111 protein-coding genes and 1 pseudogene (2 of these 112 cut by a window edge) are annotated in these 110621 nt (G+C 73.1%); 67 read left to right on the top strand and 45 right to left on the bottom strand.

Annotated elements, in window-relative coordinates; translation table 11 throughout:
* Both ACFYUV_RS32235 and ACFYUV_RS32230 read left to right on the top strand, forming a co-directional pair.
* Positions 1-694 carry the 3' portion of a sensor histidine kinase gene (locus ACFYUV_RS32235; RefSeq protein WP_387674947.1) on the top strand. Its footprint begins 443 nt before the window's first position, so the window shows 694 of its 1137 coding nt (coding positions 444-1137); its start codon lies beyond the left edge, outside the window; its stop codon occupies positions 692-694.
* A complete protein-coding gene (locus ACFYUV_RS32230) occupies positions 691-1296 on the top strand; it encodes a response regulator transcription factor (protein ID WP_358286887.1) in 606 nt (201 codons plus the stop codon). Before ACFYUV_RS32235 ends, ACFYUV_RS32230 begins: the two co-directional genes overlap by 4 nt.
* A 25-nt stretch (positions 1297-1321) precedes the next feature.
* On the opposite strand, the gene ACFYUV_RS32225 is transcribed toward ACFYUV_RS32230, so the two are convergent.
* Complete coding sequence (locus ACFYUV_RS32225; RefSeq protein ID WP_387674944.1) at positions 1322-2425, bottom strand: FAD-dependent monooxygenase; 1104 nt, start codon at positions 2423-2425, stop codon at positions 1322-1324.
* Between the two features lie 99 nt (positions 2426-2524).
* Between ACFYUV_RS32225 and ACFYUV_RS32220 the strand changes: the two genes are divergently transcribed.
* Positions 2525-3112 carry a TetR/AcrR family transcriptional regulator gene (locus tag ACFYUV_RS32220; RefSeq protein WP_387674941.1) on the top strand — a complete coding sequence of 196 codons (588 nt, stop codon included), beginning with the start codon at positions 2525-2527 and terminating at the stop codon, positions 3110-3112.
* Positions 3113-3202: 90 nt separating this feature from the next.
* Here ACFYUV_RS32220 and ACFYUV_RS32215 read toward each other — a convergent pair whose 3' ends face one another.
* Positions 3203-3787, bottom strand: a complete 585-nt coding sequence (locus tag ACFYUV_RS32215) for a TetR/AcrR family transcriptional regulator (protein ID WP_387674938.1) — start codon at positions 3785-3787, stop codon at positions 3203-3205.
* Between the two features lie 88 nt (positions 3788-3875).
* Between ACFYUV_RS32215 and ACFYUV_RS32210 the strand changes: the two genes are divergently transcribed.
* Positions 3876-4508, top strand: a complete 633-nt coding sequence (locus ACFYUV_RS32210; RefSeq protein WP_387674935.1) for an NAD(P)-dependent oxidoreductase — start codon at positions 3876-3878, stop codon at positions 4506-4508.
* A gap of 2 nt (positions 4509-4510) precedes the next feature.
* Positions 4511-5317, top strand: a complete 807-nt coding sequence (locus tag ACFYUV_RS32205; protein WP_387674932.1) for an SGNH/GDSL hydrolase family protein — start codon at positions 4511-4513, stop codon at positions 5315-5317.
* Positions 5318-5358: 41 nt separating this feature from the next.
* Here the strand turns inward: ACFYUV_RS32205 and ACFYUV_RS32200 are convergent.
* Positions 5359-5674: pseudogene (locus ACFYUV_RS32200) on the bottom strand (class A beta-lactamase); the annotation flags it as partial.
* Between the two features lie 100 nt (positions 5675-5774).
* Here ACFYUV_RS32200 and ACFYUV_RS32195 point away from each other — a divergent pair.
* The 11 genes from ACFYUV_RS32195 to ACFYUV_RS32145 all read left to right on the top strand — a co-directional run bounded on the left by ACFYUV_RS32195 (position 5775) and on the right by ACFYUV_RS32145 (position 16699).
* Complete coding sequence (locus ACFYUV_RS32195) at positions 5775-6365, top strand: TetR/AcrR family transcriptional regulator (protein ID WP_387674929.1); 591 nt, start codon at positions 5775-5777, stop codon at positions 6363-6365.
* Entirely contained in the window at positions 6362-7117 is a 756-nt protein-coding gene (locus ACFYUV_RS32190) for an ABC transporter ATP-binding protein (protein WP_387674926.1), read from the top strand. The genes ACFYUV_RS32195 and ACFYUV_RS32190 overlap by 4 nt, the downstream gene beginning before the upstream one ends.
* Entirely contained in the window at positions 7102-8859 is a 1758-nt protein-coding gene (locus ACFYUV_RS32185; RefSeq protein WP_387674923.1) for a hypothetical protein, read from the top strand. The genes ACFYUV_RS32190 and ACFYUV_RS32185 overlap by 16 nt, the downstream gene beginning before the upstream one ends.
* Before the next feature lie 59 nt (positions 8860-8918).
* The gene (locus ACFYUV_RS32180; protein ID WP_387674920.1) at positions 8919-9452 is read left to right on the top strand and encodes a PadR family transcriptional regulator; all 534 of its coding nucleotides are present in this window, start codon (positions 8919-8921) and stop codon (positions 9450-9452) included.
* Positions 9449-10177, top strand: a complete 729-nt coding sequence (locus ACFYUV_RS32175) for an ABC transporter ATP-binding protein (protein ID WP_387674917.1) — start codon at positions 9449-9451, stop codon at positions 10175-10177. Before ACFYUV_RS32180 ends, ACFYUV_RS32175 begins: the two co-directional genes overlap by 4 nt.
* 5 nt (positions 10178-10182) lie before the next feature.
* Positions 10183-11973, top strand: a complete 1791-nt coding sequence (locus ACFYUV_RS32170) for an FtsX-like permease family protein (RefSeq protein ID WP_387674914.1) — start codon at positions 10183-10185, stop codon at positions 11971-11973.
* A gap of 310 nt (positions 11974-12283) precedes the next feature.
* On the top strand, positions 12284-13441 hold the full coding sequence (locus tag ACFYUV_RS32165; protein ID WP_387674913.1) for a Cmx/CmrA family chloramphenicol efflux MFS transporter: 1158 nt from the start codon (positions 12284-12286) through the stop codon (positions 13439-13441).
* Between the two features lie 151 nt (positions 13442-13592).
* On the top strand, positions 13593-14006 hold the full coding sequence (locus tag ACFYUV_RS32160; RefSeq protein ID WP_357979097.1) for a helix-turn-helix transcriptional regulator: 414 nt from the start codon (positions 13593-13595) through the stop codon (positions 14004-14006).
* A 10-nt stretch (positions 14007-14016) separates the two neighbouring features.
* Positions 14017-14823 (top strand): molybdate ABC transporter substrate-binding protein, encoded by an 807-nt coding sequence (gene modA, locus ACFYUV_RS32155; protein WP_387674909.1) that lies wholly within the window; start codon positions 14017-14019, stop codon positions 14821-14823.
* 86 nt (positions 14824-14909) lie between these two features.
* Entirely contained in the window at positions 14910-15671 is a 762-nt protein-coding gene (locus ACFYUV_RS32150) for an ABC transporter permease (protein WP_387675582.1), read from the top strand.
* Positions 15653-16699: an ABC transporter ATP-binding protein gene (locus ACFYUV_RS32145; protein WP_387674906.1), complete on the top strand. Its 1047-nt coding sequence runs from the start codon at positions 15653-15655 to the stop codon at positions 16697-16699. The genes ACFYUV_RS32150 and ACFYUV_RS32145 overlap by 19 nt, the downstream gene beginning before the upstream one ends.
* Positions 16700-16825: 126 nt before the next feature.
* Here ACFYUV_RS32145 and ACFYUV_RS32140 read toward each other — a convergent pair whose 3' ends face one another.
* On the bottom strand, positions 16826-17995 hold the full coding sequence (locus ACFYUV_RS32140; RefSeq protein WP_387674903.1) for a zinc-dependent alcohol dehydrogenase: 1170 nt from the start codon (positions 17993-17995) through the stop codon (positions 16826-16828).
* Complete coding sequence (locus tag ACFYUV_RS32135) at positions 17992-18885, bottom strand: SRPBCC family protein (protein WP_387674900.1); 894 nt, start codon at positions 18883-18885, stop codon at positions 17992-17994. The genes ACFYUV_RS32140 and ACFYUV_RS32135 overlap by 4 nt, the downstream gene beginning before the upstream one ends.
* Before the next feature lie 267 nt (positions 18886-19152).
* On the opposite strand from ACFYUV_RS32135, the gene ACFYUV_RS32130 reads away from it, so the two are divergent.
* A complete protein-coding gene (locus tag ACFYUV_RS32130) occupies positions 19153-20262 on the top strand; it encodes a hypothetical protein (RefSeq protein WP_387674897.1) in 1110 nt (369 codons plus the stop codon).
* A 34-nt stretch (positions 20263-20296) separates the two neighbouring features.
* Here the strand turns inward: ACFYUV_RS32130 and ACFYUV_RS32125 are convergent, their stop codons facing one another.
* Together ACFYUV_RS32125 and ACFYUV_RS32120 are read right to left on the bottom strand one after the other, a co-directional pair.
* Positions 20297-20623, bottom strand: coding sequence for an STAS domain-containing protein (locus ACFYUV_RS32125; protein WP_358286916.1), 327 nt, complete (start codon positions 20621-20623; stop codon positions 20297-20299).
* A complete protein-coding gene (locus ACFYUV_RS32120; RefSeq protein ID WP_387674894.1) occupies positions 20620-24795 on the bottom strand; it encodes a SpoIIE family protein phosphatase in 4176 nt (1391 codons plus the stop codon). Before ACFYUV_RS32120 ends, ACFYUV_RS32125 begins: the two co-directional genes overlap by 4 nt.
* A gap of 246 nt (positions 24796-25041) precedes the next feature.
* On the opposite strand from ACFYUV_RS32120, the gene ACFYUV_RS32115 reads away from it, so the two are divergent.
* Together ACFYUV_RS32115 and ACFYUV_RS32110 are read left to right on the top strand one after the other, a co-directional pair.
* Complete coding sequence (locus ACFYUV_RS32115) at positions 25042-26289, top strand: PP2C family protein-serine/threonine phosphatase (protein WP_387674891.1); 1248 nt, start codon at positions 25042-25044, stop codon at positions 26287-26289.
* Positions 26268-26624 carry an STAS domain-containing protein gene (locus ACFYUV_RS32110; RefSeq protein WP_387674888.1) on the top strand — a complete coding sequence of 119 codons (357 nt, stop codon included), beginning with the start codon at positions 26268-26270 and terminating at the stop codon, positions 26622-26624. The genes ACFYUV_RS32115 and ACFYUV_RS32110 overlap by 22 nt, the downstream gene beginning before the upstream one ends.
* Positions 26625-26628: 4 nt before the next feature.
* Here ACFYUV_RS32110 and ACFYUV_RS32105 read toward each other — a convergent pair whose 3' ends face one another.
* From ACFYUV_RS32105 to trpB, 3 genes are read right to left on the bottom strand one after another with little or no spacing between them, the layout of a single operon-like run.
* A complete protein-coding gene (locus ACFYUV_RS32105) occupies positions 26629-27384 on the bottom strand; it encodes a GntR family transcriptional regulator (protein ID WP_387674885.1) in 756 nt (251 codons plus the stop codon).
* A 9-nt stretch (positions 27385-27393) separates the two neighbouring features.
* On the bottom strand, positions 27394-28191 hold the full coding sequence (trpA, locus tag ACFYUV_RS32100; protein ID WP_387674882.1) for a tryptophan synthase subunit alpha: 798 nt from the start codon (positions 28189-28191) through the stop codon (positions 27394-27396).
* Positions 28188-29390, bottom strand: coding sequence for a tryptophan synthase subunit beta (gene trpB / locus ACFYUV_RS32095; protein WP_387674879.1), 1203 nt, complete (start codon positions 29388-29390; stop codon positions 28188-28190). Before trpB ends, trpA begins: the two co-directional genes overlap by 4 nt.
* Before the next feature lie 140 nt (positions 29391-29530).
* On the opposite strand from trpB, the gene ACFYUV_RS32090 reads away from it, so the two are divergent.
* Entirely contained in the window at positions 29531-30055 is a 525-nt protein-coding gene (locus ACFYUV_RS32090) for a hypothetical protein (RefSeq protein ID WP_387674876.1), read from the top strand.
* A 104-nt stretch (positions 30056-30159) separates the two neighbouring features.
* Here the strand turns inward: ACFYUV_RS32090 and ACFYUV_RS32085 are convergent, their stop codons facing one another.
* Positions 30160-31125 (bottom strand): helix-turn-helix transcriptional regulator, encoded by a 966-nt coding sequence (locus ACFYUV_RS32085; protein ID WP_387674873.1) that lies wholly within the window; start codon positions 31123-31125, stop codon positions 30160-30162.
* Between the two features lie 52 nt (positions 31126-31177).
* Between ACFYUV_RS32085 and ACFYUV_RS32080 the strand changes: the two genes are divergently transcribed.
* Positions 31178-32323 carry an epoxide hydrolase family protein gene (locus tag ACFYUV_RS32080; protein ID WP_387674871.1) on the top strand — a complete coding sequence of 382 codons (1146 nt, stop codon included), beginning with the start codon at positions 31178-31180 and terminating at the stop codon, positions 32321-32323.
* A 28-nt stretch (positions 32324-32351) separates the two neighbouring features.
* Here the strand turns inward: ACFYUV_RS32080 and ACFYUV_RS32075 are convergent, their stop codons facing one another.
* Both ACFYUV_RS32075 and ACFYUV_RS32070 read right to left on the bottom strand, forming a co-directional pair.
* The gene (locus tag ACFYUV_RS32075; RefSeq protein ID WP_387674868.1) at positions 32352-32999 is read right to left on the bottom strand and encodes a response regulator; all 648 of its coding nucleotides are present in this window, start codon (positions 32997-32999) and stop codon (positions 32352-32354) included.
* The gene (locus tag ACFYUV_RS32070; protein WP_387674865.1) at positions 32996-34138 is read right to left on the bottom strand and encodes a sensor histidine kinase; all 1143 of its coding nucleotides are present in this window, start codon (positions 34136-34138) and stop codon (positions 32996-32998) included. The genes ACFYUV_RS32075 and ACFYUV_RS32070 overlap by 4 nt, the downstream gene beginning before the upstream one ends.
* 110 nt (positions 34139-34248) lie before the next feature.
* Here ACFYUV_RS32070 and ACFYUV_RS32065 point away from each other — a divergent pair, with 110 nt between their 5' ends.
* Entirely contained in the window at positions 34249-35382 is a 1134-nt protein-coding gene (locus ACFYUV_RS32065) for an alpha/beta hydrolase family protein (RefSeq protein ID WP_387674863.1), read from the top strand.
* 34 nt (positions 35383-35416) lie between these two features.
* Here the strand turns inward: ACFYUV_RS32065 and ACFYUV_RS32060 are convergent, their stop codons facing one another.
* The 3 genes from ACFYUV_RS32060 to ACFYUV_RS32050 all read right to left on the bottom strand — a co-directional run bounded on the left by ACFYUV_RS32060 (position 35417) and on the right by ACFYUV_RS32050 (position 37243).
* Complete coding sequence (locus ACFYUV_RS32060) at positions 35417-36268, bottom strand: alpha/beta fold hydrolase (RefSeq protein ID WP_387674860.1); 852 nt, start codon at positions 36266-36268, stop codon at positions 35417-35419.
* A gap of 170 nt (positions 36269-36438) precedes the next feature.
* On the bottom strand, positions 36439-37053 hold the full coding sequence (locus ACFYUV_RS32055) for a TetR/AcrR family transcriptional regulator (RefSeq protein ID WP_387674858.1): 615 nt from the start codon (positions 37051-37053) through the stop codon (positions 36439-36441).
* Between the two features lie 34 nt (positions 37054-37087).
* Positions 37088-37243, bottom strand: a complete 156-nt coding sequence (locus tag ACFYUV_RS32050; protein ID WP_387674855.1) for a hypothetical protein — start codon at positions 37241-37243, stop codon at positions 37088-37090.
* A 207-nt stretch (positions 37244-37450) separates the two neighbouring features.
* Here ACFYUV_RS32050 and ACFYUV_RS32045 point away from each other — a divergent pair, with 207 nt between their 5' ends.
* Positions 37451-39406, top strand: coding sequence for a Tn3 family transposase (locus tag ACFYUV_RS32045; RefSeq protein WP_387674852.1), 1956 nt, complete (start codon positions 37451-37453; stop codon positions 39404-39406).
* A 13-nt stretch (positions 39407-39419) separates the two neighbouring features.
* On the opposite strand, the gene ACFYUV_RS32040 is transcribed toward ACFYUV_RS32045, so the two are convergent.
* Positions 39420-40079, bottom strand: a complete 660-nt coding sequence (locus ACFYUV_RS32040) for a recombinase family protein (protein WP_387674850.1) — start codon at positions 40077-40079, stop codon at positions 39420-39422.
* Positions 40080-40399: 320 nt separating this feature from the next.
* The gene (locus ACFYUV_RS32035) at positions 40400-40939 is read right to left on the bottom strand and encodes a MarR family winged helix-turn-helix transcriptional regulator (protein ID WP_079319114.1); all 540 of its coding nucleotides are present in this window, start codon (positions 40937-40939) and stop codon (positions 40400-40402) included.
* 108 nt (positions 40940-41047) lie between these two features.
* On the opposite strand from ACFYUV_RS32035, the gene ACFYUV_RS32030 reads away from it, so the two are divergent.
* From ACFYUV_RS32030 to ACFYUV_RS32010, 5 genes are all read left to right on the top strand, one after another.
* Positions 41048-41461 (top strand): nuclear transport factor 2 family protein, encoded by a 414-nt coding sequence (locus ACFYUV_RS32030; protein ID WP_079319113.1) that lies wholly within the window; start codon positions 41048-41050, stop codon positions 41459-41461.
* Between the two features lie 59 nt (positions 41462-41520).
* Entirely contained in the window at positions 41521-41961 is a 441-nt protein-coding gene (locus tag ACFYUV_RS32025) for a winged helix DNA-binding protein (RefSeq protein ID WP_079319112.1), read from the top strand.
* A 19-nt stretch (positions 41962-41980) separates the two neighbouring features.
* Entirely contained in the window at positions 41981-42835 is an 855-nt protein-coding gene (locus tag ACFYUV_RS32020) for a haloalkane dehalogenase (protein ID WP_079319111.1), read from the top strand.
* A gap of 564 nt (positions 42836-43399) precedes the next feature.
* The gene (locus ACFYUV_RS32015; RefSeq protein ID WP_387674844.1) at positions 43400-43984 is read left to right on the top strand and encodes a DinB family protein; all 585 of its coding nucleotides are present in this window, start codon (positions 43400-43402) and stop codon (positions 43982-43984) included.
* A gap of 508 nt (positions 43985-44492) precedes the next feature.
* Positions 44493-45305: a hypothetical protein gene (locus ACFYUV_RS32010; RefSeq protein WP_387674843.1), complete on the top strand. Its 813-nt coding sequence runs from the start codon at positions 44493-44495 to the stop codon at positions 45303-45305.
* A 210-nt stretch (positions 45306-45515) separates the two neighbouring features.
* On the opposite strand, the gene ACFYUV_RS32005 is transcribed toward ACFYUV_RS32010, so the two are convergent.
* The gene (locus ACFYUV_RS32005) at positions 45516-45806 is read right to left on the bottom strand and encodes a hypothetical protein (RefSeq protein ID WP_387674840.1); all 291 of its coding nucleotides are present in this window, start codon (positions 45804-45806) and stop codon (positions 45516-45518) included.
* Between the two features lie 202 nt (positions 45807-46008).
* Between ACFYUV_RS32005 and ACFYUV_RS32000 the strand changes: the two genes are divergently transcribed.
* On the top strand, positions 46009-46806 hold the full coding sequence (locus ACFYUV_RS32000) for a maleylpyruvate isomerase family mycothiol-dependent enzyme (RefSeq protein WP_387674837.1): 798 nt from the start codon (positions 46009-46011) through the stop codon (positions 46804-46806).
* A gap of 250 nt (positions 46807-47056) precedes the next feature.
* Here the strand turns inward: ACFYUV_RS32000 and ACFYUV_RS31995 are convergent, their stop codons facing one another.
* The 3 genes from ACFYUV_RS31995 to ACFYUV_RS31985 form a co-directional block, all read right to left on the bottom strand.
* Positions 47057-48292, bottom strand: coding sequence for a hypothetical protein (locus ACFYUV_RS31995; RefSeq protein ID WP_387674834.1), 1236 nt, complete (start codon positions 48290-48292; stop codon positions 47057-47059).
* Between the two features lie 202 nt (positions 48293-48494).
* Positions 48495-49073, bottom strand: a complete 579-nt coding sequence (locus ACFYUV_RS31990; RefSeq protein ID WP_387674831.1) for a TIGR03086 family metal-binding protein — start codon at positions 49071-49073, stop codon at positions 48495-48497.
* A gap of 20 nt (positions 49074-49093) precedes the next feature.
* Positions 49094-49348 (bottom strand): hypothetical protein, encoded by a 255-nt coding sequence (locus tag ACFYUV_RS31985; RefSeq protein ID WP_387674828.1) that lies wholly within the window; start codon positions 49346-49348, stop codon positions 49094-49096.
* 477 nt (positions 49349-49825) lie between these two features.
* Between ACFYUV_RS31985 and ACFYUV_RS31980 the strand changes: the two genes are divergently transcribed.
* From ACFYUV_RS31980 to ACFYUV_RS31970, 3 genes are all read left to right on the top strand, one after another.
* On the top strand, positions 49826-50422 hold the full coding sequence (locus ACFYUV_RS31980) for a TetR/AcrR family transcriptional regulator (RefSeq protein WP_387674825.1): 597 nt from the start codon (positions 49826-49828) through the stop codon (positions 50420-50422).
* Between the two features lie 216 nt (positions 50423-50638).
* Entirely contained in the window at positions 50639-51382 is a 744-nt protein-coding gene (locus ACFYUV_RS31975; protein ID WP_387674822.1) for an SDR family NAD(P)-dependent oxidoreductase, read from the top strand.
* A 107-nt stretch (positions 51383-51489) separates the two neighbouring features.
* Positions 51490-52449 carry an RNA polymerase sigma-70 factor gene (locus ACFYUV_RS31970; RefSeq protein WP_387674819.1) on the top strand — a complete coding sequence of 320 codons (960 nt, stop codon included), beginning with the start codon at positions 51490-51492 and terminating at the stop codon, positions 52447-52449.
* Between the two features lie 8 nt (positions 52450-52457).
* Here the strand turns inward: ACFYUV_RS31970 and ACFYUV_RS31965 are convergent, their stop codons facing one another.
* On the bottom strand, positions 52458-53435 hold the full coding sequence (locus ACFYUV_RS31965) for a helix-turn-helix transcriptional regulator (RefSeq protein ID WP_387674816.1): 978 nt from the start codon (positions 53433-53435) through the stop codon (positions 52458-52460).
* A 121-nt stretch (positions 53436-53556) separates the two neighbouring features.
* On the opposite strand from ACFYUV_RS31965, the gene ACFYUV_RS31960 reads away from it, so the two are divergent.
* The 3 genes from ACFYUV_RS31960 (at position 53557) to ACFYUV_RS31950 (ending at position 56969) form a co-directional block, all read left to right on the top strand.
* Positions 53557-53970, top strand: coding sequence for a VOC family protein (locus tag ACFYUV_RS31960; protein ID WP_387674813.1), 414 nt, complete (start codon positions 53557-53559; stop codon positions 53968-53970).
* Between the two features lie 38 nt (positions 53971-54008).
* Complete coding sequence (locus tag ACFYUV_RS31955) at positions 54009-55103, top strand: winged helix DNA-binding domain-containing protein (protein ID WP_387674810.1); 1095 nt, start codon at positions 54009-54011, stop codon at positions 55101-55103.
* A gap of 99 nt (positions 55104-55202) precedes the next feature.
* Positions 55203-56969 (top strand): SpoIIE family protein phosphatase, encoded by a 1767-nt coding sequence (locus tag ACFYUV_RS31950; RefSeq protein ID WP_387674807.1) that lies wholly within the window; start codon positions 55203-55205, stop codon positions 56967-56969.
* 13 nt (positions 56970-56982) lie between these two features.
* Here ACFYUV_RS31950 and ACFYUV_RS31945 read toward each other — a convergent pair whose 3' ends face one another.
* Both ACFYUV_RS31945 and ACFYUV_RS31940 read right to left on the bottom strand, forming a co-directional pair.
* Positions 56983-60516, bottom strand: a complete 3534-nt coding sequence (locus ACFYUV_RS31945; protein WP_387674804.1) for a protein kinase — start codon at positions 60514-60516, stop codon at positions 56983-56985.
* Between the two features lie 6 nt (positions 60517-60522).
* Entirely contained in the window at positions 60523-61227 is a 705-nt protein-coding gene (locus tag ACFYUV_RS31940) for a MerR family transcriptional regulator (protein WP_387674801.1), read from the bottom strand.
* A 77-nt stretch (positions 61228-61304) separates the two neighbouring features.
* Here ACFYUV_RS31940 and ACFYUV_RS31935 point away from each other — a divergent pair, with 77 nt between their 5' ends.
* Together ACFYUV_RS31935 and ACFYUV_RS31930 are read left to right on the top strand one after the other, a co-directional pair.
* Positions 61305-62489 (top strand): erythromycin esterase family protein, encoded by a 1185-nt coding sequence (locus ACFYUV_RS31935; protein ID WP_387674798.1) that lies wholly within the window; start codon positions 61305-61307, stop codon positions 62487-62489.
* Between the two features lie 280 nt (positions 62490-62769).
* Positions 62770-64140, top strand: coding sequence for a hypothetical protein (locus ACFYUV_RS31930; protein ID WP_387674796.1), 1371 nt, complete (start codon positions 62770-62772; stop codon positions 64138-64140).
* 26 nt (positions 64141-64166) lie between these two features.
* Here ACFYUV_RS31930 and ACFYUV_RS31925 read toward each other — a convergent pair whose 3' ends face one another.
* From ACFYUV_RS31925 to ACFYUV_RS31900, 6 genes are all read right to left on the bottom strand, one after another.
* Positions 64167-65165: a HEAT repeat domain-containing protein gene (locus ACFYUV_RS31925; RefSeq protein WP_387674793.1), complete on the bottom strand. Its 999-nt coding sequence runs from the start codon at positions 65163-65165 to the stop codon at positions 64167-64169.
* A 6-nt stretch (positions 65166-65171) separates the two neighbouring features.
* Positions 65172-65840: a HEAT repeat domain-containing protein gene (locus ACFYUV_RS31920; RefSeq protein WP_387675579.1), complete on the bottom strand. Its 669-nt coding sequence runs from the start codon at positions 65838-65840 to the stop codon at positions 65172-65174.
* 71 nt (positions 65841-65911) lie between these two features.
* Positions 65912-67306, bottom strand: a complete 1395-nt coding sequence (locus tag ACFYUV_RS31915; protein WP_387674790.1) for a cytochrome bc complex cytochrome b subunit — start codon at positions 67304-67306, stop codon at positions 65912-65914.
* A 159-nt stretch (positions 67307-67465) separates the two neighbouring features.
* Positions 67466-68275, bottom strand: a complete 810-nt coding sequence (locus tag ACFYUV_RS31910) for a carbohydrate ABC transporter permease (protein WP_358286995.1) — start codon at positions 68273-68275, stop codon at positions 67466-67468.
* The gene (locus tag ACFYUV_RS31905) at positions 68272-69123 is read right to left on the bottom strand and encodes a carbohydrate ABC transporter permease (protein ID WP_387674786.1); all 852 of its coding nucleotides are present in this window, start codon (positions 69121-69123) and stop codon (positions 68272-68274) included. Before ACFYUV_RS31905 ends, ACFYUV_RS31910 begins: the two co-directional genes overlap by 4 nt.
* Positions 69120-70436: a sugar ABC transporter substrate-binding protein gene (locus tag ACFYUV_RS31900; protein WP_358286997.1), complete on the bottom strand. Its 1317-nt coding sequence runs from the start codon at positions 70434-70436 to the stop codon at positions 69120-69122. Before ACFYUV_RS31900 ends, ACFYUV_RS31905 begins: the two co-directional genes overlap by 4 nt.
* Positions 70437-70606: 170 nt before the next feature.
* On the opposite strand from ACFYUV_RS31900, the gene ACFYUV_RS31895 reads away from it, so the two are divergent.
* Positions 70607-71272 (top strand): SDR family NAD(P)-dependent oxidoreductase, encoded by a 666-nt coding sequence (locus ACFYUV_RS31895; RefSeq protein WP_387674782.1) that lies wholly within the window; start codon positions 70607-70609, stop codon positions 71270-71272.
* Between the two features lie 28 nt (positions 71273-71300).
* Here the strand turns inward: ACFYUV_RS31895 and ACFYUV_RS31890 are convergent, their stop codons facing one another.
* The gene (locus tag ACFYUV_RS31890) at positions 71301-72371 is read right to left on the bottom strand and encodes a saccharopine dehydrogenase family protein (RefSeq protein ID WP_387674779.1); all 1071 of its coding nucleotides are present in this window, start codon (positions 72369-72371) and stop codon (positions 71301-71303) included.
* 71 nt (positions 72372-72442) lie between these two features.
* On the opposite strand from ACFYUV_RS31890, the gene ACFYUV_RS31885 reads away from it, so the two are divergent.
* Positions 72443-73423 (top strand): helix-turn-helix domain-containing protein, encoded by a 981-nt coding sequence (locus ACFYUV_RS31885; protein ID WP_387674776.1) that lies wholly within the window; start codon positions 72443-72445, stop codon positions 73421-73423.
* On the opposite strand, the gene ACFYUV_RS31880 is transcribed toward ACFYUV_RS31885, so the two are convergent.
* Positions 73396-73833, bottom strand: coding sequence for a cupin domain-containing protein (locus ACFYUV_RS31880; RefSeq protein ID WP_387674773.1), 438 nt, complete (start codon positions 73831-73833; stop codon positions 73396-73398). The genes ACFYUV_RS31885 and ACFYUV_RS31880 overlap by 28 nt on opposite strands.
* 108 nt (positions 73834-73941) lie before the next feature.
* Here ACFYUV_RS31880 and ACFYUV_RS31875 point away from each other — a divergent pair, with 108 nt between their 5' ends.
* Positions 73942-77235, top strand: coding sequence for a BTAD domain-containing putative transcriptional regulator (locus ACFYUV_RS31875; protein WP_387674770.1), 3294 nt, complete (start codon positions 73942-73944; stop codon positions 77233-77235).
* A 6-nt stretch (positions 77236-77241) separates the two neighbouring features.
* Here the strand turns inward: ACFYUV_RS31875 and ACFYUV_RS31870 are convergent, their stop codons facing one another.
* Complete coding sequence (locus tag ACFYUV_RS31870) at positions 77242-78504, bottom strand: serine hydrolase domain-containing protein (RefSeq protein WP_387674767.1); 1263 nt, start codon at positions 78502-78504, stop codon at positions 77242-77244.
* Between the two features lie 152 nt (positions 78505-78656).
* Here ACFYUV_RS31870 and ACFYUV_RS31865 point away from each other — a divergent pair, with 152 nt between their 5' ends.
* The 4 genes from ACFYUV_RS31865 to ACFYUV_RS31850 all read left to right on the top strand — a co-directional run bounded on the left by ACFYUV_RS31865 (position 78657) and on the right by ACFYUV_RS31850 (position 80831).
* Entirely contained in the window at positions 78657-79001 is a 345-nt protein-coding gene (locus ACFYUV_RS31865) for a VOC family protein (protein WP_387674764.1), read from the top strand.
* A gap of 18 nt (positions 79002-79019) precedes the next feature.
* On the top strand, positions 79020-79898 hold the full coding sequence (locus ACFYUV_RS31860) for a helix-turn-helix domain-containing protein (protein ID WP_387674761.1): 879 nt from the start codon (positions 79020-79022) through the stop codon (positions 79896-79898).
* A 60-nt stretch (positions 79899-79958) separates the two neighbouring features.
* Complete coding sequence (locus tag ACFYUV_RS31855; protein WP_387674758.1) at positions 79959-80396, top strand: SRPBCC family protein; 438 nt, start codon at positions 79959-79961, stop codon at positions 80394-80396.
* Between the two features lie 78 nt (positions 80397-80474).
* Entirely contained in the window at positions 80475-80831 is a 357-nt protein-coding gene (locus ACFYUV_RS31850) for a PRC-barrel domain containing protein (RefSeq protein WP_352356660.1), read from the top strand.
* 106 nt (positions 80832-80937) lie between these two features.
* Here ACFYUV_RS31850 and ACFYUV_RS31845 read toward each other — a convergent pair whose 3' ends face one another.
* Complete coding sequence (locus ACFYUV_RS31845; RefSeq protein WP_387674754.1) at positions 80938-81786, bottom strand: helix-turn-helix transcriptional regulator; 849 nt, start codon at positions 81784-81786, stop codon at positions 80938-80940.
* 104 nt (positions 81787-81890) lie between these two features.
* Between ACFYUV_RS31845 and ACFYUV_RS31840 the strand changes: the two genes are divergently transcribed.
* On the top strand, positions 81891-83372 hold the full coding sequence (locus tag ACFYUV_RS31840; protein WP_387674752.1) for an MFS transporter: 1482 nt from the start codon (positions 81891-81893) through the stop codon (positions 83370-83372).
* A 51-nt stretch (positions 83373-83423) separates the two neighbouring features.
* On the opposite strand, the gene ACFYUV_RS31835 is transcribed toward ACFYUV_RS31840, so the two are convergent.
* Positions 83424-84185, bottom strand: a complete 762-nt coding sequence (locus ACFYUV_RS31835; RefSeq protein WP_387674749.1) for an alpha/beta fold hydrolase — start codon at positions 84183-84185, stop codon at positions 83424-83426.
* Between the two features lie 144 nt (positions 84186-84329).
* On the opposite strand from ACFYUV_RS31835, the gene ACFYUV_RS31830 reads away from it, so the two are divergent.
* Positions 84330-84983 carry a class I SAM-dependent DNA methyltransferase gene (locus ACFYUV_RS31830; protein WP_387674746.1) on the top strand — a complete coding sequence of 218 codons (654 nt, stop codon included), beginning with the start codon at positions 84330-84332 and terminating at the stop codon, positions 84981-84983.
* Between the two features lie 12 nt (positions 84984-84995).
* Here ACFYUV_RS31830 and mltG read toward each other — a convergent pair whose 3' ends face one another.
* The gene (mltG, locus tag ACFYUV_RS31825) at positions 84996-85499 is read right to left on the bottom strand and encodes an endolytic transglycosylase MltG (RefSeq protein WP_387674743.1); all 504 of its coding nucleotides are present in this window, start codon (positions 85497-85499) and stop codon (positions 84996-84998) included.
* Between the two features lie 123 nt (positions 85500-85622).
* On the opposite strand from mltG, the gene ACFYUV_RS31820 reads away from it, so the two are divergent.
* From ACFYUV_RS31820 to ACFYUV_RS31805, 4 genes are all read left to right on the top strand, one after another.
* Positions 85623-86207 carry an NADPH-dependent FMN reductase gene (locus tag ACFYUV_RS31820; RefSeq protein WP_387674740.1) on the top strand — a complete coding sequence of 195 codons (585 nt, stop codon included), beginning with the start codon at positions 85623-85625 and terminating at the stop codon, positions 86205-86207.
* The gene (locus tag ACFYUV_RS31815; RefSeq protein WP_387674737.1) at positions 86204-87676 is read left to right on the top strand and encodes a DHA2 family efflux MFS transporter permease subunit; all 1473 of its coding nucleotides are present in this window, start codon (positions 86204-86206) and stop codon (positions 87674-87676) included. Before ACFYUV_RS31820 ends, ACFYUV_RS31815 begins: the two co-directional genes overlap by 4 nt.
* Positions 87673-88059, top strand: coding sequence for a MerR family transcriptional regulator (locus ACFYUV_RS31810; protein WP_358287032.1), 387 nt, complete (start codon positions 87673-87675; stop codon positions 88057-88059). Before ACFYUV_RS31815 ends, ACFYUV_RS31810 begins: the two co-directional genes overlap by 4 nt.
* Positions 88060-88141: 82 nt before the next feature.
* Positions 88142-88891: an SDR family oxidoreductase gene (locus ACFYUV_RS31805; RefSeq protein ID WP_387674733.1), complete on the top strand. Its 750-nt coding sequence runs from the start codon at positions 88142-88144 to the stop codon at positions 88889-88891.
* A 20-nt stretch (positions 88892-88911) separates the two neighbouring features.
* Here the strand turns inward: ACFYUV_RS31805 and ACFYUV_RS31800 are convergent, their stop codons facing one another.
* Positions 88912-89391: a phosphotransferase family protein gene (locus ACFYUV_RS31800; protein ID WP_387674730.1), complete on the bottom strand. Its 480-nt coding sequence runs from the start codon at positions 89389-89391 to the stop codon at positions 88912-88914.
* A gap of 314 nt (positions 89392-89705) precedes the next feature.
* On the opposite strand from ACFYUV_RS31800, the gene ACFYUV_RS31795 reads away from it, so the two are divergent.
* Entirely contained in the window at positions 89706-90758 is a 1053-nt protein-coding gene (locus ACFYUV_RS31795; protein ID WP_387674727.1) for a P1 family peptidase, read from the top strand.
* A gap of 50 nt (positions 90759-90808) precedes the next feature.
* Here the strand turns inward: ACFYUV_RS31795 and ACFYUV_RS31790 are convergent, their stop codons facing one another.
* Positions 90809-91933 carry an FAD-dependent oxidoreductase gene (locus tag ACFYUV_RS31790; RefSeq protein ID WP_387674724.1) on the bottom strand — a complete coding sequence of 375 codons (1125 nt, stop codon included), beginning with the start codon at positions 91931-91933 and terminating at the stop codon, positions 90809-90811.
* A gap of 53 nt (positions 91934-91986) precedes the next feature.
* Here ACFYUV_RS31790 and ACFYUV_RS31785 point away from each other — a divergent pair, with 53 nt between their 5' ends.
* The 6 genes from ACFYUV_RS31785 to ACFYUV_RS31760 all read left to right on the top strand — a co-directional run bounded on the left by ACFYUV_RS31785 (position 91987) and on the right by ACFYUV_RS31760 (position 98125).
* Positions 91987-92679 carry a TetR/AcrR family transcriptional regulator gene (locus ACFYUV_RS31785; protein WP_387674721.1) on the top strand — a complete coding sequence of 231 codons (693 nt, stop codon included), beginning with the start codon at positions 91987-91989 and terminating at the stop codon, positions 92677-92679.
* A gap of 56 nt (positions 92680-92735) precedes the next feature.
* A complete protein-coding gene (locus ACFYUV_RS31780; protein ID WP_387674718.1) occupies positions 92736-93920 on the top strand; it encodes an MFS transporter in 1185 nt (394 codons plus the stop codon).
* Positions 93921-94061: 141 nt separating this feature from the next.
* Positions 94062-94874 (top strand): phytanoyl-CoA dioxygenase family protein, encoded by an 813-nt coding sequence (locus ACFYUV_RS31775; protein ID WP_387674715.1) that lies wholly within the window; start codon positions 94062-94064, stop codon positions 94872-94874.
* 62 nt (positions 94875-94936) lie between these two features.
* Positions 94937-95803: a GyrI-like domain-containing protein gene (locus tag ACFYUV_RS31770; protein ID WP_387674712.1), complete on the top strand. Its 867-nt coding sequence runs from the start codon at positions 94937-94939 to the stop codon at positions 95801-95803.
* A gap of 271 nt (positions 95804-96074) precedes the next feature.
* The gene (locus tag ACFYUV_RS31765) at positions 96075-97565 is read left to right on the top strand and encodes a hypothetical protein (protein ID WP_387674709.1); all 1491 of its coding nucleotides are present in this window, start codon (positions 96075-96077) and stop codon (positions 97563-97565) included.
* A complete protein-coding gene (locus ACFYUV_RS31760) occupies positions 97562-98125 on the top strand; it encodes a GNAT family N-acetyltransferase (RefSeq protein ID WP_387674706.1) in 564 nt (187 codons plus the stop codon). Before ACFYUV_RS31765 ends, ACFYUV_RS31760 begins: the two co-directional genes overlap by 4 nt.
* Positions 98126-98196: 71 nt before the next feature.
* On the opposite strand, the gene ACFYUV_RS31755 is transcribed toward ACFYUV_RS31760, so the two are convergent.
* Positions 98197-99054, bottom strand: coding sequence for a helix-turn-helix domain-containing protein (locus ACFYUV_RS31755; protein WP_387674703.1), 858 nt, complete (start codon positions 99052-99054; stop codon positions 98197-98199).
* 94 nt (positions 99055-99148) lie between these two features.
* Between ACFYUV_RS31755 and ACFYUV_RS31750 the strand changes: the two genes are divergently transcribed.
* The 4 genes from ACFYUV_RS31750 to ACFYUV_RS31735 all read left to right on the top strand — a co-directional run bounded on the left by ACFYUV_RS31750 (position 99149) and on the right by ACFYUV_RS31735 (position 101102).
* A complete protein-coding gene (locus ACFYUV_RS31750; RefSeq protein ID WP_387674700.1) occupies positions 99149-99829 on the top strand; it encodes a polymer-forming cytoskeletal protein in 681 nt (226 codons plus the stop codon).
* Positions 99830-99956: 127 nt separating this feature from the next.
* The gene (locus tag ACFYUV_RS31745) at positions 99957-100502 is read left to right on the top strand and encodes an isochorismatase family cysteine hydrolase (protein ID WP_358287058.1); all 546 of its coding nucleotides are present in this window, start codon (positions 99957-99959) and stop codon (positions 100500-100502) included.
* Between the two features lie 49 nt (positions 100503-100551).
* Complete coding sequence (locus ACFYUV_RS31740) at positions 100552-100833, top strand: GntR family transcriptional regulator (RefSeq protein WP_387674697.1); 282 nt, start codon at positions 100552-100554, stop codon at positions 100831-100833.
* Complete coding sequence (locus tag ACFYUV_RS31735; RefSeq protein ID WP_387674694.1) at positions 100821-101102, top strand: hypothetical protein; 282 nt, start codon at positions 100821-100823, stop codon at positions 101100-101102. The genes ACFYUV_RS31740 and ACFYUV_RS31735 overlap by 13 nt, the downstream gene beginning before the upstream one ends.
* 35 nt (positions 101103-101137) lie before the next feature.
* Here the strand turns inward: ACFYUV_RS31735 and ACFYUV_RS31730 are convergent, their stop codons facing one another.
* The 3 genes from ACFYUV_RS31730 to ACFYUV_RS31720 are packed head-to-tail and all read right to left on the bottom strand — an operon-like array spanning position 101138 to position 104015.
* Complete coding sequence (locus tag ACFYUV_RS31730; protein WP_387674691.1) at positions 101138-102301, bottom strand: aminotransferase class V-fold PLP-dependent enzyme; 1164 nt, start codon at positions 102299-102301, stop codon at positions 101138-101140.
* Positions 102302-102312: 11 nt separating this feature from the next.
* Positions 102313-103725 (bottom strand): aminopeptidase P family protein, encoded by a 1413-nt coding sequence (locus ACFYUV_RS31725; RefSeq protein WP_387674688.1) that lies wholly within the window; start codon positions 103723-103725, stop codon positions 102313-102315.
* A complete protein-coding gene (locus ACFYUV_RS31720; protein WP_387674685.1) occupies positions 103725-104015 on the bottom strand; it encodes a DUF2218 domain-containing protein in 291 nt (96 codons plus the stop codon). The genes ACFYUV_RS31725 and ACFYUV_RS31720 overlap by 1 nt, the downstream gene beginning before the upstream one ends.
* Positions 104016-104120: 105 nt before the next feature.
* Between ACFYUV_RS31720 and ACFYUV_RS31715 the strand changes: the two genes are divergently transcribed.
* Positions 104121-104648 (top strand): ArsR/SmtB family transcription factor, encoded by a 528-nt coding sequence (locus ACFYUV_RS31715; protein ID WP_387674683.1) that lies wholly within the window; start codon positions 104121-104123, stop codon positions 104646-104648.
* A gap of 96 nt (positions 104649-104744) precedes the next feature.
* Here ACFYUV_RS31715 and ACFYUV_RS31710 read toward each other — a convergent pair whose 3' ends face one another.
* Positions 104745-105608, bottom strand: coding sequence for a YwqG family protein (locus ACFYUV_RS31710; protein WP_387674680.1), 864 nt, complete (start codon positions 105606-105608; stop codon positions 104745-104747).
* A 198-nt stretch (positions 105609-105806) separates the two neighbouring features.
* On the opposite strand from ACFYUV_RS31710, the gene ACFYUV_RS31705 reads away from it, so the two are divergent.
* The 4 genes from ACFYUV_RS31705 to ACFYUV_RS31690 all read left to right on the top strand — a co-directional run bounded on the left by ACFYUV_RS31705 (position 105807) and on the right by ACFYUV_RS31690 (position 109331).
* Positions 105807-106433 carry an ArsR/SmtB family transcription factor gene (locus ACFYUV_RS31705; RefSeq protein WP_387674677.1) on the top strand — a complete coding sequence of 209 codons (627 nt, stop codon included), beginning with the start codon at positions 105807-105809 and terminating at the stop codon, positions 106431-106433.
* On the top strand, positions 106433-107740 hold the full coding sequence (locus tag ACFYUV_RS31700; protein WP_387674674.1) for an MFS transporter: 1308 nt from the start codon (positions 106433-106435) through the stop codon (positions 107738-107740). The genes ACFYUV_RS31705 and ACFYUV_RS31700 overlap by 1 nt, the downstream gene beginning before the upstream one ends.
* A gap of 180 nt (positions 107741-107920) precedes the next feature.
* A complete protein-coding gene (locus tag ACFYUV_RS31695) occupies positions 107921-108385 on the top strand; it encodes a MarR family winged helix-turn-helix transcriptional regulator (RefSeq protein ID WP_387674671.1) in 465 nt (154 codons plus the stop codon).
* A 40-nt stretch (positions 108386-108425) separates the two neighbouring features.
* The gene (locus ACFYUV_RS31690) at positions 108426-109331 is read left to right on the top strand and encodes an NADP-dependent oxidoreductase (RefSeq protein ID WP_387674668.1); all 906 of its coding nucleotides are present in this window, start codon (positions 108426-108428) and stop codon (positions 109329-109331) included.
* Positions 109332-109343: 12 nt separating this feature from the next.
* Here the strand turns inward: ACFYUV_RS31690 and ACFYUV_RS31685 are convergent, their stop codons facing one another.
* Positions 109344-110186: a LysR family transcriptional regulator gene (locus tag ACFYUV_RS31685; RefSeq protein WP_387674666.1), complete on the bottom strand. Its 843-nt coding sequence runs from the start codon at positions 110184-110186 to the stop codon at positions 109344-109346.
* 72 nt (positions 110187-110258) lie between these two features.
* On the opposite strand from ACFYUV_RS31685, the gene ACFYUV_RS31680 reads away from it, so the two are divergent.
* A protein-coding gene (locus tag ACFYUV_RS31680) for an MFS transporter (protein ID WP_387674663.1) crosses the window boundary here: on the top strand, positions 110259-110621 show its start. It continues 888 nt past the right edge of the window; 363 of the gene's 1251 nt are visible here — the first part of the coding sequence; its start codon is at positions 110259-110261; its stop codon lies beyond the right edge, outside the window.

The raw sequence follows: 110621 nt of genomic DNA, 5'->3' as shown, positions 1-110621 counted from the left end.
GGCCGTCTACCCCCTGCTCGGCCTGATCGTGTTCGGCGGGGCGCTGGTCGCCGGGGCCCGCCTGGTGCTGCTGCTGGAGGAGCTGGAGGCCACCCGGGCCGAGCTGGCCGCGGCCGCGGTCGGCGAGGAACGCGTCCGGGTCTCGCGCGACCTGCACGACCTGCTCGGCCAGAGCCTGTCGGCCATCTCCCTCAAGGGCGACCTGGCCCTGCGGCTGCTCGTCAAGGACGCCGGCGCGGCCCGTGCCGAGATCGAGAGCCTGACCGGAGTCGCCCGCGACGCCCTCAGGGACGTGCGCGCGATCACCCGCGACGAGCTGGCCGTGTCGCTGCGCACCGAGATCGACGGCGCGGCGGCCCTGCTCGGCGCGGCCGGGGTCGGCACCCGGCTCGACGTGGCCGCGCTGCCGCCGCTGTCCGGCCCGGCCCACGACGCGCTGGCGTGGGCCATCCGCGAGGGCACCACCAACCTGCTGCGGCACAGCGAGGCCACGACCTGCGCGATCACCGTGGCCCGCGGCGGCGGCAGGGTACGGTTGGAGATCGTCAACGACGGCGTGCGCGGCGTCGGGCGGCCCGGGTCGGGGCTCGCCGGGGTGACCGAACGCGCCCGCGCGGCGTCCGGCTCGTCGTCCACCGCCGTCCGCGACGGCCGCTTCCGGTTGTCGGTCGAGGTTCCCGAGGAAGGCCCGTGATCCGCGTACTGATCGCCGAGGACATGCACATGATCCGCTCGGCCCTGGTCGCCCTGCTCTCGCTGGAGGACGACATGGAGGTCGTGGCCGAGATCGAGCGTGGCGACGAGGTGCTGGCCGCCGCCCTCCGGGTGCGCCCGGACGTCGCGGTGCTCGACATCGACATGCCCGGCCTGGACGGCCTGTCGGCCGCCGAGCAGCTGTCGCAGCGGCTGCCGGACTGCCGCACGCTCGTGCTCACCGGGCTCAGCCAGCCGGGGAACCTGCTGCGCGCGCTGAAGGTGCACGCGCGGGGGTTCATCGTCAAGGACGCCCCCGCCCAGACCCTGACCGACGGCATCCGGCGCATCGCCCGCGGCGAACGGGTGATCGACCCCGAGCTGGTCGCCGCCGCCCTGGAGACCGGCAGCAGCCCGCTCACCGCCCGGGAGACCGAGGTGCTGCGCGCCGCCGCGTCCGGCATCCGCACCGCGCAGATCGCCACCCAGCTCTCGTTGTCGCAGGCCACCGTGCGCAACTACCTGTCGAACGCGATCAGCAAGGTCGGCGGGCGCAACCGCATCGACGCCATCCGCATCTCCCGCGACGCGGGCTGGCTCTGAGCCGCCGGGGTCTTCGGCCACGGCCTCAGAGCGCGTACTCCTTGAGCGGGACCGTGTCGTCGACGTCGTCCGGCATGGGCTCGTCCGGCGCGCCGAAGAACCAGCGGGCCGCGGCCCGGCCGTGCCGCTGGTTGCGCTCGACGTAGTCGCGCATCCGGTGCTCGTAGGCGGCCAGGCCCGCGGCGTGGTCGGGCGCCTCGGCCAGCTCCCCGGCCAGCACGTACGCGCCGATCAGGGCCTGTGAGGTGCCGCGGCCGGAGGTCGGCGCCGCGCAGTAGGCCGCGTCGCCCAGCAGCGTGACCCGGCCGTTCGTCCAGGTGCCCATCACGACCTGGCCGGAGGAGTCGAAGAAGAACTCCTCGGCCTCCCGCATGGCCGCCAGCAGCCGGGGCACCTCCCAGCCCGCTCCCGCGTAGTGCTCGGCCACCAGGCGTTCCTGCTGGGCGCGGTCGCGCCGGTCGTAGACCAGGTCGTCGGCGGCGAACGACAGGCCGACCCGCAGCTCGGTGTTGCCGTGGGCGGTGAAGGCCAGGGCACTGCGGCCGGGGGTGTTGTGCATCAGGCCCGCGTCCCGCAGGTCCAGGATGTTGCCGGTGGTGAACAACGCGCCGTAGATGCCGAGGTCGCGCACGTAGCGCGACTCGGGGCCGAAGGCGAGCGCGCGCACCTTGGAGTGCATCCCGTCGGCGCCGACCACCAGGTCGAACGTGCGCGGCGCGGCCTTCTCGAACCGCACCCGCACCTCCGCCGCGTCCTGGTCGAGCGCGGTGACGGTGTCGTCGAACAGGTACTCGACGGTGTCCCGGGTGGCCTCGTACAGGACCTTCGTGACGTCGGACTTGAGCACCTCCAGCTCGCCGGAGATCGCCTCGGCGGGCAGCACGGCCAGCGTGTCGCCGGCCTCGTCGACCAGGGTCATGGAGGTCATCGTGGTCGCGTGCCGGCGCATCTCGGCCAGCAGGCCCATGCGGTCCAGCACGTCCAGGGCCGAGCCGCGGAAGTCGATGGCCGCGCCGCCGCCGCGCGGGGCCGGGGCGCGCTCGACGACGGTGACCTGGTGGCCGTGACGGTGCAGCCAGTAGGCGAGGGCGGGGCCGGCGACGCTGCCGCCGGAGATCAGGATGCGCATTGCCATGTCCTCTTTCGTCGGTGAACGCTCCACACCGTACGCAGATTTGGGCAAATGCGCAAGACGGCCGTCTAAGGCGTACGTGCTAGGCTTTCGGCCATGGGAAATCGCGAAGACCTGCTGGCCGGGGCGCGGCGCTGCCTGGAGGAGAAGGGCTGGGGGCGCACCACCGTCCGCGACATCGCCACGGCCTCGGGCGTGAGCATGGCGGCCATCGGCTACCACTTCGGCTCGCGGGAGGCGCTGCTCAACGCGGCCCTGGTCGAGGCCATGGGCGAATGGGGAGAGAAGGTCGGCGCGGCCCTGGCCGCGCTCGACGACCCCGGCAGGTCACCCGCCGAGAGCTTCGAGGCGCTGTGGGAGCAGCTGATCGGCTCGATCAACGAGCACCGCACGTTGTGGCTGGCCAACCTGGAGGCACTGGTCCAGGCCGAGCACTCGCCGGAGCTGCGCGAGCAGCTCGTGGCCGGTCAGCGCGAGGGGCGGCGGGGCATGGCCGCGCAGCTCACCGGGGTGCCGGAGGAGGAGATCGGCGACGGCGAGGTGCGCGCCGTCGGCTCGGTGCAGCTCGCGCTGCTGCTCGGGGTGATGGCCCAGTGGCTCAACGACCCGCGGGCCGCGCCCTCGGCCGCCGACGTGATCGAGGGGCTGCGGGCCGTCACCACCCGGTTCGGGCTGGTCAGGTGAGCGAGGCGCCTGCAGCTGTGCGGCGGCCCACAGTTCTGGCGCCTGGAGATCAGGTCGCCGGGACCATCGCGCCCTGGGGGGCGCCCGATCTCAGGGGGCGAGGGACGCGTACAGGGTGCGGGCGAAGGCGGCGGCCGCCTCGTGGGGGTCGGGGTGTGCGGGGGTGGACATGTGGCTGAGGAATGCCTGCTGGAAGCAGGCGCCGATCAGGAGAGCGGCGGCGGCCTGGACGTCCGCGTCCGGGTTCAGGCGGCCCTGTTGTTGTTCGGCGCGCAGGTATGCGGCGATCGCTTCGTTGACCTTGTGAGGGCCGACGCCCTTACGCCGTATCTCGGCCTTGTGCGCGGCCAGGGTGTCGGGGTCGGCGAACATCGAGGCGAACATGGGGAATCCGCCACTGTAGAAGGTGATCGCTGCCGCGGCGATGGCGGTGAGGGTGTCCACGACGTCTCCGGTTCCGGGCTTGCCGGGCAGCACCTCGGCCAGCCAGCCGAAGCCGGGTGAGCGTTCGCGCATCACCGCGACGAGCAGGTCGGCCTTGTTGGTGAAGTGCTTGTAGAGGGCGGCCTCGGTGAATCCGGCGGTGCGGGCGATCTGTCGCGTGGTCACGTTGGCCAGGCCCTGCTCCGCCATGACGGTGGCGGCCGCGTCGAGGATCGCATCCCTGGTGCCCATCGCTGCTCCTTCGCATTTGACGTAGTTAGTAAACGCTCGCTAACGTCACTCTATCAGTTAGCGAGCGTTTACTAACCAGGAGTCCCTGATGAAACTCGCCCTCTTCGGCGCAACCGGCGGCACCGGACAGCACCTGCTCGACCAGGCACTCGCCACCGGCCACCAGGTCACCGCGATCGTCCGCGACCCGACCCGGCTGCGCCGGCCGGACCGTCCCGGGCTCGACGTGGTGACCGCTGAACTGACGGACGCCAACACGATCGGCGCCGCCGTGACCGGCCAGGACGCGGTTGTGTCCACCCTGGGGCCCAGGCCGGGCGCGGGCGGGCCGGTGTGCGCCGAAGGCGCCCACGCGATCATGACGGCGATGCGAGCCACCGCGACCCGCCGCCTGATCGTCGTCACCGCCAGCGGGCACATCGTCGACGAGGGCGACGACCTGCTGAACCGAGCCCTGGTCAAACCCCTGCTACGCCGCCTCCTGCGGGAAGGATTCGCCGACTTCGCCCGCACCGACGAGGCCGTCCGCTCCAGCGGCCTGGACTGGACGATCATGCGACCTCCGCGCCTGACCAACGGCGAGCGCCGCCCCTACCGCACCGCCATCGACCGCAACGTGCGGCGCGGCATCACCATCGCCCGCGCCGACCTGGCCCACGCCATCCTTGCCGCACTCGCCGACCCTGCCACCGTCGGCCACAGCATCAGCCTGGGGTACTGACCATGAAAAGACGGATCGTCATCTGCGTGATCCTGCTGCTGTCCGTCGTGCTCACCGGCACCGGCGCCGTGGCCTATCTCACCTTCCTCCGCTCGCCCGACGACTCCCCGGCCGACCTGTGCGCTCAGGGCCGGCCGGGGACGCGTCCCCGCGTGGTCGCGGCCGGCGCCAGCATGACCCAGGGCACGCTCGGCGCGGACTGGGTGGCGGCCCTGCGGGCACGGCCCGAACACCGCGCCTACGAGTTCGTCAACGCGGGCATCAACGGCAACACCACCGCCGACCTGCTCCAGCGTCTCGACACCGACATCCTGGCATGCCGGCCGGCCGCGGTCCTGATCCTGATCGGCACCAACGACGTCCGCAACGACGTGGCACAGGAGCGCTACCGGGCCAACCTCAGCGCGATCATCGCCCGCATCCAGACCCGTACCGCCGCGCGGATCGCCGTGATGTCCCTGCCGCCACTCGGCGAGGACCTGGACACCACGATCAACCGGTCGCTCGCCGGATACAACGCCGCGATCAAAGAGATCGCACACCAGGCGCAGGTCCACTACCTGCCCGTGCATGAGCGCATGGCCGACCGCCTGCGGACACAGGGCGCACGGCAGCCGTACGCCTTCACCTTCCCGCTGGCCCTCGCCGTCGCCGCCCAGCATTACCTGCTCGGGCGCAGCTGGGACGAGATCGCCCGCGGCAGCGGGCGCGACCTCCTCGTGGACCACGTGCACCTCAACGACCGCGGCGGAGCGATCGTCGCCGATCTCGCTTCTCGCTGGCTGTCCGAGCGGTCCACCGCCTTCTAGCCAGTGCGACAGCCGCACCGGCCCGTGACCAGCCGCCGGGCCGGCCCGCCGGCGTCACGCATCAGCAGGTTGCCCGCGGTGCCGTCGCCGTGCCGGATGCCGGCGTCGCAGAGCTGCCGGACGGTCATGCCGGTGGCGACGTGCCGCCGGGTGATCGGTGAGATGGAGTCGATGTCGGCCCAGGTCTAGCTGACGCGGTCGGCCAGGTGGCCGAGCGGGTTGCGGTGCAGGACCGCCGCCGTTGAAGGTGGAGCAGAACGTGAGGCGCTCGTCGGCGCGGTGGGCCGGCGTGGCGCCGGTGCCGGTGGCCGGCGCGTACACGCCGAGGCGGCCGCCGTGCCGGCGTTCGAGCGCAGCCAGGTCCCCCGGCGGTCGATCTTCCCGCCACCACCCTAGGCGTCCCGCCCAGGTCAAACCGTCGTTGCCATCCTTTGAATGGCCGTTTAATATCTTGAACGTGCCATCAGGAGAGCGGACGTTCGTCGAGGAGAACCGGCGGGCCCAGATCATCGACTGCGCCGTCGAAGCTCTGGCGACGCTCGGATACCAGCAGGCGTCGATGGCGAAGATCGCCAAGCTCGCCGGCATCACGCCGGGCCTCATCGCCTACTACTTCGGCAGCAAGGACGAGCTGATCGAGGCGGTCGTCGGGCACGCGGTCAAGCTCGCCACCGACCTGATGGTGCCGCGCATCCTGGCCCAGACCACCGCCACCGACGGGCTGCGCGTCTACTTCGAGACCAACCTCGAGTTCATGCGGGTGCACCGCAAACCCCTGCTGGCGCTGGTCGAGATCATCACCCACGACCACGACGGACCCTACGCGGGCCAGCAGGGCACCGCCATCGACGACATCGAGAAGCTGCTGGCGTGGGGCCAGCAGACCGGCGAGTTCCGGGAGTTCCAGCTGCGGCCGATGGCGATCGCGATCCGCGGCGCCATCGACGCCGTGCCGAGCTACGTGCTGAAGGACCCCGACTACGACCTCAGCGCCCTCGCCGCCGAACTGGCCACCATCTTCACCCTCGCCACCAGGAGGACCTCATGACGCCGGCGCTTGAGATCAACGGTCTGACCAAGAGATTCGGCGACAAGGTCGCCGTCGACGCGATCCACCTCACCGTCCCCCAGGGGTCGTTCTTCGGGCTCGTCGGCCAGAACGGCGCCGGCAAGACCACCACCCTGTCCATGGCCGTCGGCCTGCTGCGCCCCGACGCGGGCGGCGCCACGATCTTCGGCCAGGACGTCTGGTCGGCTCCGGCGCAGGCCAAGGCCCTGGTCGGGGTGCTGCCCGACGGCATGGCCATGCCCGAGCGGCTGACCGGCCGCGAAGTGCTCACCTACCTCGGCCTGCTGCGCGGCCTGCCCAAGGACGAGGTGGCCCGGCGCGCCGACGAGCTGCTGGCGGTGCTGGAACTGGACGGCGCCGGCACCACGCTGGTCATCGAGTACTCCACCGGCATGCGCAAGAAGATCGGGCTGGCCACCGCGCTGCTGCACGCGCCCCGGCTGCTGGTGCTGGACGAGCCGTTCGAGGCGGTCGACCCGGTCTCGGCCGCCACGATCAAGCGGATCCTGCGCGGGTTCGTCGCCAACGGCGGCTCGATCGTGCTCTCCAGCCACGTCATGGCCCTGGTGGAGCAGCTCTGCGACCGGGTCGCGGTGATCGACAGGGGCACGGTGGCCGCGGCCGGCACCCTCGACGAGGTGCGCGGCGGCCGCTCGCTGGAGGACACCTTCGTCACCCTCGTCGGCAACGACGACACCGGCGTGAAGGAGCTGTCGTGGCTGTCACACTGACCCCGCCGAACACCCTCGGCACCCTGGCCACCATGGCCCGGATGAAGGTCGCGCTCCTGCGCCACGCCTTCCGGGGGACCCGGGCCCAGACCGCGGGCACCGGCGCCGCGCTGGGCGCGCTGCTCGCCGCCGGGACGATCTACCTGGCCTTCGCCGACCCCGAGCTGCTGGCCGCCGCCTACGCGGTGTGGCTGCTGGGCTGGATGCTCGGCCCCGTCTTCATGGGCGGCGGCGACGAGACGCTGCGGCCGGAGTACTTCACGATGCTCGGCCTGCCGCCGCGCCGCCTGGCGTCCGGGCTGCTGGTGGCGGCCTTCGTCGGCGTCGCGCCGCTGGTCAGCCTGACCGCGCTGCTCGGCCTGCCGATCGCGGGCGCGCGGCTCGGGCCGGTCAACGCCCTGGTGGCCGTGCCCGCGATGGTGTTGCAGCTGGCCGTGTTCGTGCTGCTGTCGAAGCTCGCGGTGGCGCTGGTCGGGCAGGCGCTGCGGTCCCGGGCGGGCGCGATCGCCTCCGGCGTGCTCAACGGCGCGATCCTGGCGGCGCTCGGCCAGATCTGGATCTTCTTCGTGGCCTTCGGCCAGACCGGCATGCCGTCGTTCGTCCGGTACCTGCCCTCCGGGTGGGGGCTGCTGGCCGTCCAGGGCGAGTGGTGGGCGCTGCCCGCCCTGGCGCTCCTGGCCGTGCTGCTGCTCGGCGCGTGGGCGGTGCTGCTGGGGCGGCGCGCGGGGGCGACGCAGCGGTCCGGGCGCACCCGGCGTCCGATGACGGCCGCCACCGCCAACGGGGCGATCGTCGCCAAGGAGCTGCGCACCTGGTCACGTGATCTGGTGCGCAACCACCAGCTCACGTTCGCGCTGTCGTACGCCGTCTGCTTCGCGGCCGTCCCGCTGGTCGTCGGGTGGAACGGCATGCTGCCCTACGCGGGCCCGATCTTCGTCGTGATGGCCGCGGCCATGGCCGCCAACCAGTACGGCGCCGACGGCACCGCGCTCTGGCTGACCCTGATGACCCCCGGGGCGAGCGACGTGCGCGGCCGGCAACTGGCGTGGCTGACGGCGCAGACGCCGGTGGCGGCCGTGCTGACCGTGGCGTTCACCGCGATCACCGGCGGTCCGTGGCCGCTGGTCCTGGCGCTGCTGGCGGCCCTGCTGGGCGGCGCGGCCGGGCTGGTGCCGCTGATCTCGGTGTACGGGCTGGTGCCCGGCACCGACCCGCACCGCCGCGCCGGCAACCCGCTGCGCACCAGCGAGGACGACGGCGGCCTGACCGGGCTGGCCTACCTGACCCTCGCCCTGGTGGCCCTCACCGGGCTGCCCGCGGCGCTGGTCGCCCTCCGGTACGGCTGGGCCGGGGTCGCCGTCGGCGTCCTGACGGGGGCGTTGTGCGTCTGGGGCCTCGGCCTGCTCGCCGAACGCCGCCTGCGCGCGCAGGGCCCCGACCTGCTGGACCTGATGCGCACCGGGCGCAGGCAGCGGCCCGCCGTGGCCTCCCGCTTCGACCGGCTGTCCACGACGCAGCGCATGGTCACCTGGTGGTGCTTCGGCCTCGGCGCGATCCCGCTGGTGCCGCAGGGCATCCTCGCGGCCGTCTTCGTCTCCAACGACATGCTGCGCCACTCCTGGTTCCTGGCCACGTACATGCCGGCCGGGCTGCGCTATCCGGTCGCCGCCGGGTTCGTCCTGCTCGGCCTGGCGATGTACGGCCTGGGCCTGTGGATGATCAGGCCGCGCCCGTCCCAGTAGGTTTTGACACCTCCTACGGCTAACCGCTATCTATGGGCTAACCGTTAGGGGGTGGGGCCGTGCAGGACGCGGTGCTGGCGATGCTCGCCAAGGAGCCGTCGCACGGCTACGACCTGCGCGCCCGCCTGCGGCACAGCCTCGGCCCGCTGGGCGAGTCGATGAACCCCGGCCAGATCTACGTGACCCTGGCCAGGCTGGAGAAGGCCGGGCTCGTCGCCTGCGAACGGGCCGACGGCCTCCCCGAGCGGCCCGACCGCAAGGTCTACGCGCTGACCCCCGACGGCCAGCGCCGGGTGGCCGCCTGGCTCGCCGAGGTCGGCTGGCCGAAACCGGACCTGGCCGAGTTCCATCTCAAACTCGCCGCCGCGGCCGCGGCCCGGCTGGCCGACCCGGTCGAGCTGGTCGCGGCGCAGCGCCGCGAGCTGCTGCGCCGCCTGCGCGAGGTCCAGCAGGCGGCGCTGGACGAACCGCCCGGATCACCCGCCGGCCTGCTGCTGGAAGGGATCGTGCTGCGGTTGCGGGCCGACCTGCGCTGGCTGGACGCCTGCGAGCGCACCTGGTCCGGGGCCGAAGACGAAGACGAGGGCGCATGAACGTGTTACAGGCCCGCGGCCTGGTGAAGACGCACGGCCAGGGGCAGAGCCGGGTCCGCGCGGTGGACGAGGTCGACCTGGAGATCCCCCAGGGGCAGACGCTGGCGGTGACCGGCCCGAGCGGCTGCGGGAAGTCCACCCTGCTCCACCTGCTCGGCGGCCTGGAACGGCCCACCGGCGGAGAGGTGTGGCTGGCCGGCCGGCGCGTCGACACGCTGAGCGAGCGGGCCCTGGCCCGCCTGCGACGCCGGTCGGTCGGGTTCGTCTTCCAGGCGTTCCACCTGGTGGAGGAGCTGTCGGCGGCCGAGAACGTCGAGCTGCCCGCGCTGCTGGCCGGCCGCTCGCGCCGCCAGGCCAGGCGGCGGGCCCACGCGCTGCTGGACCGGGTCGGGCTCGCCGCCCGCGCCCGGCACCTGCCCTCGCAACTGTCCGGCGGCCAGCGCCAGCGCGTCGCCGTCGCCCGCGCGCTGGTCAACGACCCGCTGGTGGTGCTGGCCGACGAGCCCACCGGCAACCTCGACACCGCCGCCACCCTCGACGTGCTGAGGATCTTCGGCGAGCTGCGTTCCGCCGGGCAGACCCTCGTGATCGTCACGCACGACGAGCGGGTGGCGGCGACCGCCGACCGGCTGGTCTCGATGCGCGACGGCATGTTCGTCGACGACACCCACCTGGCCGCCGCCCGCCCGCGGGGGCTGGGCGGCCTGATCGGGCTGGAGGACTGACCGTCATGGGCACTGTCCTGCTCGTCACCCGGCTGGTGCTGGCCGACGTGCGGCGGCACCGCGTCCAGGCCGCGATGCTGCTGCTCGCGGTGACCGTGGCCACCGCGACGATGGCCCTGGGCCTGTCCCTGGGCGACGCCAGCCGCTCCCTGTACGAGCAGACCCGCGCGGCCGCCGCCGGACCGGACGTGGTGGCATTGTCCGGCGGCTCGGGCCGCGCGGCGACCTCCGCCCTGGCCTCGCTCGCGGACGCCCCCGAGGTGGCCGCCCACCACGGCCCCTACCGCATCGTCTACGCCGACCTCACCGCGCGCGGCTCGACGTCGTCCCAGGTGGTGGTGCACGGCTTCGCCGAGCGGCCCGGCCCGGTCAACCGGCCGCTGGTGACCTCGGGCCGGTGGGTGCGCCCCGGCGGCGCCGTCCTCGAACGCGGCTTCGCCACCGCCCTGGACGTCGGCGTCGGCGACCGGGTCACCATCGCCGGCCGGCCGTACCCCGTCGTCGGGATCGCCGTCACCGCGGCCACCTCCGTCTACCCCTGGGCGGCGCAGATCGGGCCGGGCGGCGGCCCCAGCGACTATGCCGGCCTGGCCTGGCTGACCAGCTCGGACGCCCGGACGCTGGCCTCCGCCCGGCGCCTGCCGGTCACCACGGCCATCGACCTCAGGCTGCGCGACCCCGCCGCCACCGAGGCGTTCCGCGACGCGCACCGCGACCCGGACCTGCGGGTCAACTTCCACTCCTGGCAGTTCACGGCCGAACAGGACACCGTCATCCTCAAGGACAGCCAGCCGATCCTGGTGGTCGGGAGCTGGCTGCTCAGCTTCCTGGCCGTCACCGGGGTCGCGGCGCTGGCCGCCGGGCGCGCCGCCGCACAGACGCGCCGGGCCGGGCTGCTCAAGGCCGTCGGCGCCACCCCCGGGCTGATCGCCACCGTCCTGCTCACCGAGTACCTGGCCCTCGCGCTGGCCGGCGACGCGCTGGGGCTGACGATCGCCCGCCTGACCGCGCCCGCCCTGGCCGGCCCCACGGCCAGCCGGATCGGCGACGCGGCCGAGCTCGGCGGCTCCGTCGTGGTCACCGCGACCGTCCTGGCCGTGGCGGTCGCGGTGCTGTCCACGCTGCGTCCCACGCTGCGCGCCATGCGGACGGCCACCGTCACGGCGCTGTCCGCGACCGCGCGCCCGCCCCGGCACCGGCCCCTGATCACCGCCCTGTCGGCGCTGCTGCCCACGCCGCTCCTGCTCGGGCTGCGGCTGACCGCCCGCCGTCCCGGCCGGGCGGTGCTCCAGGCGTGCTCCACCGCCACCACGGTGATCGCGATGGTCGCCCTGCTGACCCTCCACGTCCAGCCGGAACGCGGCTACGGCCTGGACGGCTCCTCCGTGCTGCCCAACCTGCGCGGCGAGCAGGACCGCCGGCTGATGCTCGCCGTCACCGCCCTGCTGATCGTCCTGGCCGTCGTCAACACCGTCACGCTCACCTGGACCACCGCCATGGAGGCGCGCGCCACCATGGCCGTCGCCCGCACGCTCGGCGCCACCCCTGGGCAGGTCGCCGCGGGCCTGTCCAGCGCCCAGCTGCTGCCCAGCCTGCCCGGCGCCGTCGTCGGCGTTCCCCTGGGCCTCGGCCTGCTCTCGCTCTTCGCGGCCGGGAACTCGGCGCAGGCCCCCTTCTCATGGCTGGCCGCCGCCGTGCCGGCCACCCTCCTGGCGACCGCGGCGTTCGTCGCCCTGCCCGCCCGGCTGGCCGCCCGCCGGCCCGTCGCCCAGGAACTCAGCGCCGAGACCGCGTGACCGGCCGCGCGGGAACCCGGTGGACGGCTTCCGTGATCTCCGGCTAGGGTGTGGCGCGTGTCCGGTCCCGAGGCGTCAAGACGCTAGCCACCGATCGTCGGTGGCTTCTCGTGATGTCCTGCGGCCGCGCCGTCCCTGAGACCGCGCGCCCTTCCGGCATCCGATCACCTTCGTACGGACCGGTCTCTCCCGGCTGTTCCGCCACCGTCGTGGCGTCGAACCCGGCCCCTCCCTTCTCGCGGTAGCGCCCGCGCCCCGCTGTGCCGCGGGCGCGCCGCGTTCCTTCGTGCTGCTTTTTGGAGTACCGCTCGTGCCTTTCGCCATCTACGTTCTCGGGCTGGCCGTGTTCGCCCAGGGAACGTCGGAGTTCATGCTGTCCGGGCTGGTTCCGGCCATCGCCACCGACCTGGGCGTGTCCGTCCCGGCCGCGGGCGCGCTGACGTCCGCGTTCGCCGCGGGCATGGTCGTCGGGGCGCCGCTCATGGCGCTGCTCAGCCTGCGCTGGCCACGCCGGCAGGCGCTGCTCGTCTTCCTCGTCGCCTTCGTGCTCGTGCACGTGGCGGGCGCGCTCACCACCGACTTCGCCGTGCTGCTGGTCACCCGCGTCCTCGGGGCGCTGGCCAACGCCGGTTTCCTCGCCGTGGGCCTGGCGACGGCGGCCGGCATGGCCGCCCCCGACGCCAAGGGCCGCGCCACGTCCGTCCTGCTCGGCGGGATCACGCTGGCGTGCGTCGCAGGGGTGCCCGCGGGCGCCGTGCTCGGCCAGGCGTTCGGCTGGCGGTCGGCGTTCTGGGCGGTGGCGCTGGTGTCGCTGCCGGCTGTCGTCGCGGTCGTGCGGTCGGTGCCGGCCGGCGGGCAGGAGAGCGTCCGTCCGCGCGCCCGGCACGAGCTGCGGGCGTTGCGCGAGCCGCGCCTGCTGGTCGCGCTGGCGCTGGGCGCGCTGGTCAACGCCGCCACCTTCGGCACCTTCACCTACCTGTCGCCGCTGCTCACCGAGGTGAGCGGCGTCTCCGAGGGGTGGGTGCCGGTGCTGCTCGCGCTGTTCGGGCTGGGGTCGTTCGCCGGGGTGACCGCCGCAGGCCGGCTGTCGGACGCGCGGCCGGCGCTGGTCCTGGTCGCCGGCGGGCTCGCCTTGCCGGCCGGGTGGGCGCTGTTCGCGGTCGCGGCGGGCGTTCCGGCCGCGGCGTTCGTGCTGGTCTTCGTCCAGGGCGCGCTGTCCTTCGCGGTCGGCTCGACCCTGATCGCCCGCGTCCTGTACGCCGCCGCCGCGGCGCCCTCGCTCGGCGGCTCCTTCGCCACGGCGGCGCTCAACGTGGGGGCCACCGCGGGCCCGGCGCTCGGCGGCGCGGCCATCGCCGCCGGGCTCGGCTACCGGTCGGCGCTGTGGGTCAGCGCCCTGCTGGTGGTCGTGGCGCTCGTCGTGGCGGCCGTTGTCCACAGGTCGCCGGCGAGCGTCACGCGGCGCTGACCGGGAGCGGGAAGATGGTCCGGCGGCGGTGACCGGGCGCGGTTGCCGGTGGTGCTCTCGTGAATGCGATGGCATGCCCGGCGATCGGGTCGCTGTTGCCTAGCCAGGTGGGGCTTCAGGGTGGATTATGCGGAAGGTAGGGTGTGGGTTTGTGACGACGTTCCGGATCAGCGAGGCCGCGGCGCTGCTCGGGGTCAGCTCCGACACCGTCCGGCGGTGGGTCGACGCGGGCCGGCTGGCGGCCGAGCGCGACGAGCACGGCCACCGGCGGGTCGACGGCGCCGACCTGGCGGCCTTCGCCCGTTCGCAGATCGAGTCCGACGGCGAGGGCGGCCGCTCCTCGGCGCGCAACCGCTTCCGCGGCATCGTGACGGAGGTGATCCGCGACGCGGTGATGGCCCAGGTCGAGATCGCCGCCGGGCCGTTCCGCGTGGTGTCGCTGATGAGCCGGCAGGCGGCCGACGAGCTGGGCCTCCAGGTGGGAGTGGTGGCGGTCGCCGTGATCAAGTCCACCAACGTCGTCGTGGAGATCCCCGGCCACGAGCGCGTGGCCAGTCAGGTGTGAGGAGCCCCCCTTGGTGTTCAGGCGTCTTTCCCGATGGTCGATCGCCCTGCCCGTCGCGTTCGCGCTGGCCGGCCTGGCCGGCTGCGGCTCGGGCGCGCCGGCCACGTCCGCCTCGTCCGCTCCCGCCGCGTCCGCCGGTGGGGGCGCCGGGGAGGTGACGGTGTTCGCGGCGGCCTCGCTGACCGGTACGTTCACCGAGCTGGGCAGGAGCTTCGAGAGCGCCCATCCGGGAACGACGGTGAGGTTCAACTTCGGCTCCAGCGCCACCCTGGCCCAGCAGATCGTCCAGGGCGCCCCCGCCGACGTGTTCGCCGCCGCCAGCCCGGCCACCATGAAGACGGTCACCGACGCCTCCCTCGCGGGCGCCCCGGCCACGTTCGTCCGCAACAAGCTGCAGATCGCCGTGCCCGCCGCCAACCCGGCCAAGGTCGACGAGCTGAAGGACCTGGCCGACCCCGCGGTGAAGGTGGCGCTCTGCGCCGAGCAGGTGCCGTGCGGGGCCGCCGCGGTCAAGGCGCTCGGCGCGGCCGGCCTCAAGGTCACGCCGGTGACCCTGGAACAGGACGTCAAGGCCACCCTCACCAAGGTGCAGCTGGGCGAGGTGGACGCCGCGCTGGTCTACCGGACCGACGTGATCGCCTCCGGCGGCAAGGTGACCGGCATCGACTTCCCCGAGGCCGCCCAGGCGATCAACGATTACCCGATCGCGGCCCTGACCAAGGCCCCGGCCGGCGACCTGGCCAAGCAGTTCGTCGACCTGGTGCTGTCCCAGCAGGGCAAGGACGTCCTGGCCAAGGCCGGTTTCGAGGCCCCGTGAGCGCTCGCTCCCGGCGCCTTGGCCCGGCGGGCGCGTCCGCCGGGCGTCCGGCCGCGGGCCGTGAGATCTCGGGGCGGGCGCCGTGGATGCTGGTCGTGCCCGCGCTGGCGGGGCTGGCGTTCCTGGTGCTGCCGCTGGCCGGGCTGCTGATCCGGGCCCCCTGGCCCACGCTGCTCCAGCGGCTGGCCGAGCCCCATGTGCTGGAGGCGCTGCGGTTGTCGCTGCTGTGCGCCACCGTCGCCACGGCCTTCTGCCTGCTGCTCGGCGTGCCGCTGGCCTGGTTGCTGGCGCGGGTGTCGTTCCCGGGGCGGCGGCTGGTGCGCGCGCTGGTCACCGTGCCGCTGGTGCTGCCGCCGGTGGTCGGCGGCGTGGCGCTGCTGCTGGTGCTGGGGCGGCGCGGCCTGGCCGGGCAGTGGCTGGAGTCCGCCTTCGGCATCACGCTGCCGTTCACCACGGCCGGGGTGATCGTCGCAGAGGCGTTCGTCGCGATGCCCTTCCTGGTGATCAGCGTGGAGGGCGCGCTGCGCGGCGCCGACCAGCGCTTCGAGGAGGCCGCCGCGACGCTCGGCGCCTCCCGCTGGACGGTGTTCCGCCGGGTGACGCTGCCCATGGTGATGCCGGGCGTGGTGGCCGGGGCCGTGTTGTGCTGGGCGCGGGCGCTGGGCGAGTTCGGGGCGACGATCACGTTCGCCGGCAACTTCCCCGGCACCACCCGCACGATGCCGCTGGCGGTCTACCTGGCGCTGGAGACCGAGCCGGAGGCGGCGATCGTGCTCAGCCTGGTGCTGCTGGCCGTCTCGGTGGTCATCCTGGCCAGCCTGCGCGACCGGTGGGTGAGCGCGCCGTGACCCTCGACGCCCGTCTGGTGGTCACCCGGCCGGCCTTCACCCTCGACGTCTCGCTGCGGGTCGCCGCCGGCGAGGTGGTGGCGCTGCTCGGCCCCAACGGCGCCGGCAAGACCACCGCCCTGCGCGCCCTGGCCGGGCTCACCCCGATGACCGCTGGGCACATCAGCCTGCGTGGCGCGCCGCTGCACACGCTGCCCGCCGAGGGCCGCCCGATCGGCATGGTCTTCCAGGACTACCTGCTCTTCCCGCACCTGTCGGCGCTCGACAACGTAGCCTTCGGGCCGCGCTGCCAGGGCGTGCCCAAGGCCGAGGCCCGCCGGACGGCCGCCGCGCTGCTGGAGCGGGTCGGCCTCGCCGCCCACGCCGCCGCCAGGCCGCGGCGGCTGTCCGGCGGGCAGGCGCAGCGGGTCGCCCTCGCCCGCGCGCTGGCCGTACGGCCCGAGCTGTTGTTGCTGGACGAGCCGCTGGCCGCGCTCGACGCCCACACCCGGCTGGAGATCCGCTCCCAGCTGCGCCGCCACCTGGCCGACTTCGAGGGCGCGACCGTGCTGGTCACCCACGACCCGCTCGACGCGATGGTGCTGGCCGACCGGCTGATCGTCATCGAGCACGGCACGGTCGTGCAGGAGGGCCCGCCGGCCGAGGTCGCCCGCCATCCGCGCACCGACTACGTGGCCCGCCTGGTCGGGCTCAACCTCTATCGCGGCCTGGCCGAGGGCGTGCGGGTCAAGGTCGGCGAGGTGCTGCTGCACACGTCGGAGGAGCTCGACGGACCGGCGTTCGTGGCCTTCCCGCCCGCGGCCGTGGCGTTGTACCGCAGCCGCCCCGACGGCAGCCCGCGCAACCTGTGGCAAGCCCGGATCGAGGGCATCGAACGGCACGGCGACAACGTGCGCGTGCACCTCGACGGCCCCCTGACGGCCTTCGCCGACATCACCCCGGCCGCCGTCGCCGACCTCGACCTGACCCCCGGCCAGCGGATCTGGGCCTCCGTCAAGGCCACCGAGACGCACGCCTACCCGGCCTGAACGCCCCGTTCCCACAGCCGTTCGCCCACGCCGACCCGGATGGTTCTGCGCCGCTCCGCCGACTTGGCGGAGCGGCGGGCCACCGAGGAAATCGGGCGGAACCGGCTCTGGGCCACGAAGGCAGCCTCACGGAGTGAGGACGACCTTGTTGCACTCGTCCTGCTTGTGCTTGAACAGCTCGAACCCGCGCGGCGCCTCGCTGAGCGGCATGCGGTGCGAGACGACGAAGCTCGGGTCGATCTCGCCCGCGCGGATCCGCTGCAGCAGCGGCTCGGTGTAGCGCTGCACGTGGCACTGTCCGGTGCGGATGGTCAGCGACCGGTTCATGACGGTGCCCATCGGGAACTTGTCGACGAATCCGCCGTAGACGCCGATGACGGAGACCACGCCGCCGTTGCGGCAGGCCATGATGGCCTCGCGCAGCGCGTACGGCCGCTCGGTCTCCATCCGGGCGGCCTGCTTGGTGCGGTCGTAGGCGTACATGGCGGGGGTCGGGTGGTGGGCCTCCATGCCGACGGCGTCGATGCAGGCGTCGGGGCCGCGCCCGCCGGTCATGTCGCGCAGTGCGTCCAGCACGTTCACCTCCTCGTAGTTGAGCACCTCGGCGCCGGTGCGCTGGACCCGCCGCAGCCGGTACGGGAACCGGTCGATGACGATGACCCGCTCGGCGCCGAGCAGGAACGCGCTGGCCGCGGCGAACTGCCCGACCGGCCCCGCGCCCCAGATCGCGATGGTGTGGCCCGGCTTGATGTCGCACATCTCCGCACCCATGAAGCCCGTCGGAAAGATGTCCGACAGGAACAGCACCTGCTCGTCGGTCAGGTCGTCCTCGATCTTGATGGGGCCGACGTCGGCGAACGGGACGCGCACGTACTCGGCCTGCCCGCCGGCGAAGCCGCCCAGCATGTGGGAGTACCCGAAGATCCCGGCGGGCGCGTGGCCCATCAGCTTCTCGGCCATGCCCGCGTTGGGGTTGGAGTTCTCGCACAGCGAGTACAGCTCGGCCTCGCAGGCGAAGCAGGCCCCGCACGCGATGGGGAACGGCACCACGACGCGGTCCCCGGCGTGCAGGTCGCGCACGCCGGGGCCGACCTCGACGACCTCGCCCATGAACTCGTGGCCGAGGATGTCGCCCTTCTTGACGGTCGGGATGTAGCCGTCCACGAGGTGCAGGTCGGAGCCGCAGATCGCGGTCGAGGTGACGCGGACGATCGCGTCACGCGCGTTGAGGATCTGCGGGTCGGGGACGTCTTGGATCTCCAGGCGGTTGCGGCCCGCCCACACGTTGGCCTTCATGCCCGTCCTCCGATCGGTTGTGCGGGACGCTGGTGGAGCTGGCGCCGGGCGAGGTGGCCCTCGGGGCTGCCCTCGGAGCGGACCACCTCGCCGGTCTCCATGACCTGTTTGAAGCGGCGCAGGTCGTCGCGGAGCTGCTGCTCGGGGTGTTCGCCGAACATGCGGGCGACGGCGGCGGCGAGCTTGCGGCCGGGCGCGCCGTACTCCAGGGAGACGTCCACGACCGTGCCGTGCCCGCCGGGGCCGTCGGTGAAGCCGACCAGGCCGGCGGTGGCGATGCCGGTGCCGGGAACCGACCGCCAGGCGATCAGGTCGCCGAACCGCTCGTCGATGATCTCGGCCTCCCACTCCAGGTCGACGATCGGGCCCTTGGCCTTCCAGCGGGAGTGGCGCTGGTTGATGGTGCGCACCGAGTCCAGGTGGCCCATGAACGTGGGCAGGTTCTCCAGGTCGCGCCAGAAGCGGTAGACGTCGTCGCGGGGCTTGTTGATGGTGATGGAGGCGCGCACCTGCAGCGGGCCCTTGGCCTTGGCGGTGCCGCGCCGGGCGCAGGCGGCGTCCAGGACGGTGAGGCCGGCGACGGCGCCGAGCGCGGCCAGCGCGCGGGTGCGACGGGCGCCGGTGCGGCCGGCCGCGGCCCGGCCCAGGACGCCGAGGTCCATCGTGTCGCCGGCGACCCTGGTCCACACCCACTGGGCGGGGTTCTTGGCGCCGAGCAGCAGCGCGGCGTGCAGAAGCTCGCGCCCGCCGACGAGCCTGGCGACGGCCGTGGCCCCGGGCGCGTCGTCGACGCCGCACAGGCGGGTCACGGCCCGCGGTGCCCCCAGGTGCGCCGCGCCCAGCGCGAGGCTGGCCCACCCGAGCGCACGGGCGAATTTGTCGGTCATCATGTGTCCTAACGCAGGTTGCAGTGGTTGATGCGTACGCCGCAGGCGGCCCCCGGTCTGCTGACGCCCCCGCGTCCCTTGCCCCCGACAAAGCGGATGACACCAGCGGATTCAGGCATTGAAGGTGCAGGTCGTCTGGATGGCCGTCCACGACGGACACCCGCCTCACCTGCTGCATCCAGACCTTCATCACCCGATACACGATGCATGTGCCGCGCGACTGCGGGTATTCGGTCCCCGGATCCACCCGGCTACCGGCGAGGAGCGCTCATGGCCATCAGTGAGCCGCACCGGCCGGAGATCGTCGTCGGGCTCGTGGCGACCCCGCCGGACTATCCGGCGCAGGTGGTCGCGCGGCTCGCCGCCGAGCTGGCCGACCGGCTCGCCGAGCAGGTGGACCCGCACGTGCGGTGGACCGTCCGGGCAGGCTGGGGTGACGTGGCGCCGCGCCGCGATGGCGGCGTCGAGGCGCTGCTCGACGATCTCGCCCGCCGGCGCGCCGACGCCCGGTGGGACGTCGCGATCTGCCTGACCGACCTGCCGCTGCACACCGAGCGGGTGCCGCTGGTCGCGCAGACGTCCGCCCGGCGCCGCGTCGCGGCGGTGTCCCTGCCCGCGCTGGGGCTGTGCCAGCTGCGAGCGCTCCGCGCCGCCATCCCGGGTCTCGTGAGCCGGCTGCTCACTGACACCTCCGAGGGGCGGGTGCCGCCGGCCGGCCGGGCACCGGCCGAACTGGCCGCCCGGGTCGCCGCCATTCACCGGGTGGTCGGCGAGGCCGAAGCCGGGGAGCTGGGCTACCTCGCCTCGCGGCTGGCCGGCCGGGTGCGGCTGCTGACCGGAATGATTCGGGCCAACCGCCCGGGGCGCGCCCTGCTGGGCCTGTCCAAACTCCTGGTCGGCGCCTTCGCCACGGCCGCGTTCGCGCTCACCACCAACACCATCTGGGAGATGGGCGACGCGCTCGGCGGACTCCGCCTCACCGTGATCATGTTTCTCGGGCTGACCGCGCTGGTGACCTGGCTGATCATCGCGCACGACCTGTGGGAGAAACCGGACCGCAAGACACCGGCCGAGCTGGCCCGGCTGTTCAACCTGGGCACGGTCCTCACCCTCGCCCTGGCCGCCGCGGTGTCCTATCTGGTGCTGTTCGCCGGAACGACACTCGTCGCGGCGCTGCTGATCGACACCTCCGTGCTGGCACGGAACCTGCAGCGGCCGGTCGATCTCACCGACTATCTGAAGCTGGCCTGGATCATCAGCTCGCTGGCCACCGTCGGCGGCACGATCGGCTCCGGGCTGGAGGACGAGGACACGGTGCGGGCCGCCGCCTACGGCTACCATCCCGAACCCGGCGGCTGGCGGGACGAGCGGGACGCGTGATCCCGCCTCGGGCCAGAAGCGCAGCCGGCGGCGTTCAGGCGCTGTGGCCGTCCTGGGACGGGTCGACGTACGTGATCTCCTGGATGGCGGCGACGTCGGCGAAGCCGGCGATCGTCAGGACGGGTTCGAGCACCGGGTTGGCGACGAGCCGGATCCGCGAGGCGTGCGTGAACAGCACGGTCAGGCCCGCGCTGTCCAGGTACTCCACCTCGCTCAGGTCGACGAGCACCATGCTGTCGCCGGTTCGGGCCAGCGCCTCCTCCAGGGCCCCGGCGTTGCTCATGTCGATCTCGCCGGCGGCGGCCAGGACCTGGGTGCCGTCCGGCCGCGTCGAGGCCGCAAGGGTCAGAGGGGTGGTCATGAGCTGATCCTCGCTTGCATGTCGACGGTGGTACCGGCCGCGCCGGGTTCGATGGTGACCTCGTTCATCAGGGCGCGCATGAGCGCCACGCCCCGGCCCCGGTGCGGGTTCGCCTCCGGCTCCGGAGGCTTCCAGCGGCCGGTGTCGGCGACGGTGAGCCGCAGGTCGCCGGGGGTGGCGACGGCCCGCAGGCGGATCGTCCGGCCGGGGGCGTTGCGGTGGCCGTGCTCGATCGCGTTGGCGCACGCCTCCCCCGCCGCCACGAGCACGTTCTGCACCAGCGAAGGGGTGAGCTGGCAGCGGGCCAGCCACTCCCGCAGGGCCGAGCGCACGGGGGCGAGCTGGCTCGACTCGGCCGGGAAGTCCACCTCCAGCGGGGCGGGCTGGCGGTAGAGCAGCAGCGCGACGTCGTCGTTGAAGCCGCCGTCCGGGGCGAGGGAGGACATGACGTCGCTGGCCAGCTCCTCGATCGGGGTGGACCGCCCGACCTGGACGGCGGTGCTGGCCTCGCCGATGCCCGCGGTCAGCGGACGCCGCCGCCGCTCGACCAGGCCGTCGGTGTAGAGCAGCAGGGTGGACCGGGGCGGCATGGTGCACCTGGCCTCGGTGCGCCCGCGGGCCGACCGTACGGCCAGCGGGGTCGAGCGGCCGCCCTCCAGCAGCTCGGTGCTGCCGTCCGCGTGGGCCAGGATGCCGGGGGGATGGCCGGCGCTGGAGTAGACGAGGTCGCCGGTGGCGGTGTCCAGGACGCCGCAGAAGACGGTGGTGCACTTGGCGCCCGGGATGAGGGCGGCGAACCGGTCGAGCGCGGTGAACATCTGGGCGGGCCCGGCGTCCTGGAGCAGCAGGGCCCGGCAGGCGCTGCGCAGCTGTCCCATGACGGCCGCGGCCTCCAGCCCGCGCCCCACGCAGTCGCCGACGACGATCCCGATGCGCTCGCCGGACAGCGGCACGATGTCGTACCAGTCGCCGCCGACCTCCAGCGGGCTGGTGGCGGGCTCGTAGCGCACGGCGAAGCCGCTGGGCAGCCGGGACGGGCCGAGGATGGCGCGCTGGAGCGCCACGGCCGCCTCGCGCTGCTGGTCGAGCTGGTGCACCCGGTGCAGCGCCTGGCCCAGGTGGCCGGCCAGCAGCGCCAGCAGGGTCTGGTCCTCGTGGGTGAACGGCCGGTTCTGGCCCAGGTCGATCCAGACGGCGAGCAGGCCCTCGGGGTGCTCCAGGGTGATGCCGGCCCCGTCCGTCTCGGAGGCGACGGCCCGCAGGGGCGGCTGCTCGCGCAGGCCCGTCAGCTTGGCCCGCACCCGTTCCGGCAGGTCCTGCCAGGCCGGGCCGGACGGCGCGGCGACCAGGCCGCGGGAGCCGTCCTCGTCCCAGACGACGGCCGCGACCTGCCGGGCGTGCCAGACCTCCTGCAGCGCGTCCAGCCCGCCGGCCAGGGCGTCGTTCATGTTGCCCGCCTGCGAGACGCGCAGGCCCAGCGCGGCGAGCGCGCTCTCGCGCTGCACGAGGTAGTGCTCGGCGGTCACGTCCCGCAGGGTGCCCACGACGCGGCGCCGCCGGGTGTCGGGGTCGGTGACCGAGTTGAACGTGACCGCGACCCACACCTGGTGCCCGTCGCGGTGGGTGACGGGAATGACCGCGCTGCCCCTGCCCTCGCCGACGAGCCGGCCGAACGCCTCGGCGACCAGGCCGTGGGCCTGCGGGTCGCGCTGCTCGTCCGGCCACCAGGGGTGCCGGGGCCGGTAGGGCAGGCCGTCGGGGCCGTAGCCGAGGATGTCGGTGAACGCCGAGTTGATCTCGATCACCGCGCCGTCCTCGTCGGTCACGAAGAACGCCTCCTGCAAGGAGTCGATCATGGCGTTGCGCCAGCGCGTGTGATGGTTGCGCAGCCGCGCCAGCTCCACGTTGGCCCGCGCCCGCGCCAGCAGCTCGGCCGCGGAGAACGGCTTGACCAGGTAGTCGTCGGCGCCCGCCGCCAGGCCCTCGATCGAGGCCTCCTGCCCCGCGCGCGCCGACAGCAGCAGCACCGGCACCCCGGCGGTACGCGGATCGGCCCGCAGGGCCGCGACCAGGGCCAGGCCGTCCAGGCGCGGCATCATCACGTCGCTGACCACGAGGTCGGGCTCCTCGGCGTGCACGGCGTCCAGCGCCTGGAGACCGTCGCCGACGGCGGTGACGTGGTAGCCGGCGCCCTTGAGCAGCCGGACGAGGTACTCGCGCATGTCCCGGTTGTCGTCGGCGATCAGCACCCGGGCCGGCGGGCCGTCGCTCGGCCCCTGTGAGCCGCCGCCGTCCGCCGAGACGTCCGAGGACGTCCCCGCGCCGGTGACGTCGTCCTCGGGCAGCCAGCGCAGCGCCTCCTGCACGAACGGCTCGGCGCCGGACGAGACCGACTCCGCCGGGCGGGCCGGCACCAGGCTCCCGGCCGGAAGGTGGCCGGCGCCGAAGGGCAGCCGGATGGTGAAGGTCGTGCCCTTGTCCTCGGTGCTCTCGGCGGTGATCGTGCCGCCGTGCAGGCCGACGAGCTCCTGGACGAGAGCCAGCCCGATGCCGCTGCCCTCGTTGGAGCGCGAGCGGGCGCTCTCGATCCGGTGGAACCGTTCGAACAGGCGCGGCAGCTCCTCGGCCGGGACGCCGATGCCCGTGTCGGAGACGGTCACCACGGCCTGCCCGTCCCGCACGCCCACCTGGACGGCGATCGAGCCGTCGAAGGTGAACTTCAGCGCGTTGCTCAGCAGGTTGAGCACGACCTTCTCCCACATGCTCCGGTCGATGTAGACCGGTTCGTCCAGCGGTGGGCAGTCCACCTGGAAGGACAGGCCGGCCTTGTCGACCGCCGAGCGGAAGACGCTGGCCAGGTCGGCGGTCACCGCCGCCAGGTCGACCGGCTCGTAGCGGGCCTGCATGCGGCCGGCCTCGATCCGGGAGAAGTCGAGCAGCGTGTTGACGAGCCGGCCCAGGCGCAGGGCGTTGCGGTGGACCACCTCCAGGTCCTGGCGCACCTCGGGGGCGGCGCCGGCCAGTGTGTTCCGCAGTTCCTGCACCGGGCCCATGATCAGGGTGAGCGGCGTGCGGAACTCGTGGCTGATGTTGGAGAAGAAGACGGTCTTCGCCCGGTCGAGCTCGGCCAGCTCCTCGGCCCGCCGCTGCTGGGCCTGATAGCTGCGGGCCGAGGAGATGCCGGTGGCGACGTGCCCCGCGGCCAGCTCGACGAACCCGCGGTACCCGTCGTCGAGGGCGCGGTAGCGGTTGAGCGCGGCCACCAGGAACCCGTACGGCCTGCCTCCCTGCTGCAGCAGCGGCATCACCAGCGCGTGCGTGGGCGGCTCCGGCCAGTCCCCCGGCGGCAGCCCGGCGTACGGGGCCGCGTCGAGCGCCACGAGCGCCGGCTCGCCGCGGGCCGGGGCCTGGACCGGCCACACCGCGTCCTGGTCGCCGGGCGGGACGACGGCAGGGGCGGCCGGATGCCCGGCGGGCAGCCCCGTCGAGCCGGCCAGCCGCGCCCGGCCGTCGCCGTCGAACAGGTACGTCAGGGTGAAGGGCAGGTCCTGGAGGTTGCGGCCGAGCTGGCGGCAGGCGAAGGCGAGCATCTCCTGCTCGGTGCGGACCACGCTGGGGTCGGAGCCGAGATCGCGCAGGGTGGCCATGCGGCGTTCGCCGATGACCCGCTCGGTCTCCTCGCTGACCACGCAGAGCATGCCGACCACCGAGCCGTGGTCGTCGCGCAGCGGGCTGTAGGAGAAGGTGTGGTACGTCTCCTCCGGGTAGCCGGCCCGCTCCAGGAACAGCAGCAGCGCCTCGTCCCAGGTCGCCTTCCCGGTGGTCAGGACGGCGTCGATCCGCGGGCCGATGTCGTCCCAGATCTCCGCCCACACCTCTCGGGCCGGCCGGCCCAGCGCCCACGGGTACTTCTGGCCCAGCGTGTCACGGCGGTAGGCGGCGTTGCAGAAGAACGTCAGCTCAGGACCCCACGCCATCCACATGGAGAACCGGGACGACAGCAGGATGCTGACCGCCGTCTGGAGGCTCTGCGGCCAGTGCTCCGGACGGCCGAGCGGGGTCGCCTCCCAGTCGACCTCGGCCAGGTCGCGGCCGACCTCGTCGTCCACGGTGAAGATCCCGGCACCGGCCGCCGCCGCCGGCCGCCGCTCACCGTGGTCGTCGTGTGTCATCCGGCTCCCCCTCGTTCGCTGCGGGCGCGCCTACCCCGCGTCGCGCCGGTGATGCCGCCGCGGCCGTGGACCAGCAGGTCAGGTATCACCTCGACCGTAGGTAGAATAGGGCAAATCACTCCGGGGGTCGGGCCTCCGCCCCTGCTCGGCGCCTGTGCCGGCGGAGCTGAGCGGAAGGAGCCGGACGTCAGCACCGCCGAAGACACGCACCGCGCGGCGGCCCTCCAGGGGCACGAACTCCCCGCCGTGCCGGGCCAGGCGACGCTGGACCGGGTGGCCTCGCTGGCGGCGCGCATGTTCCAGGCCCCCATGGCGACCGTGACGTTCGCCGGTGACGAGGGGGTGCGCCGGGTGGCCGCCCACGGCACGCCGGCCGGCCCGTTCCCCGGCGGCTGCGAGGAGAGCCTGTACGCCGCCGTGCTCGCGCGGGGCGAGGTGTGCGTGATCCCGGACGTCACGGCCGACCCGGCGATGGCCGCCGATCCGTCCGGCGGGACCGGCGTGCGCTTCTTCGCGGCGGCCCCGATCACCGTCCCCGACGGCCGCTGCGTGGGCAGCGTCAACGTCATGGACGTCCGTCCCCGGCAGGCCGCGGACGAGGACGTCAGCGCCCTGCGCGATCTGGCCGCCCTGGTCATGGACGAGCTGGAGCTGCGCCTGGCCGCCTCGCGCACCCTGGCCACCGAGCGCGCGTTGCGCGCCGACGCCGAGCGCCTGGCGCGCACCCTGCAGCAGACGCTCGTCCCGCACACCCTGCCGGAGGTGCCGGGCCTGCGCGCGGCCGCCGCCTACCACCCCGTCTCGGTGGACGAGGTCGGCGGCGACTTCTACGACCTGTTCCCGCTCGACGGCAACCGCTGGGCGTTCTTCCTCGGGGACGTCTGCGGCAAGGGCGCCGACGCGGCCGTGCTGACCTCGCTCGTCCGCTACACCCTGCGCGCCGCCGCCGTCTACGACCCCGACCCGTGCGCGGTGCTGGCCAACCTGGACGCGGTCCTGCAGCAGGAGCACGCCGGTCAGGTCATGCCGCCGCCGTACTGCACGGCGGTCTTCGGTGTGCTCGACCCGGTGGCGGGCGGCTTCGAGGTCACGCTGGCGGGCGGCGGGCATCCGCCCTCGCTGGTGGTGCGCGCCGCAGGCGCGGTCGAGGCCGTCCATCCCGAGGGCGGACAGCTCATCGGCATCCTGCGCGACCCGTACTTCGCCCAGGTGAGCACCCGTCTGGGGCCCGGCGACGCCCTCCTGCTCTACACCGACGGCCTGACCGAGGCGCGCACGGGCACCGGGGCCAGGCTGGACGAGGAGGGCCTGGCCGCCCACCTGGCCGCCGCCGCCCCCACCAGCGCCGACGGCCTGCTGGCCACGGTGCACAAACTGATCACGACCCTCGGCGACGGCGTGTCGGACGACACCGCGGTGCTCGCCCTGTCCGTCCCCGCCCGCTCGACGGGCGTCTGTTCTGAGGAGCCCCAGTGCAGCACGACCACGGTCTGACCATCACCTCTCAGCCCCACTCGGGACGCGTCCGCGTCCTCACGGTGGCCGGCGACCTCGACCACCACACCTCCCCCCGCCTGCACGAGGCCCTGGACGAACTCGGCCTCGCGCCGGGCGACGGCCTGGTGATCGAGATGTCGGGGCTGCGGTTCTGCGACTCGACCGGCATCTCCGTGCTGGTCAGCGCCCATCAGCGGGCCCAGGACGCGGGCGCCGGCCTGGCGCTGGCCGGGCTCAGCCCGGACATCGAGCACCCGTTCAAGATCATGGGGCTGACCCGCCTGCTGTCCTTCCACGACGACATCGACAAGGCCGTCGCCGCCCTGCAGTGAGGCGCTAGCTGGTGGCCCGCCAGGCGAGCGAGAGGCCGGTGGCCGCCCGTTCGGTACGGATCTCCATCATGGTGCCCAGGATGGTGGCGTGGTCGGACACGACGGGAACGCCGTCGGGCGTGTAGGTGATCCGGGTGCTGACCAGCACGGCGCTGCCCTCGGGCTCGTGCAGGCGGCGCGCGGCGGCGGCGTCGAGCAGGCCGGGCCCGACCACCTCCGACGCGCGGGCGACCGCCACCCCCGCGTCGGCGAGCGCCGCGTAGAGGGAGACGGCGGTGAAGTCACGGTCGCGGATCTGGTCGGCCACCGGCCTGCGCACCCACGACACCTGATGGACGGCCGGCCGCCCGGCGAACTCCCGCACCCGCTCCAGCCGCAGGGCCGTCTCGCCGGGACGCAGCCGCAGCTCCGCGGCGATCCGGTCGGGGGCCCGGCGCATCGCCCGCCCGGCCACCACGGTCCGCACGTCATGGCCCTGTTCCCGCAGGTCGTCGGCCAGGCTGCGGAGCGAGCCGAGCTGGTAGGCCAGGTGGGGCGGGGCCACGTACGTGCCCTTGCCGGGCCGCTGCACGATCAGGTGCTCGTCGCTGAGCTCACGCAACGCCTGGCGCAGCGTCATGAGGGTGACCCCGTAGGAGGCGCTCAGCTCCCGTTGCGGAGGAAGCGCCTCCCCGGGGGCGTAATGGCCCGACCGGATCTTCGCGGCGAGGTCGGCGGCGATGGCGCGGTATCTCGCCTCGTGCCCGGCGTCGGGGGTCATCGTGGTGCGTCACTCCTGGTCGAGGGCCTTCCGCAGGGTCGCGACGAAGGCCCGCAGGTCGTCCGGCCCGGCGCCGTCGAGCACCCGCCGCATGACCGCGGCCCCGACCACCACTCCGTCGGCGTGCCGGCCGGCCTCCCGCGCCTGGTCAGGCGTGGAAATGCCAAATCCTAGCAAGATCGGCCGGTCGGTGCTGCGTCTGAGCCGGGCGGTGAGCTCCGCGGCCGAGGCGGCCAGGGTGGCCCGCTCGCCGGTGGTGCCCATCAGCGACACCGCGTAGACGAATCCGCGGCTGCGGCGCGCGATCTCGGCCAGCCTCGGCTCCGGCGTCGCCGGTGAGGCCAGCAGGACCAGGTCGATCCCGGCGGCGGCGGCCACGTCCGCCAGCTCGTCCGCCTCGTGCACCGGCAGGTCGGGCACGATCAGGCCGTCGACGCCGGCCCGCCGGAGCGCCGCGCAGAACGCCTCGGGCCCGTCGTGCAGCACGAGGTTGTAGTAGGTGCTGGCGATCAGCGGCACGCCCACGTCCCGCACGTCGGCGAGGTCGGCGAGGATCCGGCGGGTGCTCGCCCCCCGGGCCAGCGCCGCCTGGCTCGCCTGCTGGACGGTGACGCCGTCCAGCGTGGGGTCGGAGAAGGGCAGGCCGACCTCGACGGCGTCCGCGCCGGCCGCGGCGAACGCCCGCAGGTAAGCCGTCCACCCGGGCGTGATGCCGCCGGTGACGTACGGCATGAGCAGGGCGCGGCCGGTGTCCCGGCGGGCACGCAGGTGGCGCTCGACCGCGCCGGGGGTCAGGATGTCGGTCACAGCAGCTCCTTCAGGGCGGAGACGTCCTTGTCGCCCCGGCCCGACAGCGTCATCAGGACGGTCGATCCGGCGGGCAGCTCGCCGCCGGCCGCGCGGATCACCCAGGCCAGGGCGTGCGCCGATTCGAGCGCCGGGACGATGCCCTCGGTGCGCGCCAGCCGCAGCGCCGCGGCGACGGCCTCCTCGTCGGTCACCGTGACGTACCGGGCCCGGCCCAGTTCGCGCAGGTGGGCGTGCTCGGGGCCGACGCCCGGGTAGTCGAGTCCGGCGGCGACGGAGTGGGCCTCGACGATCTGGCCGTCGTCGTCCTGGAGGAACAGCGAGCGGCAGCCGTGCAGGACGCCGAGCCTGCCGCGGGCCGCCCCGGCGCCGCCCTCCGCCTCGACGCCGACGAAGCGCGCCGTGGTGCCGGCGAAGCCGGCGAACGTGCCGGCCGCGTTGGAGCCGCCGCCGACGCACGCGACGACGTGGTCCGGGACGCCGGTCGGCTGGCCGGCCGCGAACTGGGCGCGCGCCTCCTCGCCGATGACCCGCTGGAACTCCCTGACCATCCACGGGTAGGGGTCCGGCCCGATGACCGAGCCGACGCAGTAGTGGGTGTCGCCGGTGACGCCGACCCAGTGCCGCATGGCCTCGCTGGTGGCGTCCTTGAGCGTGCGGCTGCCCGTGGTGACCGGGACCACCTCGGCGCCCAGCATGCGCATGCGGAAGACGTTCAGGCCCTGCCGCGCGATGTCGCGCTCGCCCATGAAGACGGTGGCCTCCAGCCCGAGCAGCGCGGCGGCGGTCGCGGTGGCCACGCCGTGCTGGCCCGCTCCCGTCTCGGCGATCAGCCGGCGCCGTCCCATCCGCCTGGCGAGCAGCGCCTGGCCCAGCACGTTGTTGATCTTGTGGGAGCCGGTGTGGGTGAGGTCCTCGCGTTTGAGGAGGAGCCGCACGCCCAGCTCCCCCGACAGCCGGCGGGCCGGGGTCAGCGGGGTCGGCCGTCCGGCGTGCAGCGCGAGCAGTTCGGCCAGCTCGCCGCGGAAGCCGGGGTCCGCCCACGCCTGCCGGAACGCCTCGTCCACCTCACGGCACGCCTCCACCAGGGACTCCGGCGCGTACCGGCCGCCGTACTCGCCGAACCGGCCGCGGGCTCCCGGCTCGCCCATCGGTCCGGCCGCCGGGACGGGCTCGCGCAGTGGCGTCGCTTCTCGCATCCTGCTCACCTCGTTCTATAACTCTGACAAGAGTTCTATAACAGTGAGTGTGGCACGGGAGATGCCGGCCGCGCCACCCCGGCCCCGACTACGTCGCGGCGAACGGGGAATCTGGCACTTTCGAGTCGGAGGAGATCGTGATGAGCACTGAGGAGAGCGAGGGCGTGCGTCACGGGTGGGTGGACGACGTCCCCGTGGCATGGATCGAGCCGCCGGCCGGCGCGGGCGGAGCCACCGTGGCGTTGTGGCTCCCGCACCTGGGCGGCAGCACGCAAGCCTGCCTGCCCGCCATGCGCGAGCTGGCCGGACAGGGCATGACCGCCGTCAGCCTGGACCCGTGGCGGCACGGCCGGCGCGGCGGTGAGAGCGCCGCGCAGCTGACCGAGCGCGTCCTGGGCGACTTCCGCCAGGAGATGTGGCCGCTGCTGGGCCGTACGACGGTGGAGTGCGTCCGGGTCCTGGACTGGGCGGCCGCGGAGCTCGGCGCGGGACCCGGCGCGGTCGCGGGCGGGGTGTCGATGGGCGGCGACTGCGCGGTGGCGCTGGCCCGGCCATCGCCTTCGAGTGCGGCGCCGACGACAGCCACGTGCCGCCGCAGGGCGCGCTGCGCTTCCGCGAGACGATCGAGCACGTCTACCCCCGGCACGCCGGCCGGATCAGGGTGACCGTGCACCCCGGAAGGGGCCACCTGGACGCGGCCCGCGACCCGGAACTGACCCGCCGGTGCCTGGCCTGGCTCGCTCAGCCCGACGGGCAGCCGTAGCCGCGGTCACGCCGGATCGGCATCGGGGACGGCTTCGAGGAGACGGGCGGCGAGGGCGCGGACGTGCCGGACGAGCTCGGGCGGCTCGTGCACCTCGAACGGCACGCCGAGCTGCGCGACCCACATCGCCAGCTCGTCCAGCGAGTGCGACCCGGCGGACAGGACGCAGGAGCCGTCGCCGGCCGGCTCGACCACCGCCATGGTCGGCGGCATCCGGGCGGCGACGACGTCCGCCGGCGCCCGCACCGTGAACCGCCCCTGGTAGCGGTAGGGATCGACGGAGATCCGCTCGGAGACGTAACGCACGAGGTCGGCGGCGGGCGGCTCGCGAGGCGTGAAACGCGGGCCGTTCGGGGTGTGCAGCCGCAGCCGGTCGACGCGGAACGTGCGCCAGTCCGCCCGGCCGGTGTCCCAGGCCACCAGGTACCAGCGGCGACCCGAGTTGACCAGCCGGTACGGCTCCGCGGCACGGCGATCCCCGACGCCGTCGTGGGAGCGGTAGTCGAACCGCAGGCTCTCCCGGCGGCGGACCGCCGCGGCGATCGCCGTGAGCGCGGCCGGGTCCACCGCCTCCGCAGCCCCCGCCAGCGGGACCGTGACCGAACGCAGGTCGCCGACGCGGTGCCGGAGCCGGGCCGGCAGCACCTGTTCGAGCTTGGCCAGGGCCCGGACCGAGGTCTCCTGGATGCCGGTCACGCCGGAGACCGCCGCCGTGCCGAGCCCGATGGCGACCGCGACCGCCTCCTCGTCGTCGAGCAGCAGCGGCGGGAGCCCGGCCCCGGCGCCGAGCCGGTATCCGGCCGTGCCCGGGGTGGCGTCCACGACGTAGCCGAGCTCGCGCAGCCGGTCGACGTCGCGGCGGACCGTGCGGGGCGAGACGCCGAGCCGCTCGGCCAGCTCTGCCCCTGACCACTCCCTGGGGGTCTGCAACAGCGACAACAAACGCAACAAACGCGCCGACGTCTCCAGCATGCCGTCCATCCTAGGACCGAAGCTGTCCTAACCCTTGTCTACGGTCATGGACATGAACGACGACCCGCGCATCCACCCGTTCCGCATCGACATCCCGCAGGCCCAGCTGGACGACCTGCGCGCCCGGCTGGCGGCGACCCGCTGGCCGGACGAGCTGCCCGGCGTCGGCTGGTCCTACGGCGTCCCGGTGGGCTACGCGAAGAGGCTGGCCGAGTACTGGCGCACCTCGTTCGACTGGCGGGACGCCGAGCGGCGGCTGAACGCCTTCGAGCAGTTCACCACCCTCATCGACGGGCAGAACGTGCACTTCCTGCACGTCCGCTCCCCCGAGCCCGGCGCGCTGCCGCTGATCGTCACGCACGGCTGGCCGGGCTCGGTCGCCGAGTTCATGAACGTCATCGGCCCGCTCACCGACCCGGCGGCCCACGGCGGCGACCCGGCCGACGCCTTCCACGTCGTCGCCCCCTCGATCCCCGGCTTCGGCTTCTCGGGCCCCACCACCGAGCCCGGCTGGGACCTGGAGCGGGTCGCGCGGGCGTGGGCCGAGCTGATGGACCGCCTCGGCTACCTCCGGTACGGCGCGCAGGGCGGTGACAGCGGCTCGGTGATCTCGCCGATGCTCGGCCGCGCCGCGCCAGGGAACGTCGTCGGCGTGCACGTCAACGGCGCGCTCGGCTTCCCCAGCGGCGACCCGGCCGAGCTGCGCGAGCTCACCCCCGCCGAGCTCGCCCGCCTCGGCCAGTACCAGGACCAGGACCGGGCCGGTTACGCGATCATCCAGGCGACCCGCCCGCAGACCCTAGCGTTCGGACTGCACGACTCCCCCGCCGCGCAACTGGCGTGGATCGTGGAGAAGTTCAAGGAGTGGACCGACCCCGCCCGCGAGCTGCCCGAGGACGCGGTGGACCTCGACCAGTTGCTCACCGACGTGAGCGTCTACTGGTTCACCGGGACCGCCGCCTCCTCGGCCCGCCTCTACAAGGAGGGGCAGAAGGGCTGGGGCGCGGTGGCCGAGTACTCCGGGCTGCCGCACGGCGTCGCCGTCTTCCCCGGGGACGCCGGGGTGCGCCGGATCGCCGAGCGCGAGCACAACGTCGTGCACTGGTCGGAGTTCGACCGCGGCGGCCACTTCGCCGCCATGGAGGCCCCCGACCTGCTCGTCGAGGACGTCAGGACCTTCTTCCGCCCCCTGCGCTGACTCCTCGGCTCGGCGTCGTGCAGGACGGTCAGCCCAGGTCGGCGTCGTGCACGAGGATGGCGGCCTGCACCCGGTTGGCCAGGGCCAGCTTGCTCAGCACCCGGCTGACGTGCGCCTTCACCGTGGCCTCCGTCAGCCTGAGCTCCCGGCCGATCTCGGCGTTCGACAGGCCGCGGGCCACGGCCCTGATCACGTCCTCCTCCCTGGCCGTCAGCGCCGCGAGCCGCCTGCGCGCCGACTCGGCACGGGAGGGCGCCCGGTCCACGAACGAGCCGATCAGCCGCTTGATGACGGTGGGGGACAACATGGCCTGGCCCGCCGCGACCGTCCGGACGGCGGCGGCCAGGTCGCGCGGCGGGGTGTCCTTGAGCAGGAAGCCCACCGCGCCGAGCCGGAGCGCCTCGTGGACGTACTCGTCCAGGTCGAACGTGGTGAGCATGATCAACTTGGGCGCGTCCGGGGCGGCCAGGATGCGGGCGGCGGCGGTCAGGCCGTCGGTGCCGGGCATGCGCACGTCCATCAGGACCACCTCCGGCCTGAGCCGGGTCACCGCGGCCACGGCTCCGTCGCCGTCGGCCGCCTCGCCGACGACCACGATCTCGCCCGCCGCCTCCAGGATCAGCCGCAACCCCGACCTGACCAGCGCCTCGTCATCCACGACCAGGACGCGGATCATGCGGCGGGGATCCCGGCCAGCACCTGGAAGCCGCCCTCGTCCCGGGGACCGGCCTCCAGCCTGCCGCCGGCCAGCTCGACGCGTTCGCGCAGCCCCACCAGGCCCCAGCCCGAGCCGGGCAGGTCGCCGTCCGCCGCCGCGCAGGACCGGTTCCGGACCAGCACCTCCAGCTCGGCCGGCCGGTATCGGACGTAGACGTCGGTCTCGGCGTCGCCCGCGTGTTTGTGCACGTTGGTCAGCGCCTCCTGAACCACCCGGTAGGCGGTGCGCTCCGCGGTGGGCGGCAGCGGACGGGGACGTCCCTCGTCGTGGCGGTTGACCACGATGCCCAGGGCCCGGGACTGGTCGAGCAGGCGGTCGAGGTCGGCCAGCGTGGGCTGCGGGCCGCGTCCCGGATCGGGCGAGCGCAGCACGCCCAGCACCTCCCGCAGGTTCGTCAGCGCCTCCCTGCCCACGCCGCCGATGAGCGCGGCGGCCTCGGCCGTACGGGCGTCGGGGGCGTTGACCTCCAGCGCCCCGGCGTGCAGCACCATCAAGGACACCCGGTGGGCGACCACGTCGTGCATCTCCCGCGCGATGCGCGCCCGCTCCTGGTCGCGCGCCTGGTCGGCGCGGAGCACCTGCTCGCGCAGCAACTGCTCGGACTGCTCGCGCATCGCGTCGAGCACCTGCCGCCGGGCACCCACCCACAGGCCGGCGACCAGCGGCAGCCCGAGCATCGCGCCGCCCATCAGCAGCACGTTGACGGCAGTGCCCGCGACCAGCGCGCGATACCCCTCGTTCCAGGAGGACACCAGCCCCGCGAGCGCGAACAGCACGACCGCGCCGGCGACGTAGAGCCACAGGTCGCGACGGCGGCGGAGCCGCGTGCCCGCGTAGTAGGAGGCCACCACCGCGGCGGGCCACATCACCAGCCAGACGTGGGCCACCGCGCCCACCACGACGAGCGGCCACAACCACCGCCGCCCGAGCGCCGCGGCCACCCCGCAGCACGCCGCCACCGCCACGAGCACCGGCAGGGGCAGCGCGGACCGCACACCTGCCGAACCGGTCACCGAGGCCATGGACAGCAGGAGAACCGTCGTGCCGAGCGCCCACGGCGTGACCCGTTCGGCGATCGTCGATGTCCGGTCAATCATGGCCAGAGGCTACAAGTCCCGGCAGGCCACCCATCCCCTACGAAAGTCGCACATGGCCTGTGACTTTCGCCGGGGACGGTCCGGCGGGGGTGCGCGGCACGGTGGAGCGCATGCACAAGATCCTTGTCGCGGGTGCCCTCGCGCTCGCCGCGACCACTCCGTACCCCGCCCAAGCCGCGGCTGCTGAAGCCGTGACCACCGCGCCCGTGACCGCGCTGCCCGCGCCGACCGGCCCGTACCCGATCGGCAAGGTGGACCTGCACCTGGTGGACCGCGGCCGCCCCGACCCCTGGGTGACCGGCCGCGACGCCCGCGAGCTGATGGTCTCCCTCTGGTACCCAGCCCACAGAGGGACGGGCAGGCCGGCGCCGTACCTCACGCCGAAGGAGTCGGAACTGGTCCTCAAGGGCGTGCCGCAGCTCAAGGACCTCCCGTCCGACACGCTCGCCAGGACCAGGACGCACGCCCGCGCCGACGCCCCCGCGGTCAGGCGGAAGGGCGGATGGCCCCTGGTGGTCCTGTCGCCCGGCATGACGCTGCCCCGCGCGACGATGACCTCGCTGGCCGAGGAGTTCGCCACCCGCGGCTACCTGGTGGCGGCCGTCGAGCACACCTACGAGTCGGTCGCCACCACCTTCCCCGACGGCCGTACCGTCACCTTCGAGGCCGGCAAGGCCGGTCAGACCCCCGAGACGGGCGAGAAGGTGGCCCGGGTCAGGGCCGCCGACACCGCGTTCGTCCTCGACGAGCTGGACCGGAGCAGGCGCTGGAACGCGCTGATCGACGAGCGGCGCATCGCGATGGTCGGACATTCGGTCGGCGGCCAGAGCGCCGCGCACCTGCTGCCCGACTCCCGGCGGATCAAGGCGGTGGTCAACCTCGACGGCACCTACAACCCGAGGATCCCCGCCCAGCCGCTGGACAAGCCCTTCATGATGATCGGCAACCCCCGGCACCAACCGAGATCCGGCGGCCCCGACGGCTCGTGGGACACGTTCTGGCCGCACGTGACCGGCGACTGGAAGCGGTGGCTGACCGTGACGGGGGCCGAGCACATGAGCTTCATCGACTACGCGGTGCTCCAGCCGCAACTCGGCCTGCCCAAGACCCCGATCGACGGCGAACGCGCCATCGCGATCACCCGCAGGTACGTCACCGCCTTCTTGGACCTGCACCTCAAGCACAAGCCCGCCCCCGCCCTGGACGGGCCGTCACCGGACTGGCCCGAGGTGCGCTTCTGGTGACCACGAGCCCCGGTCGTGCACGGCAGGTTGTCGGCTAGCGCCCGGTGTGCCGGAGGATCGCGGCGGAGATCCGAGGAATCACCGGCGGCGGGAACCCGTGCCCCATTCCCTCGATGGGCAGGAACTCGCTGCCGGGAATCGCCGCCGCCAGGGCCTGGCCGTGAGCGAAGGGCGCCATGGGATCGTCAGAGCCGTGAATCACCAGAGTCGGAGCGGTGATCGAGCCGACCAGCCCGGAACGGTCGCGGGAGGCGAAGGCCGCGAGGATGTGGTTCTTCGAGGCGTGGCCCGCATCGGTGGCGTTCTCGATCTCCCGCTCGATGATCGCGCGCGTGGCCGCCTCGTCGAACGCCGTCAATCGTCCGGCGAGAATGCGGGCCAGCTTGAGATGCGATTCGACGTGCTCCTCCCGGGTGCCGGGCGGGTTGGCGATCTGTTCGGCGTCCCAGGCTGCCAGTCGTGGATCGCGTACCGTGCCGCGGAAGGTGTTGGTCGCAGGGTCGAGGGGCTCGGCGCTCGACATGATGACCGTCAGGCTGCGCAGCCGGTCAGCGTGTTCGAGCGCGATCTCCTGGGCGATCATGCCGCCCATCGACGCGCCGACCACGTCCGCCGTGGCGATGCCCAAGCCGTCGAGCAGGCCGATGGCGTCCTGGGCGAGGTCGATCATGGTGTACGGGTGGGCCTCGTAATCCACGCGGCCGGACAGCCCGGTGTCGCGGTTGTCGTAGCGGATGACGTACCGGCCTTCCTTCTGGAGAAGGCGGCAGAGCTCGTCGGGCCAGGTGGCGCCTCGGGCGCCGAGCCCCATCACGAGCAGCAGCGCGGGGTCGGCCGGGTCACCGAACGTCTCGCACCACAGGCGGATCCCGTTGGCCTCGACCATGCGTTCCATCATTCTGCCCCTCGTTCTGGCTCGCACCAGTGGCGACGACTGGCGCTACGACGTCCCGTACGAGGACGGGCGCGCACGGACCGTGCGCCGAGTCCGCTCCCACAGCGCCCCCCCACTGCAAAAAGTATATCCACGTTAACTTTTTGCTTGATCCAGAGCCGTCACAACCCAGCCGGCACCTGCAGGACGGCGAGCATCTGGGCCCGCAGGTGCACGCTCAGCGCCCCGATGTCATCGCTCAGCCGGGCGGCGAGCACCGCCGTCACCATCCCCATGACGGAGGTGACGGCGATCCGCGCCGCGAGGTCCGACAGCTCCGGCCGTACCTCGATCAGCAGCCCGACCCATTCCTCACGTATCTGCCGCATCCGGCGGTTGAGCAGCCGCCGATCCCGCTCCGGCAGCCACAGCAGCTCGGCCTGCATGATCAGAGTCAGACTCCGGTTCTCGACGGACGACCGGGAGAACCAGTCCACCAGGGCGATCAGCGCCTCCTGCGGATCCCGGTCCCGGTCGGCCAGCGCGGCTTGCGTCCCCTCCTGAAGGCGTTCCAGCGACAACTCGATCAGGGCGAGGAGGATGGCCTGCTTGCCGGGGAAGTGCCGGTAGACCGCGGGCCCGGAGATGCCCACCGCGGCCCCGATGTCGTCGATCCCGGTGTCGGCGTAACCACGCTCCACGAAGAGCCGGGCCGCCTGCAGCAGGATGACCCGCTTGCGCACCCCATGCTTGCGCCCCTGCGAGATGAGCGACTCCAGCTCGTCGGACTCGGCCACGTACGCACCTCTCTGCAAGAAACGGCAACCCCGGTTAACATATTGGATGGAGGCCGCCCGGCACGCCGCGGAGGGGCACCCCGTCAGCTCCGGGCGGTTCCAGCACCTCGAACCCCTTCACCGCCACGTGCACCGCCGGCTCCCGCAGCGAGTTCGAGCCGGCCGTGAAGAGGCGGGTACGCGCGTCCACGCCTCCAGCCGTCCAGCGCTGGGCGACACACGCTTCGCCACCGTCTCGGCCCTCCGCTCCCGAAGCTGGCCCCAGCCCCAAGGTAGCTAAGTGAGCTATGACGATTACGGATCGTGGTCGTTGCGGGTGGGTGAACGGGGCTGGTTGGTCAGGGTTTCTACTTGATCGTGTACGTGTCGGAGACGGTCAGGTGGAGGGCGGTTTCGGGTGCGTCGGGAGTGGGAGCCGGAAGAGCTGATCGCGGCGTGGACGCTGCTGGACGGCGACTGGGAACTGGTGGGGAATAAGACAGGAGCGACGCGGCTGGGCTTCGGTCTGCTGCTGAAGTTCTTCGAGCAGGAGGGCCGGTTCCCGCGGCATTCGGGTGAGGTCCCGAAGGCCGCTGTCGACTACGTGGCGGGGCAGGTGAAGGTCGACCCGGTCCTGTTCACGGAGTACCGGCGGTCGGGGTCGACGATCGAGTATCACCGCAAGCAGGTGCGGGAGGCGCTGGGGTTCCGGGAGTCGACGCGGGCGGATGAGGATGTGCTGGCCGAATGGCTGGCGGACAAGATCTGCCCGATGGTGTTCACGGACGAGGGACTGCGGGCGGCGCTGCTGAGGCGTTGCCGCCGCCGCGAGATCTACGTCGCCGGTGCCCGCCGCTGGCGGAACCCCGAGGAGGATCTGCCGACCGACTTCGAGGACAACCGGGACGTCCACTACGAGACCCAGCACCAGCCGCTGGACGCCGGCGTGTTCATCGAGTCGTTGAAGGAGGCGATGCGGGCGGCGATGGCCGCCTGTGGGGAGGCGGTCAGCAGGAACAAGTCCGGTGGGACGAAGGTGAAGACGCTGCGCGGCGAGCCGCGCTGGCACATCCCTGATCTGGGCAAGCTGAAGGTTCCGGAGAACCTGCGGGCGCTGCACACCGAGGTCGCCGCCCGCTGGGGGATCATCGACCTGCTGGACTTCCTGAAGGAGTCGGACTTCGTCACCGACTTCACCGACGCGTTCACCACGGTCGCGACCCGGGAGGCGACCCCGCGGGAGGTGATCCGCAAACGCCTGCTGCTGGTGCTGTACGCGCTCGGCACGAACGTGGGGATCAAGCGGGTCGCCGACGGCGGCCGGCATGGCGAGACCGAGGCGGCCCTGCGCGCGACCCGGCACCTGTTCGTCAACCGCGACAATCTCCGCGTGGCGATCGCGACGCTGGTCAACGCCACCCTGCGGATGCGGGACCCGCTGTGGTGGGGCAACGGGACCGCGTGCGCGTCGGACTCGAAGAAGTTCGGGTCCTGGTCGTCGAACCTGATGACCGAATACCACGCCCGGTACGGCGGCCCCGGCGTCATGATCTACTGGCACATCGACCGGAAATCAGTGTGCGTCTACTCCCAGCTTCGGACCTGCAACGCCTCCGAGGTCGCTGCGATGATGGAGGGCGTGCTGCGGCACTGCACCGACGCCACCATCGACCGCCAGTACACCGATAGTCATGGCCAATCCCTGGTCGGGTTCGCGTTCTCCCATCTGCCGGGATTCAAGCTGCTGCCGCGGATCAAGCGGATCGCGCAGCAGAAGCTCGTCAAGGCCGAGGCCGGCGATACCGTCCCGTCCTGTCTGAGCGACATGGTGGCCGACAAGCCGATCGACCGGGAGATCATCGCTCAGCAGTACGACCAGATGGTCAAGTACGCCACCGCGCTGCGGCTGGGCACGGCCGAGGCGGAGCAGGTGCTGCGCCGTTTCACTCGCGGCGGCCCCAAGCATCCCACCTACAAGGCCATCGAGGAACTCAGCAAGGCGGTCAAGAGCATCTTCGTTGCCGAGTACGTCGCCTCCGAGCAGCTGCGCCGCGAGATCCATGAGGGCTTGCAGGTGGTGGAGAACTGGAACTCCGCCAACACCGACCTGTTCTACGGCAGCGCCGGCACCATCCCCGGCAGCGACAAGGAGCATCAGGAGGTCTCCATGCTCAGCCTTCACCTGCTCCAGTCGGCGCTCGTCTTCATCAACACCTTGCTGGTTCAGTCCGTCCTCAAGGACACCGCCTGGCAGAAGAATTTGACGGACGCCGACAAGCGAGGACTCTCGCCGCTGTTCTGGTCCAACGCCAGCCTGTACGGCACGATCGACATCGACATGGGCCGCCGTCTCAACCTCGACCTGGTCGCCTGACCCTTCCCGTCGATCACGCCGATGGCCGAGCCTGGACGCCCTGGCCGGGCAGCAGGTCGGCCAGGGCGGTTCGCACGGCCGCCCGGCTTACCCCATGAGCCCGTGCCAGGACCGCGATCGACGTGCCCTCCCCGAAGGCCGCCCGCACGTCCTCGCGCCGGTCACCGTCCAGCGCGGGTGGCCGGCCGCGGTAGCGGCCTTCGGCCTCGGCTGCGGCGATCCCCTCGACGGTGAGCTCGTTCTGGATGTCACGCTGGAACTGGCCGACGGCGGTGATCACGTTGATGATGACGGCGGTGGTCGCGTCGCCTGCGGCCAGATCATGGAAGTTCGACAGCGGTCCGGACAGGACGCGCAGGGCGACGCCGCGGGCCTGACACCAGTTGCGGACGGCGTGGATGTCGAGCAGGTCGCGGCAGAGCCGGAACAGCTCCGAGACCGTCAGGGTGTCGCCGGGGTGCGCCCTGGCGGCGATCTTGCCGAACGCGGGCCGGTCGAGGGCGGGGATCTTGGAGGTGGTGGCGGGGTCCTCGAAGAGGAGGACGCCGTCGGCAGGCCGGAATCCCTCGGCGACACCTTCGGCGCGCACAAGAAGGCCGACCTCAGTGAGGATATGGCGCTGCCGCGGCAGGGACTGGGTCGCGGTGGAGACGCGGGAGTAGACGATCTGCACCGGACTCTCCTCGGAAGGGTTGGAGCCCGATCTTCCTGTCGGAAAATCCTGTCGTCAATGCGTGTGCGGAACCGGCTATCTGACGTCACGGTTCGTCGGTCGATGCCCGGTTTTCGAGAGGACTTGCGGGGCCCGATCAGAGGGTGTCGTTAAATCTTCTAATCCCGACACCTCGGCGGCGACCCAACATCATGATCAAGACCTTCTGCTGGAGCGAGGGACCTTCCGAGGAGCGCCGGTGCGTGATCAGACTGCACGTCAAGCGCCTGTACGGCACAGCCCTGGGCATTTCGGGGGCATAGGGATGCCGGCATTGATCTCTACCTGGGGCCAGCCATGGAAGGGGCAGGAGGGTGGGGGTTGGGAGACCGGGGCTCCGGTGCGTGCATGTGGTGGTCCAGCAGGCGAGTGAGTAGCTGGACGAGCTGGTCGCGTTCGGCGGGAGCGAGCGGGGCGAGCAGCTCGTCGTGGAGGTCGTCGAGGACCTGGTCGAGGCGGCGCAGGCGCCGGCGGCCTTGGGCGGTGATCGTGATGACGTTGCGGCGGCGGTCATCGGGATCCGGCGTCCGTTCGATGAGGCCGCGCTCGGCCAGCTCGTTGAGTACGCCGACCATGTCGCTGCGGTAGATGCCGGTGCGCCGGCTCAGCGTCGCCTGGCTGCCCGGGCCGTGCTCCTGCAACGAGGCCAGTACGGCGTAGTGCCACTTGCGGGCGTCGACCTTGGCCAGTCCGTCGTTCACCAGCCGGTCCGACTGTGCGGTCAGGCCGGACAGGAGGCGGCTGGCCCGTCGGCGCAGCCTGTCCGGCGTCTTCGTCTCGCCGTCGTGCGGCATGTCCGAGGCGTCGGCTCTGCTGGTCATGCCGCCGATCCTACCTCCTGTTGCGTTCGCCCCACTAACGATGTAGCTTCGTTCACATCACAAACGTTTGTCACATGAACGTTAATTCAACTAATGGAAGAGGGCACTGTGTCCACGAACACCGCGGTCGCCGACCGCATCGAGATCGCCGATCTGTTCGCCCGCTTCGCCCGCCTGCTCGACGAGAAGCGCTGGGCGGATGCGCACACTGTCTTCGCCGACGACGTGGCGGTGCACTCGCCCCGTGGAGGCGAACTGCGCGGCATCGACAACGTCGTCGACTTCATGCGCAAGAGCGAGGTCGAGGGGCAGCAGGCCCAGCACCTGACCACCGACCTGCTGGCGGAGATCGACGGCGATGAGGCCGCCGTCTCTGCTTACTCGCTCGTGTTCTACTACCGCGACGGCCAAGCGCCCCACTTCACCGGCGGGCTGCGCATGGGGGGCATCGCGGTGCGGACGCCGGCGGGCTGGCGATTCCGTGAGCAGCGGATCACCCCCCTCTGGACCCGCGCGAGCTGATCCGCGAAGCCCGACCGTTAATCAGACAAACGTTCTATTTCGCTGGATTGGATGGAGTCATGGCACCCACCCTGCCCTTCGGCACCGCGCTCATCGGCCAGACCGAGAAGACCCTCAACGCGATCCTGGAGCGTCAGCTCGACGGGACCGGCATCACCGAACCCCAGTGGGTCACGCTCACGCTGACCTCGGTGAGCGGCGGGACCATCGACCGCGCCGAGCTCATCGGCAAGGTCAGCAAGGCCACCAAGTTCAGCGAGGCGTCCGTGGCCGAGCGCATCGCCGAGTTGACCGCCGCGGGCCTGCTGAAGGACGGCGGCGAAGGCGGCGACGTGCAGGTCAGCGAGGCCGGTCAGCAGCAGTGGACGCAGGTGCGCACCGCGCTCGGCCCGATCATCCAGGGGCTGTGGGGCGACCTGCCCGCCGAGGACCTCACCGTCGCGGCCCGCGTGCTCAACACCGTCCTGGCCAGGGCCAACGGCGTGCTGTTCGCAGGCTGAAGACAAGGAAGCGCCCATCATGCCCAGCATCGACGTCCTCGACTCGACGATTCACTACGAAGACCACGGCAGCGGAGCCACCGTCGTCTTCCTGCACGGCAACCCCTCCTCCTCCCACATGTGGCGCACGATCCTCCCGCTGGTCGGCGCGGGACGGCTGATCGCCCCTGACCTCATCGGCATGGGCCGCTCGGGCAAGCCGGTCGGCGACTACCGGTTCGCCGACCACGCCCGCTACCTGGACGCCTTCTTCGACGCCCTCGGCCTGGACGACATCGTGCTCGTCGGCCACGACTGGGGCGGCTCGCTCGCCTTCGACTGGGCGGCCCGAAACCCCGGCAGGGTGCGTGGCGTGGCCTTCTTCGAGACGATCGTGCGGCCGATCGACTCAAGCGAACTCTCCGAGCAGGCCCGCGCCCACACCGCGCGGTTCCGCACCGCCGAGGGCGAGGCGCTGGTGCTCGACACGCACCTCTTCGTCGAAGCCGCCTACACCGGGGGAGTGCTGAACCCGCTCGGCGCCGAGGACCTCGACGTGTACCGCCTGCCGTACCCCACTCGAGAGAGTCGCCGCCCCCTGCTGAACTGGACCCGGTCGCTGCCGATCGACGGCGACCCTGCCGATGTGACCGCCAGGATCAGCGCGTACGGAACTTGGCTGGCCGACAGCCGGGATGTCCCCAAGCTCCTGCTCACCTTCGATTTCTCACCCACGCTGCTCATCACTCCGGAGGTCGCCGCCTGGTGCAAGGACAACGTCGCGGGACTGCAGGTCGAACACTGCGGCCCAGCCGGGCACCACGCGGCGGAGGACCAGCCCGAAGCGATCGCCGCGGCGATCGCCACCTGGCTGGACCAACAGAACCTCCGATAGGCCCGCCCCATCAGGAAGCCGTTCGAGCCGTCGGAGAATCGAGACGCGCAAGGAGCCGTTCTCCGGCAGGGCTCGACTGAAGCCGCCGGGATCCCGTCTGATCATCGTGATCGGGCGGGATCCCGGCGTTCAGGGGATTCCCCATCGGGTTCACCTACCGAGGGGGACCTCCCCGCCGGATCGACGACGACCCGCTACCTGCCACCGCCAGAGCCGGCCGCTACAAGAAGCAGTTCCCCATGATCAGAGTCCGGTCCCTGCAAGACGCCGCCGCGAGTTGTCACTGGGGATCCCGGTGCGGCTAACCGCCACGGCCACGTGGCCGCCGACCGTGCACCCGGCCTACCACCGCCAGCACGGCGCCCGCGACAGCGACCCGTTCTTCGTCCACCCCGCGCACGAACACGGTCAAGCAGAAGGCCCACCCAGTCAGTCACATTCACCGCTCCGAAATGATCACGAACCGCAATCGTGATCTCTCACTCCGCTACCTGACGGCTGGGGACATGTTCGGGAGCGGAGGGCCGCCTCCAGCGGGGGCGCAGCCTGACAGGATCGTGACCCATGATTGACGATTTCGCGAAAGACAACCTCCACGAGAGACTGCGACGGGACCGCAAGGCGCTGCTCTGGAAGCTCGACGGCCTGTCCGAATACGATGCCCGCCGACCTTTGACAGTGACCGGGACCAACCTCCTCGGCCTGGTCAAACACCTGGCCACCGTCGAAGCCAGGTACTTCGGCGAGGTCTTCGACCGCCCTTCCCCGGAACCGCTGCCCCGATGGCAGGACTCCGACGGCAGCGATCTGTGGGCGACCGAGGACGAGACTCGCGATCAGATCATCGGGTTCTACCGGCGCACGTGGGAACACTCGGACGCGACGATCAACGAGCTGCCCCTCGACGCCCCCGGCCACGTGCCGTGGTGGCCGGAGTCAACGCCGGCCTGGCACATGAACCTGTTCGCCATCATGGTCCACGTCCTCGGCGAGTCCACCCGGCATGCCGGGCACGCCGACATCCTGCGCGAGGGCCTCGACGGCCGGACCGGGTCGCGCGCCGAATACGAGGAGCAGATCGACGAGGCAGCCCGTGCCGCCTACTGCGCGAAGATCGAGCAGGCCGCCAGGACGGCCCGAACCAACTAGGGCTCGACCCGCATCGCGCCACCGTGGCCGCGCTCTTGGCGGGCCACGGTTCACCTCCGCCCCCACCAGATTTCGGGGAAGGCGTCCTCGTCGCGCGGCTCCGTCCCGGCCTCGGCGCAATCGACAGACGTCCTCGGCCGAGGAGGATGCCGCTCACAGCCACTCCGTTCGGTGGCCGGGGTAGCCGAACCGGTACGGCGCGGCGGCCATCCGCAGCGTCCGGCACGGGTATCCGGGCCGAGGAGGAACACTCGCCGCGAACCAGGAGCCATGAGCCCTCGCCGCCCACCGGAGCTCCCGCTGAGTTCATCCTCAGGAAGGGCGCAGTGATGTCGGATCGCCCGCCCACCTGGTCTCCCGCAGGGCCGGGAGCCGCGGCCTCCATGGTGGGCACGCAAGGTCCGCGTTGGAGACGCACTTCGATGAACGGGCTTCGCCGTACTGGACGGGATGTCTGGCTGAACCCTCCAGGCCGGCGGGGCGTCCTCTTGGTATGAAGAGATCGCGGTTGACCGTCATCGCGCTGCTCGCGTCGTTGTGCGCCTGCGGCCAGTCCGGTGCCGGCCCGGCGCCTTCTGTGGCCGGGACCGAGACGATCGTGTTGCCGCGGGCCGATCAGCCCAAAGCGCATCGGCCCACCCTGGAGCGACTCAAACGGGAGGCGGCGTCGTCGGGCCGACCCCTGGAGGAGGTCGTCAAGCGGTACGCGACCCGGGTGGCTGCCACCTCCTCCCCCAGGCCGACGGACTTCGAGGGTTACGACCCTGCGGTGACCGACCCGGACGTGGTCATCGACGGCATCCCCTACGCCGAGCTGGTCGACCTCGGGGCCGTCGCCAGATCGGAGGGCATCTCCTACGAGGAGGCCATCGACCGCTTCGGCTCACAGTCGTCCAACAGCCAGGTGATCGACAAACTTCATGCGGAGTTCCCTGACGAGATCTCCGGCATCAGCTACGTCGACGGCCAGCGGGGGCTGCGCGTCGGCTTCAAGGGTCCCATCCCGGCTCGCGCGATCGAGCTGGCCAGGACCCTCCCCCTGGAGGTCACCCTGATCGGCGGCAAGCGATTCTCGGCCTCGGAGCTCCGGCAGGCCCAGGAGACGGTCGTCTCCTGGCTCCGGTCCCGTCCTGAGGTGGCCACGATGACGGCGCACCCAGATGAGGAGACCGGCCAGGTCAAGGTCACAATCCAGCCGAAGGTGATGCCGGACGATACCGAGGAGTTCAAGCGTGGTCTTCAGCTCCCGCAGCCGGACAATCCGCACATCACCGTCGAGGTCACGCTCTCCGCCGAATCGGTCGCCGTTCGGCCGCAGTGAAGGCCGCCGAAGCCCCACGGCCCCAATTCAGCGCCCACGAGCCTCCGTCATGACTCCGCCCGAACGCACTCTTGCCAGAGCCCCCACCGAGGTCGTCACCAGGCTGGACCTCAGCGCCAGGCAGCTGACGGCCTGGGAGACACCGGCGACGCTCGGGCAACCACCTGAATGACGACCCGTTCGCCGAGCCGGCGATCGCGAGCCCTGTAATCACGGCAGATTCGACCGCTGCTGCCGGCCACGAAGCCTCTCCAGCGCGGCCGCAACCTCATTGACCTGCTCAGGTCTCCGGGTGCTCCACTCGGAGACCTCGTTGAACCATCGGTTCCAGACCGCGCCCACAGCCTCGGCTGTGACCTCTTCCTCACCGCGCACCAGAGCGGTCAGATCACGCACTTCAGGGTCGTACTCGTCCTCGGGAGCCCCCATGCCCAACAGGCCTTCGGGGTCGTACTGATTGATCAGCACACGGACAGCGGCGGCTACCTGATCATCCTTCATGCCTCCAGCATGCCCCTGCACCTCCGGGCCTTCCCATCACTCGCCGAACATGCCTGGCAGGCATCCAAGCAGTCCTCGCAATCGGTGACCGCATGCTCAGTGCACAGCCCCAGCCACTTGACCACTTCCGCCGCGACCTCGTGCGCATTGACCGAACCGCTCCGCTTACCGGTCCCGGAATCGACGGTGATAGACATCCGGCGTGGAAAAGAACCTGGAGTTCCCTGACCTGCTGCGACTGATCGATGAACGGTCGACCGCCTTCCGCGCCACGGTCGCCGCCGCGCCCAGTCTCGACGCACCGGTGCCGACCTGCCCCGAGTGGAAGCTGTTCGATCTGGTCAAGCACCTGGGCGGGGGAGACCGTTTCTGGGCCGCCATCGTCGGCGCGGGGCCTGCCGACGCTCCCCCGGCCGAGGCCGCCGCCGCGCGCGCCGCGCTGGAAGTGCCGCGGGAGCGCGAGGCGCTGCTGGCCTGGCTGGAGGAGTCCACGCGACTTCTGCTGGACGTGCTGCGGGAGGCGGGCCCGGACGCCGGCTGCTGGGCGTGGTGGAGTGCCCTGCAGACGCCACGGACCTCCGGCGGAGTCGCCCGGCACCGGGTTCAGGAGAGCGCCGTGCACACGTACGACGCCCAGCTCGCCGCGGGCGCCCCGGAGCCGGTGCCGGTCGGGGTCGCCCTCGACGGTGTCGAGGAGTTCCTGTTCACCTGCGTCGCGACGCCCAGCGCCTGGCCGCACAAGCCCACAGCCTTCGACTTCCACGCCGCCGAGGGCCGCTCCTGGCGCCTCACGGTCGACGGCGACGGCGCACGCTCCACCCGCATCCCCGCGCCCACTGCCGCGACCGGCGAGGACCGGGACGCAGCCGGCGCCTCCGTCCACGGCACGGCCAGTGAGTTGGTCCTCTACCTGTACGACCGTATCCAGGCCGACTCCTTGCACGTTGACGGAGACGCAACGCTGCTCGACCTGCTCCGCGCCTGGGAGCCGGAGGAGTAGGCCTCCAGGGACGATCGGACCGAGTCTTTGGCGCCATGACCACCGCGGCGACCTGATCGCCTTCGCCGCCCGCGAGCTACGAGGTCCGAGTCGCGCAGCCTGCGGTCCGAGGTGCGGTCCGGAGTGCGGTTCGGGCAGTCTGCGGTGCGCGATGCGGCGTGTGGTTCTGGTTGTCTGCGGCCGGGCGGGTGTTTCTGGTTGATGCCCGGTCCGCGCCGCCCGCAAGTCCGTTGCCCGGTGTCGCCCGCGGTCAGTCGGCCTGTGTCGCCTGTGGTTCGGGGCCGAGGGCTCGTTGGGCGAGTTCGGCGGCGACCGCTCGTTCCCGTAGGAGGGCGGCCTCGGCGCGTGCGGCGTCCAGCTCGGCCCGTACGTCCGCCAGGCGCATGCGCTCCAGCCGCAACTCCCCCAGCAGCTGGTCGCGTTCCTTGACCGCCGCCGCGGCCCGTACCTTCTCCCGGGCGTGTTGTCTGCGTTCCTTGGCCAGCGCCGCGGCGGCGTCCTCCTCGGCGGCCGCCAGCTTCCGGACCAGGTCGCCCACCTCGGTCGCGGCTTGGGCGGCCTCCCGCTGTGCGACCGCCCGGTCCCGCTCGGCCTCTGCGGCCGCGCGTTCGGCACGTTCGGCCCGCTCAACGGCTCGCTCCCGCTCCTGCGCGGCCGCCTCCTCCCTGGCCGTGGCCGCGATCACCGCTCGCTCCGCCAGCTCGCGCGCCCGCCCGGCCGCCGCCGCCTCCTCCCGGGCGCGATCTCTCTCCTCCCGCGCCCGGTCCGCCTCCAGCCCGGCCTGTACGGCCTGCGCCCGCGCCTCCTCGGCCCGATCCTCGGCCGCCTCCGCCTGCTCGGCCAGCTCCTGGACGACCTGATCCCGGGTCTGCTCGGTCAGCTCGGCCTGGCGCGACGCCTCCTTCACCCGTCGTTCGGCCTGCTCGGCCCGCCGGACCGCCTTCTCGGCGGTCTGCAACGCCTGCCGTTCGGTGCTGGCCGCCTCGCGCAAAGCGGCCAGGGCCTGCTCGCGGGCGCGTTCGGCGTCCTGCAGCGCCGTCTCGCGCTCGTTCTCGGCCTCCTCCAGCCGGGCTCGCATCTCGGCGGTCTGCCGGCGCGCGTGCTCGGTGGCCTCACGGGCCAGGCGTACCTGCTCGAAGGCCTGCTCACGTTCGGTGCGGGCGATCGCCACGCGCGTGTGCGCCTCTGCCTGGACGGCGCTCAGCTTGGCCTCGACCCCGGCCGGGCTCAGCTCGTCGGACAGGGCCTTGGCCAGCGGCTCGATGGCCGCGAGAAGCCCGGTCTCCATCCGGTCGTACAACTGCTCGGCCCTGGCCAGCGCTCCTTCCAGCCCGGGGGTGGCCCGCCGCAGCTCGCGCTCCCGCTTGGCCGCCGCCTGGCACCCCTTCTCCGGACAGTACGACTTCGGCCGCCCGCGCCCCGGCCGCTGCTCGATGGGAGCTCCACAATGCTTGCAAGGCGTCACCACGCCGACCTCCGCAGTCACGGCGACACCCTAACATTTTCTAATTTCTGGAAATTCAAATCCAGAAATTGACCATGCGCATGCGAGGTCGGGATGAAGTCGCCACCGCAGCGACGTCCGGGAGCGGTAGGACCTCGCCACCGCAGGTCAGCGCCCTGCCCGCGTGAACGGCCGGACGTCCGCCACTGAGCGCAGACCCGGCCGCGCCGCCTCCGGCCACGCCTCACCTGGCCCGATGCGGGGCGAGGTCGCGGCCGAGGAAGGCCAGCAGCCGCCGGTGGGCGGGTGCGCCTGCGGGCTGGTGAAGTTCGAGGCCGAACATTCCGGGGCGGCGGAAGGCGTCGAAGTCCATGCCGCGCATGGTGGCGAGCAAGTCGTCGCAGGCCTGCTCGTCCACCAGCGTTTCCTGGTCGGTGGCGATCGCCAGGTCGACGCCGTGCACCAGGACCTCGGTCAGATGGACGAGTGCGGCCATCGGCCCGGGCACTTCCCCGAATCCCAGCCGCACGGTCGTCTTCAGAGCACTCTCGCGGTGCCAGGCCGCGAGGTCGAGCCGGGCGGCTCCGAGAAAGGCGCCCTGCGGGTCGGTGCCCAGCCAGTCATCCTCGTGCTCGCCGCCGGGGTCGGTGCCGGTGAGCTCGGCGGCGAAGATGCGCATGCCGCCGACGAGGTGGTTGAGCTCGGTGCGCACGTCCCATCCCGCGCAGGGTGTGGGGGCGGTGAGCTGCTCGTCGGTGATGCCCTCGACGATGGTCGCGGTCATGTGGACGGCCTGGTCGATCCGGCCGATGGTGTCGGTCATCTGGTTGCTCTTTTCGGTACTCATCGTGCTTGGGGATTGATCAGGTCCGGCCCGGGTTCACCGCTGAGGTTCACGGGCTGCCCCAGCTTTGAATCGGGCGGGCGAGAGGCGGACGGCGAGGGGTCCGCCGTAGCGGCGAACAGGGCCCGCGCCATCGGGTTGGCGATCGATGCGCCGATCAACGCGGTCGGGAACGGCAGGAAGGCGACCAGGAGCAGGACCGGCGCGTGCCGGAACGCGAACCCCTTCGCCAGCCGGCGGACGATGTCCTTCAAGCTGGTGGTGGCGGCGCCACACCCACCACGGCAGGACGAACGCCAGCGCGAACGCCAATGGGAGCCCCGTTGGTCGACCAGGAAGTCCCACAGCCCCGGACTCCCCGTCACTCCTCGTCCTGGCGCTCCGGCTCCACCGCCGGCAGCGTCATCGCGATCGCGAAGATCGCATCGGTGAAGAAGGCCAACCTCTCGGGAGCGAGCCCATGCTCCGGCCGCGCATCTGCGCTCGCTGGTGCGCTTGCCGGTACCAGGCGTCCTCGTCGCCGGCCGGGATGGCCCGTGCGGTTCCGATCACCTCGCCCAGGTCGGGCCCGCTGCGAGGGGCGAAGCACGCCGTACGAAGGGACTCGAAGAGGAACTTCACGGCGGACTCCCCTCGTTGAGCGAGACGGAACGGGACCGTCTCGACATGTCGCACCCTAGCCCCGGCCCGACCCGAGACGCAACCGTTCCGTCTCGGGTAGGCTCGGCGGCATGAGTCGATCGCCAGCAGCTCGCCCGCCCGGCGGGCCCGTGCTTCAGGGCGCCGTCACCGACGCGATCCGCACCGCCTTCCTCGAAGAGCTCGCCGAGGTCGGCTACGGAAGGTTGTCGCTGGAGGCCGTGGCCCGGCGGGCCGGCTCGGGCAAGGCCGCCATCTACCGGCGCTGGCCGTCCAAGGAAGCCGTGACCATCGACCTGATCACCCAAGTCTCCATCGCCGCAACCGACACCCCCGACACCGGAACCCTGCGCGGCGACGTCCTGGCCTTCCTGACCGCGGTCGACGAGGCGCTCCGGCATCCACTGGTGTCGCGCATTCTGCCCGACCTGTTCGCCGCGGGCGTCCACCATCCCAACATCGCCGACTCCCTGCGCGACAGGGTCGGTGGAGCCCGACGCGAGAAGGCGGTCAACGTCCTGCGGCGGGCCGTGGAACGCGGAGAACTCGCGCCCGACACCGACTTCGAACTCGGCCTGGACCTGCTGGCGGGCCCCCTCTACTGGAGCACCACCGTCCGCCAGGCCCCCGCCGACCCGGCCCGCCTGCAGCGGCTCGCGGACAAGGTGGTGGCCGCCCTCGCGGCATGACGAGGTGCCATCCCACCACCCGGCGACTTCAGCGGCCGTGGCGACGCGACCCGAGAAGGGCCACCGATGCTCTTCGGAAGCCCCCACCGGCAAACCCGGCACGGAAGTCGGTGACGGTCGTCGACCAATGCCAGGCTCTACCCCAGCTCGGAACGGCCCGTTGTGACGTCGCTCACAAACTGTCACAGCCACGGAGGGGGTTCCGTCTTAGAGCGCATGACGACCACGGAACGCACCACCGCACTGATCACCGGCGCCAACAAGGGGCTCGGTCTCGAAGCCGCCCGCCGCCTCGGCGCACTCGGCTGGACGATCTTCCTCGGCTCCCGCGACGAGGCCCGCGGGCAGGCCGCCGCCGCCCGGCTGGCCGAGGACGGCATCGACGTGATCATGATCCCCCTGGACGTGACCTCCGACGCGTCCGTGAACGAGGCCGCGCGGCTCGTCCGCGAGCACACCGACCGCCTGGACGTGCTGGTCAACAACGCCGGCGCGCCGGGGAACGCCGTCCCGCCCGCGGACGCCACCGCCGCGGAGATCCACGCGGTCTACGACACCAACGTCTACGGCCCGGTCCGGGTCACCCACGCCTTCCTGCCGCTGCTCCAGGCCGCCGAGAACCCGCGGGTGGTGATGGTGTCCAGCGGCGGCGGCTCCTTCGCCGTCGTCACCGATCCGGACCAGCCCGTCTCGAAGATGCACGAGCTCGCCTACAGCTCCTCCAAGGCGGCCCTGAACATGATCACCGTCCGGTACGCCCACGCGCTCCCGCACATCAAGTTCAACGTCGCCACCCCCGGCGAGACCGCCAACCACAAGTTCGCCGCCACCGACATGAACCGTCACACCGGCCTGCTGACGGTCACCGAGGGCACGGACTCGATCGTCCGGCTCGCGACCCTGGGCCCCGACGGCCCGACCGGCGTCTTCGTCGACCGCCTCGGCCCGATCGCGTGGTGACCTCCGTGCGCCACCGGACCGGCCTGCCTGGTCACGAGGAGGTCCAGCCGCACGCCTACCCTGCTGGGCGTCGTACGCAAGCACCTCCGGACGGGAAGGCCGAGCAGATGAGCCGCGGTACAGGAGCCGACGCGACCGACCCCCAGGCGGAGGAGCCGGACGTGACCGGATACCGGCCGCTGCTGTTCTCCATCGCCTACGGGATGACCGGTTCCGTGGGCGACGCCGAGGACATCGTGCAGGACGCGTTCCTGGGCCTGACCAGGGCGCGCAACGCGGGCACCGTGATCACCGAGCCGAAGGCGTACCTGACGACCGCGGTGACGCGGCTGGGCATCGACCACCTGCGCTCGGCGCGGGTGCGACGGGAGACGTACGTGGGCGAATGGTTGCCCGAGCCGGTCGTGGCGCACCCCGGCGAGCCGGGGCCGGCCGAGCACGCCGAGCTGGCCGACTCGTTGTCGATGGCGTTCCTCGTGCTGCTGGAGTCCCTGTCGCCGGTGGAACGGGCGGTGCTCATGCTGCGCGAGGTGTTCGGGTACGGCTACCAGGACGTCGCGCGGATCACCGGCAAGACCGAGGTGAACTGCCGGCAGATCCTCGCCCGCGCCAGGCAGCGCGTCGCCGCCGGCCGGCAGTCCCGCGACAGCGCGCCGACCCGGGCGCGGCGGGCGGCGGGCGAGGAGCTGGCCCGCAGGTTCTTCGACGCGGCCGGCGGCGGTGACCTGGACGCGCTGCTCGGCATGCTCGCGCCCGACGTGGTCCTGCACGGGGACGGCGGCGGCAAGGCCCAGGCGATGGCCAGACCGGCGGCCGGGGCGCCCCGCGTCGTCAAGATGCTGGTCGCGGGGCTGCGCCGGGTCCGCGCGCTCGGCGTCACGGTACGGACGGCCTGGGTCAACGGCCGCCCCGGCGCGGTCATGTACGACGCCGAGGGACGCGTGGCGGGCGTGGTCGAGCTGGACGTCGCCGACGGCCTGATCCAGGCGATCCACTCGGTGGTCAACCCGGACAAGCTCGCCCATCTCGGCCCGGTCTCCGACGTCGCCCGCCTCCCGGAGAAGTGAGCCGGGGGTCAGGAGGAGGCGGCGGCGGTGTAGCGGCGGGCCAGCTGGGCGAAGGCGTCCCTGAGCTCGGCGGGGCCGACGACCTCGATGTCGGCGTCGAACCTGCCGAGCGCGGCCGCCAGCCCCAGCCACGACCACGATCCCATGACGATCCGGCAATGGTCCGGCCCCGCCTCCTCGACGAGCCCGTCCCGGACGTAACGGGACACGACCGCCGCGGGCAGCGCGAGGATCACCTCGCCGCGGCAGGGCCAGTCGCCCGCCTCGTCCGAGCCCCGGAAGCGCGCGGTGACGAAGGCGGCCACCCCGCCGCCGGGCAGCTCGCGCGGGGTGAAGCGCGGCCCGGTGGGCGTGCGCGGCCGGATGCGGTCGGCGCGGAAGGTGCGCCAGTCCGCGCGGTCGAGGTCCCACGCGACGAGATACCAGCGGCCGCCCCAGGTGACGAGGTGGTGCGGCTCCACCCGCCGGGGCGGCGGCAGCGCGCCGCCGTCGTCCGCCTCCGACGGGTAGTCGAAGCGCAACACCTCACGGGCATGGACGGCGGCGCTGAGTGCGACGAGCACCCCGCCGGCCACCTGCGGCTCGGGCCGTGCGCCCGCCCGTTCGACGGCGGTCACCTGGAGGGTGTCGATCCGGTGGCGCAGCCGTGCGGGCATGACCTGCCGGACGGTGGTGAGCGCCCGCGCCGCGGCCTCCTCGATGCCCGCCCCGGCGGTGGCGGCGATCTGGAGCGCGATGGCCAGCGCGACGGCCTGCTCGTCGTCGAACAGCAACGGCGGCAGCTCGCTGCCCGCGTCGAGCCGGTAGCCGCCGTCGGGGCCCTTGATCGCCGCGATGGGGTAGCCGAGGTCGCGCAGACGGTCGACGTCGCGGCGCACGGTGCGCGGGCTGACCTCCAGCCGTTCGGCGAGCAGCGCCCCCGGCCAGTCGCGGCGCATCTGGAGCAGCGAGAGCAGGGCCAGCAGGCGTGCCGAGGTCTTCTGCATGTTTCCCATGGTGCCGCAAGAAGAGGCCACAACCTGACCGCTTCCTCCGCCAGCATGGGCATCGCAACCGGGGGCCGGACGGCTCCCGGCGACCATGAGCCGAACCGGCGAGGAGCCTGCCATGCCTGCAAATGTCGTTACTCATCTGAACTTCCGGGGCGAGGCCGCCGCTGCGCTCGCGTTCTACCGGTCGGTGTTCGGCGGGGACGTCACCACCGTGACCTACGCGGACGCCGGGAACGTCCAGGACCCCGCCGACGCCGGCCGGGTGATGTGGGGCCAGGTGGCCGCGCCCGGCGGCTTCCGCCTGATGGCCTACGACGTGCCCGCCCACCTGCCCTGGGACCAGGGCGAGAACGCGTTCTTCGTCTCGCTCGGCGCGGACACGGCCGAGGAGGCCACCGCGTACTGGGAGGGGCTGGGCGCGGGCGCGACCGTCGTGCGGCCGCTCGGGCCCGCGCAGTGGGTGCCGCTGCACGGCATGGTGCGCGACCGCTTCGGGGTGACCTGGATCGTCGAGCACGGCGCGTCCTGAGCGCGGCAAGAAGAGCGCCCTGAACACGGGAAGAAGAGATGACCGTTCTGAGCACCAGGGCGCTCAACCGCGCCACGCTCGCCCGCCAGTTGCTGCTCGACCGCGCCGGCCTGCCGGTCCTCGACGCCGTCGGGCACCTGTGCGGCCTGCAGGCGCAGGAGCCGCAGGAGCCCTTCACCGGGCTCTGGTCACGGCTGCGCGCCTTCGACCCGGCCGCGCTGTCGGACCTGCTGACCGGCCGGGACGTGGTCCGGACCCACCTGATGCGGCGCACCGTCCACCTGGTCACCGCCGCCGACGTCCTGACCTGGCGATCCCGGCACGACGCGATGCTGCGCCAGCGGGTGCTCGGGGTCTACCGCCGCGAGCTGGCCGGGGTGGACCTCGACGAGCTCGCGGCTGCCGGACGGGCGGTGCTGGCCGACGGCGAGCCGCGCTCGATGTCGCAGCTCGCGCGGGCGGTGGCCGATCGCTGGCCCGGGCCGGGGCCGCGGGCGCTGGGCGAGATGCTGGTCGCCGCGCTGGTCCCGATGGCGCAGCTCCCGCCGCGCGGGCTGTGGCGGACGCGGGCGGGCGTGCGCAACCTGCCGCTGTCGTCCTGGCTAGGGCGGGAGGTGGACCCGCCGTCCGCCGACGGCTCCGACCCCGTGGGGCAGGCTCTCGTACGGCGTTACCTGGCGGCGTACGGCCCCGCCGCCACGGCCGACCTGCGCGCCTGGTCCGGCCTGGCGGGCCTGCCCAAGGCCGTGGCGGCGGTACGCGACGAGCTGGTCGCCTTCCGGGACGAACGCGGCCGCGAACTGCTGGACCTGCCCGGCGCGCCGCGCCCCGACCCCGGCACGCCCGCCCCCGTGCGGTTCCTGCCGGCGTTCGACAACGCGATACTCGGCTACGACGACCGCGACCGCATCATCGACCGCGAACACCGCGGCCTGTCGGTCGCCGGCGCCCGAATGGTCCTGGTGGACGGCCGCGTCGCGGCCACCTGGACCGTCGAGGACGACACCGTGCTCGTCACGCCGCTGCGCGGCCTGTCCCCGGCCGAGCGCGCCGCCGTCGGCGAGGAGGGAGGTGCCCTGGCGTCGTTCCTCTCCGACGGGGCCGGCGACCGCACCCGGATCCTCGGCGGCTGAACACACCCCCACAAGCTCGGCCATACTGTCAGGACCGCGGGCGTCCCTGGTGATGGACGGGCCGGCGGGTAGGAGGTGGGGACGAGAGGAGCCGACACCATGAACGTGCCCGAGCACGACGCCGGGCCGCACCGGCCGCAGGACGGACGTCCCCGCGGGCTGCGCGACCTGACCCACGCGGGCGGGTACGTCGTGGACGACCGGGGCCGGATCGTCGAGGTCGCCCCGCGCACCGAGGCGCTGCTCCGCCGTCCCGCCGCCGAACTGCTCGGCGCGGACGCCCACGACCTGCTCCACCGCGGCCCGCGCGGTGAGACGCTGCCGCGCAGCCGGTGCGCGATGCGACGCCCGCTCATCACCGGCGGCACCTCCCAGGGCGAGCGGGAATGGCTGGCGCGCGGCGACGGCTCCCTGCTGCCGGCCTCCTGGCTGGTCACGCCCTGCCTGCTGGCCGACGGCAGGACCGGGGCGCTGGTGCTCTTCCACGACGCCGACGAGCCCGGCGCGCAGATCCCCGAGCCGACGCACGAGACGTCGATGTCCGAGCTCGACCGGCTGGCGCTGCTGGCCGAGACGACCACGACGCTCACCGCCAGCCTCGACGTGGACGAGACGCTGCGCCAGCTCGTCCGCCTGGTGGTGCCGCTGCTGGCGGACTGGGTGGTGGTGGACCTGCTCACCGAGCACGGCGGCGTGAGCCGCGCCGCCGTCGTCCACCACGAGGACGGCGTCCTGGTGCACCACGAGGACCTGGAGGGGCCGATGCCCGCAGTGCCCGAGGAGTCGCCGATGCCGCTGTCGCGGGCGTTGCGCGGGGTCACCGCGACGCTGGCCGGGCCGGAGACCTACCAGGGCGCGCCCGACTCCGGCATCGCGGTCTTCCAGCAGGAGCTGTTCCGCAGGACCGGCATGCACTCGGCGGTCATCGCGCCCATCCGCGGCGTGCGCGAGGTGGTCGGGGCGCTGACGCTCGGCCGCGCCGAGCGGCCCGGCGCGTTCACCACCGCCGACCTGCTGCTGGTGGAGGACATCGCCCGGCGCGCCGGGCTCGCCCTGGACAACGCCCGCCTGTACGAGCGGCAGCGCCGGGTCGCCGAGACCATGCAGCGCCACCTGCTGCCGCGCCTGCCGTCGGTGCCCGGCCTGGAGATGAGCGCCCTCTACGTGCCCGCCCCCCGCGCCTCGCAGGTCGGCGGCGACTGGTACGACGCCTTCACCATGCCCGACGGCGCCACCGCCCTGGTGATCGGCGACGTGGTCGGCCACGACCTGGAGGCCGCCGCCGGGATGGCCCAGGTCTGCAACATGCTGCGCGCCTACGCAGGCGCCGAGCAGGACCTGCCCAGCGCCATCCTCGACCGGCTCGACCGCGCGGTGGTGCGCATGGCGCAGGCCACCATGGCCACCGTCGTCCTGGCCCGGCTGGAGCACACCGACGACGGCCGCTGGCTGCTGCGCTGGAGCAACGCGGGCCATCCGCCGCCGCTGCTGGTCGAGCGCGACGGCCGTACCCGCTTCCTGGAGGAGGGCCAGGGCCTGCTGCTGGGCACCGGCATCCGCGGGGAGCGCGCCGACGCCGTCGTGGAGCTGCCGCCGGGGTCCACCCTCGTGCTCTACACCGACGGGCTGATCGAGTCCCCGAGGCATTCCCTGGACGAGGGGCTGGCCCGCCTGAGCCGGTACGCCGCCTCCCACACCCACCGGCCGCTGAACGCGCTCGGCGACATGCTGCTGGCACGCGTCCGGCCCGAGGACAACGACGACGACGTCGCCATGCTGACGCTGCGCGTGCCGCCACGCGTCCCGGCCCTGGACGGCCTGCGCGGCGGCGTGCTGAACGGCGACCGGGGCCTGCCCGCGATCTGACGACCGGCGCGCGTCACGACCGTCCGCGCCGCGCGCCCGGGCAGACGTCCCGGTAGGGCACGTCCTTCAGGTGCCGCCGCCACTCCTGCGGGCTCATCGTGCGGCCCGCGCGCTCGCACACCAGGCGGGCCACGGACTCGGCGCCCACCGGGATCCGGATGATCGTCCCGGAGGTGTTGCCCGAGACGTACAGGGTCTGGTCGTCGGGGCTGAAGGCCAGCCGGTCGAGGATGCCGATGGGGAAGGAGCCGATCCGCTCCCGCGAGCCGACGTCCCAGACCTGCACGGTGTAGACGTCGTCGAACGTCTCCCCGATGGACCTGCCGATCAGCGCGAGCAGCGAGCCGTCGTGGCTGAACAGCACGGTCTCGACCTGCGCCCGGGCGGCCACGCGCAGCGCGGGCGGCAGTTCGCGGCCGCCGGCGACGTCCCACAGCTCGACCGTGGCCGAGCCGAGGGCGAGCACCTGCGCCTTGGGGCTGAGCGCGATCGCCAGGCCCGACCGGTTGAAGCCGGGGCCGACGGCCTTGCCGGTGCGCAGGTCGTAGACCTTGCCGGTGGCGGTCACCACGCCCGTGCCGTCGCGGGTGGACACGATGGTCTCGGTGGCCGTGGCCAGGGGGTGGCGGGCGAGCGTCCGGCCGGTGCCGGCGTCGAGGACGACCAGCTCGTTGCGGGCGTCCCGCTGGCTCAGCTCCTTGAGCGACAGCACCAGGCGGCGGCCGTCGGGGGTGAACGTCTTCGACAGCACGAACTGCGTGCGCGGCACGGGGTGGCGCCACAACCGGCGGCCGGTGGCGACGTCCCAGAGGCCGGCCGAGGAGTCCGCGCCCTCGGCGGACAGCCGGGCGCCCGCCGGGTCGAACAGCTGCCCGCTGACGCCCGCGCTGCCGGCCATCGGGACGCCGAGCCGGCCGCCGTCCCACACGCGGACCGGCCCCGAGTCCTTGGTGGCGGCGGCCAGGCGGCCGTCCTGGCTGAAGGCGTCCAGCTCGTAGCCCTGCGGCAGCCGGGTGGAGGGGAGGCGGGAGGTCAGGTCGGCGGTGACGGTCGAGTTGTCGAGCACGTAGCGGACGGTGTGGCCGTCGGCCTCCAGCCAGACGTCCTCGGGCTCGCCCTCGGCCTGGTAGAGGGCGACCTCGTCGCCGTCGTCGGCGTCGAGCAGGTGCAGGGTGCGGCCCTCGACGGCCAGCATCCGGCGGCCGTCGGGGCTCAGCCGCAGCCGTCCGGCCAGTGTGTCGTCCAGGGCCGACTCCTGCCAGAAGGGCCGGTCGGTATCGGGCACCTTCCTGGCGGTGGCCAGGTCGAAGGCCGCGATGTCGCCGTTCGCGCACAGCAGCCGCCTGCTGTCCGGCGTGAACGCCACCACCGGCCCGCACGCCTTCGGCAGGCGGGTGTCCACGGTGAGACCGGGCAGGCGGATCACCTTGAGGCCGCCCTGGTTGGGCCCGACGCCCGCGATGTAGGCGCCGGAGGGCGCGATCGCCGGAGCGCCGCTCGCCTCCAGCTTCGGGGTGTAGGAGGCGCCGGTCCTGGTGTCCCACAGGAAGTCCAGGGTGCTGTCGCGCATCACCGCGGCCAGGTTCTCGTTGCCGTCGAAGGCGACCTGCACGCCGCCCTCGCCGACGCGGTGCTCGCGCAGCTTGGCGCCCGTCCTGGCGTCCCAGGCGTAGGCCGTGTCCCTGCTGACCACCACCAGCGTGCGCCCGCTCGGGCTGAGCGCCGCCGCCGACGGCAGCGCGTCCAGGCCGCGCGGCCACCGCCAGAACGCGGTCTGCCGCCCGGAGGGCACGTCGTAGACCCGCACGCCGTCCTCGCCGGCGATGGCCCGGACGCGCCCGCCGGCCGCCGACGCCGACGCCGAGACGCCCTTGGCGCCGGGGTCGCGGAAGACGGCGCTCTCCGGCATCGTCAGCGAGGTCGTCAGGCTCCGCCGGGTGCCGGGAGTGGGAGCCAGCCGCCAGCCCGCCACGCTGAGCAGCATCGCCGTGACCGGGTCGCTCGTCCGCAGCCGGTCGGCCTCGGCGGCGGCCTGCCGCCCGACCGCCTGGTCGCGCTGCCGGCCCGCCAGGCTGCTCTGCTCGGTCACCTGCCTGCCGCGCAGCACGGCCAGGCCGCCCGCGGCCAGCGCCACCACCAGCAGCCCGGCCAGCGCGGCCGTGGTCAGCCGCCGGCGGCGCACGCGCCGTCGGGCCAGGCCGGTGCCCGCGGCCAGGAAGTCACGTTCGAGCGGGGTCAGCGTGATGTGCCTGCGGCCGGTGGCGGCCCAGGTCAGCGCCTGGTCGAGGCGGCTGCCCTGGAGCAGGTCGCCGTCCTTGCGGCCGTTGCCGGCCCACTGGCGGGCGGCGTCGCTGAGCTGGCCGAGCACGGCGAGCCCGTCGCGGTCGCCGTCCACCCAGACGCGCAGCCGCGGCCAGGCGCGCAGCAGCGCGGGACGCGACAGCGCCACCGCCTCGTTCTTCTGCGTCACCAGGTAGGAGAACACCTGGAGGATGTGCTCGATCGCGCGCGTCTCCCCCTCGGAGCGTCCGGCGAGCAGGTCCTCCTTCAACGCCCAGCGCACGGCCTCGTGCCCGTCCTCGGTGACCGTCACCAGGCGCAGGAACACCTCGGCGGCCAGCTCGCGCTCCTCGGGCGCGAGCGCGCCGTAGGCGTCCTCGGCGATCGTGCCGAGCGCCGGGTCGCCCTGCTCGGGCACGTGCACGCCCCTGGCGGCGCGGCTGCCCGCCGTCAGCAGCCCGCGGGTGTCGGCGCTGTTGCCGCTGACCAGGGCGAGCAGCAGGTCGCGCGCGGTGGGACGGGCCGCCGGGTCCTTCTCCAGCGCGGCCGACACCAGCGAGGCCAGCCGGGGCGGCAGCCCGCTCAGGTCGGGCTGGCTCGACAACACCCGGTGCATGACCCCGCCGAGGTTGTCGGCGCGGAACGGGTCCTCGCCCGTGGCGGCGAACACGATGATCGCGCCCCAGGCGAACACGTCGGCGGCCGCGCCCGCCCGCTGCCCGGTGAACACCTCGGGCGCCATGTACGTGGGCGTGCCGGCCACCTCGCCGGTCCTGGTCAGCGACATGTCCAGGGTGCGCGCGACCCCGAAGTCGATCACCCGCGGGCCGTCGGTGCCGAGCAGCACGTTGTCCGGCTTCAGGTCCCGGTGGATCACGCCCGCGTCGTGCACGGCGGTCAGGGCGGTGGCGATCGCCGTGGCCAGCCGGTGCAGGTCGTCCCCGGCGAACCGGCGCCCCTGCTCGACCGCCCGGCGCAGGCTGGGGCCCGGCACGTACTCGCTGACGATGTACGGCCTGCTGCCCGACAGGTCGCAGTCGAGCACCCGCGCCGTGCAGAACGACGCCACCCGCCCGGCCGCGGCCGCCTCCTTGGCGAACCGCTCACGGCTCACCGGGCTGTCGGCCATGTGCAGGACCTTGAGCGCGACCCGGCGGCCCTCGGGGTCGTAGGCGTCGTACACCACCCCCTGGCCTCCGGACCCGAGCCGTCCGGCCAGCCAGTATTGCCCTATACGCTGCGGTTCTCCGGCGTTCGACGCTTCCACGGCGTGTTAGATGCCCTCTCCGGTCGCAAAGTTCCCCTCGCGCAGGTAGGCGTCCAGCGCGCCGGCGGCGGCGAGCATGGCCAGGCCCCGGGCCGTGAGCCGGTCGTGCCAGTCGCGCAGCGTCGCCTGCAGGGGTTCCATGCCGCCGGCCGCGCGCACCTGGTCCAGCACCTGCCGGATCTGCTCCAGCCCGTAGCCGCCGCGCCGCAGCTGGTGGGCCAGCAGCACGTCGCGGACGTCGGCGGCGGTGTAGACCCGGTAGCCGGTACGCGGGTCGCGCCGGGGCACGGTCAGCCCGGCCCGCTCCCACTTGCGCAACGTCGCCGGCTTGATGCGCAGCCGGCGGGCCAGCGGGCCGATGAACGTCACGCCCGGCTCCGGCTCGCGCGGCGGCGCCAGGTCGCGCAGCGCGCGTTCGACGGCCTCCAGCGTGCCGCGGTCCTCGGCGAGCTGGGCGTGGCCCTCGTCGATCAGGCGCAGCGCCGCCGCCAGGCCGCCGCCGTGCACGGCCCGCATGATCGCGGTCGCGGTCGCGTGCCCGTGGGCGGGGACCAGCGCCAGGAACGTCCGCAGCGCCGCCGCGTGGCGCGGGGTGTAGACGCGGTAGCCGTGCGCGGAACGCTCGGACGGCGGCAGGATCTCCGCCTCCTCGTAGTTGCGCACCGCCTGCGTGGACAGGCCGTGCGCGCGCGCCAGATCGATGGGCCGCATGTTGAAGGTATGCCCTCCTGCCCGCTGGGGGATCGGCCGAAAGTTTACACGAGAAGTTCAACGATACGGTTGAAGGCATGACGACCTCGATCCGGGACGCCGTCCAGGCGTTCACCGGCGGCGCCCTCGCCGCGCTGCTGCCCCCCGGCGTCCGCGTGCTGGGCCTGGGCGAGCCCACGCATGGCGTCGAAGCCTTCCTGGAGCTGCGCAACGAGCTCTTCCGTCACCTCGTGGAGCACGAGGGCTACCGGTCGATCGCCATCGAGAGCGACTGCCTGGCCGGCCTGACCGCCGACGCGTACGTCACCGGCGGCGACGTCACCCTCGACGAGGCGATGAGCCGCGGCTTCAGCCACGGGTTCGGCGCCTCGCCCGCCAACCGCGAGCTCCTGCGCTGGATGCGGGCCCGCAACGAGCGGTCCGCGCCGCGCGACCGGCTGCGCTTCGACGGCTTCGACGCCCCGGTGGAGATCACCGGCCCGGCCGCCCCGCGCCCGGCCCTGACCGCCCTGTACGACTACCTGGCCCCCCACCTCGACCTGCCCCTGACCCGCGAAAGGCTCGACGAGCTGCTCGGCCCCGACGAGCGCTGGACCGACCCGGCCGCCCTCACCGACCCCTCCCGGTCGATCGGCGGTACGCCGGAGGTCAAGGAACTCCGCCTGATCGCCGACGATCTGGGCGTGCTGCTGACCGCGCACGCCCCGCACCTGGCGGCCGTCACGTCCGGCGACGACCGGTGGCGCGCCGGCCTGCACGCCCGCGCCGCCACCGGGCTGCTGCGCTACCACACCGGCATGGCCGACCCCTCGCCCCGCCGGCTCGGCGCGCTCATGAGCCTGCGCGACGCGATGATGGCCGGCAACCTCGACGCGATCGTCCGGCGCGAGGAGCGCCGGGGCCCCACCCTCGTCTTCGCCCACAACCGTCACCTGCAGCGCGACGAGAGCCGGTTGCGGTTCGCGGGCGAGGAGCTGCGGTGGTGGAGCGCGGGGGCGGTGCTCGCCGCGTGCCTCGGCGACCGGTACGCCTTCGCCGCCTCGACGTTCGGCTCCCGCGGCGCCGACGTCCCGGCCTCCGACACCCTCGAAGGCCTGTTGTCGGAGGTGTGCGACGCCCGCGCCGTCGTCGATCCGCGCCGCCTGGCCGGGGCGCTCGACCACGGGCCGGCGCCCCGCGTCCCGGTGGACCACACGTACCTGGCCCTCGACCCCGCCACCGTCCATCAGGCGGACGCGATCGTCTTCCTCAAGGAGATCTGAGGTCCGGCATTGTTGTTTATTATATTTGGCGAATAATGTCCTCAGGGCGAATTCTTTTTGCGTGGCGACGCCGGACGCGCGCTCGTTAAAGTCGGGGTGACGTCAGGCTCCACGAAGCCCCAACCAGAGGACTGAGCTGATGAACTGCGGTCACTGCGACAGCCCCAATTCGCCCGATTCCCTGGTATGCGCTAATTGTGGCCGCCATTTCCAGGGCGATCGCGCGGCCGCGACGGAAGTCACCCGATATCTCTGCATCGCCATGATGCTCGACGCGAAAGTGCGTAATTCCACCATTCGCTCGATTCTTCATGACCGCTTCCGTGCCGTCGCCCAGTCCCCCGGCGTCGACCTGGCCACGATGCTCAAGTACGGCCTGATGGCCCGAAGACGCCAGCATGTGCGCGACGCCGTGCTGGCCGTGCTCGCCGTGGCCACCCTGGCCCTGCTGTCCAGCCCGCTCGTCCTGCTCCCGATCTTCCTGGCCTGGCTCGTCGTCTTCGCCGAGCTCTACGACGCCCACGAGTCGGTCATCCTGACCAGGCTGACCCGCGACTCCTTCGACCCGGCCGAGGCGCCGCTGCCCAGCTCGCCCGCGCTGCGCGACCATCTGGTGGACATCGCCGACCGCGGCGCCGGGAACGTCACGGTGTTCGCCGACTACTCCCCCTTCGTCGGCTACGGCAGCAGGATCAACAACTGGTCGTTCACCATGAACGTCGCCAAGGCCCGGCCCGGCGAGACGGTCGTGCCCTTCGCGGTCGGCGAGCTCTACGACCGGGTGGCCGCCGAGATCGCCGCCCTCGGCCTGCCCGGTCTCACCGTCGGCGACAAGCTCTTCGTCAACGGCCTCGACCTGCGTTACGAGACCGACCCCGAGCTCCAGGCCGCCGTGCTGCCCGACGCCCTCCTGCCGCCGGTGCCGACGGTGAGCGAGCGGTTCATCCACCAGCTGCGCGACGACCCGCGCACGCGGGCCCGCCCCTATCTCACGGTGAGCGTGACCGGCTGGGAGGGCGAGGTGGTGATCTCGATCTTCCTGCGGTTCGTGCTGCTCGCCGAGAAGGGCATGATGTTCACCGAGGCCGGCTACTCGCTGCTGCCGCCGCTGCGGGAGGCCTACCGCGACGTCGACCGGCTGGTCAACTGCGCGCCCTCGGAGCGGATGGCCCGCATCGCGCTGTCGGCGCTGCGGCGCACCGCCGCGGGGCTGGTGCTGGCCCTGCCCAACACCCTCGCCGCGCTCTCGGAGCCGAGAAGGCGCAGGCGGCAGCAGAAGGCGAGCATCAAGGCCATCCGCGGCCACACCTTCAACTACGGCGCGGCCTACAACCCCCGCGAGCACGCCACCGACCACCTCTACCACCGCTACTTCCAGCAGCTCGACAAGGAGATGTACGTCAAGGCCGCCGAGCAGCGCATCATGGACGCCGTCGCCGACTTCCTGGAGGAGCACAACGTCGACGTGAGCGACCTGCGCGACCGCCAGACGACCATCCTGAACAACGGCATCTTCGTCACCGGCCAGGCCCAGGTCACCGGGGCCAGCATGGCAGCCGGCACGGGCGCGGTCGCGCGGGTGGAGAGCCGCATCAGGCAGGGGGTCGGCCAGGCCGCCGCGGCGGCGCAGCGCCGGACCCCGGCCGGCTGACCCGATCCCCGAACGGGGCCGAGCGCTCATCGCGTGTCGCGCAGCCCCAGGATGTAGGTCGCGGTGAGCGCGACGGCGCGGTCGTCGTCCTGCGTCAGGTCGGCGAGGGCGCGTGACGCGGCGGCTCCCGGGATGTCGGCGAGTGCCTGCGTCAGCCGCCGGCGCGCGGACGGCTCGGCGCCACGCCGGGCGAGGCGGTCCACGAGCCCGGCGGCGATCGGGTCCGCCGCGCCGGGGCGGCCCGCCAGCGTGCTCAGGGCGTCGGCCGCGTCGACGTCGTTCGTCCCCTCGACGACCATGTCGATGAGCGTGGGGATGGCGTCGTCCACGCCGCGTGCCCCGAGCGCCAGGGCCGCGTAGCGGCGGACGACGACGTCGGGGCTGGTCAGGGCGTCCTGGAGGAGGGCGGTCGCCGTGGCGTCCGGGAGCTCGGCGATCGACTGGACCGCGCGCTTGCGCACCTCGGCCGCCGGTGCGTGCAGACCCTGCGCCAGCAGCGCGGCGGCGCCCTCGCCCGACTGCGCCAGAGCCCATCGCAGGGCTCCGGCGACGTTCGGGTCGCTCTCGCCCAGCGCCGCCTCGACCAGCGCCTCCACCGGGACCTCGGCGACCGCGGACAGCGCCGCGCTCTGGCGCCGGCCGGCGTTCTTCGACCCGAGGCCCTGCAGGAGGGAGACGACCTGGAGCACGTCGTCCCAGCCGGCGGGGTCGGCGGCGTCGATCCGGCGCAGTCGCGTGAGCAGCTCCGTCTCGGCCGCGATGCGCTCCCGGGTGCGCCGGATGAGGTCCTCGACGAGCCCGGACGGCGTGAAGCCGGGATCGTCGAGCGCCCGGCCGACGTCACGCAGCGACAGGCCCAGCGACCGCAGGCTCTCGATGTGGAAGATCCGCCGGATGTCCTCGCCGGAGTACTCGCGATAGCCGGCGTGACTGCGGCCCGTCGGGCGCACCAGCCCGAGCGCGTCGTAGTGGCGCAGCATGCGGGCGCTCACCCCGGACCGTCGCGCGACGTCGCCGATCAGCACAGCCCATCATCCCTCCTGGCCGCCGGCGCCGAGGGCCACGACGCGCTTCGCCTCCTCGATCGCGAACTCGAATCCGGCCTCCGGGTCGCGCAGCAGCCGTTCCGTGGCCCCGGCGTGCGTGCGCACGCCGGGATCCGGGTCGGCCATCGCGGCCCGCAGCACCGGCTCGATCACCTCGCCGAGCGCGACCAGCGCCCGGCTGAGGCTCAGCTGGGTCTCCCGTCGGCCGCGCCCGAGCTGTGTCGACAATACTTCGGCCAGTCCGGGCCTCTCCTCTTCGGGTGCCAGCAGCACCGCGGTCCGCCAGGCGCTCCGCGCCACCTCGTCGTCGGCGTCGGTCAGCAGCTCGCGGGTGATCGCCGGCCACGCCCGCCGGTCGCCGATCTTGGACAGCGTGTGCAGCGCCTGGCTGCGGGCCTGCGCGCGTTCCGAACGCAGCTCGCCGAGCAGCCTCGGGACCGTCAGCTCCGCCGGGTGGCGGGTGAGCGCCCAGGTGAGCATGTCGCGCACGTGGAACTCCGGCTCGACCGCGCAGCGCTCGACGAGCGCGTCCACGAGGCGCGGGTCCGGCGTCGTGCCCACCGCCAGGGCCGCCCGCAGCCGTACGGACGGGTCGCCGGCCGCCAGCCCTCCGACGGCGCCGGTCGGGTCCGGGGCCTGTTCCTGCCTGGTCATCGGGACCACCTCCTCGGCGACCAGTGAAGACCTTGTCACAGTGTCAAGGTCAAGCGGCCCGGCCCGCGCGGTCAGTCGCGCGGCCCGGCGACCGCGTGCTGCCGTTCGGGCTCCACGGGCATCGGGCGTTCGTGGAAGCCGCCCTGCGCGCTCCGGACGATCACGCCGCTCTCCGGCCCGTGCTCCGCGTCGTGCCGGTCCTGGAGTCGCAGGCCGAGGCAGAGCCGGTGGGTCAGCCAGAAGGCGACGACCGGGCCGAGCAGGACGGCGTACCTGAAGAAGATCGTCACGGCCTCCACCGAGAGGTGGAACTGGTGGGCGATCTGGTCGTTGGCCGCGGCGGCCCACAGCAACCCGTAGAAGGCGACCCCGGCGGCGGCGACGGCGGTTCGCAGGGGCGCCTCGCGCGGCCGGTCCAGCACGGCCGGTCCGCTCGCCTCGGCGGCCAGGCGGCTCCTGCTCTTGGGCCGGCCGAGCGCGTCGCGCCGGCCGGGACGCCGCAGGACGATGCGCTCGCCCAGCGGGTAGCCGGCCAGGACGGTGAAGAACGCCCCGGGGACCACCAGCGTGGGCACCAGGACCGCGAGGCTGAGCGTGTACCCCCCGATCGTCAGCTCCCAGCCCGGCATGATCCGCAGAGCGCCGTCGAGGAAGCCCATGTACCAGTCGGGCACCGAGCCGGCCGAGATCTGGCCGGGCCCGGCCGGGCCGTACAACCAGATGGGGGCGATCTGGAAGGCCAGGCCGAGGATGACCAGGACGCCGATCGTCGTGCCCGCCATCAACGGCCGCGCGCCCGCCCGAGCCGGGACCGGCGCGGCGAACCGCGAGTGCCCGTGCCGCCGCACCAGCCATTCACGGGCGGCCAGCAGCGCGACCATGGCCGCCGGGATCACCAGCACGTGCGTCCAGTACATGGTGGGGATGATGCTGTCGCCGGGGAACCCGGCGCCGAAGAGCAGCTGCGCGCCGTACGACCCCACGACGGGGATCGACAGCAGCACCGACTGGATCAGCCACAGGCTGCCGCCGGAGAGCATGTCGTCGGGCAGGATGTTGCCGGTCTCCCCCGCCGCCATCCCGAGCGGCAGCAGCGTCACCCAGATCAGCCACTGCGGCACGCGCGGCCGCCGGAACGCGCCGGTCACGAACATGCGCAGCAACTGCATCGCGACCGCCGCCACGAACACCAGCGCCGACCAGTGGTGCACCTGCCGGACGAAGAGCCCGCCGCGCACCTCCAGGCTCAGCCGCATGGTCGAGTCGAACGCCCTGCTGACCGGGACGCCGCTCAGCGGCGTGTACACGCCTTGGTAGAGCACCGGGGACATGTCCGGGTCGAAGAACACCATGAGGAACAGCCCGGTCACCACCAGGACGGCGAAGGACCAGATCGCCACCTCGGCGAACATGAACGACCAATGACCGAGCCCCGACGACTGACGTTTCCGCACCGATGAGCGCATCGGACCCTCCTCGTTTCGCCTTCGCCTTCAAGACGGGATCGGCGGCCGAGATGTGACGTCGAGGAGGGTGAGTTACGTCATAACGGGTCGTTCCCCGCGGCCGGGCCTGCCGGAGCGCGGGCACTCCGGCAGGCCGACGTCAGCGGCGGAGCCGCGGCCTCACCCCTTCACCGCTCCGCCGAGCAGCCCGGAGACGAACTGCTTCTGGAAGACGAAGAAGATGAGCATCAGCGGCAGCGTGGCCAGCAGCGCGCCCAGCATCAGGCCCGAGTAGTCGACGCGGGTCAGCCCGGTGAGATGGCTGAGCGCGACCGGGAGCACGTACTTCTCCTCGCTGGTGAGCATGAGCAGGGGCCAGATGAAGGAGTTCCACTGGCTCATGAACGTGAAGATGACCAGCGCGCCGAGCTGCGGCCGGACCACGGGCAGCACGATCCGGTAGAAGATCCGCAGGTCTCCGGCGCCGTCCAGGCGTCCGCTCTCGATGAGCTGGTCGGGGAAGTCGAGGAAGGCCTGGCGCATGAGGAAGATGCCGAACGAGTTGGCCAGGAACGGGATGACGATCGACTCGTAGGAGTCGACCCAGCCGATGCTGGCCATCATCTGGAACAGCGGCACCAGCAGCACCTGGAAGGGGATCATCATCGTCGCCAGGATCACCGCGAGCAGCAGGCCGCGCCCGCGGAAGCGGTACTTGGCCAGGCCGTACCCGCCCATGGCGCTGACCAGCACGGACAGCGCGGTGTAGACGAGGGCCGTGCCGAGGCTGTTGAGCACCACGCGGGAGAAGCCGATCGTCTCCTCCAGCGACCGCAGGTTGTCCAGCAGGTCGTCGCCGGGCAGGAACGGGGGCGGGCTGCGGAACAGCTCCGACGTGTCGTGCGTGGAGGCGACGAACATCCAGTAGAACGGCGCGATGCTGACCACCGCGCCGGCCGCCATGAGCAGCCAGAGCAGCAGGCGTTTCATGACTTCTCCTTCCCGAACCACTTGAACTGGGCGTAGGAGAGCACCCCGATGAGCAGCACCACCACCCAGGCCATCGCCGCGGCGTAACCGAAGTCGAACTGCTTGAAGCCGACCTGGTAGAGCAGCAGGATCGGCGAGGTGGTCGCGTCGTCGGGGCCGCCGTCGGTGAGCAGCTTGTTCTCGTCGAACAGTTGGAGCGTGCCGATCGTGGAGGTGATCGAGCAGAACAGGATCACCGGCTTGAGCTGCGGCACGATCACGCTGACGAACGACCGCAGCGGCCCGGCCCCGTCGATCGAGGCGGCCTCGTACTGCTCCTTGCCGATCGCCTGCAGGCCGGCCAGCAGGATGATCATGTTATAGCCCGTCCACCGCCAGGTGATGGACGCGATCAGCGCCACCCGCGCCCAGGCCGGATCGTCCAGCCAGGCGATCTCGACGCCGAGCAGCTGGTTGACCATGCCGCCGTCGGTGCGCAGCAGCACCCGGAAGACCACCGCGTAGGCGACCAGCGTCGTCACGGCGGGCAGGAAGTACGCGATCCGCAGCGTGGCGCGGAACCGCAGCCACGACTGGTTGAGCACGTACGCCAGCGCCAGCGCCAGCCCGATCATGATCGGGACCTGCACGACCAGGATCAGCCCCACGTTGACCAGGGACTGCAGGAACCTGTCGTCGTGCAGGAGGCGCTGGTAGTTTTCCAGGCCGGCCCATTCGGTCACGCCGTCCTCGGTCCGCTGGAGGCTCTGCCAGAGGCTGGCCCCGAGGGGGTAGGCGAAGAAGAGCGCCAGCAGCGCGGCGGCGGGCCCCGCGAAGATCCAGGGGACCAGGCGGCGCCGAACGATCATCCGATCTCCCGCTTCGTGGCGGACGCGATCTGCTCGGCCGCCTCGTCCAGCACGGCCTTGGGGTCCTTGCCGCCCACCACCGCACGCTGCAGCAGCTTCTTCAGCAGCTCACTGGCCTCGGCGTCGTCGTCGGTGGACTCCACGGCCGGGATGGCGCGCACCTGGTCGGCGAAGATCTTGTTGACCGGCTGCCCGTCGAAGTACTCGACCGGCTCGGAGAAGTACGGGTCGGCCAGCGCGGGCAGGTAGGCAGGGAAGAGCGACTCCTGCTTCATCATCGACAGCTGGCTGTCCTTGTTGGCCGTGACGAACTCGACGAACGCCCACGCCGCCTGCTGGTTCTTCGTCTGGCCGGTGACCGCCAGCATGGACCCGCCGTTGGCCGAGGTGCGCACCCCGCCCGGCTCGAACGCGGGCAGCGGGATCACGCCGAACTTGCCCTTGAGCTCCGGCATCTCCGACACCAGCGTGCCCGTCCACCAGACGGCGGTGGGCGCGACGGCCGCCTTGCCCTCCTTGGTCGCGGTGACCCGGCCGTCCCAGCCCTGCTCGTTCTGCAGCAGGCCCTTGTCGTTCATCGTCTTGATCAGGGTCAGCGCCTTGACGGCGGCCGGGGTGTTGACCGCGACCTTGCCGTCCACGAACCTGCCCTGCTTCTGCTGCTGCAACAGGGTGGTGAACAGCGGCTCGCTGTTGCCCAGGTCGGAGACCATGAGCTTCTTGCCGGTCTTGGCCTTCAGCGTCTCGCCGGCCTTGATCAGGTCGTCCCAGGTCTGGATGTCCTCGGCCTTGATGCCGGCCTGCTCGAAGTAGTCGCGCCGGTAGAACAGGCCGACGGGCGCGGAGTCCCACGGCAGCGCGAACAGCTTGCCGCCCTCGCCGGAGGCCGTCTGCCACTTGGCCGGGTCGAAGTCGGCCTTCAGCTTGCCGGCGACCGGCCCGAGGTCGGCCAGCCCGTTGGGGAAGTTCTTGGCGTAGCCGGGGACCCGCTCGTCCTCAAGGTGCACGACGTCGGGCAGGCCGGTGCCCGACTGCATGCCGACCGTGACCTTCTCGTAGATGTTGTCGTAGCCGACGTCCGTCACGTCGATCTTCACCTTGGGGTGCAGCTTGGTGAACTCGGGTGCCAGACGCTTCAGGGCGGTCGCACCCACGTCGAACGACCACACCTTGACCTCACCGGACAACTCCGCGGGGGTGGACGCGGCGATCGAGGGAGCGGGCCCCTTGGCCGTGCCGGTTCCGCCGGTGGCGCATCCGGCGGCGAGAAGTCCGGTGGCCAGCAGCCCGGCGGCGATTGTGTGGATCTTCACGGTGACCTCTGGATCTGTAACATGTCACACTCTGAATACTGAGTGCTGAGTAACGTACGCTGAATACGCCTGGCGCACCAGAGGTGAAATCGAACCGTTCCCGATGGATGTCAGCGGACGGGCGGAAAGGCCGTTGCGTCCTGCTCGTCCTGCCGGAATGATCGGCCGCCATGGGGAACGTGCTGCTGACCGGGGCCACCGGAGGAATCGGAAGGCCGCTGGCCGCCGCGCTCGGCGCGGCCGGGCATCGGGTGATCGCCGTCGGACGTGACGTCGGGCGGCTGGACGTCCGCGGGATCGAGGCCGACCTGGCCGACCCCACGTCGCTGGCCCCCGCCATGGAGTCGCTGACGGCGGAGCTCACGGAGATACGCGCGGTGGTGCACTGCGCCGGCATCTCCCCCGTGGAGGCCGTCGCCGAGGCCGGCCCCGACACGTGGCGGCGGACGATGGCGGTGAACGTGGCCTCCGCCGCCGAGCTCGTCCGGCTCGCGCTGCCCGCGTTGCGGCGGTCCAAGGGCCATGTGATCTTCGTGAACGCCTCACCCGGGCTGACCGGCGTCCCGCGCTGGTCGGCGTTCGTGGCCAGCAAGGCGGCGCTGCGCGAACTGGCCGACTCGCTGCGCGAGGAGGAGGCCGTCCACGGGGTCCGGGTCACCACGGTCTACCCCGCGGCCACGGCGACCGACCTGCTGGGCGAGGTCAGGGCCGCCTTCGGCCGCCCGTACGATCCGCAGGCGTGCATCCGGCCGGAATCGCTGGCCGCGATGGTCGTGTGGGCGCTGAACGCGCCGGCCGACTCCTACGCCTGCGAACTGTCGGTGCTGCCGGGCTGAACCCGCACGCGGTCCAGGCGCGCGAGGGTCAGCGCTGCGCCGCGGTGTCGAGCTCGACCTCGATGTGCGGCGACAGCGCCCGCAGGAAGTCCGGCGCGTCGAAGATGCGCCCCGCCGAGGCCACCCCGGCGACCCGGGTCCGGCCGGTGAGGACGCGCTCGACGGCCTCCACCGCGAGCGGCGCGCTGACGGCGTAGATGTCCCGGCCGCGGGCCACCGCCCGGCGTTCCCCGGCGCCCGAACGCACGACCACGTCCACGACGAACGGCTGCGCCGACCGCCCGTGCTCGTCGGCCGCGACCGGCGCCGGGGTGTCGGGGTTCACCACGTCCGTGGCCGCCTCGACCGTCATGTAGTTGCGCACCTCGGGGATGTCCAGGTGGCTCGGGACGGTCACGATGTCGGCCATCGAGAACTCCGCGATGACGTCGCGCGTCCCGGTCGGCTCGGGGAAGGCCCACTTCCCGGCCGGCGCCCGGTCGTCGCGGTACTCCAGCCGGCCGCCGGCGTGGCGGACGCGCCGGCCGTCGCGCCGCTCCCTGGAGACCTTGCCCGCGGCCCGGGTGCCGGTCGTGGGGTGCCAGCTGTCCAGCCCGTAGGCCACGTGCGCCTCGTCGGCGCCGGTCCAGTCGTCCATCGCCGCCGTGACCAGCAGGTCGCCGAGCCCGCCGAAGAAGGCCATCGCGGGGACGATCACCGCCCCCGCCTCCCGGGCTCGCTCCGCGAACAGCTCGAAGGTGTCCACGTTGGCCTCGATCTCGGCCGCGACGTCCACGTACGGGACGCCGGCGCGCAGGGCCGCCTCGATCACGGGGGCGGCCGTGGCGGCGAAGGGCCCGGCACAGTTGATCACCGCGGTCACGCCGTCCAGGGCGCGGTCCAGCGCGGCCGGATCGTCCACCGACGCCTGCCTGACCGCCGGCCCGGGGTACGCCTCGGCCAGCGCCTTGAGCGCGTCGCCGTCGCGGCCCGCCAGGACGGGCACCAGCCCGCGCCGCAGCAACTCCGCCACCACGAAACGGCCCGTGTGCCCGTACGCGCCGTAGACCGCCACCGCGGAGCCGGTCGTCCTCATCTGTGTCATGTGCGCATCAGCCATGCGGACATCCTGGCGGTCCACCGCGTCGCCGCACGAGCGTCCGGAACGACATGATGCGTACAATTCCGGACGTGACCACAGTTGCGGTAGCCGTCGCCGACGGGATCCTGCACTTCGAGCTGGCCCTGGCCTACGAGCTGTTCAGCTCGCCCCCGCCCGTTCCCGTCGAACGCTGGTACGAGCCGGTCATCTGCGGAGCCGGTCCCGTACGGGCCGACGGGCGGTTCCTGCTCGAACCCGACGCCGGGCTCGACCGGCTCGTCGGGGCCGACACGGTGATCGTCCCCGGCTGGGCAGAGGTGGACGAGGAGCCGCCGGCCGACCTCGTCGCGGCCGTGCGCGCGGCGCACGAGGCGGGCGCGCGGGTCGCCTCGCTGTGCACGGGCGCGTTCGTCCTGGCCGCGGCCGGCCTGCTGGACGGACGGCGGGCCACCACCCACTGGGCCCACACCGAGACGCTGGCCGCCCGCCATCCCCGGATCCAGGTCGATCCCGACGTGCTCTACGTGGACGAGGGCAGCGTGCTCACCGCCGCGGGCAAGGCCGCCGCCCTGGACCTGTGCCTGCACCTGGTCCGCCGCGACCACGGCTCGGCGGTCGCCAACGCGATCGCGCGCCGCCTGGTCGTGGCGCCGCACCGGCCCGGCGGCCAGGCCCAGTTCGTCGCCACCCCCGTCCCCGAGCCGCACGGGCATCCCCTCAGCGACCTGCTCGCCTGGGCGGGCCGGCACCTGGACCAGCCCCTGACGGTGGAGGACCTGGCCCGCCGGGCGAACCTGAGCTCGCGCCACCTCGGCCGCCACTTCAGGTCCATGACCGGCACCACCCCGTTGCAGTGGCTGTTCACCCAGCGCATCCGCCGCGCCCAGGAGCTCCTGGAGACCACCGACGACGGCGTGGACGCCATCGCCGAGGCCACCGGCATGGGCACCGCGGCCACGCTGCGCCGGCACTTCAACCGCACGGTCGGCGTGCCTCCGGACGCCTACCGGCGCACCTTCCGCGCCCGGGGGGCGACACCCGCTCAGCGGCCGACGGGGTGGAAGTCGTAGGGCTTGGAGTCGTACACGTAGTAGACGCAGTCGGCGCCCGCGGCGCACTTGCCCCAGTGCTCGGCCTTCGACGGGTAGTACAGGTAGTCGCCCGCGCCGATCCGGTACGTCTTGTGGCCCTTGACGTTCCACAACATCACGCCGGAGACGCCGACGACGTGCTCGGGGCTGGTGTGCCAGTGCGACGGGAAGGGCGTGCCGGCCTTGAGGGTGAACACGGCCTCCGAGGGGCCGGTCTTCGGGTCGCCCTTCAGCTGCACGAACGTGCAGCCCTTCAGTCCCTCGCAGGGTGATCCGGCCTCCTTGTGAGAGTGGTGGACGACCTTGCCGGGGCCCGAGTCGGCGTACGCGCTCGGGGCGCCGAGCACCATGAGCGCCAGCGAACCGGCCGTGATCATTTGCTTGAGCATCTCGATCTCCAAGTGGACTGTGGTCCGAATATGTTCGGCAACGTATCGGACTGCGGTCCGGTTAGTCAAGGACGGCACGACCCGCCGCCGCGTGCCAGACTCCTGGCCATGGCGGACTCGACCAGGACGGACGGCGACGGCGGGCAGCTGCGCGTGGACGTCCTCGGCCCCTTGTCGCTGGTGACCGCCGGCGGCCCGGCGCGGGTCGGCGGCGCGCGGCTGCGGGCGCTGCTGGCCAGGCTGGCCCTGGACGCCGGGCGGGCCGTCCGGCCCGAGACCCTGGCCGAGGCGTTGTGGGACGACGCGCCGCCGGAGGCCCCCATGCACGCGTTGCAGTCGCTGGTGTCCCGGCTCCGGCGCGTCCTCGGGCATCCCGGGCTGCTCACCTCCGGCCCCGCCGGGTACCGGCTGGCCGTCGAGCCGGACGCCGTCGACGCCGTGCGGTTCGAGCGGCTGGTCAGGCAGGGGCGGGCGGCCGCTCGGGACCGGCCCGCCGAGGCGGCCGCCGTCCTGCGGGAGGCCCTGGGCCTGTGGCGCGGACCGGCCCTGGCCGACGTACGGGCGGCGCCGTTCGCCGCCGCCGAGGCCGACCGGCTCGAACGCGCCCGGCTGGCCGCCCTGGAGGACCGCATCGAGGCCGACCTGACGCTGGGCGCTGACCTGAGGCTGGGCGGTGGCCTGGGGCTGGTCGCTGAGCTGGAATCGCTGGCCGCCGCCCACCCGCTGCGTGAGCGCCTGCACGCCCAGCTCATCCGGGCGCTCGCCCGCGACGGGCGCGGGGCCGAGGCGCTGGCCGCCTACCAGCGCATCCGCGCCCGGCTCGCCGACGACTTCGGCGGCGACCCAGGACCGCACCTCCAACAAGCCCACCTGGCGGTCCTGCGCGGCGACCTTCCCGGCCCCCGCCAGGCGGCCGGACGGCCCCCCGGGCCATCCGAGCCGCTTGGATCGTCCGGGCCGCTTGGGCCGTCCGGGCCGTTGCCGTCGGGCCGGTCGCATGGCAATCTCGACGTCCCGCTCACCAGCTTCGTGGGCCGCGACGAGGACGTGCGGCGGGTGACCGGCCTGCTCGGCCGGGAACGGCTGGTCACCCTGGTCGGCCCCGGCGGGGCGGGCAAGACCCGGCTGGCCGGCGCGGTCGGCCGGCGGCTCACGCCGTCCGGCGGGGTGTGGTTCGTGCCGCTGGCCGCGGTGGGGCCCGACGACGTCCCTCGCGTGCTGCTCGACCTGCTCCGGACGCGTAAGGAGGGCGCGCCCGCGCGGGCCGAGCCGGACGACCTGGTCGAGCTCCTCGCGGACGACGACCTGGTCCTCGTGCTGGACAACTGCGAGCACGTGATCGAGGCCGCCGCCACGCTGTGCGGGACGCTGCTCGGCCGCTGCCCACGGCTCCGGGTGCTGGCCACCAGCCGCGAACCCCTGCGCATCGACGGCGAGACCCTGCACCCGGTGCCGCCGCTGGACCTGCCAGAACCGGACGCGACGCCGGAGGCGGCACGGTCCGTCGCGGCGGTCCGGCTTTTCCGCGACCGCGCCGCCGCCGTACGGCCCGGCTTCGTCCTGGAGGGCGGCGCGCTGGCGGTGACGGTCGAGATCTGCCGTCGCCTCGACGGCCTGCCGCTGGCGATCGAGCTGGCCGCCGCCCGGCTGCGCGCCCTGCCGGTCGAGGCGGTCGCGGCCCGGCTGGACGACCGGTTCCGGCTGCTCACCGCCGGCAGCCGGACGGCGCTGCCGCGCCACCGCACCCTGGCCGCCGCCGTCGCCTGGAGCTGGGACCTGCTCGACCCCGGCGAACGGTCCCTGCTGGAACGGCTGTCCGTCGTGCGCGGCAGCTTCACCGAGGCCGCCGCAGCCGCAATCGGCGGCTCGGATGCCGCGGCGGCCATCGGCGGGGCGGGCGACGTGCCGGAGTTGCTGGCGGCGCTGGTCGACAAGTCCCTGCTGCACCTGGTGGACTCCGCCGACCCGGCCGAGCCGCGCTACCGCCTGCTGGAGACCATCCGCGAGTACGGCCTGCAGCGCCTGGCCGACCGCGCCGAGGTCGCCGCCACGCGCGACCGGCACGCCCGGTTCTTCCTGCGGCTGGCCGAGGCCGCCGACCCTCTCCTGCGCACGTCGGACCAGCTTCGCCCGCTGGCCCGCCTGTCGGCGGAACGGGACGACCTGTCGGCCGCGATCCGCTGGACGGTCGAGTCCGGGGACGCCGGACGGGCCGTGCGGTTCGGCGTCGCGCTGAGCTGGTACTGGTTCCTGCGGGACTTCCCGCCGGAGTCGCTCGACCTGCTCAGCCGGGTGCTCCAGGCCGACGGCGCGGCCGACCCGCGATCCCGCGCGCTGGTCGCCGCCGCCCACGCGATCGCCACCGTCGAGGCCGCCGGGCCGGAGGAGACCGACGCCGCCTTCGACCGGATCAGGACGGCCCTGGCCCAGCTCGTCCCGGGCACGCATCCCATCGCCGAGATGGCCCGCCTGGCGGTCGGCATAGCCGCGAAGGGCGACCACGCCGTACCGGCCGAGGGGACGGATCCGTGGAGCCGGTCGCTGGCGTTGCTCGTCAGCGGCGTGCTGGCCATGAACACCGGCCACCTCGCCGAGGCCGAGCACACGCTGGCCCGCGCACTGGCCGGGTTCGAGCAGCTCGGCGAGCGGTGGGGCCAGGGCATGACGCTGAGCGCCCTCGGCTCGGCGCTGGTCCGGTCCGGCACAGGGGCCGCCGCGCCCGCCCTGGCCGAGCGCGCCACCCGGTGCTTCCGGGAGCTCGGCATGCCCGAGCACACCATGGAGAACGAGGTGGCCGCCGCGCTGCACCGGGCCGAGTCCGGCGACGTGGACGGCGGCCGGCGGGACCTGGCCGGCCTGCTCGACCGGGCCGGGCGCAGCGGGTCGGCCGAGTCGAGCACCCAGGTTCGCCTGGGGCTGGCCCGGCTGGAGCTGGCCGCCGGGCGGGCGGCGGCGGCCCGCGAGCACGCCCTGGCCGGTCTGGCCTGCGCCCCTCCCGGCCGCTCGACCACGCCGCCGCTGACCGCGCTGCTGCTGGGCGTCCTGGCTCGGGCGGACCTCGCCGAAGGGTTCCCCGACCAGGCGGCTCGCCGGCTCGACCATCCGGCGGTGCGCCTGACGCTGACCTGGCACACGCCGGTCGCGGCCGCGACCGCGGTGGTGGCCGCCGCGATCGAGCTCGGCCGGGACCGGCCGGAAAGGGCCGGCCGACTGCTCGGGGCCGCCACCGTCCTGGGCGGCTGGATCGGCCCCGGCGACCCCGACCTGCGGCGGCTCACCCACCAGGCCGAGACCGCCCTGGGCCCCGCCGCGTTCGCCGCCGCACAGGCGGGCGGCGCGGCGATGTCACGAGCACAGGCCGAGAGCCTGGTGACAGCAGCCGTCACGACGCCGCCCAGCTAGCGAGGCTCAGTCGGCGTCCGGCACCGGCTTGCCGAACATCTTGCAGGTCACCGCCGTCTGCAGCGCCTGGACGGCCTTGGCGAGCTTCGGGTCGGCCTCGAACTCGGCCCAGTACTCCGACGCGACGAGCACGGTGGCCGTGCGGCGGCCGGTCCGGTCGGTGAGGCCGGTGGTCAGGTAGCCCGGCATGCCGCCGTCGTGCCCCCAGAACGTGCCGCACGGATGGGCGGCGGTCTGGATGCCCAGCCCGTAGCCGGGCCCGTCCGGCTGCCGCGGGTCCATCGGGACGGTGGTGCGCAGCTGGGCGAGCTGGGCGGCGGGCAGCAGCCTGCCGGACATGAGCGCGGTGTGGAAGCGGGCCCAGTCGCGGGTGCTGGACACCACCGCCCCGGCCGGGCCGCCCCAGCCGGGGTCGTGGCCGGAGACGTCCACATGCCCGTCGTGGCGCGGCCCGGCGAGCCGCCGGAACGCGGCCGGCACCGCGGGCGGCTGGTGGGCGGCGTCCGGCTCGTAGCCGCGGGCGTACGGGCCGCGCCAGGCGGGCCCGGTCGCGTAGTAGGTATGAGCGAGGCCGAGCGGCCGGGCGATCCGGTCCCTGACCAGGTCGGCCAGGCTCGCCCCGGTGACCCGCTCCAGGACTGCGCCGACGGCGGCATAGCCGGTGTTGCTGTAGGACCACTTGGCGCCGGGCGCGAACAGCGGAGCGTGCTTCACCCCCAGGGCGAGCAGTTCCGCCGGGGTCCACCGCCGCCGGTCCTTGCCGAGCAGCGAGGGCCGGATCGCGGGGTCGTCGGTGTAGTCGTACAGGCCGCTGGTGTGGTTCAGCAGCATGCGCAGCGTGATCGCGCCGCCGCCGGGCACCTGGCCGGGCAGCCACTTGTCCACCGGGTCGGTCAGGGCGAGCCTGCCCTCGGCCACGAGTTGCAGCACCAGCACGGCGACCATGGTCTTGGTGTTGGACCCCATGCGGAACTCGTCGCCCGCCTTGAGCACGTGGTCGCGTCTGGTCCAGGCGGCCTGCTCGGCGATCTCGACGGGCCGGCCGCGGCCGTCGTCGACCCGGACGAGCACGCCGGGCGCCCCGGCCGCCACCACCTCCCGCGCCAGGCGCTGCAGCAGGGCGGGCGTCCCGTCCAGGGCCGGCCGGGACGTGGCGGCGGCCGGGAGCGCCGCGACCACGGCCAGGCCCGCGGCCGGCACGGCGGCCGTGAGCGCGCGCCGCCACCGCGGCCGGGCGGCCCGCCGGGACGGGACATCACAGGGGTACATGAACCGGTTCCTCCTCCATCGGGTGACACCAACGCCCTCACCCTCCGGCCCCCCGCTCACAAACCGCACACATCCCGCTGTCAACCCGCCGCCACGGCGATGAGTTCGCCACACCGGCGCAGTCTCCATGGCGACGGGAAGGAGTGGTCCGAGTGGATCTGTACAGCGTGGTGTGCGTACGCGACCGGGCGGCGGCGCAGCAGTGGTACGAGGCGTTCTTCGGCCGGCCGGCGGACGAGGTCGTCGGCGAGGAGCACCTGTGGCAGGTCGGCGAGAACGCGTGGGTCGTCATCGACGACCGGCACATGCGCGCCGCGCGCGTCGGCGGCACCATGATCACGTTCGGCGTGTCCGGCCTCGACGACATCCTGGCCAGGCTGGCCGGGCACGGCATCGAGCACGGGCCCGTGGAGACGTACGGCAACGGCGTGCGTCACGTGGACGTCCTCGACCCGGACGGCAACAGCCTCTCGCTCGCCGAGGCCCCGCCGCAGTGATCCGGTTAGGCTCGGGACGTGTTCGACTCGCCCGACTTCGACCTGGCGCCCTACGCCGGCCTCGACACCTCGGCGTACGTGCGGCACACGTACAACAGCTGGGACGACGCCGGCTGGCGGTCACTGCTGGTGCAGGGCTTCCGGCACGCGCCCGAGGCCGAGCACTTCGCGCTGCCCGCCGTGTCCGACCTGCATCTCGTGCTCTGCGTGGCGGGGAACGCCGACCTGCGGATGCACGCGGGCGGCAGGCCGGCCCGGCGGCGCTGGGTCCCGGGCCACCTGGAGCTCATGGTCCCGGGCCGGGCCGGGTCGATCAGCTATCGGGCGGCGGCCGGGCTGCGCACCGTCCAGGTGCACGTCCCCGCGGCGGCCGTCCGGCGGGCCGCCGACGCGCTGGGCGGTCGCGAGCCCGACCTGGAGGCGACCGCCGCGGCCCTGGCGGCCGGTGATCCGGTCGTCGAGCAGCTCCTGCGCGCGCTGCCGGGCCGCGCGGCGGCCGGAGACCTGTACGCCGAGTCCGCCGCCGCCTTCCTCGTGACGCACCTGCTGACCCGGGGCGGGGCCGAGCGCCTGCCCGGGCCGGAGCACGCGGCCGTCCGGGCGGCTGTCGCCATCATGACCGAGCGCCTGGCCGAGCCGCTGACGCTGGCATCCGTCGCGGCCGAGGTGCATCTGAGCGTGTACCACTTCGTCCGGGTGTTCCGGGAGGGCACCGGCCAGACGCCCCACCGGTACCTCACCCGGTTGCGCGTCGAGGAGGCGCGGCGGCTGCTGTCGTCCACCTCGCTCAGCGTCGAGCAGATCGCCGGGCGGTGCGGGTTCGCGGGTGCGGGCTCGTTGTCGTCGGCCTTCCTGCGGCAGACCGGCGTGCGGCCGTCGGCGTACCGCAAGAACTGACCGATCGACGGCAATCGTGCGCATGGCCTCCGGGTGGGGCCGGTGCCTACGTTGGGGCTCATGCCGTACTCCTTCGCCGTGACCGCCCGCTCGCAGGCCGCCCCCGAGGCCGTCTTCGCGGCGCTCACGCACGCCGCCACCTGGCCGTCGTGGTCGCCGATCGACTCCGCCGACGTCGAGGGCGGCGATCCGGCGGCCCGGCAGCAGGTGGGCGACACCAGGGTCTTCCGCACCGGGCGCAACGTCTCGCGCGAGCGCGTCGTCGAGCTCGTCCCCGACCGGCGGTTCGTCTACGACAACCTGGGCGGCCCGTTCCGCTCCTACCGCGGGACGGTCGAGCTCGCGCCGACCGCCGGCGGCGGCACCGACATCACCTGGTCCGCCGCCTTCGAGCCGAGGATGCCGCTCTCGGGTGGCTTCTGGCGGTGGTACCTGACCCGTTTCGTGCAGGGCATGGCCGACGGCCTCGCCGCGTACGCCGCCCGCGCGGCGAAGTGACCGCGGCCCGATGTTTGGCGCGGCTGAACCGGGAAGAGTGGGTGGGCAACGTTCTCTAGATCATCAGGAGGAAACCCCTTGTCTCAGGACATGTGGAGCTACGGTTCCGACGTCTACGGCGACAAGACTCTCGACGTGGTCGGCTTCGACGTCGAGGCCACCGACGGCTCGATCGGCTCGGTGGACGAGGCGAGCCACACCGTCGGCGACAGCTACCTGGTGGTCGACACCGGTCCGTGGATCTTCGGCAAGAAGGTCGTGCTGCCGGCCGGCACCGTCACGCGGATCGACCCGCAGGAGCGCAAGGTCCACCTCGCGCGGACCAAGCAGGAGATCAAGGACTCGCCGAAGTTCGACGAGGACGCCGTGTACAACGACGACGTCCACCGCAACGAGGTGGGCGCGTACTACAGCCGCTTCAACGGCACCGTCTGACGTAACCCGGGTACCCGCCGGGGTGCCCGCCGGGCGCGACGCGCGCCGCAGCAGCTGCCAAGGCCCCACAGCTCTGCGACCGGCGGGCCCCCGAGGGCCGGACGTCTCAGGACGTCCGGCCGCTCTGGTGGGTCAGGATGCGCAGGGCGTCGGCGGAGGACGGGTCGGCCGGGGTGTAGATCTCGACCCGGTGGTCGGGGCTGTCGGGCTGGAGCCAGACCTGGTAGTCGACGTCGACCGCGCCGACCGTGGGATGCCGCAGGCGCATCGTGCCCACCGTGCAGTCGGCGACCTCGCCCACCGCCCACAACGCCGCGAACTCCGCGCTGTGCATCGTCAGCTCCCCGATCAGCTCCGCCAGACGGGCGTCCGAGGGGAAGCGGCCGGCGGTGAGCCGGAGGTAGGCCACGTGGATGCGGGCTAGTTCGTCCCAGTTGCGGTGCAGGTCGCGGAAGAGCGGATCCAGGAAGAACACCCTCGGGACGGACGGGCGGTCCGCCGGATCCCACGCCGCCTCGAACGGCAGATGCTCCCCCATCAGCGCATGCCCCGTACGGTTCCACGCGAGCACGTCCCCACGCCGGCCGAGCACGACCGCCGGCGTCGTGTCCTTCAGCGACTCCAGCAGCGCGAGCACCCGCGGATGAGGCTCCTCCACGGGCGGCCTGGACAGCCTGGACCGGGCCGGTTGCCGGGCGAGATTGTGCAGGTGGACGGTCTCGATCCGGTCGAGCCGCAGCACCCGCGCCAGAGCGTCGAGCACCTGCTCCGAGGCGGTCTCCGCCTGCCCCTGCTCCAGACGCGTGTAGTACCCGGCGCTCACCCCCGCGAGCTGCGCCAGCTCCTCGCGCCGCAGCCCCGGGACCCGGCGGGCCGTCCCGAACGTGCGCAGCCCGATCGCGGCGGGCGTGACCCGGTCACGACGGCTCTTCAGAAACGCTCCGAGACTCTCCACGCCACCGAGCCTAGGCCGACCGGCGGGCCGCGTGGGTACACCTGCTGGGTGCACCCACGCCAGGGGGATGGTTGCCGGGCGCGTCCTGCCCGAGTGTCGGCGCCATGTATCGACAGCACACGCGCACTCCCCCGGGCCTGCGGGCCTGGCTCGGTCTCCTGGTGATCCTCGGGCCCGTCCTGCTGGTCTCCATGGACGGCTCGATCCTGTTCCTGGCGATGCCCCGGATCAGCCAGGCCCTCACGCCCACCGCGGGCCAGGCCCTGTGGATCCTCGACGTCTACGGCTTCGCCGTCGGCTCCCTGCTGATCGCGTTCGGCAACCTCGGCGACCGGTACGGGCGGCTGCGGCTGCTCATGGTCGGCGCCGCCGTCTTCGGCGCCGGCTCCACGGCGGCGGCGTTCGCGCCCAGCGCCGAGCTGCTGATCGCGGCCCGCGCGCTGATGGGCGTGGCGGGCGCGACCCTGCTGCCGTCGGCGCTGGCCGTGCTGAGCGAGCTGTTCGCCGATCCGCGGCGCCGGGCGCAGGCCATCGGCGTGTTCGCCGCGGCGTTCGCGGCCGGGTTCGCCGCCGGGCCGATCGTGGGCGGCGCGCTGCTGGAAGGGTTCTGGTGGGGGTCGGTCTTCCTGGTCAACCTGCCCGTCCTCGCGCTGTTCCTGGTCTTCGCGCCGATCCTGCTGCGCGAGGTGCGGGCGCCCCGCGCCGGGCGCGTGGACGTGCCCAGCGTCGTGACGTCCGCGGCCGGGCTGCTGCTCGCGATCTACGCGCTCAAGCACGCGGCCGCCGAAGGGCTGTCGGCCGTCCCGGTCGTCGCGGGGGCGGCCGGGGCGGGGCTGCTGGCGTGGTTCGTCCGCAGGCAGCGCGGCCTGGCGCAGCCGCTGATCGAGTTCTCGCTGTTCCGCGACCGGGTGTTCACCGTGGCGATCGTCACCGGGCTGCTGCCGCTGGCGGCGTGGTCGGCGACGGCGTACCTGTCGGGCGTCTACCTCCAGTCCGTGCTCGGCCTGCCTGTGCTGCACGCGGCGCTGCTCGCGCTGCCCGGCGCGGTGGTGCTCACCGTCACCTGCGTCGTCACGCCCTTCGTGGTGGACCGCGTCGGCCGGCGGGCCGCGCTCGCCGTCTGCCACTTCTCCGTCGCGGCGGGGCTGCTGCTCCTGCTCCCGACGGCCGTCACGGGCGGTGCCGGCTGGTACGTCGCGTCCACGGTCGTCGCGGGCGTCGGGTACGGCATCTCGTTCAGCGTCGTCGCCGACACCGCGGTCGGGGCCGTGCCGCCGGAACGGGCCGGAGCGGCGGGGGCGCTGGCCGAGACCAGCAACGAGATCGGCAACGCCCTCGGGATCGCGCTGCTCGGCTCGCTCGCCGCCCTGGTCTTCCGGCTCCGCGGGCCGGACCTGGCCCCCACTCTGGACGAGACCCTCCAGCTGCCCGCCCTCGTGCCGGCGGCGGCCGCGCAGGCCGAGTCGGCGTTCGTCGCCGGGCTGCACGTGGCCGCGGCGGTGGCCGTGGTCCTGCACGTGGTGCTCGGCGTCGTCGCCCTGCTGCGGGCGCGGGTGCGGGACGCCCCGCGGCCGGTCGGTCCTTGAGGGGCGGGTACGGGACGCCCCGCGGCCGGTCGATCCTTGAGGGGCGGGTCCTCAGCCGTCGGTCAGGAAGGCGAGGGCGTCGGGGGCGAATCTCCTGTCGGTGAAGGTGCCGCTGTGGCTGCGGCCGGGGTAGACGACGAGCTGGGCGTCCGGGATGCCCTCGACCGTCTGCCGGGCCAGGTCCAGGGGGTAGACCAGGTCGTCACCGCCCTGGATCAGCAGGGTGGCCGCCTTGATCTCGGACAGCCGGCCGCGCAGGTCGAAGCCGTCCTCGGCGTTGAGCACGGTGACGGCGTCGGAGTGGTCGGCGCGCCCGCCGTCCGACAGCCACAGCAGGCCCCTGAGCAGGACGCGGCCGAGGGCCGACGCGGTGACGATCTCGGCCAGCGCGGGGCTCGGCCGCCTGCCCTGGCGGGCCCGTTCGACGTAGCCGCGCTGGGCCCGCCGGCCGGCCGGGCCGAGGGTGCAGGCCGTGCCCGCCAGGACGAGCCGGTCGACCAGGCCGGGATGGTCGGCGGCCAGTTGCAGGGCGATGGATCCGCCGGTGGACAGGGCCAGCACGTTGACCGGTCCGTCGAACGTGGCCCTGATCGCCCGGGCGAAGATCGCGGCGAGGTCGGCCATCGTCGTGGTGGGGGGCAGCCCGGGCGGGCGGTTGACGACGTACACGGTGAAGTCCCGGGTGAACGGCCGGACCAGCCGCATCGTGGACCAGCGCGTCATGCCCGTGGGGTTGGCCGCCTGCGGGGTGTAGATCAGGACGATCAGCGGCGGCCCGTCGCCGGCCGACAGGTACGGCAGGTCGTTCAGCATGGGGATCCCTTCCGTGGCCGCGCCGGCCAACTGTATCCGTATGAACAGATTGGATTTTTGTTCACAGCATACGCGAGAACGGGCGGCCCGTCGCGGCGTCGACGGCTCTGCGGCACCCGAGCCGATGGGCTACAGTCGTCCGCCATGGCCGACTCCTCCTACCTCACGGCGACGGCGCGCGCCTACGACGCCGTCGCCGACCTGTACGCCGACCTCGCCCGCGACTCGCTCGACCGCCTGCCGCTGGACCGCGCGCTGGTCGCGGCGTTCGCCGAACTCGTCCGGGCCGCCGGGCCCCGGCCCGTGGTCGAGGCCGGGTGCGGCCCCGGGTACATGACGGCCCACCTGCGTGACCTCGGCCTGGACGCGTTCGGCGTCGACCTGTCCCCCGCGCTGCTCGACATCGCCCGCAGGGACTATCCCGGCCTGCGTTTCGAACTCGGCTCGATGGACGCCCTCGACGTGGCCGACGGCGAGCTGGGCGGCCTGATCTCCTGGTATTCCATGATCCACGTCCCGCCGGGGGAACTGCCGCCGTACCTCGCCGAGTTCCGCCGGGTGCTGGCCCCCGGCGGCCACTTCCTGGTCGGCTTCTTCGAGTCCGAGGGCGGGCCGGTCACGGAGTTCGACCACAAGGTCACGCCGGCCTACCGGTGGCCGATCGACGAACTGGCCGACCTGGCCCGCAAGGAGGGGTTCGTCGAGGTGGGCCGGATGCTCCGCGAGCCGCTGGAGGACGAACGCTTCCGCCGCGGCCACCTGCTGATGCGCGCCACGTCCCCCGACGACGCGCACTAGGCGAACGGGCGCTCATCCTCGGTAGCCGGGCTTCCGGGCGCGTTCTGCGAGTTCGGTGTACTCCTTTTCGGTCGTGGCGAAGGCCAGGGTGCCGCGCTTCGGGTCGGTGAGCACGAAGTACAGCCAGGAGCCCGCGGCCGGGTGGAGGGCGGCCCTGAGCGCGGCCGCGCCGGGGTTGGCGACGGGCCCAGGAGGCAGGCCCTGGTGACGGTAGGTGTTGTACGGCGAACGCACCCGCACGTCCTCGACCGTGACGGGCCCCCGGAGCCTGCCGAGCGCGTAGCGGACCGAGCTGTCGACCTGCAGCGACATGCCGCGGGCCAGCCGGTTGCGCAGGACGCGGGCCACCTTCGGCATGTCGGCCTCGGTGAGCGATTCGGCCTGGACGAGACTGGCCACGATGACCACGTCCAAGGCGTCGGGCCGGTCGCCGGTCAGCAGGTACGCCGTACGGAACAGCGCCCCCGACCGGTCGATGACGAACTGCCGCAGAACCGCCTCGAAGCCTGGATCCACCCGTCCTCCTCCTCATGTCACCCATCAAGGACGAGCGGGCGTCCCGGAACTTTGCCGGACGCCGAAAGGCCCAGGATTCGGCGACTTGAGTTCGCCCATAGGCGAACTCCTAGCGTCGGCGCCATGACGGAAACCAACGCCGACAGCCGCCTCCGGATCGCCGTGGTGATCGGAAGCGTGCGCAGGCCCAGAATGGCCGACCCGCTCGCCGCCTGGCTGGAGCGCGAGCTCAGCACCATCGACTGGCTCGACCTCGACATGATCGACCTGGCCGCGGTCTCGCTGCCGATGCACGAGCTGCAGCCCGGCGGAGGGGCCGCGTCCCCGATCGGCGACGCGCTCGCCGGCGCCGACGGGTTCGTGTTCCTCGTCCCGGAGTACAACCACAGTTTCCCCGCCGCCGTGAAGAACGCGATCGACTGGCACTTCACCGAGTGGGCGTACAAGCCGGTCGCGTTCGTCGGGTACGGCGCCTCCGGCGGCATCAGGGCCGTGGCGCAGCTGCGCATGGTCTTCCCCGAGCTGCGGGCCGCCACGGTCCGCGAGTCGGTGCTGATCCCGATGGCGTGGGAGCACCTGGACGCCGGCGGCCGTTTCGTCCCCCCGCCGGGCACGACGCAGGCGCTGCACACGACGATGGGCGAGCTGCGCACGTGGGCGCGGGCACTGCGGTCCGTCCGCGTCCCGGACCTGGCCGGTCGGCGGTGAGCAGGCTGACCGGGCCGGAACTGCGCGCCGCGGTCGTCCTGATGGCCGGCGGGCTGCTCGCGGTGCTGGACGCCACGATCGTCGTGGTGGCGCTGCCCGCGCTGATGGCGGCGTTCGGGGCGTCGCTGAGCTCCGTGCAATGGGTCGTCACCGCGTACGCGCTCGGGATGGTGGCGACGATGCCGCTGGCCGCCGGGCTGGCCGCGCGCTGGGGCGCGCGGCGCGTGTACCTGGCGGCGCTGGTCGGCTTCGCGGTCGCCTCCGCCGCCGCCGGCGCGGCCGGCGGCCTGGACGGGCTGATCGCCGCGCGGGCGGCGCAGGGCCTCAGCGGCGGCCTGCTGGCGCCGCTGGGGATGGCGATCGGGTTCGGCGCGGTCGCGCCCGAACGCCGCAGCCGGATGACGGCGGTCACCGGGGTGCCGATGCTGGTCGGGCCGATCCTGGGCCCGCTGCTCGGCGCGGCGCTCCTGGGCGCCGGCTCCTGGCGCGGGCTGTTCTACGTCACCGTGCCGCTGGCGCTGCTGACCGCCGCGGGCGCGCCGGCCTGGTTGCCGGCCGGCCGCGCGGGCGGCCGGCGGGTCCGGCCGGACCTGGTGGGGGCGATCCTGCTGGTGCCCGGCATCGTCGCGGTGGCGTACGGCATCAGCGCCCAGGACAGCCCGGCCTGGACGCGGATCGCCGCGGTGGCCGCCGGCGTGGTGCTGGTCGCGGCCTTCTGCGCCCGGGCGCTGGCCCGTCCGGAGCCGCTGCTGCGGATCCGGCTGCTCGGCGATCCGACGTTCGGCCGGGGCGCCGCGGTGCTCGCCCTGTACGCCGCCCCCTACTTCGGCTCGGCTCTGCTGATGCCCACCTACGTCCAGACGCTGCGTCTCGACAGCGCCTCGGTCACGGCGGCGCTGATGGTCCCCGGCGCGGTCGGCATGGGCCTCAGCCTGCAGGTCGCGGCCCGGCTGCTGGAACGGCTCGGCCCCCGTCGGGTCGTCGGCACCGGGCTGGGACTCGTGATCGCGTCCGGCGTGGTCCAGGTGATCATCCTCGCGCCGGACACCCCCTACCCGGTGCTCGGGCTGTTCGCGCTGCTCCAGGGAGCGGGCACCGGCGCGATCATGATGCCGACGATGTCCGGCTCCAGCCGGAACCTCCACGGCCCCGACCTGGCCTCGGGTTCCGCGCTGTTGTCGCTGGTGAGCACGGTCGCCAACGGCATGGGCACCGTGGCGGTCGGCGCGCTGTTCACGGCGCTGACCGCCGCGATGACCGGCGGCGCGTCGCTCGCGGCCCTGGCCGCCATGGACGCGGCGGACAGGGCGGCGCAGGCGGTCACGGTCACCGACGCCCTGCGGCTGACCCAGGCGGCGGCCCTGGTCGTGATGTCGCTGGCCCTCGTCGTACGATTGCGCTCTCCGGCCCGGCACCCGGCGACACCGGGCCGGCGAGAGTCGGCTGAGAGGACGGTGAGCGCGCCATGACCGTCACCGACCGTCCCGGCTCCGAGACGATCCCGGCCTCGCTCACGGTCGGGCAGGTGGCCAGGGCCGCCGGGGTGACGCCCAACGCCGTCCGCTTCTACGAGCGCTACGGCGTGATCACCGGCCACCGCAACAGCGGCAACGCCCGCCGCTTCACCGTCGACGCGGTCTGCCGGATCAAGCTCGCCCTCGCCGCGCAGCGGGTCGGCATCACCCTCAAGGAGAGCGCCGACATCCTCTCCGGCATCCCGCCCCTGTCCCGCGACCTCGGCCAGTGGATCGCCGCGGGCGAGGAGCTGGTCCGGATCGGCCGGGCCCGCATCGACCAGCTGCAGACGACCGTGAACGAGCTGGCCACCCTGGACTTCCTCCAGTCCCCTTGATCGCCCTGCGGGCGTCGAGCGGCACGCCTGCCGCCCGCCCGCGGCCTTCGGGTGACTCATCCCCGATCGACAGGAACACATCATGAGCAACCTCCATGGCAAGACCGCGCTCGTCACCGGCGCGAGCAGAGGGATCGGCCGGGCCATCGCCCAGCGCCTGGCCGCGGACGGCGCGCGCGTCGCGGTCCACTACGGCGGCAACGACCAGGCCGCCGCGGAGACCGTCGCGGCGGTCGAAGCGGCGGGCGGGCAGGCGTTCGCCCTGCGGGCCGAGCTGGGCGCGCCCGGCGACGCCGACCGCCTGTGGGCCGCCTTCGACGCCCGCGCCGACGGGCTGGACATCCTGGTCAACAACGCCGGCATCCTCAACGACGAGCCCGGCATCGAGCACGTCACCAGACGGCAGTTCGAACGGCTCTTCGCGGTCAACGCCACCGCCCCGTTCTTCGTCACCCAGCTCGCACTCCCCCGCCTGCGTGACGGCGGCCGGATCGTCAACGTCTCCACGATGCTGACCCGCGGCTCGGCGATGCCGACGGCGATCAGCTACGCCATGTCCAAGAGCGCGCTCGACGTGCTCACCTCGACGCTGGCCAAGCAGCTCGGGCCGCGCGGGATCACCGTCAACACCGTGGCGCCCGGCGTCATCGACACCGACATGCACCAGGGCAGACTCGTCGGGGAGGCGCTGACCTGGTTGTCGTCGTTGTCCCCCATGGGCCGCGTGGGCACCCCCGCGGACGTGGCCGACGCGGTGGCCTTCCTGGCCGGCGACGACAGCCGCTGGGTGACCGGCCACTGGCTGGACGCCTCGGGCGGCACCCTGCTCTGACGGCGCACCCCGGCCAGCCCCTACCCGAGCAGCCGCAGCACCCGCTCGGCCTGGACCGCGAGCGTGCCCGGCGGGTTGTGCGGCGCCGCCGGGCCGCCTGGGCCGAGCTGGAGGAACCAGCCCAATGCGATCAGGAGACGGAAATCCCGCACGCGCCCGGCCTCCGCCGGGGTGAGGTCGACCAGGGCCAGCAGTCGCCGCGCGTCCAGGGCGCCGTCGAGGCGGGAGATGTGCTCGCACAGCTCGCCCAGCTCGAAGGCGCGATCGTTGCGGCCGGAGTCCTCCCAGTCGATGAGCCGGACGCGGCGGTCGTGCTCGTCCCACAGGTAGTTCGCGCGGTTGCCGTCGGCCATCCCGAGAACGGGCGGACGGGGATCGGTGGCGAGGCCGTCGGGCGCGGAGGAGTCCAGCCAGGCGACGCCCGCGCGGTACGCCTCCCGCACCACGGGTTCGTCGCCGAGCTCGGGCCGCCTACCGGCCCAGGCCCGAGCCTTGGCCACGGCCGCCACGGGCCCCCAGGGGCGGGGCCGACCGTCTCCACCACCCGGCGAGCAGGGTGAGCGCCTGCCATTCCCGGTGCGGCTCTCCCCGCCCCCACGAGGCGTACCGCTTGATCACGACGTCGTCGTGGAATTCGAGGTCGTGCGTGCATCGGCCGGCCGTCATCTGCCCGTCGCGCCCCTTCCGGTCCCGTGCGGCCGGCGGGCGGGTGGCCCTCCGACCAGGTCTCCCGCGAGGGGACGGAAGGGCTCCGAGCCTATCGGCCGCCGAGGGGCACGCGTCGCCGGAGCGGAGCCCCGACAATGGGAACATCATGGACAATCACCTCACCGCAGCCACGAGGGGACGCGCGCGGGCGCGCGAACTGGGCGTCGTCGTCGGCGCACTGCCGACCGGGCCGTTGAACGCGATCACCGACGTCGAAGGCGTCCTGGTCGGCCACACCACCCTCGACGACGGCGCCGACCTGCACACCGGGGTCACCGCCGTCGTCCCCCGTCAGCTCACCGCCGAAGGGCGGGCGCTGCCCGCGGCCGTGTACGCCGGCAACGGATACGGCAAACTGGTCGGCTCCACCCAGATCGACGAGCTCGGCGTGCTGGAGTCGCCCGTCGTGCTGACCGCCACGCTGTCGGCGTTCCGGGCGGCGGACGCGCTGCTCACCTACCTGATGGACCGCAGCCCGGAGGGCATCTCCTTCAACCCGGTCGTGGGCGAGACCAACGACGGCTACCTGTCCGACATCCGGCGCCGCCCGATCACCGAGCGGCACGTGCTGGACGCGCTGGAGGGTGCGTCCGGCGGGCTGCCCGCCGAAGGGTGCGTGGGAGCGGGCACCGGGACGACGGCGCTGGGCTACAAGGCGGGCATCGGCACCTCGTCCCGGCGGCCGGTGGCCGAGGGGGCCGCGGTGACGGTCGGGGCGCTCGTCCAGGCGAACTTCGGCGGCGTGCTGACCGTGGGGGGCGTCCCGATGCCGGTCGAGGAGCTCGTCCCGGGGGCCACCGGAGAGGAGCCCATCGGCAACTCCTGCATGATCGTGGTGGCCACCGACGCGCCGCTCGACGCGCGTCAGCTCGCCCGCCTGGCCCGCCGGGCGATCTTCGCGATGGGCCGTGTCGGGGCGTCGTACTCCAACGGGAGCGGCGACTACGCCATCGCCTTCAGCACCGCGTCGCCGGAGCTCCCGCGCCTGCCCGACGCCGGCCTGAACCCGCTGTTCGCCGCCGTCATGGACGCGGTGGAGGAGGCGCTGCTCAACTCGCTGTTCACCGCGACGACCACCACCGGCGTCCGCGGCCGGACCCGTCACGCCGTTCCGTACGACCGGCTGCCGCGGACCGGCGCGGGAGAGCAGGTCGGCTAGCTGTTCCGTCCCGTGAGGTCGGGCACGCGGCCGGCGGGTGGGCAAGCCGGTCAGGACGCCTGGACCTCGTCGAAGACGGCGATGGCCGTGGCGGGATCCGGGCCGACGAGACGTTCCAGGCCGTCCGCCGTCATCTTCGCCCACCTGCCGGCCCGTTCCCACATCCGTTCCTCGAAGGCGCGGACGGCCTCGTCCGGATCGCCGGGGTCGGCGGCAAGGGCCTCGGCGAGCTCGGCGCCCTCCAGCATCGCCAGGTTCGCGCCCACCCCCAAAGGCGGCATCAGGTGGGCGGCGTCCCCCAGGAGCGTCACCCCGGGGACGTGGGCCCAGGTGTGGGAGACGGGCAGGACGTAGAGGGGGCGGTCGGCGAACGCGGTGCCGCGGCGCAGGAGGTCGAGCACGGGGTCGGCCCAGCCCTCGAACAGCGCCAGCAGGCGGGACCGCACGGCTTCGGCGCCGTCCGGGCCCGTGCCGGTGTCCGCGTGCCGGTCCAGCGGCGCGCGGAACTGGGCGTACACCTTGACGTGGCCGCCGCTGTTGCGCTGGGCGACGAGGGCGCGGTTCACGCCGTAGACGGCCACGGAACCGTCGCCGATCAGCCGGGCGAGGTCCGGATGGCGGGTGTCGACGTCGTCGAGGGAGGTCTCGACCGCGGTGACGCCGGTGTACTGCGGCGTCGCGGCGGAGAGCGCCGGGCGGACCCGGGACCAGGCCCCGTCCGCGCCGACCACGAGGTCGAACGTCTCCTGCCGCCCGTCGGCGAAGCGGAGCAGCACGCCGTCCCGCGTCCCGGGCGTCACCTCCGTCACGGCGTGCCCCCATCGGACGTCCAGGGAGTCGAGCAGCAGGTCGCGAAGCTGCCCGCGGTCGATCTCCGGATTGGCCCGGACGTCCGGACGGGGCCGCCAGTCGCGCAGCACGGTCCCGTCGGGGGCCAGGATGCGCATGGCCTGCCCCTCGGGACGGGACAGCGCCTGGAACTCGGCCAGCAGCCCCGCCTTGTCCAGCGCGCGCTGGCCCATCCCCTCGTGCAGGTCGATCGTGCCGCCCGGAGGACGGGCGTCGGGCGCGGCATCGCGTTCGAAGACGGTGACGGGATGGCCGTGACGGTGCAGGACGCGGGCGAAGGTGAGGCCCGCGGGGCCGCCTCCCACCACGGCGATACGCTGTCTCATGTCGATACACTGTATTGCCGCGATACGCCGTATCGCAACAGTACGATGTATCCATGACTGTGTGGGACCGTCCGGAGCCGCCGACCCGGCCCGCGCCGCTCGACCGGCAGCGGATCGTCGCCGCGGCCGTCGCGCTGGCCGACGAGGGCGGGCTGGAGGCGGTGTCGTTGCGCAAGGTCGCCGCCCGGCTCGACGTCGGCCCGATGCGGCTGTACGGATACATCTCCACCAAGGAGGAGCTGTTCGACCTCATGGTGGACGAGGTCCACGCCGAGATCCTGCCCGACGGGCCGCCCGGCGACTGGCGGGAGGCGCTGCGCGGCCACGCGGTCCGCACCAGGCAGGCCGCCCTCCGCCACGAATGGCTGGCCGACCTGCTCGGCGGCCGTCCGAGCCTGGGCCCGAACGCCCTCGCCGTGACCGAACGCACGCTGGCCGCCCTCGACGGCCTCGCCGGCCTCGACACCGTCATGCACGCCGTGCAGACCGTCGGCGCGTACCTGACCGGCGCGATCAGGCGCGAGATCGCGCAGCTGCGGGCCGAGCGCGCCACGGGCCTGTCCAAGCTCGACTGGCAGCGCGCCTACGGCCCGCAGGTGAGCAGGATGCTGGCCACGGGCCGCTACCCCACGCTGGCCAAGTTCGTGCACGACGGCACGGAGGTGGCCGCCGAGGAGTCCTTCGCGACCGGCCTGGAGTGGGTCCTCGACGCCGTGGCCGCCAGACTCGACCGGCCGCAGCCGTGACGCCCCCCGCGCCGCCTTCCGCGCCGCCTTCCGGGGAGCCCGCCACACCGCCCCCTGTGCCGCCTTCCGGTTCCGCCGCGGCGGCGCGCGCGGCGGCGGGCCGGCGGATGTGGCCGCTGTACGCGGCCGGGTTCACCACCGCTTTCGGCGCGCACGGCATCGCCGCCAACCTCGGCGGGTTCTCCACGGACGCGGTCACCTCGCTGCTCGTCCTCGGCGGCCTGCTGGCCCTGTACGACGGCGCCGAGGTGCTGCTCAAGCCCCTGTTCGGCAGCCTCGCCGACCGTATAGGCGCCCGTCCGGTGCTGGTGGGCGGGCTGGTGGCGTTCGCGGTCGCCTCCGGCCTGTACGTCGTCGCCGACAGCCCCGGCTGGTTGTGGGCCGCCCGCCTGGGCCAGGGAGCGGCGGCCTCGGCGTTCTCACCGTCGGCCTCGGCGCTGGTGGCCAGGCTCAACCCGGCCGCCAAGCTCGGCCGGGCCTTCGGCGGCTACGGCTTCTGGAAGTCGATCGGCTACACCCTGGGCCCGCTGCTGGGCGGTGTGCTGGTGTGGGCCGGCGGCCTGCGGCTGCTGTTCGCGGTTCTGACCGTGCTGGGCGCGGCGGTCGCCGTGTGGGCCGCGCTGGCCGTGCCCGCGGTGCCGCCGCTGCCCAAGGTCCGCCAGACGGTGCTGGACCTGGCGCGGCGCCTGGCCGATCCGGCCTTCCTCGCGCCGACCGCCGCCCTGGCCGGGGCCACCGCCGCGCTGTCGGTCGGCGTGGGCTTCCTGCCCGTGTCCGGCCGGGCCGCCGAGCTGGGCACGGTCGCGACCGGCGCGGCGGTGTCCGTCCTGGCGGCGTGCGCGGCGGTGGTCCAGCCCAGGGCCGGGCGGGCCCTCGACGAAGAGCGTCTGTCGACCCTTACCGGCCTGCTGGGCGGGCTGCTGGTCACCGCGGCGGGGCTGGCCTGCGCCATGCTGCCCGGTCTGGCCGGCATCCTGTCGGCCGCCGTGCTGATCGGGGCCGGGACGGGGCTCATAACCCCGCTCGGTTTCGCCGCCCTCGCCGCCCGCACCCCGGCCGAACGCATGGGCCAGACCATGGGCGCCGCCGAACTGGGCCGGGAGCTGGGCGACGCCGGCGGCCCGCTGCTCGTGGCCGGCGTCGCCACCCTGGCCTCGCTCACCTACGGTTACGCGGCCCTCGCACTCCTGCTCGCGGCCGGCCCGCTCGTCGCCCTCACCCTGCGCCGCCGCACCCATTGAAGAACCGCCACGCCGGCGATCCCTCGCCGGGGTGTCCCACAGCATGGCCCCCACGAGCCGTGCCGGCTCAGTCTCATACCCGACAAAGGTGGTACGGAAGATGTCGGGCCACCGGGGCCGGTGTCGTCGCAGGCTGGTGGCATGAATGACACGACCTTGGTATCCCGTTTCCTCCGCGACGGCTTCGTGAAACTGGAGGGCGCCGTCGCGCCGCGCGTGGCCGCGGACTGCGCGCGGCTGCTGTGGCGGGAGACGGGTTGCGACCCCGACGACCCGTCGACGTGGACGCAGCCCGTGCACTGGGTGGGCGGCATGGCGCAGGGACCGTTCGCCGCCGCGCCCAACTCCCCCTTCCTGCATCACGCGTACGACCTGCTCGTCGGCGCGGGCCGCTGGGAGCCGCGCTACTCGCTCGGCACGTTCCCGCTGCGCTTCCCCCACGAGGACGAGCCGGAGGACGCGGGCTGGCACATCGAGGGGAGCTACCTGCCGGAGGGCGAGACCTGGTACTTCACGAATCTGCGCTCCCAGGGACGGGCGCTGTTGATGCTGTTCCTGTTCAGCGAGGCCGGCGAGGAGGACGCCCCGACCCGGATCCGGGTCGGCTCACACCTCGACGTGCCGAAGGTGCTGGAGAAGTACGGAGAGGACGGGGCGAGCGGGCTGACCCTCGCGCCCGATGTGGTGGCGGCGTCCGACCACCGGCCACTCGCCCTCGCCACCGGGTCCCCGGGCGACGTCTTCCTGTGCCATCCGTTCCTGGTGCACGCCGCGCAACCGCACCATGGGGTGCGACCGCGCTTCATGGCCCAGCCGCCGCTGATGCCGGCCGCGCCGTACGAGCTGGAGCGGGCTGACGGTGCGTACTCGCCCGTGGAGATCGCGATCCGCCGGGGCCTGGGACGGGACACCCCCGGTCCGGACGGGGACGGCGCCGGCAGCAGCGCCGGGTAGACCTGCTTCACGGCTATCGTCGGCAAGATGGCCGTGAAGAGGGACGAGAACGGAGGCCGGCCATGCTGGAGCGGCTGAACCAGGCCCTGGAGCACATCGAGCGCCATCTCGACCAGGCCATCGACATGGAGCAGCTGGCACGCATCGCGGCCACCTCCGAGCACCACCTGCGCCGGATGTTCTCCGCCCTTGCGGGCATGCCGCTGTCGGAGTACGTCCGGCGTCGTCGGCTCACCCTCGCGGGCGCCGAAGTGCTCGCTGGGCGTGAAACGCTGCTGGAGATCGCGGTGCGCTACGGCTACGGCTCCGGTGAGGCGTTCGCGCGGGCGTTCCGTGCCATGCACGGCATCGGACCAGGCGAGGCCCGGCGGACCGGCGCCGCACTCAACTCCCAGTCCCGGATGGTCTTCCGTCTCGTCATCGAAGGGAGAAGCAGCATGCGGTACCGCGTCGTGGACAGGGCGGACTTCACCGTCGTCGGGTTCAAGACCCGGGTACCGCTGGTGCACGCGGGCCCGAACCAGGCGATCATGGACTTCGTCCGTGGGATCGACGCACAGACTCTGGAGCGCCTGGAGAAGCTGTCGGACCAGGAGCCGCACGGCATCGTCGCGGTCTGCGACGACATGGACCCCAGCCGCGCCGAGGGCACCGAACTCGACTACCACCATGGCGTGATCACCTCCGCGGCCGCTCCGGAGGGCACGACCACGCTGGACGTCCCGGCCGGTACGTGGGCGGTCTTCACCACCTCCGGGCCGGCGCCACAGGCCATCCAGGAGCTGTGGCGGGACGTGTTCACCGAATGGTTCCCGTCGAACCCGTACCGCACCCGCACCGGTCCCGAGATCCTGCGCATCCACCTGTCGCCGGACAAGACCGAGGCCGACGCCGAACTGTGGCTCCCGGTGGAACCCGAGCACAGCTGAACACCGCGGCCCCCGGACAGCCGGGCCTCAAACCTCGCGCTCGTTCGCCAGGCCGGAGCCAGACCTGCCCAAGACCGCGGCCTTCATGTGCCGGCCCCGACCCCAGGAAGCGCGTTGGCAGACGTCGAGGTAGCCCCGCACGCAGGCGCAGATCAACGCCGCTTCGCGTCCGGACCCCGAGGGGCCGCCGCGACAGCGAGGCGGCCCTGTGACAGCGGGGTGACAGGCGTCGTTCGGGGCGTGTTAGGCGCTGATCCCTATAACCGTTGGCATGTCGATCACCGACCTCCTCCGCCGGGAATGGGCCGCGTTCCGCCGTCCAGGCCGCCTGACCGCCCTTGCCGTCGCGGTCCTCGCCGTCATCGGGCTGGGCCTGTTGTCGGCGTCCGGGAGCCGTTCCTCCTGCGACGGCCCCTGCCCCGCCACCCCCGTGGCCGCCGACGGCTCCGCCGTCGGCGACAGGTTCTGGTTCCTGCACCGCGGCCTCGGTCGCCAGGGCGCCATCACGGTCCGGATGACGTCCATGACCGGGACGATCACCTACCCCCCGCCGAACCACGACAGCATCGTCGCCGGTCTGGTGCCCTGGGCCAAGGCCGGGATCATCGTCAAGGACGGCACGCGCCAGGGCTCCCGCTACGCGGCCCTGGCCATGACCGGCGCCCACGGCGTGCGCTTCCAGTACGACTACCGGCACGACGTGGCGGGCAGCCGCGACCGGCTCCCCCGCTGGCTGCGCCTGACCCGCTCCGGCGACACCATCACCGGCGCCGAGTCCGCCGACGGCAACCGTTGGCACACCGTCGGCACGGCGACGCTGGCCGGGCTGCCGGACACCGTGCGGGTCGGCCTGTTCGCCACCTCACCCGGCGACCTCACGCTCCGCGAGACCGGCCTCGGCGGCGCGGTGGAGGAGTCGCGGTTCACCCAGGCCGTCGGCGTCTTCGACCACGTCACCGTCGAGGGCGGCGACGGCGGCTGGGTCAGTGAACCCGTCGGTCAGATGAACCAGACCGACTGGGAGAAGTACCACAATCCCTCCGGAGCCGTGCGGAAGGGCGAGGTCGTCACGGTCAGCGGCACCGGCGACATCGGGCCACTCGGCGAGGACAGCCCGCGCGTCGTCGAGAACCTCCTGGCCGGGCTGGTGATCGCGCTCGCCGTCGTGCTCGTGGTGGCGGCCCGCCTCGGCTCGCGCACCGCCCGGGAGGCGGTCCCGCGGCGGGTGGTCGCCGCGCGCGCGGCCGTCGCAGGGGTGGCCGCCTTCGTGACCGGGCTGGTCGCCGCGGGGGTGGCCCTGCCGGTGGGCCTCGCGATCATGAAGGGCAACGGCGTGCCGGCGCAACCGCTGCCGCTGCTCACCGGGGCGCGGGTGATCGCCGGCGCCGGCCTGGTGCTCGCGCTCGGCGCCGTCCTCGCGTACGGGCTGGGCGTGTGGCTGCGCCGGACGGCGGTCCTCGTCGCGCTCGCGCTGGTCGCGCTGCCGTACGGCCTGACGGCGTTCCCGCTGCTGCCCGACGCCGTCGCCGGCTGGCTGCTGCGGCTGACTCCGGCGGCGGGCTTCGCCGTGCTGCAGACGCGGGTGGAGTATCCGCAGGTGACCGCCCATTACGCGCCCTCGGCAGGGTACTTCCCGCTGCCCGGGTGGGCGGGACTCGCCGTGCTGGGCGCGTACGCGGCGGTCGCGACGTGGTGGGCCCTGCGCCGCGGGGCCGCGCCGGGACCGTCCGCGCCGCCCGGTTCTGGCATCATCGCCGGATGATCCCCATGACGACCGACCGGCTGCTGCTGCGTCCACCGGACGACGACGACCTCGCTCCCTTCACCGCCATGAACGCCGATCCCGAGGTCATGCGGTACATCGGCGACGGTTCCGTCCTGCCGCCGGACCCGGACCGCACGGCGGCGTGGATCGCGCGCGCCCGGCGGGAATGGCAGGAGAGCGGGCACGGCCCGCTCTCCGTCGTCGTGCGCGAGACCGGGCTGACGGCCGGCTGGGTCACCCTGACGGTGCCCGCGTTCCTCCCCGAGATCCTGCCCGCCGTGGAGATCGGCTGGCGGCTCGGACGAGCGTACTGGGGCAACGGCTACGCCACCGAGGCGGCCGGACGGCTGCTGCGGTTCGGGTTCGCCGAGTGCGGCCTCGACCGGATCGTCAGCATCCGTCACGTGGACAACCAGCGGTCCCGCCGGGTGATGGACAAGCTCGGCCTGCGGTTCGCGTTCGAGACGGTGGTCCCGGCCCACGGACGGCCGGTCGCCGTGCACGAGATCACCAGAGCCGCTCACGAGGAGCCCTCACCTCACCCGCGCCTGCCGTAGACGCCGGCTGGCGGTTCCTGCGCCGCCATCCCCTGCGCTGCGCCTGGTCGGCGGCGGCCGGGCATGAGCCGCTAGGCGAGGTCGCGGGGAGGCCCGGAGGGCCAGGCGACGTCGTCCACCGCGAGGAACGGCGAGAGCGCGACCGTGGCCGGCGTCACCCCCGCGAAGGTCATGACGTCCCTGTGCAGGTGCGACTGGTCGGCGTAACCGCTCTCGGCCGCCACCAGGGCGGCCCGCTCACCGGCGGCCAGACGGTGGGCCGCCTGGTCGAAGCGGATGAGCCGGGCGACCCGCTTGGGCGTGAGGCCGACCTGGGCGCGGAACCGGGCCCACAGGCGCTTGCGGCTCCAGCCGGCCTCGGCGGCGAGCCGCTCGACGGGCACCCGCCCGCCGCTGGCCGCCATCCGCCGCCACGAGAAGGCGACCTCCGGATCGGCGGCCCGGCCCTCGTCGGCCCGCCTGGCCAGCGCGTCCCGCGCGATCGCGAACCGGTCCTCCCATGACCGGGCGGCCCGCAGCCGCTCCTGGACGCGTTCGGCCTCGCGCCCCCAGAGGTCATCGAGCGCGACCACCGTGCCGCTCAGGTCGGCGGACGCGCCCAGGACGGCGTGCGCCGTCATCGGCGACAACCGGATCTGCAGGCACTCCATCCGGCGGGTCAGGCCGCTCCCTCGCACCTGCCGGGGCGCGAGGCCGGCGACGACGCGTCCGAGCTGCCGGGAGCCGCGGTCGTCCTCGATGACGAACGGCTCGTCGCCGAGGTCGAAGAGCAGGGTGACCGCGGGGTGCGGGACCAGGGCGAGGTCGCGGAACTCGTTGGCCCGGTCGCTGAATCCCGCCATGACGACCCCGGGCAGGCCGCCCGGCCGCGACGGGACGGTGATCTCCCATCCGGGCACATGACCGCGAACCGGCACAACTGACCGCACCCCGCCATCGTACGAGCCCCGCGCCGCGGGTGATCCCGGCGGCCGGGGCCACACCCGGCGAACACCACCCGGCTGGATTGCTAGGGTCACGCGCATGCAATCGACGTATCTCGCCTGGGACGATGCGGTTGACCTGTTCGAGCGGCGCGGCCTGCCGAAGGAGACGTACGGGAACCTGTACGAGGAGGAGTACATCCTCGTGCCCGGTCCCGCCACGGTGACCGGCGAACTCCCCCTCGACGAGCACGAGCGCACGCCGTGGCGCGAGCACGCCCCCGACGCCGCGACCGGCTACATCGTGGACGGCGACCTGGTCGTCGACGGGAACGTCACCGACGTGGACGACGGCTCCGCCGCGCTGATCGTCCTGGGCGACCTGCGGGCGCGGAACGTCTACCTGGCCGGTGACGCCAAGCTGGTCGTGCGCGGCCACGTGACGGCCGAGACGTTCGTCGGCGACATGACCGACAAGCTGGTGATGATCCATGGCGACCTGCGCACCACCGTCTCGATCTTCTGGAACGAGTTCTGCCCCGACCTGGTCGCCGGCACCCTGCGCGGCAGGACCCTCACGCCGGCCTACCTCGACCTGTCCGACGCCGACGTCGGCGCCCTGGCCGACCCGTCGCCCGAGGTCCCGCTCAGCCGCCTCCTCGTGCCGGAACTGCTGGTCAGCGGCGCCCCCGGCCCCGACGACCTGCCCGAGATCGGCGTCCGCGGCGACGTCCTGCGCGACCGCCTGCTGTCCGGCCTGCCCCTCACGATCGCAGGATGAGCCCCACGGAGCAGGCGGAGCACCGCTCCGGTTGCTGATATCTCAACTCTTGCCTACTGTGATCTCAGTTTGACCGGAGGGGACGCGGGCCGTCGCGCCCGCCGGAAACACTGGACGGAGCAATGTCGTGACCACTGCACTCATCATCGGCGACCTCCAGCGAGGCATCACGGGCGGTTACCCGTTCGCCCAGCAGGTCGTGCCGCCGCTCACCGAACTGCTGCCCCGCGCCAGGGCGGCCGGCGTCCTGGTGGTGTTCGTGCACTTCGCGTTCCGGGCCAACGGGGCGGACGTGCCACCCGGCAGCGCGCTGATGAAGTCGTTCTTCGAGGCCGGCGACGCCTTCCACGAGGGGTCGGCCGGAACCGAGCTCGCCCTTCCGGTCGCCGACGAGGACGTCGTCGTGCTGAAGCGCCGCGCCAGCGCGTTCGCCGGGACCGACCTCGACCTCGTGCTCCGCGCGCGGGGCGTCACCACTGTGGCGGTCGCCGGGGTCGCCACCAGTGCGATGGTGGCCGCGACCTGCTACGACGCGGCCGACCGCGGCTACCAGGTGACCGTGCTGAGCGACGGCTGCGGCGACGGCGATCCGGCCCTGCACGACTTCTTCGTGGACGCCGTCTTCCCGAGCCGGGGGTTCGAAGTGGTGTCGTGCGACAAGTGGCAAGTCTGATCGCGGACGGGCGGGAGGCGTCCCGGCCGCTCCACCCCGTGACCGCGCGATGGCTCACCTGCCCGCGTTGCTGCTGGTCGGCCAGGAGGTCACCGGCCTCGACCGCACCGGCCAGGCGTACCGGGCGGTCCGGCGTCAGATCATCGACCTGACGCCGCCGCCGGGCAGCGGCTTCAGCGAGGCGTCGCTCGCGCGGCAGTGGCAGATGAGCAAGACGCCGGTGCGCGAGGCCCTGGCCCGCCTGCGGCGCGACGGGCTCGCGGACGCGCTGCCGCGCGCCGCGGCGTCGAGGGCACGGCGCTGGAGCGGGTGCCGCGGATGGCCGCGTTGATCGCTCCGGAGGTGGCGAGCCCGCCCGGGGAGCTGGCGGGCGTCCACGAGCGCCTGCGCGCCCGGGACGCGGACGGCGCCCGCGAGGCCATGAGCGGCCGGTGCGAGCGCGTGCGCCGGGACGTGTTGCGGGTCCTGACCAAGAGCACCTCCGTCAGCCGGGCCGGCATCGAGATGCCATCCCAGACGTGGGCCCATCGCTCGGGACGACGCGACCGGGCTCGTGGAACACTGTTCACGGTCAGCCGTGGGCGGTGGCGCCGGTTATGAGGTACATCAAGACTCCTAGTTTCAGAACGAAACACTCAGTTACGACGCTGCAAGGCGGCGCAGAGCGCGTCGACCTCCTCGTCGGTGTTGTAGTAGTGCACCGACGCCCGCACCACGGCGGCCAGGCCACGCTCGCCCAGGTCGTAGCGGGCGGACGTGACCGCGGACACGCTGGTGTTGATCCCGGCCGCGCTCAGGCGACGGTGCACGTCGGCAGCGGACTCGCCGTCGACGGTGAAGGTGACGATCCCGCACAACCGCTGCCCCCGGTCCTGAACGGTCACCCGAGGCAGCTCCCCCAGCCGCCGCCGCAGCCGGGCGGCCAACGCGGTGACGCGCTCCGCGATCGCCTCGACGCCCCAGCTCAGGGCGTAATCCACCGCGACGCCGAGGCCGATCTTGGCCGCGTAGTTGGCCTCCCAGTTCTCGAACCTGCGCGCGCCTGAACGGATCTCGTAGGTGTCCTGGCCGGTCCAGGTGGCAGCGTGCAGGTCGAGGAAGGGCGGTTCCAAGGTGTCGGCGAGCCGCTCGGAGACGTAGAGGAAACCCGTGCCGCGCGGCCCGCGCAGGAACTTGCGGCCGGTGGCCGACAGCAGGTCGCAGCCGAGCTTCCGCACATCGACCGGGAGTTGCCCGACGGACTGGCAGGCGTCGAGCAGGAACGGTACGCCCGCGGCGCGGGTCAGCCGGCCGATCTCGGCCGCGGGGTTGACCAGTCCGCTCTGGGTCGGGACGTGGGTGACGGCCACGAGCTTGACGTCGGCGGCGAGCCGCCGTTCCAGGTCGCGCACCGACAACTGGCCGTGCTCGTCGTCGTCGACCACCTCCACCCGAGCGCCGGTACGGCTCGCGACCTGCAGGAAGGCGATCACGTTGCTGGCGTATTCGGCGCGGGAGGTCAGGATCCTGTCCCCCGGTCCGAAGCGCAGCGCGTAGAAGGCCATGTCCCAGGCGCGGGTGGCGTTCTCGACCACGGCGATCTCGCCCGGCAGGCAGCCGATCAGCCGGGCGATCGCCTCGTAGACCGCGTTCACCTGCGGAGCCGCGACGGCGGCGGCCTCGTATCCCCCGATCCGCCCCTCCAGCCGCAGGTGTCCGATGACGGCGTCGAGCACCGGGGCCGGAGCGAGCGCCGCACCGGCGTTGTTGAGGTGCACCACCTCGGCGCATCCCGGGGTGTCGAGGCGGGCACGTGCCACATCCAGGAGACTCACGGCAGTCGAGGTCCCGCCTCGCGCTGGGCGGCGAGCCAGTTCTCCACCTCGTCGGCCCGGCTGGGCAGCGCGCCGGACAGGTTGACCGCGCCTTCCGCGGTGACCAGGATGTCGTCCTCCACCCGGATCCCGATCCCGCGGAGCTCGGCGGGAACCAGATCGTCCTCCGGCTGGAAGTACAGCCCGGGCTCGACGGTCAGCACGTTGCCCGCGCCGAGCTCGCCCCCGCGATAGCGCTCGGGCCGGGCGTTGGCGCAGTCGTGCACGTCGGTGCCCAGCATGTGGCCGAACCCGTGCAGCGTCCACCGCCAGTAGTGCATCGACGCCGGGTCCATCGCCTCGTCGGCGCTCACCTTGAGCACCCCGAGCTCGACCAGGCCCTCGGCGAGCGCCCGCATGCAGGTCAGATGGACGTCGGCGAACTTCACCCCCGGTTCGACCGCTGCGATACCGGCCTGCTGGGCGGCGTGCACGATGTCGTAGACCTCGCGCTGGAGCGGGGTGAAGACACCGGAGACCGGCAGGGTGCGGGTGATGTCGGCGGTGTAGAGCTGATGGCCCTCCACTCCCATGTCCATGAGCAGCAACTCGCCGGGCGCGGTGAAGCCGTCGTTGCGCTTCCAGCACAGGATCGTGGCGTGCGCTCCGGCGCAGACGATCGAGCCGTAACCGACGTCGTTGCCGTCGTGCCGGGCGCGCAGCCCGAAGACGCCTTCGATCAGCCGCTCGGACACACCCCGGTCGGCGGGCAGCACCCGGGCGACGTCCTCGAACCCCCGGATGGTGGCGTCGACCGCCTCCTGGAGCCGGCGGATCTCCCACTCGTCCTTGACGAGCTTGAGTTCGGCGATCGCCGCCGCGAGCGCCCGGTCACGGACGTCGTCGGCGGGCACGGCCGCGTCAACCCTGGCGTCGAGCCCGCGCAGCACCCGGGTGCGCCCTGGCACGCATCGCGCCAGGGCGGCGTCGAGGCCGGTCAGCGGGGCGGTGTCGACACCGAGCTCGGTCGTCTTCTCGTCGAGCGTACGGCGGCGCCCGGCCCACAGCTCGCCGGCCCGGTCGCGGAAGAACTCGTCCGTCTCCCGCGAGGAGCGCTGGTGGGTGTAGAGCAGGGCGTCACCGCCCGGTCGCAGGACCAGCACACCGTCGGGGTCGTGGTCGCCGGTGAGGTAGGAGAAGTCGCTTCCCGGGCGGAAGCGGTAGAGGGTGGCATTGGCGCGGATCTTGGCAGGTCCGGTGGGGATGACCAGCGTCTCCCCGGGAAAAGCGCGCGACAGCTCGGCGCGGCGGCGCGCGTGGTGCGGCACGCCCGGTTGGGGACGCACGTCCAGCGGCTGGTCGAGCCAGGCCGCGCGCATGAACTCCAGGAGCCTGGGCGGGAAGTCGGGGTCGTGGGCGGCCTTGGCCATCACCGGCTCCCGGCCCAGTCGACGTGGAGTTCTTCGTGAGCGGCGAAGCGCAGGAGATGCCTGGTGACGACGTCCTGGACGCCGCCCAGCGCGTCGAGGTCCGCGGCCTCGACGACCAGGACGAGCACCCCCTGGCTCGACCGCAGAGAGCAGGCGCCCGAGCGGAAGGTGATCGTCGCGCACCCCGGGCCGGTGTGCTCGGCGGCGGCCTTGTGGCCCAGATGGGAGACGAGCTGTTTGGCGTACCGCTCGGGGCGGTCGGTCGCGACGTGTGCCGTGGACACAAGCATGCGCCCTCCAAGTGTTTAGATATGTCGACGCTTTAGGCGCTCGGCAGTCTGCCAACGTCCCGCGCGATTTGTCAAAAGCGTCGACGATCCTCGACACTTGACCCCATGACCGATGAGCAGCTCCTCCCTCTGCGCTCATCCGCGCAGTACAAGGCGCTCGGGCACCCGATGCGCCACCGCATGGTGAACCTGCTGCGCCAGCGCCCGGCCACCCTCAGCGAGCTGACCACCGCGCTCGACTCCACCAAGGGCACGGTCGGCTACCACGTGCGGGTCCTGCGCGAGGCCGGGCTCGTCCGCCTCGCGAGCACCCGCCAGGTGCGCGGCGGCACCGAACAGCGCTTCGAACTCGTCAACCGCGGCTTCCAGCTCGACGAGGAGACCGGCGCCAGATTCCTGCACGACGTGGCCCTGGCCGAGATGTCACCCGTACGACCGGGCGACCCTGGCCACACCGTGCTGCACCACGTCTGGCTCACCCCGGAAGAGGCCCGCACGCTGGCAGGACGGATCGAAGACTACGAACACGGTCAGCGCCTCTACCCCGAACACGGCACCGAGCCCTACGGGCTGCTCCTCAGCCTCTACCGCGCCGACATCCCCCGCCTGCCACCGGAAGGCCGCCCCACGTGACAACCACGCCGACCGGCCGACGGGGCGACAAGCTGCCGCCGTTCCTCAGCAGAGGACGACATCCCCCTGCGCGACGCCGAGCAGGTGGTCAACCAGCTAGCACTGCATGGTGAGCCGGGCTTGGTCGAAGCGGTGGGTGGCCAGGTGTTCGGGGCGGATCAGCCAGTAGAGGGCGCCGGTGTCACCCCACGTCATCTTCGCGTCGCTGTCACTGTCGAACTGGGCGAGCAGGATCCAGCGTTGGGCTTCCCGGTCCAGGGCCGGGGTGCCCCAGGAGTGAACGCCGCCGAGCGCCGCGTTCGCGACCTCGTACTCCACCGGGCCCTGCACCGGTATGGCGTGGCCGCCGATCTGGTGGCCGATGCGGGTGCGCAGCCGCCGGAAGGCCCGGACGAACGGCCGGAGCGGGGCGGGGGTCTCGCGAGGGTCGGGCCAGGGCCTGCCGTCGCCGAGCAGGGTTTCCCGGGCCTGAGGCAGCCACAGGTCGGGTGCGCTCTCCTCGACGCCTGCGGCCAGTTCCACGTACGGGTACGGTTCCAGCTCCCGGGGTGTTTCCGTCCGGAGAACCGGCGTGCCTCCCGGGACGTGCAGCACCTGGGCCCCGTCCCACGTCTCGGGGGCGTCGAGGGAGCCGGACGAGCCGCCGTCGTCCATGTCGTCGTGGCCGTCGAAACAGAAGAACAGCAACGTCCCGTCCTGCGGGAAGGCCGCCGGCAGCCCGGCGTGAGGGAGCGCCGAGCACCGCACCGATGCGACGAAGGACAGCGGGCCGTGCCCCGGCCACCCGGGCCAGACGGCCCCGGCCGGCAGTTCCGGCTCCCCGCCGAGGGTGGCGACGGCCTGCTCGCCGTCCGCGGCCCGGCGCAGACGTACGCATGGACGCAGCAGTGCGGTCCACCGGTCGGCGAGGTCGGCGGGCAGATGCTCGGCGGCGAGACGGGAGTATCGCTCATCAGTCATGAGAGCCATGGTGCAGCGCGTCACTGACATCCGTGCCGTCCACCGGCCGGCTTGGGACGCGGCGATGCGGGCCGAGGTCTCGTCCAAGAGAAACCCCGCGGCTCGGTGGCTCCAGCGCTAGCGTCACCTCCCCAATTGCAAACATCTCTTCGCGAACAACTCTTTGCGAAGGACTGTTTGCGGTCTACGCTGCCGGACATGACCGAACCCTCCGAGAGCGTGGTCGTCCTCGACGCCAAGGGCCTGCGGGCGCTGGCCCACCCGGTACGGGTGCAACTCGTGGACCTGCTGCGCAAACACGGCCCGTCCACCGCCACCCGCCTGGCCGAACGCCTGGGGGTGAACTCGGGCACCGCCAGCTACCACCTGCGCAGGCTCGGCGCCGCCGGGTTCGTCGCGGAGGACACCGAGCGCGGCAACGCCCGCGAACGCTGGTGGCGCTCGGTCCACCACGTCACCCGGCTCACCGATGACGAGCTGTCGGAGCGGGAGCCCGAGGCGGTGCTCGCCTACATGCAGTCGATCGCCGCCCTGTACGGCCTGCGCACCCAGCGGACGCTCAACGAGCTGCCGACCATGCCGGCGGAGTGGCGGCGGGTGCTCGACCTCAGCTCCATCGCGCTGCGGATCACGCCGGAGGAGGGGCTTCGGCTGCGCGAGGAGCTGGCGGAGGTCGTCGACCGCTACCGGCGCGACACGCCCGGCCAGCCGGCGCCCGAAGGAGCCGCCCGGGTCTCGCTGATCACCCAGCTCCTGCCCGAACTGCCGGATGCAACCGAGCTGGCCGAAGCGTCAGAGCCGCCCGAGTCGGCCGAGGGTGCGTGATGGGGGCGCGCGAGTCGTTACGCCCGATGGCCGGCCTGCTCGCGGCCATGACGGTGTCGCTGACCGCGACGCGGGTGTCGGCCATCGCGTTGCCCTGGTTCGTCCTGACGACGACCGGGAGCCCGGCGCGGACCGGGATGGTGGCGTTCGCCGAGATGGCCCCGTACGCGCTGGTCAAGGCGCTGGCCGGGCCGCTGGCCGACCGGGTCGGGCCGCGCCGGATCTCCTGGATCGGGGACGTGGTGAGCGCCGCGGCGGCCGGGGCGGTCGTCCTCCTGCACGCCCTGGACCTGCTGCCGCTGGGCGCGCTGATCGCCCTCGTCGCGGTGGTCGGCGCGGCCCGCGGTCCGGGCGATCTGGCCAAGGAGATCATGATCCCGGAGGCGGCCGAGCGCGGGCGGGTGCCGCTGGAGCGCGCCACCGGGTTGATGGGCGTGACCGAGCGGCTGGCCCAGACGGTGGGGCCCGCGGCGGGCGGGGCGGTGGTGGCCCTGCTCGGACCGCTGGCGAGCCTCGTCATCAGCGTCACCTGCTTCGCGCTCGGATCGGTGATCGTGACGTGGGCGCTGCCGCGCGGCATGGGACACCGCGCTCCGGCGGAGGAGGCTCTGGAGGCGAAGGAGGGCTACTGGCGGCGGTTCGGCCAGGGTTTCACGTTCCTGCGCGGCGAACCGCTGCTGCTGTCCGTGGTCGTCATGGTCGGCGTCACGAACCTGCTCGACGCGGCCTTCAGCCAGGTGCTGGTGTTCGTGTGGGCCAGGGAGTCCGGTCACGGCGCCGCCGTGGTCGGCCTGAACAGCAGCGTCATGGGCTTGGCGGCGGTCGGGGGCAGCCTGGTCGCGGCCGCGGTGGCGCACCGGATGCGGCGCAGACCCGTGTTCTTCGTGGCGTTCCTGCTCGCCGGGCCGACCCGGTTCCTCGTCCTGGCGGTGGATCCGCCGTTGTGGGCCATGGCGGCGGTGTTCGCGGTGGGCGGGTTCGCCGGCGGGTTCCTCAACCCGATCCTCGGGGCGATCTCCTACGAGCGGGTGCCCCGGAGCCTGCTGGGCCGGGTCAACGCGCTGAAGGACTCCCTCGCCTGGGCCGGCATCCCGCTCGGCGGGCTGGTGGGCGGGGCGCTGGTGGCGGTCGCGGGGCTGACGCCGGTGCTGCTCGCCGGTGGTGCGGTCTACGCCCTCACCACGAGCCTGACGGGGCTGCGGCCCGAGTGGCGGCAGATGGACCGGCTCCGCGGCCAGGGCCCGCCCGTCCCGCCCGCCTCGCCGGCGCTGCCCGCGCCATCGGTCACACGCCGGCGGCGATCTTGAGGAGCACCACGCCGCCGATGATCGCGGCGAACGAGGCGAGCTGGGCCGGCGTGATCTTCTCCTTGTAGATCAGCGCGCCGAGTACGCCCCTGCCGATCGAGCCAATGCTTGCATGTGCATGTATGCTTTTGTCAATCCCGCGTCCGAGAGACCGGGTCCTCAGAGAAGGAGGAGGCTTCCATGGCTCCGACGGCACCCACTCCGCACCCGGCCCCGGCGCCCTCGGCGGTGTCCAGCTCCTGGAACGACGTCCTGCTGCTGCACGCCCGCGTGGAGAACGCCCTGGCCACCGCCCTCCAGCGGCGGCACGGCATCGGCCTGTCGGAGTACCGGGCGCTCGGCCATCTCGCCACCTCGGACGCCGGCGAGCTGCGCATGCAGGAGCTGGCCGACCGGATCGGGCTCAACCAGAGCTCCGTGACCCGGCTGGTGACCCGGCTCAACACGGCGGAGCTCACGTACCGGGACCTGTGCCCGGACGACAAGCGCGGGGTCTACACCGTCATCACCGACGCGGGCCGGGCCCGCTACGCCGAGGCGAACGTCACCTACGAGGCGACGCTGAGGACCGCCCTGGAGGAAGCCGCCCAGGCCGACCCTCGGCTGGCCGCCGCGCTGCCGGCCCTGGGCCTGCTCGACCGGTGACCCCGCCATTCCCCTTGTCTCGAATATCGAGGAGTTGAACATGCGTGCTGTGCGGATCACCCGCTTCGGCGGCCCGGACGTCCTGACGGTCGCCGAGACGCCGCCGCCCCGGACCTCGGACGGCGAGGTGCTGGTGAGGGTCGTCGCCTCCGCCTTGAACCCGGTTGACGACAAGACCCGTGAAGGGGCCATCGGAGAGGGCACCCCTCCCCTGCCGACGACCCTGGGATGGGAATTGGCGGGCATCGTCGTGGACAGCCGGGACGATGCGCTGCCCGTGGGTGAACGGGTCTTCGGCATGTCCCACCAGCTCGGCACCGGCCGGGGGACGTGGGCCGACCTCGTGGCCATGCCCGCCGGCTCGCTGGCCGTGGCGCCGTCGGCGGTCAGCCTGGTGGAGGCGGCGACGCTGCCGTTGCCGGGGCTCACCGCCCTGCAGACGCTCGACTGGCTGGACGTCCGGGCGGGCGAGCGGCTGCTGGTGGCGGGCGCGGCGGGCGCGGTGGGCGGGCTGGCCGTGCAGCTGGCGCGGGCGCGCGGCGCCCGGGTGGACGCGCTGGTCTCCAGGCCGGCGCAGGTCGAGGTGGCCACCGAGCTGGGGGCCGAACGGGTCACGACCGACCCAGCCGACCTTCCGGCGGGGGCCTACGACGCCGTCTTCGACACCTTCGGGGCCTTCGCCGTCGAGGCCGTGGCCGACGGAGGCCGCTACGCCTCCGTCGCCACCCAGGCCGGGCCGGTGCCCGACCTGTCCCGTCGATCGGTCCGCACCACCGTCAACCAGGTGCGCGAGGACGGCCCCGGCCTCGCCGAGCTGGCCAAGGCCGTCGACGCGGGCCAGGTCAGGACCCGGGTCGAGGCCCAGTACGGCCTGCAGGACGTCGGTGCGGCCCACGAGCACTTCCGGCGCGGCCGGCTGAGCGGCAAGATCGCCCTGGTGCTCTGAGCCCGGCGGCGCTCAGATCATCCGGCGCAGCGCGGTCTCCACGGCGTCGATCAGCGCGTCTCCCTCGGTCTGCGGGTGCCGGGCCAGGCCGAGCTCGACGTCGGGCAGGGCGGGCAGGGCGTCCGGGTCGTGGCAGGCCATGTCCGGTTCGAGGTTGCCGGGCATGAGCGCGGCGACCCCGAGCCCGGCCCGCAGCGCCGCGAGCACCCCGGCCAGGCTGTTGCTCTCGAACACCGGCCGCCACCGCCGGCCGGTGCGGTCGAGCGTCTCCACCACCGACGTGCGCCACGCGCACGTCCCGGTGAACAGCACCACCGGCAGCGGATCGGCGGCCGGGTCGACACCCTGGCCGACCGCCCACACCAGCGGCCGCCGCACGGTCCAGCGCGGCGGCGCGGGAAGGTCGCTCGCCTCGTCGAGCACGAGCTGCACGCGGCCCGCGTGGTAGGCCTCCCGGATCGTGACCCCGGAGAGGCTCAGCACCTCCAGCGTCGCGCCGGGGTGCAGCCGGGCCAGGTCGGCGAGGGCCTGCGGCAGCTGCGCCGCGGCCAGGTCCTCCAGCAGCCCGACGCCGCAGCGGCCGGTGAGCGCGCGCCCGGTCGCGGTGAGCGCCTGCGCGGAGAGCGACAGAATGCGCTCGGCGTAGGGCAGCAGCTCCTCCCCCGCCCGCGTCAGCGACACGCCGGACGGCGACCGGTGGAGCAGCGGGCGGCCGACCGCGCTCTCCAGCTTGCGCAACTGCTGGCTGAGCGCGGGCTGGGTGTGCCCGAGCGCGGTGGCGGCGCGGCTGATGCTGCCCGCCCGCACAGCCGTGACGAACGACCGCAGCAACGACGTGTCCAGGTCTCTGGCCATAAGCATCCATTATGCCGGGTCCAACGAAAAAACGTCTTCCTATGGCCTGCGGGATGGCCTAGCGTCGCCCGGGTGACCGGATACCGACAGGTTCTCGCCGTGCGCGGGATGGCGGCGCTGCTGGGCGTCTCGCTGCTCGCCCGTGCCGCGATCACCGCCGACGTGACCGCGCTGACCATGTACGTCGTGCTGCGCCTGGACCTGGGCTACGTGGCGGCGGGCGGGGTCGCGGCCGCCCTGACCGCCGGGGTGGCGCTGGGCGGGCCGCTGCTGGGCCGCATGACGGACCGGCGGGGGCTGCGCGCCGTGCTCACGATCACCGTCGCGTCGCAGGCGGTGTTCTGGGCGAGCGTGCCCGTCCTGCCGTACGCGGTGCTGCTGGGCGCCTCCTGCGCGGCGGGGCTGCTGATGGTGCCGGTCCAGGCGGTGACCCGG

It is taken from the genome of Nonomuraea sp. NPDC003560 (genome assembly GCF_042878785.1).
Lineage (GTDB): Bacteria > Actinomycetota > Actinomycetes > Streptosporangiales > Streptosporangiaceae > Nonomuraea.
The sequence above is the reverse complement of the archived record's forward strand: the minus strand, read 5'-3'. Positions and strand labels throughout refer to the sequence as shown.

Bases quoted from the DNA above. Each gene is read 5' to 3' on its own strand.
- ACFYUV_RS31880 (WP_387674773.1), bottom strand. From the start codon at position 73,833: ATGCTCAAGCAAATGATCACGGCCGGTTCGCTGGCGCTCATGGTGCTC.
- ACFYUV_RS31870 (WP_387674767.1), bottom strand. From the start codon at position 78,504: ATGTACCCCTGTGATGTCCCGTCCCGGCGGGCCGCCCGGCCGCGGTGG.
- ACFYUV_RS31715 (WP_387674683.1), top strand. From the start codon at position 104,121: ATGACCGATGAGCAGCTCCTCCCTCTGCGCTCATCCGCGCAGTACAAG.
- ACFYUV_RS31695 (WP_387674671.1), top strand. From the start codon at position 107,921: ATGGCTCCGACGGCACCCACTCCGCACCCGGCCCCGGCGCCCTCGGCG.
- ACFYUV_RS31820 (WP_387674740.1), top strand. From the start codon at position 85,623: ATGACGGAAACCAACGCCGACAGCCGCCTCCGGATCGCCGTGGTGATC.
- ACFYUV_RS31855 (WP_387674758.1), top strand. From the start codon at position 79,959: ATGCCGTACTCCTTCGCCGTGACCGCCCGCTCGCAGGCCGCCCCCGAG.
- ACFYUV_RS31875 (WP_387674770.1), top strand. From the start codon at position 73,942: ATGGCGGACTCGACCAGGACGGACGGCGACGGCGGGCAGCTGCGCGTG.
- ACFYUV_RS31920 (WP_387675579.1), bottom strand. From the start codon at position 65,840: ATGACCAGGCAGGAACAGGCCCCGGACCCGACCGGCGCCGTCGGAGGG.
- ACFYUV_RS32035 (WP_079319114.1), bottom strand. From the start codon at position 40,939: ATGACCAGCAGAGCCGACGCCTCGGACATGCCGCACGACGGCGAGACG.
- ACFYUV_RS31895 (WP_387674782.1), top strand. From the start codon at position 70,607: ATGGGGAACGTGCTGCTGACCGGGGCCACCGGAGGAATCGGAAGGCCG.
- ACFYUV_RS32060 (WP_387674860.1), bottom strand. From the start codon at position 36,268: ATGGTCGAGGCCAACGGGATCCGCCTGTGGTGCGAGACGTTCGGTGAC.
- trpB (WP_387674879.1), bottom strand. From the start codon at position 29,390: ATGCGAGAAGCGACGCCACTGCGCGAGCCCGTCCCGGCGGCCGGACCG.
- ACFYUV_RS31805 (WP_387674733.1), top strand. From the start codon at position 88,142: ATGAGCAACCTCCATGGCAAGACCGCGCTCGTCACCGGCGCGAGCAGA.
- ACFYUV_RS32065 (WP_387674863.1), top strand. From the start codon at position 34,249: ATGCACAAGATCCTTGTCGCGGGTGCCCTCGCGCTCGCCGCGACCACT.
- ACFYUV_RS31960 (WP_387674813.1), top strand. From the start codon at position 53,557: ATGCCTGCAAATGTCGTTACTCATCTGAACTTCCGGGGCGAGGCCGCC.
- ACFYUV_RS31795 (WP_387674727.1), top strand. From the start codon at position 89,706: ATGGACAATCACCTCACCGCAGCCACGAGGGGACGCGCGCGGGCGCGC.
- ACFYUV_RS31725 (WP_387674688.1), bottom strand. From the start codon at position 103,725: ATGGCCAAGGCCGCCCACGACCCCGACTTCCCGCCCAGGCTCCTGGAG.
- ACFYUV_RS32120 (WP_387674894.1), bottom strand. From the start codon at position 24,795: ATGACACACGACGACCACGGTGAGCGGCGGCCGGCGGCGGCGGCCGGT.
- ACFYUV_RS31915 (WP_387674790.1), bottom strand. From the start codon at position 67,306: ATGCGCTCATCGGTGCGGAAACGTCAGTCGTCGGGGCTCGGTCATTGG.
- ACFYUV_RS31970 (WP_387674819.1), top strand. From the start codon at position 51,490: ATGAGCCGCGGTACAGGAGCCGACGCGACCGACCCCCAGGCGGAGGAG.
- ACFYUV_RS32150 (WP_387675582.1), top strand. From the start codon at position 14,910: ATGCTGGTCGTGCCCGCGCTGGCGGGGCTGGCGTTCCTGGTGCTGCCG.
- ACFYUV_RS31750 (WP_387674700.1), top strand. From the start codon at position 99,149: ATGCAATCGACGTATCTCGCCTGGGACGATGCGGTTGACCTGTTCGAG.
- ACFYUV_RS31705 (WP_387674677.1), top strand. From the start codon at position 105,807: ATGACCGAACCCTCCGAGAGCGTGGTCGTCCTCGACGCCAAGGGCCTG.
- ACFYUV_RS32005 (WP_387674840.1), bottom strand. From the start codon at position 45,806: ATGAAGGATGATCAGGTAGCCGCCGCTGTCCGTGTGCTGATCAATCAG.
- ACFYUV_RS31685 (WP_387674666.1), bottom strand. From the start codon at position 110,186: ATGGCCAGAGACCTGGACACGTCGTTGCTGCGGTCGTTCGTCACGGCT.
- ACFYUV_RS31770 (WP_387674712.1), top strand. From the start codon at position 94,937: ATGCTGGAGCGGCTGAACCAGGCCCTGGAGCACATCGAGCGCCATCTC.
- ACFYUV_RS31765 (WP_387674709.1), top strand. From the start codon at position 96,075: ATGTCGATCACCGACCTCCTCCGCCGGGAATGGGCCGCGTTCCGCCGT.
- ACFYUV_RS32190 (WP_387674926.1), top strand. From the start codon at position 6,362: ATGACGCCGGCGCTTGAGATCAACGGTCTGACCAAGAGATTCGGCGAC.
- ACFYUV_RS31950 (WP_387674807.1), top strand. From the start codon at position 55,203: ATGAACGTGCCCGAGCACGACGCCGGGCCGCACCGGCCGCAGGACGGA.
- ACFYUV_RS31975 (WP_387674822.1), top strand. From the start codon at position 50,639: ATGACGACCACGGAACGCACCACCGCACTGATCACCGGCGCCAACAAG.
- ACFYUV_RS31775 (WP_387674715.1), top strand. From the start codon at position 94,062: ATGAATGACACGACCTTGGTATCCCGTTTCCTCCGCGACGGCTTCGTG.
- ACFYUV_RS31735 (WP_387674694.1), top strand. From the start codon at position 100,821: ATGGCCGCGTTGATCGCTCCGGAGGTGGCGAGCCCGCCCGGGGAGCTG.
- ACFYUV_RS31690 (WP_387674668.1), top strand. From the start codon at position 108,426: ATGCGTGCTGTGCGGATCACCCGCTTCGGCGGCCCGGACGTCCTGACG.
- ACFYUV_RS32135 (WP_387674900.1), bottom strand. From the start codon at position 18,885: ATGATGACCGACAAATTCGCCCGTGCGCTCGGGTGGGCCAGCCTCGCG.
- ACFYUV_RS31740 (WP_387674697.1), top strand. From the start codon at position 100,552: ATGGCTCACCTGCCCGCGTTGCTGCTGGTCGGCCAGGAGGTCACCGGC.
- ACFYUV_RS31830 (WP_387674746.1), top strand. From the start codon at position 84,330: ATGGCCGACTCCTCCTACCTCACGGCGACGGCGCGCGCCTACGACGCC.
- ACFYUV_RS32220 (WP_387674941.1), top strand. From the start codon at position 2,525: ATGGGAAATCGCGAAGACCTGCTGGCCGGGGCGCGGCGCTGCCTGGAG.
- ACFYUV_RS32170 (WP_387674914.1), top strand. From the start codon at position 10,183: ATGGGCACTGTCCTGCTCGTCACCCGGCTGGTGCTGGCCGACGTGCGG.
- ACFYUV_RS32225 (WP_387674944.1), bottom strand. From the start codon at position 2,425: ATGCGCATCCTGATCTCCGGCGGCAGCGTCGCCGGCCCCGCCCTCGCC.
- ACFYUV_RS31910 (WP_358286995.1), bottom strand. From the start codon at position 68,275: ATGAAACGCCTGCTGCTCTGGCTGCTCATGGCGGCCGGCGCGGTGGTC.
- ACFYUV_RS32070 (WP_387674865.1), bottom strand. From the start codon at position 34,138: ATGATTGACCGGACATCGACGATCGCCGAACGGGTCACGCCGTGGGCG.
- ACFYUV_RS31890 (WP_387674779.1), bottom strand. From the start codon at position 72,371: ATGGCTGATGCGCACATGACACAGATGAGGACGACCGGCTCCGCGGTG.
- ACFYUV_RS31980 (WP_387674825.1), top strand. From the start codon at position 49,826: ATGAGTCGATCGCCAGCAGCTCGCCCGCCCGGCGGGCCCGTGCTTCAG.
- ACFYUV_RS31940 (WP_387674801.1), bottom strand. From the start codon at position 61,227: ATGCGGCCCATCGATCTGGCGCGCGCGCACGGCCTGTCCACGCAGGCG.
- ACFYUV_RS31720 (WP_387674685.1), bottom strand. From the start codon at position 104,015: ATGCTTGTGTCCACGGCACACGTCGCGACCGACCGCCCCGAGCGGTAC.
- ACFYUV_RS31790 (WP_387674724.1), bottom strand. From the start codon at position 91,933: ATGAGACAGCGTATCGCCGTGGTGGGAGGCGGCCCCGCGGGCCTCACC.
- ACFYUV_RS31760 (WP_387674706.1), top strand. From the start codon at position 97,562: ATGATCCCCATGACGACCGACCGGCTGCTGCTGCGTCCACCGGACGAC.
- ACFYUV_RS32125 (WP_358286916.1), bottom strand. From the start codon at position 20,623: ATGACCACCCCTCTGACCCTTGCGGCCTCGACGCGGCCGGACGGCACC.
- ACFYUV_RS32140 (WP_387674903.1), bottom strand. From the start codon at position 17,995: ATGAAGGCCAACGTGTGGGCGGGCCGCAACCGCCTGGAGATCCAAGAC.
- ACFYUV_RS32075 (WP_387674868.1), bottom strand. From the start codon at position 32,999: ATGATCCGCGTCCTGGTCGTGGATGACGAGGCGCTGGTCAGGTCGGGG.
- ACFYUV_RS32130 (WP_387674897.1), top strand. From the start codon at position 19,153: ATGGCCATCAGTGAGCCGCACCGGCCGGAGATCGTCGTCGGGCTCGTG.
- ACFYUV_RS32085 (WP_387674873.1), bottom strand. From the start codon at position 31,125: ATGCTGGAGACGTCGGCGCGTTTGTTGCGTTTGTTGTCGCTGTTGCAG.
- ACFYUV_RS31965 (WP_387674816.1), bottom strand. From the start codon at position 53,435: ATGCAGAAGACCTCGGCACGCCTGCTGGCCCTGCTCTCGCTGCTCCAG.
- ACFYUV_RS31810 (WP_358287032.1), top strand. From the start codon at position 87,673: ATGACCGTCACCGACCGTCCCGGCTCCGAGACGATCCCGGCCTCGCTC.
- ACFYUV_RS32025 (WP_079319112.1), top strand. From the start codon at position 41,521: ATGGCACCCACCCTGCCCTTCGGCACCGCGCTCATCGGCCAGACCGAG.
- ACFYUV_RS31955 (WP_387674810.1), top strand. From the start codon at position 54,009: ATGACCGTTCTGAGCACCAGGGCGCTCAACCGCGCCACGCTCGCCCGC.
- ACFYUV_RS31905 (WP_387674786.1), bottom strand. From the start codon at position 69,123: ATGATCGTTCGGCGCCGCCTGGTCCCCTGGATCTTCGCGGGGCCCGCC.
- ACFYUV_RS32020 (WP_079319111.1), top strand. From the start codon at position 41,981: ATGCCCAGCATCGACGTCCTCGACTCGACGATTCACTACGAAGACCAC.
- ACFYUV_RS31840 (WP_387674752.1), top strand. From the start codon at position 81,891: ATGTATCGACAGCACACGCGCACTCCCCCGGGCCTGCGGGCCTGGCTC.
- ACFYUV_RS32090 (WP_387674876.1), top strand. From the start codon at position 29,531: ATGAGCACTGAGGAGAGCGAGGGCGTGCGTCACGGGTGGGTGGACGAC.
- ACFYUV_RS32105 (WP_387674885.1), bottom strand. From the start codon at position 27,384: ATGACCCCCGACGCCGGGCACGAGGCGAGATACCGCGCCATCGCCGCC.
- ACFYUV_RS32215 (WP_387674938.1), bottom strand. From the start codon at position 3,787: ATGGGCACCAGGGATGCGATCCTCGACGCGGCCGCCACCGTCATGGCG.
- ACFYUV_RS32175 (WP_387674917.1), top strand. From the start codon at position 9,449: ATGAACGTGTTACAGGCCCGCGGCCTGGTGAAGACGCACGGCCAGGGG.
- ACFYUV_RS32205 (WP_387674932.1), top strand. From the start codon at position 4,511: ATGAAAAGACGGATCGTCATCTGCGTGATCCTGCTGCTGTCCGTCGTG.
- ACFYUV_RS32210 (WP_387674935.1), top strand. From the start codon at position 3,876: ATGAAACTCGCCCTCTTCGGCGCAACCGGCGGCACCGGACAGCACCTG.
- ACFYUV_RS31700 (WP_387674674.1), top strand. From the start codon at position 106,433: ATGGGGGCGCGCGAGTCGTTACGCCCGATGGCCGGCCTGCTCGCGGCC.
- ACFYUV_RS32015 (WP_387674844.1), top strand. From the start codon at position 43,400: ATGATTGACGATTTCGCGAAAGACAACCTCCACGAGAGACTGCGACGG.
- ACFYUV_RS31710 (WP_387674680.1), bottom strand. From the start codon at position 105,608: ATGACTGATGAGCGATACTCCCGTCTCGCCGCCGAGCATCTGCCCGCC.
- ACFYUV_RS31990 (WP_387674831.1), bottom strand. From the start codon at position 49,073: ATGACCGACACCATCGGCCGGATCGACCAGGCCGTCCACATGACCGCG.
- ACFYUV_RS32080 (WP_387674871.1), top strand. From the start codon at position 31,178: ATGAACGACGACCCGCGCATCCACCCGTTCCGCATCGACATCCCGCAG.
- ACFYUV_RS31835 (WP_387674749.1), bottom strand. From the start codon at position 84,185: ATGCTGAACGACCTGCCGTACCTGTCGGCCGGCGACGGGCCGCCGCTG.
- ACFYUV_RS31935 (WP_387674798.1), top strand. From the start codon at position 61,305: ATGACGACCTCGATCCGGGACGCCGTCCAGGCGTTCACCGGCGGCGCC.
- ACFYUV_RS31785 (WP_387674721.1), top strand. From the start codon at position 91,987: ATGACTGTGTGGGACCGTCCGGAGCCGCCGACCCGGCCCGCGCCGCTC.